This is a genomic window from Kitasatospora albolonga (assembly GCF_039535905.1).
GTDB lineage: Bacteria > Actinomycetota > Actinomycetes > Streptomycetales > Streptomycetaceae > Kitasatospora > Kitasatospora albolonga.
Genome location: NZ_BAAAYB010000101.1, coordinates 1 through 104,041, shown reverse-complemented (window position 1 = coordinate 104,041; position 104,041 = coordinate 1). Strand labels below are relative to the sequence as shown.

The 104,041-nt window shown below is 71.9% G+C and carries 98 protein-coding genes, 1 tRNA gene and 6 pseudogenes; 55 read left to right on the top strand and 50 right to left on the bottom strand.

Annotated features, from left to right (window positions below):
* The 5 genes from ABD946_RS26225 to ABD946_RS26205 form a co-directional block, all read right to left on the bottom strand.
* A partial coding sequence (locus tag ABD946_RS26225) for a class III lanthionine synthetase LanKC N-terminal domain-containing protein (protein ID WP_425558701.1) occupies nucleotides 1–1,590 on the bottom strand: 1,590 nt, incomplete at its 3' end.
* Nucleotides 1,572–1,739 (bottom strand): SflA family class IV lanthipeptide, encoded by a 168-nt coding sequence (locus tag ABD946_RS26220; protein ID WP_345287628.1) that lies wholly within the window; start codon nucleotides 1,737–1,739, stop codon nucleotides 1,572–1,574. The genes ABD946_RS26220 and ABD946_RS26225, both read right to left, overlap by 19 nt.
* A 199-nt stretch (nucleotides 1,740–1,938) precedes the next feature.
* The gene (locus tag ABD946_RS26215; RefSeq protein ID WP_345287626.1) at nucleotides 1,939–2,802 is read right to left on the bottom strand and encodes a PIG-L family deacetylase; all 864 of its coding nucleotides are present in this window, start codon (nucleotides 2,800–2,802) and stop codon (nucleotides 1,939–1,941) included.
* A 130-nt stretch (nucleotides 2,803–2,932) separates the two neighbouring features.
* Nucleotides 2,933–3,406: a DUF4442 domain-containing protein gene (locus tag ABD946_RS26210; protein WP_345287625.1), complete on the bottom strand. Its 474-nt coding sequence runs from the start codon at nucleotides 3,404–3,406 to the stop codon at nucleotides 2,933–2,935.
* Nucleotides 3,407–3,468: 62 nt separating this feature from the next.
* The gene (locus ABD946_RS26205) at nucleotides 3,469–4,710 is read right to left on the bottom strand and encodes a coiled-coil domain-containing protein (protein WP_345287624.1); all 1,242 of its coding nucleotides are present in this window, start codon (nucleotides 4,708–4,710) and stop codon (nucleotides 3,469–3,471) included.
* Nucleotides 4,711–4,882: 172 nt separating this feature from the next.
* Between ABD946_RS26205 and ABD946_RS26200 the strand changes: the two genes are divergently transcribed.
* Nucleotides 4,883–4,954 (top strand) — tRNA-Val (locus tag ABD946_RS26200).
* Nucleotides 4,955–5,259: 305 nt separating this feature from the next.
* Here the strand turns inward: ABD946_RS26200 and ABD946_RS26195 are convergent.
* On the bottom strand, nucleotides 5,260–6,486 hold the full coding sequence (locus ABD946_RS26195) for an MFS transporter (protein WP_345287623.1): 1,227 nt from the start codon (nucleotides 6,484–6,486) through the stop codon (nucleotides 5,260–5,262).
* 8 nt (nucleotides 6,487–6,494) lie between these two features.
* A complete protein-coding gene (locus ABD946_RS26190) occupies nucleotides 6,495–7,871 on the bottom strand; it encodes an NAD(P)-binding domain-containing protein (protein WP_345287622.1) in 1,377 nt (458 codons plus the stop codon).
* 109 nt (nucleotides 7,872–7,980) lie between these two features.
* Between ABD946_RS26190 and ABD946_RS26185 the strand changes: the two genes are divergently transcribed.
* From ABD946_RS26185 to ABD946_RS26175, 3 genes are all read left to right on the top strand, one after another.
* Complete coding sequence (locus tag ABD946_RS26185; RefSeq protein ID WP_345287620.1) at nucleotides 7,981–8,334, top strand: ArsR/SmtB family transcription factor; 354 nt, start codon at nucleotides 7,981–7,983, stop codon at nucleotides 8,332–8,334.
* 31 nt (nucleotides 8,335–8,365) lie between these two features.
* On the top strand, nucleotides 8,366–8,854 hold the full coding sequence (locus tag ABD946_RS26180) for a GNAT family N-acetyltransferase (protein WP_345287618.1): 489 nt from the start codon (nucleotides 8,366–8,368) through the stop codon (nucleotides 8,852–8,854).
* Nucleotides 8,855–8,933: 79 nt separating this feature from the next.
* Entirely contained in the window at nucleotides 8,934–9,971 is a 1,038-nt protein-coding gene (locus ABD946_RS26175; protein WP_345287617.1) for a ParB N-terminal domain-containing protein, read from the top strand.
* 55 nt (nucleotides 9,972–10,026) lie between these two features.
* Here the strand turns inward: ABD946_RS26175 and ABD946_RS26170 are convergent, their stop codons facing one another.
* From ABD946_RS26170 to ABD946_RS26160, 3 genes are read right to left on the bottom strand one after another with little or no spacing between them, the layout of a single operon-like run.
* Nucleotides 10,027–11,058, bottom strand: a complete 1,032-nt coding sequence (locus ABD946_RS26170; protein WP_345287615.1) for an ArsO family NAD(P)H-dependent flavin-containing monooxygenase — start codon at nucleotides 11,056–11,058, stop codon at nucleotides 10,027–10,029.
* Nucleotides 11,055–11,816 (bottom strand): aquaporin, encoded by a 762-nt coding sequence (locus tag ABD946_RS26165; RefSeq protein WP_345287613.1) that lies wholly within the window; start codon nucleotides 11,814–11,816, stop codon nucleotides 11,055–11,057. The genes ABD946_RS26170 and ABD946_RS26165 overlap by 4 nt, the downstream gene beginning before the upstream one ends.
* A gap of 49 nt (nucleotides 11,817–11,865) precedes the next feature.
* Entirely contained in the window at nucleotides 11,866–12,177 is a 312-nt protein-coding gene (locus ABD946_RS26160; RefSeq protein ID WP_345287612.1) for an ArsR/SmtB family transcription factor, read from the bottom strand.
* A gap of 104 nt (nucleotides 12,178–12,281) precedes the next feature.
* Here ABD946_RS26160 and ABD946_RS26155 point away from each other — a divergent pair, with 104 nt between their 5' ends.
* The 4 genes from ABD946_RS26155 (at nucleotide 12,282) to ABD946_RS26140 (ending at nucleotide 15,073) form a co-directional block, all read left to right on the top strand.
* A complete protein-coding gene (locus tag ABD946_RS26155) occupies nucleotides 12,282–12,713 on the top strand; it encodes an arsenate reductase ArsC (protein ID WP_345287610.1) in 432 nt (143 codons plus the stop codon).
* A gap of 3 nt (nucleotides 12,714–12,716) precedes the next feature.
* Nucleotides 12,717–13,715, top strand: a complete 999-nt coding sequence (gene trxB / locus ABD946_RS26150) for a thioredoxin-disulfide reductase (protein WP_345287608.1) — start codon at nucleotides 12,717–12,719, stop codon at nucleotides 13,713–13,715.
* Between the two features lie 62 nt (nucleotides 13,716–13,777).
* Nucleotides 13,778–14,110 (top strand): thioredoxin, encoded by a 333-nt coding sequence (gene trxA / locus ABD946_RS26145; protein ID WP_345287606.1) that lies wholly within the window; start codon nucleotides 13,778–13,780, stop codon nucleotides 14,108–14,110.
* Nucleotides 14,111–14,257: 147 nt separating this feature from the next.
* Nucleotides 14,258–15,073, top strand: a complete 816-nt coding sequence (locus ABD946_RS26140) for a sulfite exporter TauE/SafE family protein (RefSeq protein WP_345287604.1) — start codon at nucleotides 14,258–14,260, stop codon at nucleotides 15,071–15,073.
* A gap of 106 nt (nucleotides 15,074–15,179) precedes the next feature.
* Here ABD946_RS26140 and ABD946_RS26135 read toward each other — a convergent pair whose 3' ends face one another.
* From ABD946_RS26135 to ABD946_RS26125, 3 genes are read right to left on the bottom strand one after another with little or no spacing between them, the layout of a single operon-like run.
* A complete protein-coding gene (locus ABD946_RS26135; RefSeq protein ID WP_345287602.1) occupies nucleotides 15,180–15,872 on the bottom strand; it encodes an ATP-binding cassette domain-containing protein in 693 nt (230 codons plus the stop codon).
* Nucleotides 15,860–17,698 carry a phosphate ABC transporter permease subunit PstC gene (gene pstC / locus ABD946_RS26130; protein ID WP_345287600.1) on the bottom strand — a complete coding sequence of 613 codons (1,839 nt, stop codon included), beginning with the start codon at nucleotides 17,696–17,698 and terminating at the stop codon, nucleotides 15,860–15,862. The genes ABD946_RS26135 and pstC overlap by 13 nt, the downstream gene beginning before the upstream one ends.
* Before the next feature lies 1 nt (nucleotide 17,699).
* Complete coding sequence (locus ABD946_RS26125) at nucleotides 17,700–18,602, bottom strand: phosphate ABC transporter substrate-binding protein (RefSeq protein WP_345287598.1); 903 nt, start codon at nucleotides 18,600–18,602, stop codon at nucleotides 17,700–17,702.
* Nucleotides 18,603–18,956: 354 nt separating this feature from the next.
* On the opposite strand from ABD946_RS26125, the gene ABD946_RS26120 reads away from it, so the two are divergent.
* Nucleotides 18,957–19,259, top strand: coding sequence for an ArsR/SmtB family transcription factor (locus ABD946_RS26120; RefSeq protein ID WP_345287597.1), 303 nt, complete (start codon nucleotides 18,957–18,959; stop codon nucleotides 19,257–19,259).
* 50 nt (nucleotides 19,260–19,309) lie between these two features.
* On the opposite strand, the gene ABD946_RS26115 is transcribed toward ABD946_RS26120, so the two are convergent.
* The 6 genes from ABD946_RS26115 to ABD946_RS26090 are packed head-to-tail and all read right to left on the bottom strand — an operon-like array spanning nucleotide 19,310 to nucleotide 23,731.
* Nucleotides 19,310–20,017 (bottom strand): CTP synthase C-terminal region-related (seleno)protein, encoded by a 708-nt coding sequence (locus ABD946_RS26115; RefSeq protein WP_345287595.1) that lies wholly within the window; start codon nucleotides 20,015–20,017, stop codon nucleotides 19,310–19,312.
* On the bottom strand, nucleotides 20,014–20,382 hold the full coding sequence (locus ABD946_RS26110) for a hypothetical protein (protein WP_345287593.1): 369 nt from the start codon (nucleotides 20,380–20,382) through the stop codon (nucleotides 20,014–20,016). The genes ABD946_RS26115 and ABD946_RS26110 overlap by 4 nt, the downstream gene beginning before the upstream one ends.
* A complete protein-coding gene (gene gpmI / locus ABD946_RS26105) occupies nucleotides 20,379–21,893 on the bottom strand; it encodes a 2,3-bisphosphoglycerate-independent phosphoglycerate mutase (protein ID WP_345287592.1) in 1,515 nt (504 codons plus the stop codon). The genes ABD946_RS26110 and gpmI overlap by 4 nt, the downstream gene beginning before the upstream one ends.
* Nucleotides 21,890–23,200, bottom strand: coding sequence for a 3-phosphoshikimate 1-carboxyvinyltransferase (gene aroA / locus ABD946_RS26100; protein ID WP_345287590.1), 1,311 nt, complete (start codon nucleotides 23,198–23,200; stop codon nucleotides 21,890–21,892). Before aroA ends, gpmI begins: the two co-directional genes overlap by 4 nt.
* Nucleotides 23,201–23,234: 34 nt before the next feature.
* On the bottom strand, nucleotides 23,235–23,534 hold the full coding sequence (locus tag ABD946_RS26095) for a hypothetical protein (protein ID WP_345287589.1): 300 nt from the start codon (nucleotides 23,532–23,534) through the stop codon (nucleotides 23,235–23,237).
* A 26-nt stretch (nucleotides 23,535–23,560) separates the two neighbouring features.
* Nucleotides 23,561–23,731 carry a hypothetical protein gene (locus tag ABD946_RS26090; RefSeq protein ID WP_345287587.1) on the bottom strand — a complete coding sequence of 57 codons (171 nt, stop codon included), beginning with the start codon at nucleotides 23,729–23,731 and terminating at the stop codon, nucleotides 23,561–23,563.
* 321 nt (nucleotides 23,732–24,052) lie between these two features.
* Between ABD946_RS26090 and ABD946_RS26085 the strand changes: the two genes are divergently transcribed.
* The 5 genes from ABD946_RS26085 to ABD946_RS26065 all read left to right on the top strand — a co-directional run bounded on the left by ABD946_RS26085 (nucleotide 24,053) and on the right by ABD946_RS26065 (nucleotide 29,813).
* Nucleotides 24,053–25,036: a helix-turn-helix transcriptional regulator gene (locus ABD946_RS26085; protein ID WP_345287585.1), complete on the top strand. Its 984-nt coding sequence runs from the start codon at nucleotides 24,053–24,055 to the stop codon at nucleotides 25,034–25,036.
* Nucleotides 25,037–25,401: 365 nt separating this feature from the next.
* Nucleotides 25,402–26,934: a vanadium-dependent haloperoxidase gene (locus tag ABD946_RS26080; RefSeq protein ID WP_345287583.1), complete on the top strand. Its 1,533-nt coding sequence runs from the start codon at nucleotides 25,402–25,404 to the stop codon at nucleotides 26,932–26,934.
* Nucleotides 26,935–27,263: 329 nt separating this feature from the next.
* The gene (locus tag ABD946_RS26075) at nucleotides 27,264–27,749 is read left to right on the top strand and encodes a DoxX family membrane protein (protein ID WP_345287582.1); all 486 of its coding nucleotides are present in this window, start codon (nucleotides 27,264–27,266) and stop codon (nucleotides 27,747–27,749) included.
* 139 nt (nucleotides 27,750–27,888) lie between these two features.
* Nucleotides 27,889–28,644, top strand: a complete 756-nt coding sequence (locus tag ABD946_RS26070) for a response regulator (protein WP_345287581.1) — start codon at nucleotides 27,889–27,891, stop codon at nucleotides 28,642–28,644.
* Nucleotides 28,641–29,813, top strand: a complete 1,173-nt coding sequence (locus ABD946_RS26065; RefSeq protein ID WP_345287579.1) for a sensor histidine kinase — start codon at nucleotides 28,641–28,643, stop codon at nucleotides 29,811–29,813. Before ABD946_RS26070 ends, ABD946_RS26065 begins: the two co-directional genes overlap by 4 nt.
* A gap of 21 nt (nucleotides 29,814–29,834) precedes the next feature.
* On the opposite strand, the gene ABD946_RS26060 is transcribed toward ABD946_RS26065, so the two are convergent.
* Both ABD946_RS26060 and ABD946_RS26055 read right to left on the bottom strand, forming a co-directional pair.
* Nucleotides 29,835–30,137 (bottom strand): YciI family protein, encoded by a 303-nt coding sequence (locus ABD946_RS26060; protein WP_345287577.1) that lies wholly within the window; start codon nucleotides 30,135–30,137, stop codon nucleotides 29,835–29,837.
* A complete protein-coding gene (locus ABD946_RS26055) occupies nucleotides 30,134–30,691 on the bottom strand; it encodes a TetR/AcrR family transcriptional regulator (protein ID WP_345287576.1) in 558 nt (185 codons plus the stop codon). Before ABD946_RS26055 ends, ABD946_RS26060 begins: the two co-directional genes overlap by 4 nt.
* 172 nt (nucleotides 30,692–30,863) lie before the next feature.
* On the opposite strand from ABD946_RS26055, the gene ABD946_RS26050 reads away from it, so the two are divergent.
* Nucleotides 30,864–31,985, top strand: coding sequence for an alkene reductase (locus ABD946_RS26050; protein WP_345287574.1), 1,122 nt, complete (start codon nucleotides 30,864–30,866; stop codon nucleotides 31,983–31,985).
* Nucleotides 31,986–32,118: 133 nt separating this feature from the next.
* Here ABD946_RS26050 and ABD946_RS26045 read toward each other — a convergent pair whose 3' ends face one another.
* Together ABD946_RS26045 and trxA (ABD946_RS26040) are read right to left on the bottom strand one after the other, a co-directional pair.
* Nucleotides 32,119–32,661: a carboxymuconolactone decarboxylase family protein gene (locus tag ABD946_RS26045; protein WP_345287572.1), complete on the bottom strand. Its 543-nt coding sequence runs from the start codon at nucleotides 32,659–32,661 to the stop codon at nucleotides 32,119–32,121.
* 98 nt (nucleotides 32,662–32,759) lie between these two features.
* The gene (trxA, locus tag ABD946_RS26040; protein ID WP_345287571.1) at nucleotides 32,760–33,077 is read right to left on the bottom strand and encodes a thioredoxin; all 318 of its coding nucleotides are present in this window, start codon (nucleotides 33,075–33,077) and stop codon (nucleotides 32,760–32,762) included.
* Between the two features lie 204 nt (nucleotides 33,078–33,281).
* Between trxA (ABD946_RS26040) and ykgO the strand changes: the two genes are divergently transcribed.
* A complete protein-coding gene (gene ykgO, locus ABD946_RS26035) occupies nucleotides 33,282–33,404 on the top strand; it encodes a type B 50S ribosomal protein L36 (RefSeq protein WP_345278794.1) in 123 nt (40 codons plus the stop codon).
* A 200-nt stretch (nucleotides 33,405–33,604) separates the two neighbouring features.
* Nucleotides 33,605–34,180, top strand: a complete 576-nt coding sequence (locus ABD946_RS26030) for a DM13 domain-containing protein (protein ID WP_345287569.1) — start codon at nucleotides 33,605–33,607, stop codon at nucleotides 34,178–34,180.
* 164 nt (nucleotides 34,181–34,344) lie between these two features.
* Here the strand turns inward: ABD946_RS26030 and ABD946_RS26025 are convergent, their stop codons facing one another.
* The 4 genes from ABD946_RS26025 to ABD946_RS26010 all read right to left on the bottom strand — a co-directional run bounded on the left by ABD946_RS26025 (nucleotide 34,345) and on the right by ABD946_RS26010 (nucleotide 37,566).
* Nucleotides 34,345–35,850 carry a peptidogalycan biosysnthesis protein gene (locus ABD946_RS26025; RefSeq protein WP_345287567.1) on the bottom strand — a complete coding sequence of 502 codons (1,506 nt, stop codon included), beginning with the start codon at nucleotides 35,848–35,850 and terminating at the stop codon, nucleotides 34,345–34,347.
* Between the two features lie 70 nt (nucleotides 35,851–35,920).
* Nucleotides 35,921–36,172 (bottom strand): hypothetical protein, encoded by a 252-nt coding sequence (locus ABD946_RS26020; protein ID WP_345287565.1) that lies wholly within the window; start codon nucleotides 36,170–36,172, stop codon nucleotides 35,921–35,923.
* A gap of 276 nt (nucleotides 36,173–36,448) precedes the next feature.
* Nucleotides 36,449–37,192 carry a TIGR02391 family protein gene (locus ABD946_RS26015; RefSeq protein ID WP_345287563.1) on the bottom strand — a complete coding sequence of 248 codons (744 nt, stop codon included), beginning with the start codon at nucleotides 37,190–37,192 and terminating at the stop codon, nucleotides 36,449–36,451.
* Between the two features lie 35 nt (nucleotides 37,193–37,227).
* A complete protein-coding gene (locus tag ABD946_RS26010) occupies nucleotides 37,228–37,566 on the bottom strand; it encodes a metalloregulator ArsR/SmtB family transcription factor (RefSeq protein ID WP_345287562.1) in 339 nt (112 codons plus the stop codon).
* A 114-nt stretch (nucleotides 37,567–37,680) separates the two neighbouring features.
* On the opposite strand from ABD946_RS26010, the gene ABD946_RS26005 reads away from it, so the two are divergent.
* Nucleotides 37,681–38,742, top strand: a complete 1,062-nt coding sequence (locus ABD946_RS26005) for a permease (RefSeq protein WP_345287560.1) — start codon at nucleotides 37,681–37,683, stop codon at nucleotides 38,740–38,742.
* Nucleotides 38,743–38,833: 91 nt separating this feature from the next.
* Here the strand turns inward: ABD946_RS26005 and ABD946_RS26000 are convergent, their stop codons facing one another.
* Complete coding sequence (locus tag ABD946_RS26000) at nucleotides 38,834–39,199, bottom strand: ArsR/SmtB family transcription factor (protein ID WP_345287559.1); 366 nt, start codon at nucleotides 39,197–39,199, stop codon at nucleotides 38,834–38,836.
* A 117-nt stretch (nucleotides 39,200–39,316) separates the two neighbouring features.
* Between ABD946_RS26000 and ABD946_RS25995 the strand changes: the two genes are divergently transcribed.
* The 4 genes and pseudogenes from ABD946_RS25995 to ABD946_RS25980 form a co-directional block, all read left to right on the top strand.
* The gene (locus ABD946_RS25995) at nucleotides 39,317–39,487 is read left to right on the top strand and encodes a hypothetical protein (protein ID WP_345287557.1); all 171 of its coding nucleotides are present in this window, start codon (nucleotides 39,317–39,319) and stop codon (nucleotides 39,485–39,487) included.
* Nucleotides 39,488–39,531: 44 nt separating this feature from the next.
* A complete protein-coding gene (locus ABD946_RS25990; RefSeq protein WP_345287556.1) occupies nucleotides 39,532–40,755 on the top strand; it encodes a pyridoxal phosphate-dependent aminotransferase in 1,224 nt (407 codons plus the stop codon).
* A gap of 248 nt (nucleotides 40,756–41,003) precedes the next feature.
* Entirely contained in the window at nucleotides 41,004–41,753 is a 750-nt protein-coding gene (locus tag ABD946_RS25985; protein WP_345287555.1) for an HNH endonuclease, read from the top strand.
* Between the two features lie 252 nt (nucleotides 41,754–42,005).
* Nucleotides 42,006–42,541, top strand: a pseudogene (locus ABD946_RS25980) (IS5 family transposase); the annotation flags it as partial.
* Nucleotides 42,542–43,042: 501 nt separating this feature from the next.
* Here ABD946_RS25980 and ABD946_RS25975 read toward each other — a convergent pair.
* On the bottom strand, nucleotides 43,043–43,573 hold the full coding sequence (locus ABD946_RS25975) for a GNAT family N-acetyltransferase (RefSeq protein WP_345287554.1): 531 nt from the start codon (nucleotides 43,571–43,573) through the stop codon (nucleotides 43,043–43,045).
* Nucleotides 43,570–44,790 carry an NsdA family TPR-like regulatory protein gene (locus ABD946_RS25970; RefSeq protein ID WP_486334083.1) on the bottom strand — a complete coding sequence of 407 codons (1,221 nt, stop codon included), beginning with the start codon at nucleotides 44,788–44,790 and terminating at the stop codon, nucleotides 43,570–43,572. Before ABD946_RS25970 ends, ABD946_RS25975 begins: the two co-directional genes overlap by 4 nt.
* A 329-nt stretch (nucleotides 44,791–45,119) precedes the next feature.
* Between ABD946_RS25970 and ABD946_RS25965 the strand changes: the two genes are divergently transcribed.
* The 7 genes from ABD946_RS25965 to ABD946_RS25935 all read left to right on the top strand — a co-directional run bounded on the left by ABD946_RS25965 (nucleotide 45,120) and on the right by ABD946_RS25935 (nucleotide 49,026).
* Nucleotides 45,120–45,530, top strand: coding sequence for an ATP-binding protein (locus tag ABD946_RS25965; RefSeq protein WP_345287550.1), 411 nt, complete (start codon nucleotides 45,120–45,122; stop codon nucleotides 45,528–45,530).
* Nucleotides 45,527–45,715 (top strand): hypothetical protein, encoded by a 189-nt coding sequence (locus ABD946_RS25960; RefSeq protein ID WP_345287548.1) that lies wholly within the window; start codon nucleotides 45,527–45,529, stop codon nucleotides 45,713–45,715. Before ABD946_RS25965 ends, ABD946_RS25960 begins: the two co-directional genes overlap by 4 nt.
* 21 nt (nucleotides 45,716–45,736) lie before the next feature.
* Nucleotides 45,737–46,879 (top strand): cyclophane-forming radical SAM peptide maturase AmcB, encoded by a 1,143-nt coding sequence (amcB, locus tag ABD946_RS25955; protein WP_345287547.1) that lies wholly within the window; start codon nucleotides 45,737–45,739, stop codon nucleotides 46,877–46,879.
* Nucleotides 46,876–47,046, top strand: a complete 171-nt coding sequence (amcA, locus tag ABD946_RS25950) for a multiple cyclophane-containing RiPP AmcA (RefSeq protein ID WP_345287546.1) — start codon at nucleotides 46,876–46,878, stop codon at nucleotides 47,044–47,046. The genes amcB and amcA overlap by 4 nt, the downstream gene beginning before the upstream one ends.
* A 74-nt stretch (nucleotides 47,047–47,120) precedes the next feature.
* Nucleotides 47,121–47,807, top strand: a complete 687-nt coding sequence (locus ABD946_RS25945; RefSeq protein ID WP_345287545.1) for a pentapeptide repeat-containing protein — start codon at nucleotides 47,121–47,123, stop codon at nucleotides 47,805–47,807.
* Nucleotides 47,808–47,829: 22 nt separating this feature from the next.
* The gene (locus tag ABD946_RS25940) at nucleotides 47,830–48,546 is read left to right on the top strand and encodes a hypothetical protein (RefSeq protein ID WP_345287543.1); all 717 of its coding nucleotides are present in this window, start codon (nucleotides 47,830–47,832) and stop codon (nucleotides 48,544–48,546) included.
* A gap of 117 nt (nucleotides 48,547–48,663) precedes the next feature.
* Entirely contained in the window at nucleotides 48,664–49,026 is a 363-nt protein-coding gene (locus tag ABD946_RS25935; RefSeq protein WP_345287541.1) for a protein NO VEIN domain-containing protein, read from the top strand.
* A 322-nt stretch (nucleotides 49,027–49,348) separates the two neighbouring features.
* Here ABD946_RS25935 and ABD946_RS25930 read toward each other — a convergent pair whose 3' ends face one another.
* The 4 genes and pseudogenes from ABD946_RS25930 to ABD946_RS25915 all read right to left on the bottom strand — a co-directional run bounded on the left by ABD946_RS25930 (nucleotide 49,349) and on the right by ABD946_RS25915 (nucleotide 55,710).
* Nucleotides 49,349–49,933 (bottom strand): hypothetical protein, encoded by a 585-nt coding sequence (locus ABD946_RS25930; protein ID WP_345287539.1) that lies wholly within the window; start codon nucleotides 49,931–49,933, stop codon nucleotides 49,349–49,351.
* Nucleotides 49,934–49,937: 4 nt separating this feature from the next.
* Nucleotides 49,938–50,774, bottom strand: a pseudogene (locus tag ABD946_RS25925) (IS5 family transposase).
* A gap of 103 nt (nucleotides 50,775–50,877) precedes the next feature.
* Complete coding sequence (locus ABD946_RS25920; RefSeq protein WP_345287632.1) at nucleotides 50,878–52,572, bottom strand: ISAzo13 family transposase; 1,695 nt, start codon at nucleotides 52,570–52,572, stop codon at nucleotides 50,878–50,880.
* A 207-nt stretch (nucleotides 52,573–52,779) separates the two neighbouring features.
* Entirely contained in the window at nucleotides 52,780–55,710 is a 2,931-nt protein-coding gene (locus ABD946_RS25915) for an AfsR/SARP family transcriptional regulator (RefSeq protein WP_345287537.1), read from the bottom strand.
* Nucleotides 55,711–55,870: 160 nt separating this feature from the next.
* Between ABD946_RS25915 and ABD946_RS25910 the strand changes: the two genes are divergently transcribed.
* The 13 genes from ABD946_RS25910 (at nucleotide 55,871) to gcl (ending at nucleotide 75,799) form a co-directional block, all read left to right on the top strand.
* The gene (locus ABD946_RS25910; protein ID WP_345287535.1) at nucleotides 55,871–57,391 is read left to right on the top strand and encodes a DUF8189 domain-containing protein; all 1,521 of its coding nucleotides are present in this window, start codon (nucleotides 55,871–55,873) and stop codon (nucleotides 57,389–57,391) included.
* Nucleotides 57,392–57,559: 168 nt separating this feature from the next.
* Nucleotides 57,560–59,806: a glycoside hydrolase domain-containing protein gene (locus ABD946_RS25905; protein WP_345287533.1), complete on the top strand. Its 2,247-nt coding sequence runs from the start codon at nucleotides 57,560–57,562 to the stop codon at nucleotides 59,804–59,806.
* Nucleotides 59,807–59,897: 91 nt separating this feature from the next.
* Complete coding sequence (locus tag ABD946_RS25900; protein ID WP_345287532.1) at nucleotides 59,898–61,205, top strand: transglycosylase family protein; 1,308 nt, start codon at nucleotides 59,898–59,900, stop codon at nucleotides 61,203–61,205.
* Between the two features lie 113 nt (nucleotides 61,206–61,318).
* The gene (locus ABD946_RS25895; protein WP_345287531.1) at nucleotides 61,319–63,130 is read left to right on the top strand and encodes a CHAP domain-containing protein; all 1,812 of its coding nucleotides are present in this window, start codon (nucleotides 61,319–61,321) and stop codon (nucleotides 63,128–63,130) included.
* A gap of 200 nt (nucleotides 63,131–63,330) precedes the next feature.
* Nucleotides 63,331–63,963: an RNA polymerase sigma factor gene (locus ABD946_RS25890; protein WP_345287530.1), complete on the top strand. Its 633-nt coding sequence runs from the start codon at nucleotides 63,331–63,333 to the stop codon at nucleotides 63,961–63,963.
* A 113-nt stretch (nucleotides 63,964–64,076) separates the two neighbouring features.
* On the top strand, nucleotides 64,077–64,787 hold the full coding sequence (locus tag ABD946_RS25885; protein WP_345287529.1) for a hypothetical protein: 711 nt from the start codon (nucleotides 64,077–64,079) through the stop codon (nucleotides 64,785–64,787).
* Between the two features lie 131 nt (nucleotides 64,788–64,918).
* On the top strand, nucleotides 64,919–65,578 hold the full coding sequence (locus ABD946_RS25880; RefSeq protein ID WP_345287528.1) for a DUF5701 family protein: 660 nt from the start codon (nucleotides 64,919–64,921) through the stop codon (nucleotides 65,576–65,578).
* A 443-nt stretch (nucleotides 65,579–66,021) separates the two neighbouring features.
* Entirely contained in the window at nucleotides 66,022–67,386 is a 1,365-nt protein-coding gene (locus ABD946_RS25875) for a discoidin domain-containing protein (RefSeq protein ID WP_345287526.1), read from the top strand.
* Between the two features lie 2 nt (nucleotides 67,387–67,388).
* Nucleotides 67,389–68,666: an MFS transporter gene (locus ABD946_RS25870; protein WP_345287631.1), complete on the top strand. Its 1,278-nt coding sequence runs from the start codon at nucleotides 67,389–67,391 to the stop codon at nucleotides 68,664–68,666.
* Complete coding sequence (locus ABD946_RS25865) at nucleotides 68,663–69,634, top strand: TolB-like translocation protein (RefSeq protein WP_345287525.1); 972 nt, start codon at nucleotides 68,663–68,665, stop codon at nucleotides 69,632–69,634. The genes ABD946_RS25870 and ABD946_RS25865 overlap by 4 nt, the downstream gene beginning before the upstream one ends.
* 454 nt (nucleotides 69,635–70,088) lie before the next feature.
* Complete coding sequence (locus ABD946_RS25860; protein WP_345287523.1) at nucleotides 70,089–71,507, top strand: APC family permease; 1,419 nt, start codon at nucleotides 70,089–70,091, stop codon at nucleotides 71,505–71,507.
* 250 nt (nucleotides 71,508–71,757) lie between these two features.
* Nucleotides 71,758–73,758 carry an oxidoreductase gene (locus tag ABD946_RS25855; RefSeq protein ID WP_345287522.1) on the top strand — a complete coding sequence of 667 codons (2,001 nt, stop codon included), beginning with the start codon at nucleotides 71,758–71,760 and terminating at the stop codon, nucleotides 73,756–73,758.
* Between the two features lie 253 nt (nucleotides 73,759–74,011).
* The gene (gcl, locus tag ABD946_RS25850; RefSeq protein WP_345287520.1) at nucleotides 74,012–75,799 is read left to right on the top strand and encodes a glyoxylate carboligase; all 1,788 of its coding nucleotides are present in this window, start codon (nucleotides 74,012–74,014) and stop codon (nucleotides 75,797–75,799) included.
* 60 nt (nucleotides 75,800–75,859) lie between these two features.
* On the opposite strand, the gene ABD946_RS25845 is transcribed toward gcl, so the two are convergent.
* Nucleotides 75,860–77,038 carry an alginate lyase family protein gene (locus tag ABD946_RS25845; RefSeq protein ID WP_345287518.1) on the bottom strand — a complete coding sequence of 393 codons (1,179 nt, stop codon included), beginning with the start codon at nucleotides 77,036–77,038 and terminating at the stop codon, nucleotides 75,860–75,862.
* 20 nt (nucleotides 77,039–77,058) lie between these two features.
* Nucleotides 77,059–78,453 carry a ricin-type beta-trefoil lectin domain protein gene (locus ABD946_RS25840; protein WP_345287517.1) on the bottom strand — a complete coding sequence of 465 codons (1,395 nt, stop codon included), beginning with the start codon at nucleotides 78,451–78,453 and terminating at the stop codon, nucleotides 77,059–77,061.
* Nucleotides 78,454–78,702: 249 nt separating this feature from the next.
* Here ABD946_RS25840 and ABD946_RS25835 point away from each other — a divergent pair, with 249 nt between their 5' ends.
* Together ABD946_RS25835 and ABD946_RS25830 are read left to right on the top strand one after the other, a co-directional pair.
* Nucleotides 78,703–80,556: a ricin-type beta-trefoil lectin domain protein gene (locus tag ABD946_RS25835; protein ID WP_345287516.1), complete on the top strand. Its 1,854-nt coding sequence runs from the start codon at nucleotides 78,703–78,705 to the stop codon at nucleotides 80,554–80,556.
* A gap of 112 nt (nucleotides 80,557–80,668) precedes the next feature.
* A complete protein-coding gene (locus tag ABD946_RS25830) occupies nucleotides 80,669–81,502 on the top strand; it encodes a S1 family peptidase (RefSeq protein WP_345287515.1) in 834 nt (277 codons plus the stop codon).
* 64 nt (nucleotides 81,503–81,566) lie between these two features.
* Here ABD946_RS25830 and ABD946_RS25825 read toward each other — a convergent pair whose 3' ends face one another.
* A complete protein-coding gene (locus ABD946_RS25825; protein ID WP_345287514.1) occupies nucleotides 81,567–81,932 on the bottom strand; it encodes a DoxX family protein in 366 nt (121 codons plus the stop codon).
* Nucleotides 81,933–82,169: 237 nt separating this feature from the next.
* On the opposite strand from ABD946_RS25825, the gene ABD946_RS25820 reads away from it, so the two are divergent.
* The 5 genes from ABD946_RS25820 (at nucleotide 82,170) to ABD946_RS25800 (ending at nucleotide 86,284) form a co-directional block, all read left to right on the top strand.
* Nucleotides 82,170–82,571, top strand: a complete 402-nt coding sequence (locus tag ABD946_RS25820; protein WP_345287512.1) for a sortase-dependent protein — start codon at nucleotides 82,170–82,172, stop codon at nucleotides 82,569–82,571.
* A gap of 3 nt (nucleotides 82,572–82,574) precedes the next feature.
* Nucleotides 82,575–83,369: a class F sortase gene (locus tag ABD946_RS25815; protein ID WP_345287510.1), complete on the top strand. Its 795-nt coding sequence runs from the start codon at nucleotides 82,575–82,577 to the stop codon at nucleotides 83,367–83,369.
* 139 nt (nucleotides 83,370–83,508) lie between these two features.
* The gene (locus ABD946_RS25810) at nucleotides 83,509–84,285 is read left to right on the top strand and encodes an FG-GAP repeat protein (RefSeq protein ID WP_345287509.1); all 777 of its coding nucleotides are present in this window, start codon (nucleotides 83,509–83,511) and stop codon (nucleotides 84,283–84,285) included.
* Between the two features lie 101 nt (nucleotides 84,286–84,386).
* Complete coding sequence (locus ABD946_RS25805; RefSeq protein ID WP_380150486.1) at nucleotides 84,387–85,040, top strand: response regulator; 654 nt, start codon at nucleotides 84,387–84,389, stop codon at nucleotides 85,038–85,040.
* Nucleotides 85,037–86,284, top strand: a complete 1,248-nt coding sequence (locus tag ABD946_RS25800) for a sensor histidine kinase (protein WP_345287507.1) — start codon at nucleotides 85,037–85,039, stop codon at nucleotides 86,282–86,284. Before ABD946_RS25805 ends, ABD946_RS25800 begins: the two co-directional genes overlap by 4 nt.
* A 23-nt stretch (nucleotides 86,285–86,307) precedes the next feature.
* On the opposite strand, the gene ABD946_RS25795 is transcribed toward ABD946_RS25800, so the two are convergent.
* Nucleotides 86,308–86,835 carry an AAA family ATPase gene (locus tag ABD946_RS25795; protein WP_345287505.1) on the bottom strand — a complete coding sequence of 176 codons (528 nt, stop codon included), beginning with the start codon at nucleotides 86,833–86,835 and terminating at the stop codon, nucleotides 86,308–86,310.
* 73 nt (nucleotides 86,836–86,908) lie between these two features.
* Here ABD946_RS25795 and ABD946_RS25790 point away from each other — a divergent pair, with 73 nt between their 5' ends.
* The 3 genes from ABD946_RS25790 to ABD946_RS25780 are packed head-to-tail and all read left to right on the top strand — an operon-like array spanning nucleotide 86,909 to nucleotide 90,040.
* Nucleotides 86,909–87,526 (top strand): TetR/AcrR family transcriptional regulator, encoded by a 618-nt coding sequence (locus ABD946_RS25790; RefSeq protein WP_345287504.1) that lies wholly within the window; start codon nucleotides 86,909–86,911, stop codon nucleotides 87,524–87,526.
* Complete coding sequence (locus ABD946_RS25785; protein WP_345287503.1) at nucleotides 87,519–89,153, top strand: acyl-CoA dehydrogenase family protein; 1,635 nt, start codon at nucleotides 87,519–87,521, stop codon at nucleotides 89,151–89,153. The genes ABD946_RS25790 and ABD946_RS25785 overlap by 8 nt, the downstream gene beginning before the upstream one ends.
* The gene (locus ABD946_RS25780) at nucleotides 89,150–90,040 is read left to right on the top strand and encodes an amidohydrolase family protein (RefSeq protein WP_345287501.1); all 891 of its coding nucleotides are present in this window, start codon (nucleotides 89,150–89,152) and stop codon (nucleotides 90,038–90,040) included. The genes ABD946_RS25785 and ABD946_RS25780 overlap by 4 nt, the downstream gene beginning before the upstream one ends.
* A gap of 21 nt (nucleotides 90,041–90,061) precedes the next feature.
* Here the strand turns inward: ABD946_RS25780 and ABD946_RS25775 are convergent, their stop codons facing one another.
* The 3 genes from ABD946_RS25775 to ABD946_RS25765 form a co-directional block, all read right to left on the bottom strand.
* Nucleotides 90,062–91,549: a hypothetical protein gene (locus ABD946_RS25775; protein WP_345287499.1), complete on the bottom strand. Its 1,488-nt coding sequence runs from the start codon at nucleotides 91,547–91,549 to the stop codon at nucleotides 90,062–90,064.
* A 194-nt stretch (nucleotides 91,550–91,743) separates the two neighbouring features.
* On the bottom strand, nucleotides 91,744–92,541 hold the full coding sequence (locus ABD946_RS25770) for an inositol monophosphatase family protein (protein ID WP_345287498.1): 798 nt from the start codon (nucleotides 92,539–92,541) through the stop codon (nucleotides 91,744–91,746).
* A 94-nt stretch (nucleotides 92,542–92,635) separates the two neighbouring features.
* Nucleotides 92,636–92,887: a hypothetical protein gene (locus tag ABD946_RS25765; protein ID WP_345287496.1), complete on the bottom strand. Its 252-nt coding sequence runs from the start codon at nucleotides 92,885–92,887 to the stop codon at nucleotides 92,636–92,638.
* A gap of 974 nt (nucleotides 92,888–93,861) precedes the next feature.
* On the opposite strand from ABD946_RS25765, the gene ABD946_RS25760 reads away from it, so the two are divergent.
* A complete protein-coding gene (locus tag ABD946_RS25760; protein ID WP_345287494.1) occupies nucleotides 93,862–94,044 on the top strand; it encodes a hypothetical protein in 183 nt (60 codons plus the stop codon).
* Nucleotides 94,045–94,089: 45 nt separating this feature from the next.
* On the top strand, nucleotides 94,090–94,284 hold the full coding sequence (locus ABD946_RS25755; RefSeq protein WP_345287492.1) for a hypothetical protein: 195 nt from the start codon (nucleotides 94,090–94,092) through the stop codon (nucleotides 94,282–94,284).
* A 4,057-nt stretch (nucleotides 94,285–98,341) separates the two neighbouring features.
* Here the strand turns inward: ABD946_RS25755 and ABD946_RS42930 are convergent.
* From ABD946_RS42930 to ABD946_RS25750, 3 genes are read right to left on the bottom strand one after another with little or no spacing between them, the layout of a single operon-like run.
* Nucleotides 98,342–98,707 carry a hypothetical protein gene (locus ABD946_RS42930; protein ID WP_425558699.1) on the bottom strand — a complete coding sequence of 122 codons (366 nt, stop codon included), beginning with the start codon at nucleotides 98,705–98,707 and terminating at the stop codon, nucleotides 98,342–98,344.
* Complete coding sequence (locus tag ABD946_RS42925; RefSeq protein ID WP_425558698.1) at nucleotides 98,614–99,081, bottom strand: hypothetical protein; 468 nt, start codon at nucleotides 99,079–99,081, stop codon at nucleotides 98,614–98,616. Before ABD946_RS42925 ends, ABD946_RS42930 begins: the two co-directional genes overlap by 94 nt.
* A complete protein-coding gene (locus ABD946_RS25750; protein ID WP_345287490.1) occupies nucleotides 99,078–99,218 on the bottom strand; it encodes a hypothetical protein in 141 nt (46 codons plus the stop codon). Before ABD946_RS25750 ends, ABD946_RS42925 begins: the two co-directional genes overlap by 4 nt.
* 516 nt (nucleotides 99,219–99,734) lie before the next feature.
* Here ABD946_RS25750 and ABD946_RS25745 point away from each other — a divergent pair.
* Nucleotides 99,735–100,275, top strand: a pseudogene (locus ABD946_RS25745) (ATP-binding protein).
* 23 nt (nucleotides 100,276–100,298) lie between these two features.
* Here the strand turns inward: ABD946_RS25745 and ABD946_RS25740 are convergent.
* The 6 genes and pseudogenes from ABD946_RS25740 to ABD946_RS42915 form a co-directional block, all read right to left on the bottom strand.
* The gene (locus tag ABD946_RS25740) at nucleotides 100,299–100,508 is read right to left on the bottom strand and encodes an ATP-binding protein (RefSeq protein ID WP_345287489.1); all 210 of its coding nucleotides are present in this window, start codon (nucleotides 100,506–100,508) and stop codon (nucleotides 100,299–100,301) included.
* A gap of 6 nt (nucleotides 100,509–100,514) precedes the next feature.
* Nucleotides 100,515–100,673 (bottom strand): hypothetical protein, encoded by a 159-nt coding sequence (locus tag ABD946_RS25735; protein WP_345287634.1) that lies wholly within the window; start codon nucleotides 100,671–100,673, stop codon nucleotides 100,515–100,517.
* 113 nt (nucleotides 100,674–100,786) lie between these two features.
* Nucleotides 100,787–100,879 (bottom strand): annotated as a pseudogene (locus tag ABD946_RS25730) (histidine kinase dimerization/phospho-acceptor domain-containing protein); the annotation flags it as partial.
* A gap of 81 nt (nucleotides 100,880–100,960) precedes the next feature.
* The gene (locus ABD946_RS25725) at nucleotides 100,961–101,248 is read right to left on the bottom strand and encodes a hypothetical protein (RefSeq protein WP_345287487.1); all 288 of its coding nucleotides are present in this window, start codon (nucleotides 101,246–101,248) and stop codon (nucleotides 100,961–100,963) included.
* A gap of 289 nt (nucleotides 101,249–101,537) precedes the next feature.
* Nucleotides 101,538–101,819: pseudogene (locus ABD946_RS42920) on the bottom strand (winged helix-turn-helix domain-containing protein); the annotation flags it as partial.
* Nucleotides 101,820–101,966: 147 nt separating this feature from the next.
* Nucleotides 101,967–102,197 (bottom strand): annotated as a pseudogene (locus ABD946_RS42915) (response regulator); the annotation flags it as partial.
* Nucleotides 102,198–104,041 lie beyond the last annotated feature (1,844 nt).

Sequence of the window (104,041 nt, the reverse complement as noted above, 5' to 3'; positions counted from 1 at the left end):
CGGTGCAGGTGCCGGAGCAGTTCCAGCCCCAGCCCCCGCGCTCCCGCCGTAGACGTCGACCGGCGTCGGGACGCTCGCGCGGGCGGAGAGCACCGGGTCCGCGATCCGCAGGGCCTCCTCGGTGCAGTAGGCGGCGGTGTGCTCGACGATCTCCTCCAGGAGCCCGCCCTCGACCCGCCGCCGGGCCACCGTCCGCAGCGGCCCGGTCGTGCGGCGCGGCCCGGTCGTGCGGTGCGGCCCCTTCCGCAGCCGTGCGGCCCCCGCGGCGCGCTCCGCCGGGTCGGGGCTCGTCAACTCGCCGATCACCGACCGGATCCAGCGGTGCTCAGTCTCGGGCAGCGCCCAGGCCAGCCCTTCGAGCGTCCGCTCCCGCCGCACGGCAGGGGCCGGGTCGACGATCACCGGATCCAGTCCGGTGGCGGCGAAGCCGATGGTCATGCCCAGTGCGTAGTAGTCGTCGTCCGGCCCCTGGCCGGGCCCGGTGGGCGCGCCGTAGCCGGGCGTGCCACCCTCCGGTCCCGCGCCGTCCCGGCTGCTGATCCCGAAGTCGACCACGTGGCACCGGCCTTCGGCGTCGAGCACCACGTTGTCCGGCTTGAGGTCGCGGACCACCACACCCCGCCGGTGCACCTCGTCCAGGATCCGCAGCAGCTCCGCCGCCCACTCGGCCACCCCGCGCCCGTGCCGGGGCCCGTGCCGCAGGACCTCCCGCCGCAGGTCGCGGTCGCCGCAACTGGTGGTCACCAGGTACTCGTCGGTGCGGTGCCGGAAGTAGTCGAGCGCGCGGGGCACGCCCGCCACGCCGTCGAGGGCGATGAGCACCGCGTGCTCGTTCCGCAGCCGGTCCCGGGCGTCCGCGCCGGACTCGTCCTCGGCCACGTACGCCCGCGCCTGTTTGACCACCACGGCCTGCCCGGTGGCGAGGTCCTCGGCGCGGTAGACGTTCCCCTGCGGCCTGCGCGCGATCCCGCCGGTGACGCGGTACCGTCCGCCGCCGAACCCGCCGTTCCCGTCCGGTGGTTGACGTCGCCCGGCCCGCTGCTCGAAAGGGTCCTCGGCCCAGGGCGGGCAGCGGTAGGCCGCGGTGGCCAGCCCGTCGAAGACCCGGCCGTCGGGGCCGGTCATCACGGACTCCAACCGGCCGTTGCGGCCGGTGCGGTACTCGCCGGTGAAGGGGCCGTAGCGGTAGTAGACGGGGGAGTGCGGGTCGACCCGCCGGTCGCTGACGATCTGCGGGCCCTCCCGGCCGCGCAGTACGGCGACGAGCTCGTCCGCCAGCTGGAGCACCGTCCCCGGCGCGGGGTAGACGGTGACCGCCTTGCCGACCGAACCTGCGCTCAGCACCCCGGAGTTGAGGCTGCGCAGGGTCTCCTGGTCCTTGGCCCACTTGGCGTGGCAGACGTGGCGCAGCAGCACCGGCAGGATCAGCCCGGTGACGAGGTCGAGCTCGCCGGGGCGGGCCGAGACGTGCAGTTTCCAGCCGTGGTCCACCGCCGGCATCCGCCGGTCCGTCAGATACGACCAGGTGTCGTCCGAGGATCTGCGGCGGCCGGTGGTGGACCCGGCCACGATCAGGAGTTCCAGTCGCACGCCACGCGCGTGGTGGCAGTCACCCACGGCTCCGCGAGGCAGGCGGTGGCCTCGTGGTCGCTGCGGTCGTCGTCCTCGAAGGCGAGGAACTCGTCGTCGACCGACAGCGGGCCCGCGTCGCGGATTTCGGTGATCACGGCAGTGGACATGACGCCTCCAGGTCTTGTCGCGCGTCCGGCGGCGGCGCTGGTCGCGACCGTCGCGGCGCCGGCCGGGTGGGGCCGGCTCCTGATCCACGAAGGTAGGTACGAATGGTGCACCTGACAAGGGGTCAGGTCACAACTGCCTCACGGAAGCGTCACGTTGATGAAGGAACGGTGCGGTCCGCTTGGATGTCCGCGGTCCGCGTCAGCGCAGGCCGGCGAAGAGGTCGTCCTCGGGAAGAGGCGCCCCGGTGGTGTCCTGCACGCGGACGAAGGTCTCGATGCCCATCAGCTCGGTGAACCGCTCCTTACCCATCTTGAGGAAGAAGATGTTCTCGCCCTGGCTGGCGTGGGCGGCCAGCGAGTCGAACTTCTGGCCGCCGTACTCCCGGGTGTCCACCCAGGTCTTGATCTCCTCGTCGGGCAGCCCGATCTCCGGCATCTCCGGGGAGTCGGACTGCACCGCGCCCTCCTCCACCGCCTCGTCCAGGGTCGGCTCCTCCCAGTCCGAGCCGAGCTCGCGCATGACCTCGCCGAACTTCTGCATCCCGGAGCGCGGCATGGTGGTCCAGTACACCTTCGCCGGGATGCCGGTCAGCTCCACCGCCGCCATGGTGATCCGGTGCGCCTGGATGTGGTCGGGGTGGCCGTAGAAGCCGTTCTCGTCGTACGTCACCACCACGTCCGGGCGGTACTTCTCCATCAGCTCGGCGAGCCGGCCCGCGGCCTCCGCCACCGGCGTCTGCCAGAACGCGCCGGGGGCCTCGTTGTTCGGCCAGCCCATCATTCCGGAGTCGGCGTAGCGCAGCAGCTCCAGGTGGCTGATGTTCAACACCTCGCAGCTGGCCCGGAGTTCCTCCTCCCGGATGGCCGCCACCGCCGCCGGGTCGTGCCCGGGCTCGCCCGGCTTCACACCGCCGGGGCCGTCGCCGCAGCCGCCGTCGGTACAGGTGACGAGCACGGTGCGGATGCCCTCCGCCGCGTACCGCGCCAGCACACCACCCGTCCCGGTGGCCTCGTCGTCGGGGTGGGCGTGCACAGCCATCAGGGTCAACGGCCGGTTGGTCATGGGAAACGTCCTTCGATGCTCGGTCCGCGATCACAAGATCTCTGCGTCCGAGTCTGCGTCATCCCCCTGTCGGTTCGCGCGCAATATCGCCAGGGCGGACGTGGTCGTCGAAGTCTGGCTCCGCGCCGGCTCAGGCCTCGCGGCGCTTCTCCCGGACGTAGACCTGCTTGCGCACCCGGGCCACCACCGTGCCGTCGGCCGCCAGCACCTCGGTGTCGAACCAGACCAGCGCCTTCTTCCCCTCCGCCGTCAGCTCCTTGATCTCGGCGATCCGGTCCTCGGTGAGGACGAACTCGGCGAAGACGTCGCCGCGCCCCGGCGAGACGAAGTCGATGGTGGCGGCCGCGTCCCAGACCACGTACTCCCGGCCCAGGTTCTGCATCACCAGCAGCATCCAGAACGGGTCGGTCATAGCGAAGATCGAGCCGCCGAAGTGGGTGCCGACCCAGTTCCGGTTGAACCAGCGCAGCCGCAGGCGGACCTTGGCGGAGCGGTAGTCGTCGGAGACCGCCAGGACCCGGATGCCGGCGAACAGGAACGGCGGCCAGAAGTTGATGCCGCGTCGGAAGGTGGTGGCGGTGACGTTGCCGCGCTTACGTGCCATGGGGCGACTCTAGCAAGGAAGTTACTTGCCAGTAATGTGACGGCCGTCACCCTGCTGGGGGGCTACGCGTGGGTGCCCCGGATCATCGCCACCACCCCGGCGGCGCTCTCCTTCACCGCGGCCAGCTCGGTCAGGAAGTGCCAGTAGTCCGGGTGCCGCCCGGACTCCTCCAGCTCCGCCACCGCCCGGTCCAGCCGCGCCACCGCCGCGTCCAACGGCGCCGCGTGCCGCGGGTCCGGCGTCTGCCGCCCCGCCATCGCCAGCCGCTGCGCGTCCCGGATCGCGAACCGGGCCTGCTCGATCTCCCGGTGCGGGTCGTGCGCGACCTCCTTCAACTGCCGCACCCGCCCGTGCACCGCCGCGATCCGCCCGTCCGCCTCGTCCAGCACCGCCCGGACCGTACCGATCGCCGCCGTCGCGTCCGGCCAGCGCTGCTCGTCCCGCGCGGTCGTCGCCTCGGTGAGCTTGGCCCGCGCGGTGCGCACCGCCTCCGACGCCTGCTCCGGCACCTGCTGCAGGTCCTGCCAGCAGGCCGCACTGAACCCGCGCCGCAGCTCGCTCAACGCCGGCGCGACGGTGTCGGCCTTGGTCTCCAGCGCCTGGATCCTGGTCCGCAGGCTGCCCACCCGGCGGTCGATCTCCCGCGCCTTCTCCGGCAGCTGCTCCGCCGCGATCCGCACCGCGTCCGCCCGCAGCCGCACGTCCTCGGCCCGCTGCAGCGTCGGCTCCACGCCGTGCCGGCCCGCGCCCTCGTTCAGCTTCGTCAACTCCGGGGCCAACTGCGCCAGTCGGGCCGCCAGGTCGTCCGCCTTCAACCCCGCCGCGCGCACCTCTTCCAGCGCGGTGGTCGCCCCGAGCAGTGCCTGCTTCGCCTGCGCCACGGCTGGCGTCACCCGCATCAGCCGGCTCTCGGCCTGGTCGATCACGGGCTGCAGCCGCGCCATGAAGGCGGTGAGCTCCCCCTTCGTCGCCGTCAGCCGACGCTCGGCCTCGCCCAGCCGCTGCCGCGCCTGCTCGGCGACGCCGCCGTCCAACTCCTCGTCGTCCAGGTCCTGCGCGTCCAGCGCCCCCAGGTAGGCGACGGTGACCTCGTTCACTCGGGCGCCGAGCTGCTGGAAGTCCGCGACCGCCTGACGGGCCGTCTGCTCACCCCCCGCGGCCTTCACCGTCTCCACCGCCAGCTCGGCCTCCCGCTGGGTCGAGTCCAGCTCGTAGAACGCCTGCTGCGCCGCGTCCCGAGCCGCCCGGGCGGCGTCCCGCCGGCCGTCTCCCCGCCGCCACCAGCCGCCACCGGCCACGCTCACGCCACGCTCCCTGCTACCCCGTCCACTGCACTCCGCCCCATTCTCGCCGATCACCCCACGATGCAGGCACCCCCTCCGGTCCCATACCCCGGAACCCTGCGGCGGACCACGCCCCGGACCAGGTACTCTTGTCCCTCGTCGTACGCCGCCCCACGGTGGCAGCACGCGACACGGGCGCATAGCTCAGCGGTAGAGCGCCGCCCTTACAAGGCGGATGTCGGCGGTTCGAAACCGTCTGCGCCCACGTAAAGATGCAGGTCAGAGGCCCTTTCGCTCTTCCGGTGGAGGGGCGTCTGGTGTTGCAGCACGCATTTAGCACGCATCGGTGACCCGAAACTTCCTTGAGCGGGTGTCACTTGCTCAAGGGTTGGACATCTCGCAGGTCAGAGCAGTTCTGGCGGTGGGGTCTGCCTTCTCCAGCACGCTTTCAGCACGCACTGGTCGGACCGGTCGGGTTCGCACAATCCCAGCTTGCGGTCCCGCCAGCCGCGAGCTGGCCAGCGCGCGAGGGGCCCGCTCCGCCGCACCCCGGGTGCTGTTGGTGAGTTCTCAGGTGGTTCGGACTTTGAGTTCCTTAGCAGTTCGGGCTGTGAGGGCGAGCGCTGCTGCAATTGCGGACAGTGATGCGAGCAGGAGGAAAAGGGGAACGTGGCCGCCGAGTAAGGGCGCAGCGGTGGTGGCCATCCAAGGGGCAAGGGCGCCGGCAACGGTTGTGGGTGCAGCGAGGAGTCCGCTGAGTCGGCCATAGGCGGCGCTTCCCCAGCGGTCGGTGACGGCGGTGGCCTGGAGCAGGGTGAGGTTGCCGCGGACTACGCCGGCGAGCATCGCGGCGGCGAACAGGAGCGGGGCGGGGCCCGGCACGACGGCCAGCAGGACGGTGGTGATCCCTCCGGCCGCGAGCAGGGCGGCACTGCGGTGGGTGACCTCGGTGCGGCGGGCGAGGCTCGCGTACAGGGTGCGGCCGAGGGTCTGGCCGAGACCGCCGAGGCCGAGTGCCCAGGCGGCGGTCGCCAGCGGAAGGCCCCGTGCGATGAGGAGCGGGACGGTGGCGAAGACGACCCCGTACATCGCGAGTGAGGAGAGGGTGAACGCCGCTGCCAGGAGGAGGAAGGGCCGACTGCGGCTGACGGCGGCGGGCGCTGTGGCGGTGTGTACCTTCGGTGCTGGCGGCCAGGGGTGACGCAGCATCAGCGCGTGGAGCGGGAGGGCGGTCACCGCCAGGACGGCGGCGAGCAGGAGGTAGGTCGTCCGCCAGGAGAGGTGGTCGGCGAGGACTGCGGTGACCGGGGCGAAGACGGTGCTGGCCAGGCCGCCGGCGAGGGTCACGGTGGTGAGGGCGCGGACGTGGTCGGGCTGGTGCCAGCGGGTCAGTGCCGCGAAGGCGGGCAGGTAGAAGGTGGCCGCCATCGCGGTCCCCGCCAGGAGCCAGGCGGCGGCGAAGACCGCGATGTTCGGCGCGAAGGCGGCTGCGGCCAGGGCGGCGACGCCGACGGCGGAGCCGGTGGTCATCACGACGTGCGGGCCCCGTCGATCGAGGACCCGGCCGACGGGTATCCCGACGAGGGCCGAGACCAGCAGCGCTCCCGAGAAGGCCGCGGTGCTCCAGGCGGCGGACCAGCCGGTGTCGGCGGTGATGTGTGGCAGGAGCACCGGGAAGGCGTAGTAGAGGATGCCCCAGCTGATGATCTGCGTCGCACACAGGGCGGGCAGCACGGCGCGGGGCCGCTCCCGGTCGGTCGTACCGGGCGCGGCCCCGCGTGGGTGAGTGGTCGTCACGGACGCGGTCAGCAGCCGCCGTCGGTGGAGCAGGAGGAGGCGGGGGCGCCGACGCCGAGGGTGACCAGCTGGGGTGCGGCCGGGGCGCAGCAGCCGCCGGCGGAATCGACCGGGGCCTCGGGCTGGTCGAAGAGGCCGGCGCCGCCGCAGACGCCGGTGTCGGGGAGGGTCAACTCGACGCGGGCGGCGGCCTCGTGGTCGCCGGCGAGGTGGGCGGCGACGGAACGGGCCTGCTCGTAGCCGGTGAGGGCGAGGAAGGTCGGGGCGCGACCGTAGGACTTCTGGCCGACCAGGAAGACGCCGTCCTCGGGGTGGGTGAGCTGGGCGGCGCCGTGCGGTTCGACGCTGCCGCAGGAGTGCTGGTTGGGGTCGATCAGCGGGGCGAGGCCGGCCGGGGCCTGGAGGCGCTCGTCCAGGTCGAGGCGGAGCTCGGAGAGGAAGGAGTGGTCGGGGCGCAGGCCGGTGAGGACGATGATCTCGTCCAGGCCTTCGGTACGGGCGCCGTCGTCGGAGACGAGGACGAGCTTGCCGCCGGCGTCCTGCTCGACGGTGGTGACGCGGAAGCCGGTGTGGGCGGTGGCGTGGCCGCTGTCGACGGCGGCCTTGGCGGCGAGGCCGAGGGCGCCGCGGGCGGGGAGCTGGTCGGCGGTGCCACCGCCGAAGGTGGAGCCGCTGATGCCGCGGCGGAGGATCCACTCGGCGTGGGTGCCGCTCTCCTGCTTCGCGAGCTCCGCGAGGGTGGCCAGGGCGGTGAAGGCGGAGGCGCCGGAGCCGACGACGGCCGTCCGCCTGCCGGCGTAACGGGCGTGCTGGGCGGGGTCGTTGAGGTCGGGGACGCGGTAGGAGATCCGGGCCGCGTGGGTCTTCTCGCCGAGGGCGGGCAGGCCGTCCGCGCCGAGCGGGGCCGGGGTGGTCCAGGTGCCGGAGGCGTCGATGACGGCGGAGGCTGCCAGGCGCTGTTCGGTGCCGTCGGCGGTGGTGAGGTGGACGGTGAAGGGCTGCTCGGTGCGGCCGGAGTCGACGACGCGGTCGCGGCCGGCTCGGGCGACGCCGGTGACGGTGGTGCCGTAGCGGACGCGGCCGCCGAGGGCGTCGGCGAGGGGCTGGAGGTAGAGCTCGGCCCAGTCGGCGCCGGTGGGGTAGGTGGTGTGGTCGGGGCTGGTCCAGCCGGTCGGAGCGAGGAGCTTGGCGGCGGCGGGGTCGACCAGTTCGGACCAGGTGGAGAAGAGCCGGACGTGGCCCCACTCGCGGACCGCCGCGCCGGCTGCAGCTCCGGACTCGGCAACGGCCACGTCCAAGCCGCGTTCGATCAGGTGGGCTGCGGCGGCCAGGCCGGCGGGGCCCGCGCCGATGACGAGGACGGGCAGGCCGGTGCTTTCGGACATGACGGTCTCCCTGATCGTGGCGGCGTCCGCCGCCTCGCTGATTCGACAAACGTCGATGTGTGACGTCTTCGACCTTGCCCCGGGAATCGACGGATGTCAACATAGACGCATGTCGAATCTGGAGTTGACCGTGCTGAAGCCCGAGACGGTCGCGTGCTGCCCGCCGATCACCTCGGCCGAGCTGTCCGTGGCGGACTCCGAGAAGATGGCCGCCATGTTCAAGGCCCTGTCCGACCCGGTCCGGCTGCGCCTGTTCTCCAAGATCGCCTCCCACCCGGGCGGCGAGGCCTGTGTCTGCGACATCCAGGACGTCGGCGTCTCCCAGCCGACCGTCTCCCACCACCTGAAGAAGCTCCGCGAAGCCGGCCTGCTGAGCAGCGAACGGCGCGGCACCTGGGTCTACTACCGCATCGAGCCTTCCGTCCTGGCCACCATGTCGGCCATGCTCGACCGGCACAGCTGACCCGCCGTCACCCGCTTCCGAGGAGCACCCCTTGCACGTCGCCCCGCTGCGCGCCGAGCACGCCGACCAGGTCCTCGCCATCTACCAGGCCGGCCTCGACGAGGGGAACTCCTCCTTCGAGACCACCGCCCCCGACTGGGCCGCCTTCGACGCCGCCAAGCTCCCCGAGCACCGCTTCGTCGCCCTCGACGAGGACGGCCGGATACTGGGCTGGACCGCGGTGAGCAGGGTCTCCGACCGCTGTGCGTACGCGGGCGTGGTCGAGCACTCCGTCTACGTCCACCCCGACGCCCGTGGCCGGGGTGTGGGCGGTGAACTCCTGCGCGCGCTCGCTCACTCCACCGAGGCGGCCGGGATCTGGACCATCCAGTCCGGCATCTTCCCCGAGAACACTGCCAGCCTCGCCGTCCACGCCAAGGCCGGCTTCCGCATCATCGGCACCCGCGAACGCATCGGCCGGCTGAACGGCGCCTGGCGCGACGTTCTGCTCGTCGAACGCCGTAGTCCTGAGGTGAGTTGAGCGAACGGCGCTCGCTGAGGCCCGTATGTCCGCACCGGCCGATAGCCTGATGCCGAGGGGGCCACTGGGAGGAGCGGACTTGGCCGGATTCAAGATCAACCAGCGTGCGATCGACCAGATGGCGCGTGAGCTCAAGAAGGGCTTCGAGCAGGCCTCGAAGCGCCACCGCATCCGGATCCCCGTCGAAGCGGACCCGCCCGGCATGGGAACTGCCGGCGGGATCGAAGAGGATCCCGTGGCTTCCCGAGCCCTGGTGTGGCTCGGAGAGCAGGCTGCCGAACATCGAGGCCACTTCCATGAGTTGGCCGACTTCGCCGAGCAGGAGGGCCTTCCGAACGAGGAGGCGTCCGGGCTCGCGCTCGCGCTCCAGGAGCACGGCCTGGTCCATCCCCTGCGCACCTTCGACTCCTCCGACAGCATCGTGCGGCTGAGCGACGAAGGCCGTCTGGAGATCCGCCGGTTGAGTAAGCTCGCCGCCGACCGCGTCCGCCGCGCCAACCACGCGAGCGCGGTTCTCCTGCGCTGGCTGCATGATCAGGACGCCGCCGTGGAGTCCGGCCAGTTCGTCGGCACCGAGACGGCCTTTTACGCAGGCGTGGCGCTGACCGAGCGGGAGATTGCCGACGCCGCAGCCGAGTTGGTCGCCGACGGTCTCGCGGAGGGTGACACGGCACCGGGGGACACCAGGCCGGCACCCATACGGATCACGGCGGCGGGCACCTCCCGCGTCCGACACGGCCACCACCCGAGGAGCTCCATGAACGCCCAGAACGAGACGCACCACTACTACGGCGTCACCATCAAGGGCGACATGACGGGCGGATCCGCGTCCACCGGCGACTTCACCTTCAACACCACGAACGGCATCGACCCCGAGCAGCTCGCACGACTGGTGCGGGGCCTGCGCGAGCTGGCCCCGCAGCTCGACCTCGACCCGGTCGACGCCGGGGACTACACGGCCGAGGTCGACGCACTGGAGCAGGACGGCCTGGACGCCGAGCAGGGGCCCCGCATCTGGCGGCGGATCGCGCGAATGATGACCGCCCGGTTCGGTACGAGCCTGGCTGACGGAGCCGCCCAAGAAGTCTTGGAGATCGCTTCCGGTCTCTACGGCTGACACCCGCGCGTCGAGTAAGGGAGCGGCCCCGGGCGGTGAACGCCGGGGGCCGCGCTCAGTTCAGCAGGGCCGTGATCTCGGCGACTGCCGCGCGGGCGGTGCGGCCGACGCCGATGAGGGTGGCGGAGGCGGGGCCGGTCCAGTCGCCGTAGCCGAGGAAGTGGATGCGCGGGTCCTCGGCGGAGCGGGTGCCCTCGGTCGGGATGCGGCCGTCGGTGCGGGCCAGGTCGATCGCCGGGAGGTCGGGGCGGAAGCCGGTGCACCAGATGACGGTGTCGCAGTCCCAGGTGGTGCCGTCGGCCCAGGCCGCGCCGGCGGGGGTGAGGTGGTCGAACATCGGACGGGACGTCAGTCCGGCGGCGCGGGCGGCCCGGACGGGCGGGACGGCGACGATGTCGCCTAGGTCGGAAATCCGGGGGCCGCCGGCCTGGACGCGGCGGGTGGCGAGGTCGAAGAGGGCGCGGCCGTCGATGTCGTCGGGGAGGTAGCGGGCCGGGCGCTGGGTGACCCAGCGGACGGTGGCTACGGTGTGCAGGTCCGCGGCGATCTGGGCGCCGGAGTTGGCGCCGCCGACCACGATGACGCGCTGCCCGGCAAAGTCGGCGGCCGTGCGGTACTCGTGGGTGTGGAGCTGACGGCCCGTGAAGTCCCCTCGGCCGGAGAGAGCGGGGACGAAGGGGTGCTCCCAGTTGCCGGTGGCCAGGACCACGGCGCGGCTGCGCCAGGTGCCGCCGTCGGTGGTCACGGTGATGCCGTCGACGTCGCGGGCGATGGCCTCGACCCGGATGGGGCGGTGGATCGGGAGGTCGTAGCGCTTCTCGTACTCGGCGAGGTAGGCGACGACGTGGGCAGCGTCCGGGTACTCCTCGCCGGGCTGCTGCAGCATCGGGCGGCCGGGCAGGGAGGAGTACCCGGCGGGCGAGAACAGCCGCAGGGTGTCCCAGTAGTGCTGCCAGGCACCGCCCGGTGCGGAGTTGGCGTCCAGAATGGTGAAGTCCAGCCCGGCCCGCCGCAGGTAGTACCCCGCGGCAAGGCCGGCTTGGCCCGCGCCGACCACCAGGACCTGGACGCGCCGGGCCCCGCTCACTTCGTACCGGCCGTACGGCGGCGGTGGTCGAAGACCAGCGCGACGAGAGCCAACCCCAGGGCGCCACCGAGGAGTTGCATGCCGATGAAGCCGGGGACCGAGCCCGGGGCGATGCCGGCAAAGGTGTCGGTGAAGGCGCGGCCGAGGGTGACGGCGGGATTGGCGAAGGAGGTGGAGGAGGTGAACCAGTACGCCGCACCGATGTACGAGGCGACCGCGGCGGGAGCGAAGCGCAGGTTGCCGGTCTTGCCGAGCCCGAAGATCAGCAGGACCAGGCCGGCGGTGGCGACGACCTCGCCGAGCAGCAAGTGCCCGGCGGAACGGTCGTGAGTCGACCACTTCACCAGGGCCTCGCCGAACATCGCGTCCGCGAGGACCGCCCCGGCAATCGCTCCGGCGGCCTGGGCGGCGGCGTACGCGGCGACCTCCCGCAGACCCAGGCCGGCCGGATCCTTGCGGCCGTTCCACCACTCGGCGAGGGTGACGACGGGGTTGAAGTGCGCACCGGAGACCGGGCCGAGGAGCAGGATGAGCACGGCCAGGCCGAAGACGGTGGCCAGCGAGTTGGCCAGCAGCTGCAGGCCGACGTCGTGGCTGAGCTCGGTGGCCTGGATGCCGGAGCCGACCACGATCGCCACCAGGGCGGCGGTGCCGACCAGTTCAGCTGCCAGCCGGTTGAGCAGCGGGATGGCCGGTGGCTCGGTCGCGAGTGCTTCGGCCTCGCTGGAATCGGGTCTGGCCTCGTCTATGGCGTTCAACGGATGGTGCTCCTTGTGCGGGGAAGGCCGCTGTGGATGGCCCGGTGGGTCAGCAGGACCGCTTGAAGTTGGCTTCGGCGGTCAGTCGGGCGGTGGCGGCCAGCCCGGCGAACTCCGCGGACAAGGCCGTGAAGGCCTCGGGGCGGAGCGAGTAGTAGGTGAAGCGGCCGCAGGGCTCGGTGTCGACCAGCCCTGCCTCCCGCAGGATCTTCAGGTGGTTGGAGAGGTTGGTCTGCTTGGCGCCTGTCTCCTCCACCAGGTGCGTGGTGCACAGGGACTCTCTGGCCAGGAGCCCGATGATCTGAATCCGCAGCGGGTCGGCCAGAGCCTTCAACACATCACCGTCGACTGAAGTCACCATAGCCTGATACGTTAGCTGGCGTCGGGGAGAAACCCAAGCCCGCGGCCTCAACGAGGACGTGCCGCGCCGCGCCCGCTCACCCGGGCATCGACGAAGGAACCACCATGACCACCGCTCCTGCCGCCTCTGTGCTGTTCGTCTGCATCCACAACGCGGGCCGCTCCCAGATGGCCGCCGGGTTCCTGCGCCACCTCGCGGGCGACCGCGTCGAGGTCCGCTCCGCCGGCTCCGTGCCCGGTGACCAGGTCAACCCCGCCGCGGTCGCGGCGATGGCCGAGCTCGGCATCGACATCTCCGACCAGAAGCCGAAGGTGCTGACCACCGAGGCCGTCCAGGCGTCGGACTACGTGATCACCATGGGCTGCGGCGACGCCTGCCCGTTCTTCCCCGGCAAGAAGTACCTCGACTGGCAGCTGGAGGACCCGGCCGGCCAGGGCGTCGAGGCCGTCCGCCCGATCCGCGACGAGATCAAGGCCCTGATCGAAGGCTTGATCGCCGAGATCGACGCCAAGTCCGCACCCACCCAGGAGAACTGACGCATGAGCGAGAGCGACGTCCGCGAGGTCATCATCATCGGCTCCGGCCCCGCCGGGTACACCGCCGCGCTCTACACCGCCCGCGCCGAGCTGAAGCCCCTGCTCTTCGGCAGCGCCATCTTCGTCGGCGGCTCGCTGACCACCACCACCGAGGTGGAGAACTTCCCCGGCTTCCCCAACGGCGTCGACGGCCCGAAGCTGATGGAGGACATGCGCGCCCAGGCCGAGAAGTTCGGCGCCGAGATGATCGACGACGACATCGTCTCGGTCGATCTCACGGGCGACATCAAGGAGTTGACCGACTCCGAGGGCACCGTACACCGCGCGAAGACCGTCATCGTCGCCACCGGATCGCAGCACCGCAAGCTCGGCCTCCCGAACGAGGACAAGCTCTCGGGGCGCGGCGTGTCCTGGTGCGCGACCTGCGACGGCTTCTTCTTCCGCGACAAGGACATCGTCGTGGTCGGCGGCGGCGACACCGCCATGGAGGAAGCAACCTTCCTCACCCGCTTCGCCCGCTCGGTCACCGTCGTCCACCGCCGCTCCACGCTGCGCGCCTCCAAGGCCATGCAGGACCGGGCCTTCTCCAACGACAAGATCTCCTTCGCCTTCGACACCGAGGTCGCCGAGCTCCGCGAGACCGAGAACGGCATGCTGGCCGGCCTCGTCCTGCGCAACGTCTTCACCGGCGAACTGCGCGAGCACCCGGCGTCCGGCCTGTTCATCGCCGTCGGCCACGACCCGCGGACCGAACTGTTCACCGGGCAGCTGGAGTTGGACTCCGAGGGCTACCTCAAGACCGAGGCCCCCTCCACCCGCACCAACATCCCCGGCGTCTTCGGTGCGGGCGACGTCGTCGACCACACCTACCGCCAGGCCATCACCGCCGCCGGCTCCGGCTGCGCCGCCGCCCTGGACGCCGAGCGCTACCTCTCGGCGCTGGCCGACGCGGCCCCCAGCGAGCGCTTCCACGACGGCGCCGAGCTCCAGCCCGTCGCCTGACCCACCCTCACCCACCCGAACCGGGCTCCCCGCAAGGAGAGTTCAGTCACCAAGGAGTGCGCATGTCCGGTGCCACCGTCACCGTGACCGACGAGACCTTCGCCACCGACGTACTCGGCAGCGACAAGCCGGTGCTCGTGGACTTCTGGGCCGCCTGGTGCGGCCCGTGCCGCCAGCTGGGCCCCGTCCTGGACCAGATCGCCGACGAGTACGGCGACCAGCTCACCATCGCCAAGCTCGACGCCGACGCCAACCCCGAGACGGTCGCCAAGTACGCGGTCCTGACGCTGCCGACCATGCACGTCTTCCAGGGCGGCAGGATCGTGCAGACCATCGTCGGCGCCAAGTCCAAGCGTGCCCTGCTCGCCGACCTGGCCGACTTCGTCCAGCAGTGAGTTCTGACGGGCTGCTGCCCCGTGAGCATGAGGCGGCAGCTCGTCGGGCCGGTTCGGAGAACTAGCCGAACCACCGGTGGACACCCGCGTCCGTCCTGTAGACAACCACTCTGGCGCGCGGTCCTTCGTCCCGCGAGGATGCGCGTCATGACCATCGACAACGACCCCGCCCCCAGGCCCTCGACGGGCTCGACACCCCTCGTCTTCGGTGCCGGAGCGGCGATCGGCGTGCTCGGCGGGATGATCGGGCTCGGCGGCGCGGAGTTCCGCCTGCCGCTGCTGATCGGCCTGTTCGGGTTCGCCGCGCTCTCCGCCGTCATCCTGAACAAGGCGATGAGCCTGGTGGTCGTCCTGGTCGCGCTGCCCGCCCGGCTGGCGGCGGTTCCGGCCTCGGCGGTGGCCTCGCACTGGCCGGTCGTGGTCAACCTGCTGGCCGGGAGCCTGCTGGGCGCCTGGGCGGGGGCGAGCTGGGCGGTACGGATGCGCAGCGCCACCCTCTACAAGGTGCTGGCCGCCCTGATGGTGCTCATGGCCGCCGCCCTGGTCCTCACACACACCACCACCCTGGACGCGCTCGACCTCCCACCATGGGCCCGCATCCCGAGTGGGGTGGTGGCCGGATTCGGGATCGGGGTGGTGGCGGCGATCATGGGCGTGGCCGGCGGCGAGCTGCTGATCCCCACGATCGTGCTGCTCTTCGCCCTCGACATCAAGACCGCCGGGAGCCTGTCCCTGCTGGTCTCGCTGCCGACCATGCTGGTGGCCTTCGCCCGCTACAGCCGCGACGGCAGCTTCGCGGTCCTGCGCGCCAACTGGCGCTTCACTGCGGTCATGGCTGCCGGATCGACGGTCGGCGCGGTCCTCGGCGGACTCCTCCTCGGCGTCTTCCCGGACATGCTCCTGATCCCCGCTCTGGCGGTGATCCTGCTCCTCTCCGCTGCCAAGCTCGCCCGGCACGACTAGGCGGAGCGGCACGGCGTGCAAAGACAGCCGGGCCCGGTCCGTCGTGATTGCTGCACGACGGACCGGGCCCGGCCAATGTTCTGATGTGGTTCTTCGTGATGCCTCCTCAGGCGGCAGCCGTCCGGCAGGCCGTCACGGACTCCGGCAGTTCGATGCGGACCGTGCGGTCGCACAGTCGCTGGACCTGCGCCGGGTCGTGGGAGACGAGCAGGACGGTGCGTCTGCCGCGCAAGGCCGCCACCGACTCCTCGACGGTGTCGCGGCTGCGCTCGTCCAGGGCGCTGGTCGGCTCGTCCAGCAGAAGCGCGGCCGGCTCCAAGGCCAATGCGCGGGCCAGACACAGGCGTTGGCGCTGGCCGTTGGAGAGAGCCTGTGCAGACTCGTCGAGGCGGTTGCAGACCTCGCTCCACAGGCCGGCCTCGCGCAGGGCCTGCTCGACGCGATCGCGCAGCTCGGCCTCGGAGGCGCGCACCAGGTGGCGCAGGCCGAAGAGGGCGTTGTCGAGGATGCTGCCGCCGAAGACGACGGGGGTCTGCGGGACGAGGACGACGGTGCTGCGCAGGCCGGAGTCGCCCTTGCGGGGTTGGACGGCGCGGCCCTGGACCTCGATGTGGCCTTGGCGGGTGAGGCCGTGGGGCAGGAGGTCGACCAGGGCGCGCAGGACGGTGGACTTGCCGGCGCCGGAGGGGCCGCACAGGCCGGTGGTGGAGCCGGTGGGCAGTTCGAAGTCGACGGGACCCACCAGGGTCTTCTTGCCGTCGAGGACCCGCAGGTCGCGGACGGCTATCACGTGTTCCATCGTCGGGCTCCTTCGAAGCGGTTGCGCAGGGCCACGGCCAGGCCGAGCAGGGCGGCGGTGATCAGGACCAGGACCAGGGCGCTGCCCCAAGCCTGGGCGATGGCCTCGGGGGCGCCGGAGTCCTGGGTGAGGGTGAAGATGTGGGTGGGCAGGGCCTGGACCGGGGCGTCGACGAACCCGACGGGCAGAGCGGGGGCGCCGAAGAACACCGTGGCGGTGAAGATCAGGGGGGCCGTCTCGCCTGCGGCGCGGGCCAGGCCGAGCAGCAGGCCGGTGAGGGTGGCGGGCCAGGTGTAGGGGACGACGACCGAGCGGATGTACTGGGCGCGGCTGAGTCCCAGTGCGTAGGCGCTCTCGGTGAGTTCAGCCGGCATGCCGCGGATGCGCCCGGCGGTGGTGAGGGCGATGACGGGCACGACGACGGGCACGAGCACGATGGCTCCGGCGAGCCAGGAGCGGCCCCAGCCCATGGTGGTGCAGAAGATGACGTACCCGGCGAGGCCGAGCAGGACGGTCGGGGTGCCGCCGACGGCGACGGCCAGGGTCTCCAGCACCCGACTGGTCTTCGGGGAGGTGCGGGTACCGATGAGGACGCCCGCCCCGTAGCCGAGCGGCAGGGCGATCACGGCGGTGGTGGCCAGCAGCAGGAGGGTTCCGGTGATCTGGTCGCGCACACCGCCTCCGGCCGCTCCGGCGGACGGGGTGAACCAGAACGCCGGGTTGAGGGCGGAACTGCCGCGCACCAGAAGGATGGTGAACATCCCCACCAGCAGAGCGGCGGGCAGCAGCAGGGCCCCGTAGCGCAGGGCGGTGGTGATCCGGTCGCGCGGGATCCGCCCTCGGGCGGAGACGCGCCGGGTACGCAGGCCGCGTCGGGTGGAGCGGTCGGCGGAGGTGCGGCGGGTGCCCCACACGGTGGCGGCGGCGACCAGCAGGAGCAGGATGATGCCGAGCGCGCACAGCGACGCGAAGTAGGGGCCGGAGGTGCCGGAGAGGGTGGGCTCGGGCCCGGCGAGCTTGGTGGTGAGGGTCTGACCGGGCGTCACCAGGGTGGAGAAGAAACCGTGGACGGAGTCGGGCAGGCGGCCGTCGGCGCGTCCCACGACGAGGAAGACCGCGATGGCCTCGCCGAGGGCGCGGGCCAGGCCGAGCAGGACACCGGCCCGCATACCGGCCCGGGCCTGCGGCAGGACGGCGGAGCGGACGACCTCACGGCGGGTCAGGCCGAGGGAGTAGGCGGCCTCCCGGTAGCGGCCGGGGACGGCGGCCAGGGCGTCGACGCTCACGGCCACGATGGTCGGCATGATCATCACGGCGAGGACGATGCCCGCGGCCAGCAGGCTGTCGCCGCCGGGGACGTCGCCGAGGGAGGCGACGAAGGGGCGGATCAGCATGACCCCGATGAGGCCGTAGACGATGGAGGGGACGGCGGCCAGGAGTTCGACGCTCAGCCGCAGCGGCTTGGCCAGGCGGGGCGGCAGGTACTCGGAGAGCGCGATGGCGGCCGACCAGCCGATCGGCACGGCGAGGGCGAGGGCGAGGACGCAGACGACGGCGGAGCCGTAGATCATGGCCAGGGCGCCGAAGGCGCCGTTCAGCGGGCTCCAGGTCGGGTCGCTGATCAGGGTGAGCCAGTCGACGTCGCCGCTGGCGATGCCGTTGGCGAGGTAGCCCACGAGGACGGCGAGGACGAGGAGCACCGAGAACATGCCGGTGTAGGTCCAGCCCCCGACCCAGTTCGCCCGCCGGGGGCGGCTGCCCGTGAGGGGCAGCCGCTCTCCGGCTGAGGTGGGCGCCTCGGTGGGGCGCTCCAGGGCGATGGTCACGTCACAGGCCCATCTGCTGGCGGGTCAGGTAGCCGTGCTTGGTCAGCAGCTTCTGGCCCTCGGGGGACAGGATGTAGTCGATGTAGTCCTTGGCCCCGCCCTGCGGCTTGCCGTTGGTGATCATGAAGAGCGGGCGGGCCATCGGGTACTTGTTGGCGGCGACGTTCTCGGGGGTGGGGGCGGTGCCCTCCAGGGAGACGGCGGCCAGACCGTCGTGGCCCTCGATGAAGCCGGTGGACAGCGGGCCGACGGCGCCGGGGGTGGACTCCAGCTTGGTGCGGGTCTCCTCGTTGCCGCCGACGATGGCGAAGTTGCCGGTCTGCGGCGGGGCCGGCGGGGTGCCGGTGCCGTAGACGAACTTGTCGAGGACCTCGCGGGTGCCGCGGCCGGGCTCCTTGTCGTAGACGAAGACCTTCAGGTCCGGGCCGCCGACCTGCTTCCAGTTGGTGATGGTGCCCTCGAACAGGCCCTTGACCTGCTCCTTGGTGAGGTTCTTGACGCCGCCGTCGGCGACCTGCTTGGTGACGATGATGCCGACCGCGTCCGCGCCGATCTGGGTGGGGACGTAGTCCGTCTTGGGGGCCGCCTGGCGGTCCTTGTCCGAGAGCGGCTTGGAGCTCAGCGCGATCTGGATCTGGCCCAGGCCCAGCTGGGAGATGCCGCCGGCCGAGCCGCCCTGGGTGGCGACCGTGATCTTCAGGCCGCGGGACTTGAGCGCCTCGGCGGCGTCGGAGGCAACCGGGGCGACGGTGGTGGAGCCGCTGGCCTGCAGGGTGGTCGAGTCGGCCTTGGCGGAACCAGCGCAGCCGGTCAGGGCGGTGCCGAGCAGCAGCGCTGCGCCTGCGGCCGCGCCGGCCTTGAGGTACTTGGCGGAGGAGGGGCGGCGAGTGGCGTGGAAAGACATGGCGGTGCCTTTGCTGGTGAAGGGTCTTGGTGTGCTGGGGAGTTGAGGGCGAATGGACAGCCCTGGCGGTACTGAGTCTGCTCGCCTTGCGGCCGGTACAGAAGGGATGCCGGGTGGCAGGAACCGCGCCTGGCATCCACCTGCCTCACCTCACGGAAGTGGGGCGCGTGTGGCGGGTGCGACTGAACAGCGGGCCAACGAAAGGTGAACAGAATGGCAAGGCGGACCTGACGTGCTGTTAGCAGACGTAGGGTTGGCCATATGCCCGCAGAACAGGCAACCGGCCAACCCCTCGACCTCCTGCCCCTCCTCGACGAGGATCCGACGTGCGGGCCGCCGCTGAAGGTGGAGCCGATGCCCAGGGAGCAGGCCGAGGCCCTCGCCGGGGAGCTGAAGGGGATCGCGGACGCGACCCGGCTGCAGATCCTGAGCGTGCTGCTGGCCGCCCCGGACGGCGAGGCCTGCGTGTGCGACATGACGCCGCTGCTGGGCCTGGCGCAGCCCACCGTGAGCTACCACATGAAGATCTTGGTGGACGCCGGGCTGGTGAGCCGCCGCAAGCGCGGCACCTGGGTCTGGTACGCGGTCAAGCCGGAGCGGCGGGCGCTGCTGGAGGCGATGCTGCAGGGCGGCGGCGAGGCGGCTGGCCAGAGCTGAGGTCCGGGCGGGACGGGTGATGAGTACGCCCGCCCGGACCTGGTGGCGCGTCAGACGGTGACGGCCGCGTTCGCGGTCACGGCAGCGGTGAACGCGTGGATCAGCGGGTGGATGCTGTCCGGGGTGGAGACCAGCTCGGGCTGGTAGAGGCTGCCGACGAAGAACGGGTGGCCCGCGACCTCGACGGCGCGCGGCGCTCCTTCGGTGTCCCAGCCGCTGAACACCAGCCCGGAGGCCTGCAGCTGGTCGACGAAGTCCGGGTTGAGGCCGTACTTGCAGTGGTAGGTCTCGATGCTCTGCTCGGCGTCGCCGTAGACGGAGGCCAGCAGGGTGCCGGCGACCAGCTTCAGCGGGGCCTGCTCGCCGGCCATGCAGCAGCTCAGCGGGACGATCAGCGGGGTGGCGGCGTCCGGGTCGTACTGGACGTCGTCGGCGTCCTCCAGGCCCAGGACGGTGCGGGCGTACTCGATCAGCGCGTGCTGGAAGCCGCCGCAGGTGCCCAGGTAGGGCAGGCCGGTCTCACGGGCCAGGCGGATCGCGGCGAGCACGCCGTCCTTGTTCTCGTACGGGGAGCCGGGGACGACCCAGATGCCGTGGAAGCCCTCCAGGGACTCCGGCCCGGTGATCGAGTCGGTGGGCACCCACTCGGTGGTGACGGGCAGTTCGGCGCGGATCGCGTCCAGGCGCACGTGCGCGGGGGCCTTGCCGTGGTCCCCGATCAGCGCCAGGCGCGGCCGGGGGCCGGTGATGGTGGTCATGCGTTCTCCGGTGCGGTGATGCGTCCGAGGTGGACGTGGGTGTGCGGGTCGAGGCGGGCGACGATCCGTCCGTCCTGCTCGCTGCTGGTGGAGCGTCCGCCGAGGAACATCAGCGGCTCATCGCCGTGCGGCAGGAGGTCCTCGGGGTAGAGGGTCTGCGGCTGGTCGCTGGTGTTGTGGACGGTCAGCACGTGGACGGTGCCGGCGGGGCTGGTGCGGATCTGTCCGGCCAGGCCGGGGCCCAGGTCGAGCGGGCGGACGGTGGCGATGCCGCCGAACGCGGGGGCGAAGGTCTCGCCGCCGGGCGTGGAGGGGGCGAGGTTGCCGCCGTCGAGGGTGGCGGGGGCGAGGGTGGGTGCGGTCACAGCAGGCTCCTACCGGTCATGGCGGGGCCGATGGGCCGGCCCAGCAGGGCAAGGACGGTGGGCGCGATGTCGGCGAGGGTGCCGCCATCGGTGAGCGTGTCGGGCAGGACCTGTCCGGGCGCCGGCACGACGACGGCGGGGACGGGGTTGGTGGTGTGCCCGCCGTAGGGGCGGGGGGTGCCGTCGGGGCCGGGCTTGGCCATCTTCTCGGCGTTGCCGTGGTCACCGACCAGCACGACCCAACGCCCCTGTGCGGCGGCGGCGTTGAGGATGCGTTCGACCTGACGGTCGGTGAACTCGGCGGCCTTGACGGTGGCGTCGTGGTCGCCGGTGTGGCCGACGACGTCGATGTTGGCGAGGTTGGCCACCACCAGGTCGACGTCGGGGCGGGCGGCGGCGTGGGCGACGGCGTCGGCGACCAGGTCGAGGTTCATCTCGGGCCGGGCCTGGTAGTCCGGTGAGCCCTCGCCGGTGATGCGCACGTGCTCCTCCACCTCGCGGACGCGGTCGTCGCGGCCGTTGAGGTAGTAGGTGACGTGCTCGAACTTCTCGGCCTCGGCGATGCGCACCGACCGCAGGCCGTGCTTCTCCAGCTCGTCCGCCAGTCCGCCGGAGGCGTCCGCCCGGCCGACCAGCGGCGCGATCTCGGCCTTGGTGTCGTACTGGGTGAGGCTGATGACGTGGACGTCCTGGCAGGTGAGGTGGCGCACCAGGTCGTCGGCGAGCTGCTGGATGCGGTCGCTGCGGAAGTTGAAGAACAGCACCACATCACCACGGCGGGCGTGGCCGTCCGGGTCCAGGACGGTCGGCGGGACCCAGACGTCGCCGTTCTCGCTCGCGGCCACCACCTCGGCCCAGGAGTCGGCCGTGGGGCCGGTGCCCTCGGCGATGGCCAGGGTGACGGGCAGGGTCAGGTCGAGGTCGCCGCTCTTGTCCAGGCCGTAGCCCCGGCCGCTGATGCTGGCGAGCGAGCCGACGCCGGTCTCGGCGAAGTAGCCCTCCAGCTGGGCGAGGTAGTGGCCGGCGGTGCCGTCGGCCACGTCGCGCCCGTCCGTGATGGCGTGCACCCGCACCCGGGCGATGCCGCGGGAGGCGGCGATGGCGAGCAGCTCGCGCAGGTGCTCGACGTTGGCGTGGATCTGGCCGTCGGAGACCAGGCCGACCAGGTGCAGGGCGCCTCCGGTGCCGGCGAGGTATTCGAGTTCGGCGGTCAGCAGCTCGTTCTCGCGCAGGCCTCCGCTGTCGATCTGACGCTGCACCAGCACCGAGTCGTAGGCCAGCGGGCGGCCGGAGCCGATCACCATGTGGCCGATCTCGGAGTTGCCGACCACGCCGGGCAGCAGACCGACCGCTTCGCCGGAGGCCTCGACCAAGGTGGCCGGGTACTTGACGGACAGTGAGTCCAGCACCGGGGTGGTGGCATTGGTCAGGGCGTTGGCGGGGTCGGGTTCGGCGTGGCCCCAGCCGTCCAGGACGAGCAGGACGCCGGGCGTGCCGTCGGTGGTGCTCACTGGGCGGTCCGCAGGGTGTCGAGGGTCTGCCAGAAGGCGGGGAAGGACTTGGCGACGCAGCCGGGCTCGTTGATGACCACGCCGGGGGTGCGCAGGCCGCCGATGGCGAAGGTCATGGCGATGCGGTGGTCGTCGTAGGTGTCGATGACGGCGCCGTGCGGGGTGCCGCCGTGGACGGTCATCGCGTCGTCGTACTCGTCGACGGTGATGCCCATCTTGCGCAGCTCGGTGGTGACGGCCGCGATCCGGTCGCACTCCTTGACGCGCAGGCTGGCGATGTTGGTGATGTGGGTCTTGCCCTCGGCGAAGGCGGCGACGATCGCCAGCGACGGGACGACGTCGGGCATGGCATCCATGTCGACCTCGATGCCGTGCAGGTCACCGCCCTTGAGGGTGATGGAGGTGTCGGTGACGTCGATGTGCGCGCCCATCCGGGCCAGCACGTCGACCAGGCCGACGTCGCCCTGGTGGGAGCTGCGGCCGATGCCGGGGATGGTGACCCGCCCGCCCAGGATGGCCGCGGCGGCCAGGAAGTAGGACAGGCCCGAGGCGTCGGGCTCGACGACCACGTCGCCGCCCTTGAAGGACTGGCCGGCCGGGACCTTGAACCAGCGGTAGCCGTCGCGCTCCACGGTGATGCCGTGCTCGGCGAGAGTGGCCAGGGTCATCTCGACGTAGGGCTTGGAGACCAGCTCGTCGACGATCTCGATCTCGGTGTCCTGCTCGGCCAGCACGGAGCTGATCAGCAGGCTGGAGGTGTACTGGCTGGAGACCGCGCCGGAGATCTTCGTCTTGCCGCCGCGGAAGGAGCCGCCGGTGACGCGGATCGGCGGGGAGCCGTTGCCGCGCAGCGCGACGGCGTCGACGCCGAGCGCGGGCAGCGCCGCCAGCAGGTCACCGTACGGGCGCTCCTGCATCCGGGCGTTGCCGGTGATGGTGGTGGTCCCCTCGGCCAGGCCCGCCATCGAAATCAGGAAACGCAGGGGGGTGCCGGCGCCGCCGACGTAAATCTCCTCCTGCGGGGCGCGCATCTTCTCCCCGGTGGGGGTGACCGTAATGCGGCGGTTGTCGTGGTCGATCTCGGTGGAAACGTGACCGAATTGGGCTACCGCGTTGGCGAAGTAGATGGTGTCGTCGGAGATCAGCGCACCGTCGATCACGGCCGGCTTGCCGGAGAGCGCCGCGATGGCGATCTGGCGGTTGGTGTAGCTCTTCGAGCCGAGGACCTTGACCTCGTGGTCGATGGCGGCCAGCGGCTCGACGGTGAGCTGCTCGGCCTTCAGTCGGGGATCGGGGGTGCTGGTCATGGCTGGTCTCCCTGGGCTGTACGTGTGATCTGGGTCACTGGAAAGCGTTCGTTTCGTCGATCGGCCACCCGGCTCCGGCGATTTCCCAATCGCTCAGGGCCGGGCTGGATTTCAGGACGACATGACAGAGCCGGCCCGCGGCACGTGTGGCGGCGGCGGGATTTTCGGCCCGGTGGAAGAAAGTCAGGTCCACCTGCCCGGAAATGACCCGGGCGTGGATGTGTTCGAGCCCGTCACCGGGTTCGGCGGCCGTCCACAGAATGTCCGTGACGACGGCGGCGGTCAGTTCACCCCGCCCGGCCCCCGGTTCCTGGACGAGCGTGGCGGTGGCCATGTACATCGATCCCCCCGATGCGGCGCTCAGGCCCGGCAGTGGCCAGGGGCGCCGACCAGCACGGGTGCCCGGTGCGCTCGCGCAGCTCCCTCGGCGGCGGCACCTGGTGCCGCACCCCTGCCGGCCGGCCCGGGGAAACCCACGGCGGCCGCGATGAGTCCGCCGACCAGGCGCAGCGACTTCTGCGCAGCGGGCATGACTGTCCTCCAACTCTTTCCGAGTGCGAACTTGGATATCCGGCACAGAGAGCGGAGTCCGCCTGCCCGGCGGTTCGCCGGGGGCCTCCGTCGGCCGGTGAGAACAGTCTGTCCGGCCCCCAATCGAGGCGGAAGAGATCGACGCTGGCATGAACCGCGCCCGGCAACCACCTGCCTGACACACCGTCGGGGCGACTCTCCGAAGTGCGCGCGGGATCCCTGAATCGGTTGATGGACAGGCCGCTGACCTGCAAAGATCGGGATCTGCCGATGAATACAGCGAATGTCTCAGATAATGAGACGCAGGCGAGGGGGCTCACTGTGCTGGCAGCGCTTGGACTGGACGCGGACGCGGAAGCCGTCTACCGCCTGATGCTCGTTCACCAGGACTGGGGCATCCCCGAACTGGCAGCCCACCTCGGCCGCACCGAGACCGAGGTCCGTACCGGCCTCGACCGCCTCGCCGAACTCAACCTCCTGCGCCGCTCCCTCCAGGCCCCCGGCGGCCTGCGCCCCGTCAGCCCCGACCTCGGCTTCCAGCTGCTGCTCCAGCGCCAGCAGGCCGAACTACTCAGACAGCAGCAGCAGTTCGCGGAGAGCCAGGCGGCCATCAGCCGCCTCCTCGACGAGTACTCCGAACTGCGCACCGGTGAGCGCCACGGCGTCGAGTACCTGCACGGCATCGACCAGATCCAGACCCGCCTGGAGGAACTCGCCCACCGCAGCACCAGCGAGTGCCTGTCCTTCATGCCCGGCGGCGCCCAGTCCGCCGCCAGCCTGGAGGCCAGCCGGCCACTGGACACGGACCTGCTGGGCCGCGGGGTCTCCCTGCTCACCGTCTACCTGGACAGTGTGCGCAACGACAACGCGACCGTCGAGTACGCGAGTTGGCTGCAGCAGAACGGCGGCGAGGTGCGCACCGCACCGTCGCTGCCGCTGCGGATGGTGCTGTTCGACCGCGAGGTCGCGCTGCTGCCGGTGGACCCGGAGAACACGAAGAAGGGTGCCGTGCAGCTCACCGGCCCCGGCGTCCTGACCGCGATGGTCGCCCTCTTCCACCAGGTGTGGGCGGTGGCCGCTCCGATCGGGTGCGCGCAGGGCCGCGACGAGGCCGGGCTGACCGCCCAGGAACGGGAGCTGATCCGTCAACTCTCCCAGGGCGCCACCGATGAGATCGCCGCGAAGAAGCTCGGCATCGGGCTGCGGACCTCGCGCCGGATGATGTCCGAGCTGATGGCCCGCCTCGGAGCGCGCAGCCGCTTCGAGGCCGGCATCCTCGCCGAGCGCGCCGGTTGGAGCGACTGACCGGGGCGGTCCTCCTCGGACAAATGACCGGGACCACCGTGCCGCTGCCGCTGTCCCCGGATGAGACCTGGACCGCACCGACGGTGGGCACGTGAAGAACGTGGTCCTCGTCGCCGCGCGAGCCGAGCACCGCGTCCACTGCCCTGGACCGGACCGGACCGGACCGGACCGGACCGTGCTCGTGGGCTGACCGCTGTCGCGGGCAGGCGCCCCTGGAAGAGAAAACAGGGAGACCGGTTTGATCTGACAGAGTGCCGGGCGGCGAATGGAACAGTCGTACGCAACGGGGCAAGCATGAGGCCCGCCGCGAGACCACGGGGGTTGCGGCGCACCTCAGCTCGTCATCCGAGAGGACGAACCAGCTCATGAGACCCACCTTCAGCACCACGTTGCGTCGCGCCACCGTGGTCGGGTTGGCCGCGGTGATGTCCGTCTCCACCCTCGCCGGTGTGGCCGGCGCCGAGACGGATGCCTCCAACCAGGCCGACTTCGCGTTCTTCGAGACCTGGGCCGAGTACGAGGACGCGGGCAACAGCCTGCTGCTGGCCTGGAACGAGCAGACGGTGAAGTCCACCATCGCGCAGGTCGACCTGAACGGTGCCACGGGGATCCAGCCGCCGGTGTCCGCCCGCTACCACGCGATCGTCTCCACCTGTGTCTACGACGCCTGGGCCGCCTACGACTCCAAGGCCATCGGCACCCGCCTCGGCGGCCAGCTGCGCCAGGCCTGGTGGAAGCGGACCTACGCCAACCGCAAGGCCGCCGTCGCCTACGCCGCGCACCGCGCGCTGAAGGACCTGTTCCCGCAGCAGAGCGCCACCTTCGACGCGCTGCTGCAGTCCCAGGGCTACGACCCGGCCAACGCCGAGGTCAACACCACCACCGCGGCCGGCATCGCGCACACCGCCTGCGACGCGGTGCTGAACTTCCGTCACAACGACGGCGCCAACCAGCTCGGGACCCCGCCCTACTCGGACCCGGGCAACACCGGCTACACCCCGGTCAACCCGGCGCAGGACATCAACGGCTTCAACAAGGCGGCCGTCGTCAAGCCCGACGCCTGGGTCCCGCAGATCGTGGGCGGCGTCACCCAGAAGTTCGTCGCGGTGCAGTTCGCCACCGCCAAGCCCTACGCCCTCACCACCCCGAGCCAGTTCCGCCCCATCACCCCGCCGGCCTACGGCACCGCGCAGGCGAACGCCGCGGTGGATGAGCTGCGCCAGATCAGCGCGAACCTGACCGACACCCAGAAGTCCATCGCCGAGTTCTGGATCGAGGCCAAGGAGGGCCCGACCGGTCACCAGAACCGCCAGGCCCAGTGGGTGGCCCGCCGCGACCACAACATCCTGAGCAAGGATGTGAAGATGTTCTTCGGCCTCAACCTGGCCATGGGCGACGGCGGCATCGCGGTGCGCGACGCGAAGAAGGCGTACGACTACGCCCGCCCGATCAGCATGATGCGCTACGCCTACGACGGCCAGCAGATCCAGTCCTTCGGCGGCCCGGGCCTTGGCACCGTGACGATGGACGGCAAGAACTGGAAGTCCTACATCCCCACCCCGTCCTTCCCCGCCTACATCTCCGGCCACTCCACCTGGGGCTCGGCCTGGGGCGAGTACATGAAGCTGTTCACCGGCAGCGACACCTACGGCGAGACCGCGGTCGTCAAGGCCGGCACCCTCAAGTACGACACCAACGCCCCCGCCACCGACATCACCCTGACCTGGCCCACCTTCAGCCAGGCCGCCGCCCAGGACGGCATGTCCCGCCTGTACGGCGGTGTGCACTGGCGCTACGACATGGAGCAGGGCGCGGTGCTGGGCAAGAACCTGGCCAACAACGCCTACACGGTGGCCAACAAGTACTTCAACGGCATCACCCCGAACGTCGCCCAGTAGCCCGGCGGCTGACGGTTAGCACCTCCTGACGGAGCCTCGGGCGGACGGCCACCTGGCCGTCCGCCCGAGGCCGTTGGCCGGGCTCCCGGCCGCTGACGCGCCGCCGCCGGCCATCAGCGGCGCCGAGCACCCCCATCGGCAGATCGACGGCTCACCGGCAGGCGTGCGCCCCTAACGTTCAGGAACACCTTCCAAAGGACCCAACTAGCCTTTCAGTGAGCATTGTTGACGGGATGCCCCTGGTGCGGGGCGGCCCGGGAGACGAGGGGAAAATGGCGACTTCCAGCAGACGAGGTACGGACCTGGCCCCGAGATCGCGGACCGGTCCCGTGCCGCCCACGGTGGAGGGGCGGCTCGCGCTCCTGCTGCGTGCGAGCGCGGCGGTGGTCTTCCTCTGGTTCGGGATCCCGAAGTTCGTGCCGGGCCTGAGCCCGGCCGAGTCGCTGGTGTCCCGGACCACCGAGGCGCTCACCTTTGGCCTGGTGCGCGGCCACATGGCGTGCGTCCTGGTCGCCGTCCTGGAGGTGGCCATCGCGGTGCTGCTGCTGAGCGGCCGGCTGCCACGGCTCACCGGGCTGGTCTTCCTGGGCCACATGGCGGGGACCGCCACGCCGCTGCTGCTGTTTCCCGCAGAGACCTGGACCGCTCCGATGGTGGGCACGTTGGAGGGCCAGTACATCGTGAAGAACCTGGTCCTCGTCGCCACCGTCGTGAGCGGACTCGTGCTGACTGCCCGCGGGCGCGCGCAGCCGCCGCTCGCGCAGACGCCGGCCGCCCAGTCCGACCAGGTGAAGCCCGTCGCCCTCGTCGGCTGACGACCGCGTCCCTGGCAACGGGCCACGCCAGACTCGGAGAACCGGGGGCGGTTTGGTCTGGGCCGCGCTCTGGCCATCGAAAGCCGGCACAGGGTCCGCACGTGCCCGGCATACGCGCTCACGGTGGGAGGAAGATCTGTTGAGCACCGCACCGACCGCACTGCCCGGGCAGGAGCGGCGAGTCCTGGTCGTCGAGGACGACGCGACCGTCGCCGAGGTCGTCACCAGCTACCTCACCCGCGCCGGATACCGCACCGTCCACGCCGCCGACGGGCTCACCGCCCTGGAACTCGCCCGGCAGTCGCAACCCCAGCTCGTGGTGCTCGACCTGATGCTGCCCGGGCTGGACGGCCTGGAGGTGTGCCGCCGCCTTCGGGCCGCCGGCGGACCGCCGGTGCCGGTGGTGATGCTCACCGCCCGCGGCGACGAAGCCGACCGCATCCTCGGCCTGGAGACGGGCGCCGACGACTACGTCACCAAACCCTTCAGCCCCCGCGAACTGGTCCTGCGCGTCACCTCCGTGCTGCGCCGCGCCGAAGCCGCACCGCCGCCCGCCGCCCCGGCCGTGCTGCGCGCCGGCGCCCTGACCGTCGATCCCACCGCCCGCAGAGCCGACCGGGGCGGCCAGGAACTCCCCCTGACGGTCCGCGAGTTCGACCTGCTGCTGTTCCTGCTGCGCCACCCCGGGCAGGTCTTCTCCCGCGAGGAACTGCTGCGCCAGGTCTGGGGGTGGGAGTTCGGCGACACCTCCACCGTCACCGTCCACGTGCGGCGGCTGCGCGAGAAGGTCGAGGACGACCCGGCCTCCCCAAGGCTCATCTCGACGGTGTGGAGCGCCGGTTACCGCTTCGACCCCACCGGCGCGCCGCCGGGCAAGGAGGGATCCCGCTCGTGATCGACATGCTGGTCATCATCGCGCTCGCCGCGGCCGGCGCCCTGCTCGCCGGGCTGCTCGGCCTGCCCGCCGTCAAGGCGCTGCGGCGCAGGTCGGTGGCCGCCTCGCTGTTCGCGGTCTCCGCGCTGTCCGTGCTGGCCATGGCCGCCGGCACCGTGGCGGTGGCGCTGGAGATGTTCATCTCCGTCGAGGACTTCCATGTGGTGCTGATCGTGGCCGGGGTGTCCGGCGCGATCACCCTGCTCGCCGCGCTGTGGTTCGGGCGCCGGATCGCGGGCGGCAGCCGCGAGCTCGCCGACGCCGCGCGCACCGTCGGCGACGAGAGCGGCTTCACCGCGCCGCCGGACCCGCCGACCGCCGAACTCGCCGCACTGGCCGCCGCGTTGGAGGACACCTCGGCGCGCCTGGCCGCCTCGCGCGAGCGCGAGCGGGCACTGGAGGCCTCCCGGCGGGAGCTGATCGCCTGGATCTCCCACGACCTGCGCACCCCGCTCGCCGGGCTGCGGGCGATGGCCGAGGCGTTGGAGGACGGCGTCGCCCCCGACCCGGCCGGCTACCACACCCGGATGCGGGTGCAGGTGGAGCGCCTGTCCGGGATGGTCGACGACCTCTTCGAGCTCTCCCGCATCCAGACCGGCTCGCTGGAGCTGTCGCTGGTGAGGGTGTCGGTGTACGACCTGGTGGACGACGCCCTCGCCACCGCCCGCCCGCTCGCCCATGAGCGAGGGGTGCACCTGCTGGACGACGGCATCGTCCGCGTCCCCGTGCACGCCGACGCCCAGGGCATCACCCGGGTGCTGGGCAATCTGCTGGTCAACGCGGTGCGCTCCACCCCTGCCGATGGAACCGTGGTGGTGAGCGCCCGTCAGGAGGCGGACCGCGTGGTGCTCGCCGTCGCGGACGCCTGCGGCGGGATCCCCGAGGGCGACCTGGCCCGGGTCTTCGACACCGGCTGGCGCGGTGCGACGGCCCGCACTGCGCCGCCCGGCACCGCCGTCGCGCAGCGGCGCCAGCAGGGGGACAGCGGGGCCGGGCTCGGCCTGGCGATCGTGCGCGGCATCGTCGAGGCCCACGGCGGCCACGCGCAGGTGACCAACGAAGGCGCGGGCTGCCGCTTCGAGATCACCCTCCCCCTGGCGGTCGCCGCGGTGCCCGCGCTGGCAGGGTGAGACGGCTCAGCTTTCCACTGGTCAGGGCAGCAGGAACTTGAGGCGGTCGTCGGCCATGCCGGGGGCGATCTCGATGATCTCGGTGGTGACGACGTCCTCGGCGACGAACGGGTCGGCCGCCACCCGCTCCTGCAGCGCCTCCTTCGAGACGCCGTGGGCGAGGACCGCGCCGCCCAGGCCCGGCTGGATGCTGCCGACCAGCAGGAAGACGCCGTCGTCCAGGCCCTGCTTGATCCATTCCTGATGGCCGCTCATGTACCGGGTGGCCTCGGCCTTGTTGGCGGAGAACCGGAGCAGGACCACGAACATGTTCTTCTCTCTCATCTCTCGTAGGTGCGCAGCCAGTCGCGCATCCGGTCGACCTCCCGCTGGATGAACTCCTCGTCGCGGAAGGCGTTGGCCATCACGGCGACGCCCTGGCTGAAGGCGAGCACGTGCATGGCGAGCTGGTCGGCCTGCTCGGCGGGTGCGATGAGCGCGAACTGCTCGCGCAGCCAGTCGCGGAACAGGGTGAACAGGCGCTCCGCCTGGCCGAGCATGGAGTGTTCCAGCTTGGCCAGCTCCGTGGTCAGGGTGCCCACCGGGCAGCCGTAGTCCTGGATGTCGGTGCGGTTGTCCAGCACGATCTCCACGTAGCGCAGGATCCGCCCGGCCGGGGTCGGCGCCTCGGACTCCCACCGCTCAAGCATCAGCCGGGTCTTGGCGAGGCGGGCGTCGATGACCGCGTCGAGGATCGCGTCCTTGGACTTGAAGTGGTAGTAGAAGTTGCCCCTCGACAGCCCCACCTCGCCGGCGATGTCCGCGAACGAGGTGTGCTCGAAGCCGTGGTGGTAGAAGAGCCTGTCGGCCGCCGCCACGATCTGCTCACGGGTCGCCACAGCAGGCACCATGCACTCCCTCACCTCGTAGGACAGTCGACCTAGAGGCACAACCTAGGTCAGCTGTCCTACGCCGTCAAGGCGTTGACACCGCCGTCGGCGCGGACCTAGCGTGACGGCCCTCTAGGACACTCGTCCTACGATCCTGGTGCAGCCACGCTGGAGCCCCCGCATGCCCGTTGACCTGTTCTCCCCCTTCGACCTGGCCGGTCTGGCCCTCGCCAACCGGATGGTGATGGCGCCGATGACCCGCAACCGCGCCGGCTCCGACGGGGCCGTGCCGCCGCTGATGGCCGAGCACTACCGCCAGCGCGCCACCGCGGGCCTGATCGTCGCCGAGTCCACCACCATCTCGCCCCAGGCCGTCGGCTACCCATTCAGCCCCGGCCTGCACGGCGAGGCTCACGTGCCGGGCTGGCGGCGCCTGACGGACGCGGTCCACGCCGAGGGCGGGCGGATCTTCGTCCAGCTGCAGCACTGCGGCCGCGTCTCCCACCCGAGCCTGCTGGACGGGGCGACCCCGGCAGCCCCCTCCGCGATCCGGCCCGCGGGCCAGGCCGTCACCTACACCGGCCCGCAGGACTTCGTCACCCCCAGAGCCCTGGAGGCGGGCGAACTACCAGGCATCGCCGCACAGTTCGCCGACGCGGCCCAACTCGCCAAGGAGGCGGGCTTCGACGGCATCGAGGTCCACGCCGGCAACGGCTACCTGATCGACCAGTTCCTGCGCGACGGCACCAACCACCGCGACGACGCCTACGGCGGCAGTGCGGCAGGCCGCATGCGCCTGCTGAACGAGGTCCTCGACGCCGTCGGCGCCCACTGGCCCGCCGCGCGGGTGGGCGTGCGCCTGACGCCGGAGAACAGCTTCAACTCCATGGCCGACTCCGACCCGCAGGCCCACTTCGCGTACTTCCTCACCCAGTTGAGCCCGCGCGGCCTGGCCTACGCCCACGTCCTGGAGGGCGACATGTCGACCAAGGTCACGACCGTCGACTACCGCGCCCTGCGCGAGGCCTTCACCGGCACCTACATCGCCAACAACGGCTACGACCTCCCGCGCGCCCAGCACGCGCTGAACTCCGGGAACGCCGACCTCATCGCCTTCGGCACCCCGTTCATCGCCAACCCCGACCTGGTCCGCCGCTACCGCGACGGCCTGCCGCTGGCCCAGGCCGATCCCGCCACCTTCTACGGCGGCGGCGCCACCGGCTACACCGACCACCCCCTCCACCCGGGCGACGAGAACGCGGCTCCCGGGCCGGCCGCACGGGCTGTGCCGTCGGCGCTCTGACCCGCCCTGCGGGAGTCCGCCGCGCGGCGGCCGGGGCCGGGCATGCCGCGGCCCGCGCGCCGGGGAGGTGGCACGCGGGCGTCGGGCAAGTCCTCCGGTAGCGGGCGGGGATCCCGCTGAGGTGGTGTCAGGGTCAGCTGTCGGCGCGCACCACCGGCCAGTCGATGGCCACGTCGGCGGCCTTGTTGAGGTAGTTGGTGAAGACGTTCAGCGCCACGTGGGCGATCACCTCGGCAACCTCACCATCCGTCAGTCCGGCCTCCTTGGCGGCCTTGACGTCGGTGTCGGCGACACCGCCCTGGGTGCGCAGCACCGCGGTCGCGAAGGTGAGCGCGGCCTGGGCCTTGGTCTCGCCGGAGCGGCCGGCCCGTGCCTCGGTGGCCTCGTCGCCGTCGATCTTGGCGATGTTGGTGGCGATGTAGGTGTGGGCGGAGAGGCAGTAGTCGCAGCCGTTCTCCTGAGCGGTGAGCAGGGCGATCCGCTCGCCGATCGCCGCACCGAGGGAGCCGCCGCCGAGCGCGCCGGAGAAGCCGAGGTAGGCCTTGAGGACGGCGGGGCTGTTGACCATGGCCTTGGTCATGTTCGGAGTGACGCCCAGCGCCTTCTGGACGCCGGCCAGCAGCTCGGCGGCCTCGCCGGTGGCGGTCTCGGGCTGGATCAGGGGCAGACGGGACATGGCAGTGCCTTCCTCAACAGTCTTGCTCGGGTGGATGGTTGGTGCGGTGGCGGGCTTGCGGAAGCGGAAGAAGGAGCGGCGGGGCGCGGTGCCGCTGCTCACAGGTGGGGCTCCAGTTCGCCCATCAGGGCCTGGGCGGGCATGGCGCCGAGGAGCTCGTGGACGACCTCGCCGCCCTTGAAGAGCTTCATCGCGGGGATCGCCCGGATGTCGAACCGCTTCGCGAGGTCGGGGTTCTCGTCCACGTTGACCTTGACCACGGTGAGGCGGTCGCCATGCTCGGCGGCGATCCTCTCCAGGACCGGGCTGACCTGGCGGCAGGGCCCGCACGACTGGGCCCAGAAGTCCACCAGGACCGGCTTGTCGCTGCTCAGGACCTGCTCGGCGAAGGTGTCGCCGGTGACGTCGATGGCCATCTGGAGCTCCTCTCACACTCAGTTCTAACGCTTACAGGATCATTCAACCGTTAGGTCTGCTGGAGTGATTCCCGGCCCGCGAGAATTTCTCCAAGGTTTTCCGGAGCGATTCACTCCGTCTCTCCGGTGGAATGAACCGCTCCCGGCCCGTGTTTGCGCCCCGTGGCCGGACAGGCCGGCCACGGAACCCCAGGAGGGATTCGCATGAAGGTTCGCAATTCACTGCGATCGCTGAAGAACAAGCCCGGCGCCCAGATCGTGCGCCGCCGGGGCAAGGTCTACGTCATCAACCGCAAGGACCCGCGTTCCAAGGGCCGCCAGGGCTGAGCCGCTTCCGACGATTGACGACCGTACAGCCGGTCGGAGGGGCCGCAGAGGGGCGCCCGGGAAATGTGTCAGGTCATTCCCGGGCGCCCCGCACCAGGCATTGGCGTCAGAATTCCGTAATGACTCAACCCCTGGCGGAAGGCACACCATGGGTGTTTAGTCGTGGCCGTCAGCCTGATTTCTCGTTCCCGGAGTCCGTGATGCGACGATGCATTTCAAAGCCTGCCCTGGCCGCCGTATCACTCGTACTCCTGGCCGTCGTCACAGCCGGCCTGATCGCCTTCCAACCGTGGAAGGCCTTCACCAGCACCACCGTCGACGAGGCCCCGCCCACCGCAGTGGCGGCACCCGCCACCGCTGCACCCACCGCCGCGACACCCTCAGCCAGCGGAGCTGTTATCGCCTCGCCGTCCGCTCCCCGCGCCACGCCGACGGACCTCGGCCGGGGAAGCTTCGTCTCGGGCGAGCACACCACCACCGGCCAGGCCCGCCTCGTCCGCCTCGCCGACGGCAGCACCGTCCTGCGCCTGGAGAACCTCGCCACCTCCGAGGGCCCCGACGTCCGCGTCTACCTCTCCACCCGGCCCGCCGCCGAGTCCAAGATCGACACCCTCGGCCCCGACGCCGTCGAACTCGGCCGCCTCAAAGGCAACCAGGGCAACCAGAACTACACCGTCCCCGCCGACACCGACCTCGCCCGGTTCCACAGCGCCGTCATCTGGTGCAAGCGATTCTCGGTCGGATTCGGCGCCGCCGACCTCACCCGGCCCCTATGACTGGACCGCCGGAATGCCGACGTGTGCCGGCGCCATGTGACTGGGCATCCGCAGACGGCTGGCCCTGGGTGCCCCAAAGGCGCAGTCCAGCGTGGTGACGGGGTTGACGAACAACTGTAGGCCCGGTACTCGGAAGTACCGGGCCTACCAATTCAGTTGGGGCGTCAGCCGCAGCAGCCGCCTTCGGGCTGGAGGGGCGTGATCGGCTCGTAGGCGACGCCGGCGTTGCCGCCGAGGAGGCGGGAGCGGAGGCGGCCGACGACGGTGGTGGCCTCGTCGACCTCGGCGCCGAGCGCCTTGCGGCGGTCCTCGCCGTAGGCGAGGTGCCAGGCGGAGACCTGGGGGCGCAGGGCCGGGTCGGCGGCCAGGACGGCGGAGCGGATGGTGACGGGGCGGAAGCCGCGCAGGCGCTTGGCCGCGTCCACGCCCGGGCCGCCGACGACGGTGTGAGCGCCCTCGGTGAAGGCGTCGCGCAGCGGGAGGTCGAGCACCAACTCGAAGTAGAGGCCGCTGCGTTCGCCGAGCTGGGCGTAGTCGAAGCCGGCCCACTTCACGAAGACGCGACGGCCTTCGCGGATGGTGACCGAGGAGGCGACCAGGACGTCGTCCTGGAAGGCGAGGTAGCCACGGACGTCGGTGCCGCCCTCGACCATCGAGGCGAGCAGGGCGCGGATGTGGGAGGCGTCCTCGCCGCCGCCGTACTTCTGCCGGTTGAAGGTGGTGAGTTCGGCGATCCGGTCGATGTGCGGGGTCAGGGCGGCGCCGTCGAGGCGCTCGATCCGGGCACCCGCGGCGACGGCGCGGTCGTGGTCCTCCTTGATGCGGCGGCGCTTGCGGGCCGGCAGCGAGGCGATGAACGCGTCGTAGCTGTCGTGCTGAAGCTGGAAGTGGTTGTCCTCGCCGTGGAAGGCCAGGTCACCGCCGTAGGCCTGGAGGGCGAGCGCGAGGACCTCGCTCTGCGGGCCGTCCGGCAGCCACGGGGCGATGATCGTCCGCACACCGGACTCGATCGCGGCAGGGACGATCCGGTCGACGAGGTCAGCCAGCAGCAGCGGGTCCTCGACGTTGGAGACGGCCTCGCTGCGGTAGCCGAGCGGGGAGCCGAGCAGCAGGGCGGGGAAGAACGGCTCGGTGCCGAGCTCCTCGATCTGGCCAACCGTGTCGGTGCAGCAGGAGGTGACGCTGCAGCAGGCCACGTCTCCGCTCTTGGGCTGCCAGCCGAGGTAGGTGCGCGGGTCGGCGTCCACCAGCGGGTCGGCGTCGAAGACGAACCCGGGCAGGAAGGCGGCCTCGTCCTCGCGCAGGGCCACCGAGTGCCACGGCTTGGCCTCGGCGAGCGCGGCCTCGGTGGCGGCCAGCCAGTTGCGCTGGAGGTAGGGGGTGGGGTCGGCGGAGACCGGGACGCTGCCGCCGAGGGCGGTGAGCGCGGCGTCCAGGGACAGGCCGGTCTGCACGGCGGCCGCGTCCTCGGCGGGCTCCTCGCTGCCGCAGCAGCTCACGGCGACCGGCTCCGGGGCGCCGCAGCACGAGTCGGCGACCGGCTCGGCCGGGCCGCAGCACGACTCCTCGACGGGCTCGGCCGGACCGCAGCAGCCGGAGGCCGGCTCGGTCTCCAGCACCGTGAGCGCGACGGGCGCCTCGGCCTCGGTGCTGCAGCAGGTGGTGGTCATCGTCTACTCCTCGGTGCGGGTGATCTGTTGATGCTTCGTCAGAGGGGTGGTGCTGCGGCGTTTTCGGGGATCAGTCCCAGCCCGCGCCGTTGGTGGAGGGGTTCGGAGTGGCGGTGGGAGCAGCGGCCGGGATGACGGCGATCGGCGCGTCCCAGCCCGCGCCGTTGCCGGCGAGGGCCACCGGCTTGGGGGCGTCCCAGCCGGCGCCGTTTCCGGCGACGGAGGTACGGGCGGCGGAGTCGAGACCGGAGAGAGCCGCGAGGCCGAGGCCCGCGCCGAGGGCGACGGCGGCAAGACGCAGCGAGGTACGCGAAACAGACATGGCTCTCCCCAAAACGATGTACTGGTGATTTCGGCGGCCAGGTGACGAAGTCTGCCTTCGCCCCGGCGTTCTCGGCGTCTCGTCGCCGTTCCGTTGGTATAAGTCTGCCGAGGCACCCGGGGCCCGGGGAAGGTATGACCTCTGGCATGAACCGCGCCCGGCAACCTCCTGCCTGATCTCCCCCAGGAGCCGGCATCCGGGGCCCGCGCACACGTGCGGCCCCTCGCCAAGGGGCAAGGGGCCGGTGAGCTGGTACTTCGTCAGGTCGCTTGCCGGTCAGGCGCTCTCCACCGTGGCGACGGCGACCCATCGGGCCAGGACGCTGATCGTGGCCAGCTGTTCGAGGGCCTCGTGCTCCGGGAGTTCGGGCAGGGCGTCCTCGTGGCTGTTGGGGTTGCGGATCCCGGCGAAGCAGGCCTCCGCCAGGGCCATCGCGCCGCGCTGGCGACTGCGGAAGGTATCACCGCCGTCGTCCGCCTGCAGCCGCAGGCGGGGCTGGCCGGGCTTGGGCGCGTCCGTGGAGAACGCCTGCTTGAAGAGGTTCGTCTCGCTGACGTCGCGCCGGCCGAGCTTGTTCTGCGCCTCGGCGTTGACCTTGCGGGCCGCCGCGGTGACCGCCTCGCGAAAGTGGCCGCTGGCCCACAGGGAGTGGGCGCCCTCCCAGGCCCAGGGGTGGAAGGTGCCGGCGCTCAGCTGCGGGGCGTTGTCGCCGAGCTTCTCGCGCACCTCCGCGTCGCGCTGGAGCGCGGCGTCCGCCCGCTGGGCGGCCTCGCGGTGCTGGCACCACCGGTTGGTGGTCCTGTTCCGCGCGTTGGGCACTGTGGTGCGCCAGTCCGGCAGGACCCGCTCCAGGATCTGCTCGACCACGTGGGCGCTGGCGACGATGTCGGCGAGCGAACCGCGGTTGGACAGCTGGCTGGAGATGATCGAGACACCGGGTGGGTCCGGTCTGCGGTACAGGTCGGTCAGCTGCAGGAAGTTCGCGAGCTCGGCCCGAGCCCAGGGGATGTCGATGCCCATCGGTCCATCATCGCCCGCACCCCCGACAGCGGTCGTCAGATCGCGCTCGGGTCCAGGGCCTGGCACAGCACGCTGAGGCTGTTCGGCGCGATCCGGTAGTAGGTCTGCCGGCCACGGCGCTCGCGGTTCAGGAAGCCCGCCTCGTACAGGACCTTCAGGTGGTGGGAGACGGTCGGCTGGCTGAGCCCGAGCGGCTCGGTGAGGTCGCAGGTGCAAGCCTCGCCCTCCGGCTGACTGCGGATCAGGCCGAGCAGCCGCAGCCGGGCCGGATCGGCGACCACCTTGAGGGCGGCGGCCAGGTCAGCGGCGGCCTCCGGAGGGAGGGGGCCGGCCAGGACGGGGGAGCAGCAGAGCTCGGAGACAGGAGTCGACATGCCCGACCCAACGATGACCGTCGATGGATTGTTCCCCAAATCCATTGACAGTTATCTATGGGTCCGACAAGCTTCAACCCATCGACAGCCGTCAATGAGTTGGAGCTCACCACGATGGACACCGTCCTTCACATCCTCTGGCAGACGTTGCAGGACGTCCTGCGCACCATCGACCACAACTGGCCCTTCCTGCTGATCAGTGTGGTCTTCGCCTCGGCGATCCCGGTCTACGTCGGCGCCGACAAGATCTCCTCCTGGCTGCGCCGCAAGACCTGGCTCGCCATCCTCGGCGCGGTGGTGCTGGCCACTGTCACCCCGTTCTGCTCGTGCGGAACCACTGCGGTGGTGCTCGGCGCACTCGCCTCCCACGTCCCCTGGGCGCCGGTCGTCACCTTCATGGTGGCCTCCCCGCTGACCAGCCCCGAGGAGTACGTCCTCTCCACCGGCCTGTTCGGCTTCAACTTCGCCACCACCTTCTTCGTCGCCGCCACCCTGCTCGGCTTCATCGCCGGCTTCGTCACCTGGCTGGTCGAGAAGACCGGCTGGCTGGACGGCCAGGCCCGGATGGCCCAGGCGCCCGTCTCCTGCTGCGGCCCCGCGACCGACGAGACCGAGGGCGGCAGCGCCTCCGAGGGTGGGGCCAGTGGCGGCAGCACCGGCGGCATTGCCCCGACCGGCGGTGGCCGGGCCCGCGCCGCGCTGCTGGAGCGGCCCAAGACCATCCAGCCCGCTCCTGCTCCGGTCGAGACCAGCTGGGTCAAGCGCTACAAGCTGGACGAGTTCGGCCGCGAGCTGTGGACGACCTCCCGCCGCCTGGCCCTGTACTTCCTCGGCTTCGCCACCATCGGCTACCTGATCATCAACTCGATCCCCACCCGCTACCTCACCGAGTACCTCGGCGGCGGTCACTGGTACTCCGTCCCGCTCGCCGCGCTGATCGGCATCCCGGTCTACCTGAACTCGGACGGCTCACTGCCCCTGGTCGCCACCCTCCTCAAGGGCGGCATGGGCCCCGGCCCGGCCCTGGCCTTCCTGATGACCGGTGCCGGCACCAGCATCGGCGCCATCAGCGGCATGCTCCTCATCGCCCGCGCCCGCGTCGTCTTCCTGGTCGTCGGCATCCTCTTCACCGGCGCCGTCATCCTCGGCTACACCGCACCGCTCTGGCTCAGCTGAACCTCGCGGTAACCACGAGCACCACGCATTGACGGCAACGGCCCGCCCCCAGCTCCAGGGGGCGGGCCGCAGCCATGTCCGGCGGGCTTCCTCAGCCGCCCTGCTTCACCAGGCCCGTCACGGCAAGGCAGTCCAGCGCCGCGCCCAGGCGCTCCGGCACGGCCCGGTAGTAGACCTCGTTGGCCCGCCGCTCCGAGGCCAGCACGCCGGCCTCGCGCAGCTTGCGCAGATGATGGCTGACGGTCGGGCCGGAGACGTCGAACTCCGCAGCGATGTCCCCCATGCACAGCTCCCCGGCAGGGCAGCACGCCACGATGCTCGCGATCCGCAGGCGGATCGGATCCGAGAGCACCTTGAACACCGCCGCCAGGTCCACGGCCTGATCCGGCGTCATCACGACGGAACAGTCGCACGGCAGGCAGGACACCGGATTGGTGGCGGGCAGCGGCTCGATCATGTGCCCCAATCTGACGGATGCGGCCCCCGCGCGTCCAGATCCCACCAATCCATTGACAGTCATCGATGGATTGGGGGACACTTAACCCATCGACAGCCATCAATGAAAGAGGTCGACATGACCGCCGTTCTCCGCAACCTCCAGCGCACCGTCGCCAACGTCGTCCGCGGCCGCGGCGCCGTCGAGTTCTGCGACTCCTGCTCCACCGTCAACGACGCCGTCATCCGCTCCGACGCCCGCCGCGCCGACATGCAGGTCCTGCACGCCAAGTACGGCGTCCGCCAGTAACCCGCACGCGCCCTGCAGAACCCCACACCACCGACGAGGGACCGATGACCACCCCCAGCACCGCGATCCGCCTGGCCCACCGCGTCGCCCAGGTCCCGCCGTCCGCCACCGCCGCGCTCGACGCCCACGCCAAGGCCCTGCTCGCCGACGGCGTGGACGTCATCAACCTCACCAGCGGCGAACCCGCCTTCCCCACCGTGACCCCGGCCGCCGAAGCCGGCGCCACCGCGATCGCCGAGGACTTCACCCGATACACCCCGGCCGCCGGAACTCCTGAGCTGCGGACCGCTGTCGCCGGCCATCTCAACCGCCACGGCACCGGCTACACGGCCGCGGACATCGTGGTCGCCGCCGGCGCCAAGCAGGCCCTCGCCCACACGTTCACCGCCCTGCTGGAGCCCGGCGACGAGGTCCTGGTCCCCGCACCGTACTGGGTCAGCTACCCGCACCTGATCACCCTCGCCGGCGGCGTGCCCGTCACCGTCCAGCCGGGCGAGGACCTGAAGGTGACCCCCGATCAGCTCCGGGCAGCAATCACCCCGCGCACCCGCGTCCTCCTGCTGAACAGCCCGGCCAACCCCTCCGGCATCGTCTACAGTCGGGCCGAACTCGCCGCCCTGGCCGAGGTCGCCGTCGAGCACGACCTCGTCATCGTCAGCGACGAGATCTGCGACCACTGGGTGTTCGGCGAGCCGGCCTTCACCAGCACCGCCGCCCTCTCCACCGAGATCGCCGGACGGACCGTCACCATCGGCGGGGTCTCCAAGACCTTCGCCATGACCGGCTGGCGGATCGGCTGGCTGGCGGCCACCACCCCGGTCGCGGCAGCGGTCGCGGCCCTGCAGAGCCACACCGCCTCTGCCCCGTCCTCGGTCTCGCAGCGCGCCGCCCTCGGCGCCCTGGCCGCCGACCTGGACGAGGAACTGACCCACCGCCGGAACGAGCTGGATGCCCGCCGGATCACCACCATCGAGGCCATCAGCAAGACCTCCGGGCTGACCGTGGCCGGAGACCCCACTGGCGCGTTCTTCCTCCTCGCCGACGTTTCCGGCACCTACGGCCTCCGGCACGGCGACCGCACCATCCGCTCGGCCGCCGACTTCGCCGAACTCTTGCTCGCCGAAGCCCGGGTCGCCGTCGTCCCCGGTGCGGACTTCGGAGCTCCTGACCACGTCCGGATCTCCTACACCGTCCCGGCCGACCGCCTGGCCGAAGCCCTCACACGGCTCCGTGGGTTCGCCGACGACCTCACGGCGCCCCGATCGTGACGAGCCGGGCGCTGCATATGGTGCCATCGCAGGCTCAGGCGGTTCGATAGGAATGTCCGCGAGCACGTGGACGGACTCTGGCTCGCCAGCTACTTCGCGCTGGACACCCTGTTCCGGTGGACCCGAGCGGTCGACTGGGCCGTCGTGGCGGCCCTGGCGTCTTCGCCCCCGTGCCCTGGCCTGGGGAATAGCCCTACCCGCCAGCAGGGCAGGAAGCGATGCCAGCACACCGCTCTACCATGACGGTCATGCCCGCCAACCGCCCAGCGATTCCACGAGAATTGGACCGCAAGGTCCGAGTCGAAGCCGGCCACCGGTGCGCCATCCCGCATTGCCGCATGCCCCTCATCGAGATTGCCCACATCCAGCCCTGGGCCAAGGTGAAGTGCCACGAGTTCGAGAACCTGATCGCCCTCTGCCCGACCTGCCACACGCTGTTCGACCGCGGCGATATCGACCGGAAGTCCGTACTCCACTACAAGGCGAGACTGAGCCCGTTCTCCCCATACGCGCTTGCCGAACACCCGGACCACATCGACCTCCTTGTGGCTTACCAGAAGTTCCGGGTATCCATCGCCATGTGGCTCGACGCCGCCCGCGCGTTCACCGTGGCGAAGCAGCAAGGAGCTGGAGCCGACGAAGGCCGGCGGATCTTTCGGGCTGCGGGCGACGCGGCCATGGAAGCCAGCCATGCACGGCTGTACCTCGCGGCGGAATCGCCGCCCCTTGTCGCGAAGGCGGCGGACCAGATCATGAACGCGGCAGTGTGGGGTACCTGCACGACCATGGGCAGGCCCGTCCCCGGCGAGTTCCTGCACCTGAAACCGGCCACTGACGCTCTCCCCGCTTTGTGGGCGAATCTGGAACACGAGGTTCACGAGGTGCTCAACGCCCCGGCGTGGAAGAAGGTCAAGCTCATGCCGCAACGTCCGTACTACGTGGATGAGCTTGACGAAGGTCAGCGGCAAGGGTCCGATAGCAGGTCGCCGAACCGCTGAGGGGTGATGGTGTCGATGTGCAAGGTCAGCCCATCGGTTACGTTCCGTGATAATCGGGGTGAGTGAGGGGCTCTGCCGCCCGCAGGTCGGCAGTGGTGTCCCGCCCAGTTTGGTGTCTGCGAGGAACTGGTGGGGCAGCGATACTTGCAGGGCCGCCGAGTGGCTGAGCAGCGAGGCGGCCGACGACGGCCAGAAGGCCGGCGGACCACTTCATAGCACGGAATCGGCACACATGAGGCCGAGAAAAGCGGAGACGAGCTCGGCTCGCGGGGCCAGCTGGACTGGTCCCGCTGCGCGGTCGACTCAGTGAACATGAGGGCCCTGAAAAGGGGGAACTGACAGGTCCGAATCCTGTCGATCGGGGCAAGTACGGGTCGAAGATTCATCTGCTCACCGAACGTACCGGTTTACCCCTCTCGCTCGCGGTCTCCGGAGCCAACCTGCACGACAGCCAGGCCCTGATACCTCTTGTGGACGCCATCCCGCCGATCCGCTCACGGCGCGGACCGCGGCGCCGCCGTCCCGGCAAACTGCACGGCGACAAGGCCTATGACCACCGATTCATCCGTTCCTACCTGCGACGACGGCAGATCCCAGCCCGCATCGCCCGCCGGGGCGTCGAGTCCTCTCAGCGCCTCGGCCGCCACCGTTGGGTGATCGAGCGCACCGTCGCCTGGCTCGGCGGCTTCCGCCGACTCCACCGCCGCTACGAACGCAAGGCCGACCACTTCGCCGCCTTCGCCAGCATCGCCGCAGCCCTCATCTGCACCCGACGGCTCTCCAAATGAGATGCCTTCTAACTGAGCTACAACGGCCCCGTACTTCGACGGACAACCACGGACGTTCGGAGACTATGTGCGCAGGTCAACGGCAGTCTCGCCCCTGACCAGGTAGGTACCCAGGTTGCTTCGGGACGAAGAGGCCGTGGGTTCGAACCGCGCCACCCCGACCCAGCGTAGAGGGCCCGTCAGAGAAATCTGACGGGCCCTCTGACAAATGTGCTAGCACGCAAGTGCAGCAGCTACTCCAGCTGTTGGCGGGCATCATGGACTAGTGGGCCGGGCGCCCGATCCTCTGGGGCCTCCGGCCCGGGGTGCCGGAGCTCGCGTCGGGGCGCACCGAGCTTCTTGAGCGCGTTGCGCGCCTGATTGGAGGGGACTGAGTCGAGATTTCCATGGTTACCGCCTTGCGGGGGGCGGGGCTTGACGAGCCACGCGACGCTGCGGGCGATTCAATGTCAGGCGGGTGGTGGCACCCGCCAAGTGCCTTATGGCCGCACCGTCCACCCGTCAGCTCCGTGCCCGGATCATCGCGGTGAGTCGTGGCGACTCGGGTGAGGGCTGCTGGCTGTTGAACGGCTGGTAGCCCCAACTCTCGTACAGCTCCTGGACCTTGCCGTCTCCGGCCAGCGGGTTGACCATCAGGGTGACGCGGTCCTCGGTGCGGGCGGCCAGTAGGTCGTCGTGGATGCGGCGTGCGGTTCCGGTGCCGCGCCAAGGCGTGCGGACGCCGATCTCCTTGATGACCATTACCGGGGTGTCGGTGTAGCCGTCGGGCAGGGGCTCGGCCATGCGCTTCCAGTAGCGGTCGCCGGCCTCGACGGTGTTGCCGTAGGCGTACCCGATCGGCTCCTGGTCGTCGTAGCCGAGGACGAGTTCGAAGCCGGGCTCGGTGGCGTGGCGGTCGAGGCGTTCGGCGAACGCCTCGACGCGGTAGTTCGCCAGGTGCAGCAGCGGTGCCCGTACGTCCGCGTACACCTCCAGCAGGTCGCGCCGAACCTCCGGGCTCAGGTCGAGGTGGTGGCGCAGTTCGACGGTCACGCGGTGGTCCTCCAGATGTCGCGGGCGTACTGAGCCCAGGTCAGGTCGGGGGTGCCGTCGGCGGCCAGGGCGTGAAGTTTGGTGCCGAAGGCGGTCAGCATGCCGGCGACCCGAGGATGAGTGGAGACCTCGACGGGCACCGACATGGCGGTGGCGACGGCGGGCTCGAAGTCGCCTTGGCCGAGCTGGGCGTGGGCGAGGCGGACCGTGGTGATCGCGTGGGAGCGTTGCATGGTGCCGCGGCGGAGGGCGAGGCAGCGGTGGGCGTGGGCTTCGGCGTTCTCCCAGCTCCCGGCGGCCAAGTGGGCGGCGAGGGCGAGGGAGTCGAGTTCGGCCTGGTCGTAGAACGCGGTGATCCACACCGGCCGGGACGCTCCGGCATCAGCGCGCTCCAAAGCGTCCTGCGCGTGGCCGAGCAGGCGGTGGACGGCGTTGGTGTCGCCGGTGAGGCCATGGATGGCCGCGTGGCGGGCGTGTCCGAGGGAGGCGAACATGGGGTCGCGGCGGGCGATCGGTAGGCCGCGGGCGACGTCGTTGGCGGCAAGGGCGTCGCCGGGGCGACCCAGGTGGCGGAAGAGGCTGCCGGCGTGCGACCAGATTCGGAACTGGATGGTGGAGTCGCCGGACATGGCGGCGATGGACGCGGCTTTCTGATGGTGCTTCAGGGCTGCTTCGAAGCGGCGGCCGTCGATCGCGGCCCACATGGCGGACGACATGAAGGAGGCCGCGCAGGCGTACAGGGCCGCGCGGATGCGCTGGGACGCGGTGCCGTGCTCCTGGAGGGCGAGGGCTTCGTCGGCGAGTTGTACGGCCCTGGTCTCGATGGTGACCCGGCCGCCGTGGCGGTGGTCGCTGGCGATGACCTCGGCGAAGCGCGCTTGCAGCCGCTGGATGTCGGCGGTGCCGATCCGGTGTGGTGCGGCACTGGCCGGGGCGTGGGTGAGGATGGCGGCGGCGGTCCCGCCGGTGGCCGTTATGAAGTCGCGTCGCCTCACGTCTGCCTCCGGTGTGGTGCGGGCCCGGCCTGTGGGGAGGAAGCCGAGCTGTTCAGGCGTGCAGTCGAATACTGCACTGAGTGCTACCCGGATCTTCCCTGGGGGCCATCGAGTGGCACCGGTCAGCCAGTTGTGGACTGTTCGCTCGGATACGGTGCCCAGCTTCCCGGTGAGCAGCTTGATTTTGGCGTTCACTTCGCGCGCCAACTCGGTCTTCGTCATGCGGCGTTCAGTCATCCTGCTGCGGAGAGCGGCATTGACCACCATGCGGTCAACGTAGCCGCACTGTCGCCTGATGTGCAGGGCCTCAGGTAATGGGATCGTCAAGTCTTCCGGTTGGTAGCGGCCTACGGATGATGAACTTTGCCTCACAGTCGTGGAGTTGGGGGTTGTTCACTGGATGTGCGCCGTCGGTCACCCCCTCGGTGGCGGCCTCTCCTTCTGACCTCACCTCTGGAGTTCGCCATGCCCTTCTCCTTCAGCTGTTCCGGACGAGTCCCGGTGCCTGAGCAGGTCCGCCGGGGCGGGTCGGCGTGAGGGGAGCGGTCACCGTGCTGGAGCTCCCGGTGGCACCCGCCTGGGTGAGCGCAGGTCTGCCCTACGAGCCGCGCTCGGCGTCGCTGGCCCGGCAGCTGGTACGGGTGACGCTGACCTGCTGGGGCGTGGACGGCCTGGTCGACGACGCACTGCTGGTGGTCTCGGAGTTGGTCGGCAACGCCGTGAAGACCGGCTGCCAGCTGGAGATGACGGTTCGTGTCATCCGTCTGACGGCAGCCTCGGTGCGGGTCTCGGTGACGGATGGCTGCCGTGCTCTGCCGGTGCGGATCGAGGCGGACGACGGCGAGGAGTCCGGCCGCGGCGTCGACCTCGTCCACATGCTCACCCAAGGCCGGTGGGGTGTCGTGCCGGAGGCGTTCGGCAAGACCGTCCACGCTGACCTGTGGGTCGGGAGGAACCCATGACGGGCACGTACCGGGGCCGGGCGCAAGACCCGGTCGCCACGGTGCTGCAGGTGGTCTGGATGACCGGCCATCTCATCGCCCTCGGCCTGCTCGGCGCGGTGGCCGACCATCAGCTCACCAGAGCCCCGTTGCCCGAGACCTTGGCCTCGCCGCCCGATGCCGAACCACCGACACCGTACGTCTGACGCTGCGAAGGAGCCCGCACGATGCAGACCCTGGCCCGCTACCGGCGCCGCATCGCCCGCCGTCCGGAGGCGTACGTCGTACAGCCGGACGGCTTCTGCAACCTCAACTGCACCTACTGCTACCTGCCCGACCGCAACCGCCGTACGCCGATGCCGGTCGAGGTCGCCGAGGCCATCGCCCGCTCGGTCGCCGAGATCGCCGACACCGCCTCGCCGAAGCCGGTCGAGATCATCTGGCACGCCGGTGAGCCGCTGGCGATCGGCCGACGGCGCTTCGCCGAGCTGCTGGCCCCTTTCGAGCCGCTGCGGCAGGCCGGACTGGTCGAGCACTCGGTGCAGACCAACGCCGTCCTGCTCAACCCCGCGTGGTGCGGGTTCCTGACCGAGTACGGGTTCCGGGTCGGGGTGAGCATCGACGGGCCGTCAGCCCTCAATCAGCAGCGCGTCGACTGGGCCGGGAGGCCGGCGTTCGACCGGATCATGAAGGGGATCAGCTGCCTGCGCGAGCACGAGGTGCGGTTCGCGGTGATCGCGGTCGTCAGCGCGGAGAGCGTAGGCGATCCCGAGGGTCTGCTGGACTTCATGGCGGGCCTCGGCTGCCACAGCGTCGGCCTGAACATGGAGGAGACGGAGGGCGTCAACACCGACCGCGCGGTGCCCACCGTCGAACAGGCCCGCGAGTTCTGGCGCCGCACCATCGCCTGGTCGCGGAAGCACAAGGAACTGACAGTCCGTGAGGTCGACCGCCTCGGCGGCTACCTGCGAGCCGCCCGCTCCGGTGTCCCCGCGGCTTGGGACGAGCTGCTGATCGACCCCATACCTACCGTCTCCTCCGCCGGAGACGTCGTCCTGCTCTCGCCCGAGCTCGCCGGGATCAAAGACCCGGCCTACGAGGACTTCCGGGCCGGCAACGTCATGGAGCTGAGCATCGGCTCCATGTTGGACCGCGCGCACGAACTGCGGTACGTGCGTGAGTTCCTGACCGGTCTGGACGAGTGCGAGGCCACCTGCGAGTTCTTCGGCTTCTGCCGAGGAGCGCAGGCCGGCAATCGCTACTTCGAGAACGGCCGTCTGGACACCACCGAGACGAACTACTGCCGAGTGTCCAGGCAGGCCCTCATCACAGCCCTGTCCGATACCGTCCGAGAGGAACAAGCCGCATGAACCTGCTCGAGCTGCTCGCCACCACCGACGCCCCGGTGATCGCCGACCTCACCACCGGCACCCTGAGCGGCCCCGCGGTCGCCAAGTTCGACAACCGGCCGACCTGGGACAACCCCACCCCCCAGTTCGACAACCGGCCGACCTGGGACAACAAGAACGGCAAGTAGCGCCACCTGCACCACCCGGGCCCGCACCCAGCGGTGCGGGCCCGGCCCCGAACCGAGAGAGCGGAGCCAAGACAGTGGACAGCACCTTCGGCCGCGTCACCGTGACCCTGCCCAGCCTGAACGAGCCCGGCCTCTACCTGTCCAACGTCCAAACGCTCGACTCCGCACAGGGCATCGTCCAGGACTTCCAGTACGGCGACGCCGATCTGCGGGACCTGGACCTCACCGACATCAGCCTCCTCACCGGCCGCGTCACCGGGATGCGGGCAGACCGCGTCCAGCTCCACAAGGTCCGCCTCAGCTCGGTCGAGTTCGACTCCTGCGACCTCGGCTCCGCCCGCATCAGCGACGCCAAGCTCTCTCGCGTCGTCTTCCGCAACTGCAAGATCATGGGCGCCCAGCTCAGCGGTGTGACCCTGGACAACGTGCTGTTCGAGAACTGCAAGCTCGACTACAGCACCTTCGAGCAGGTCCGGGCCACCGGCCCGCTGGCCTTCTCCAAGTGCATCCTGACCGAGGCTGCGTTCACTGGCAGCGACCTCAGCCGAGCCGTCCTCGACGCCTGCACCCTGCGGCTGACTGACTTCGGCCGGGGCAAGTACCAGGACCTCGACCTGCGCGGCAGCGATCTGAGCACCGTCCGCGGGGCCGCCCACCTCGGCAAGGTCATCATCGACCGAGCCCAGCAGGCCGAACTTGCCGACGCCCTGATCGCGGAGCTGGACGTGACCTTCGCAGACACCCTCGACGACCGCCGGTGAGACCACCCGGGAGGAGCCCGGAATGAACCTCGCCATCGCCTACATCAACCCCGCCGCCCTCATCGAACGGTGCGAGACCACTGGCGTCCGCGTAGCCAGCGGCGAACCGGAGTACGAAGACGGGGCCGTCCTGCCGGAAGGGCCGTGGTGGCCCCTGACCCCCGAGCTGGCCGGGATCCTCAAGCCGACCGCCCGCACCGCCGACAGCACACTGGTGGAGCTGGTCAGGCTCCCCGACGGTCCGCCGCCATCCAGCTTGGCGGCCCTCTCCGACCCGCTAGGGGACCCGGATGCCGTCCACCTCGGCCAGGCCGCCAGCCCCGCCAAGGCCCTCACCACCACCCCCAACTACCAAGACGGGCGCTGTATCGGCCTGCACATCGACAACTGGGACAAGCTCGACCACCAGGCCAAGCACACCGGCCGCCGACGCCTGTGCATCAACCTCGGCCCCGGCACCCGCTACCTCCTGCTCGGCGACACCGACATCCAGACGATCTGTCGCACCGTCCACAACGACCCGGTCAACCGTTACCCGCACACCGACGACCTGCGCACCTACATCGCCAGCGGCCATCAGCTCAGCGTCTACCGCCTCCGCCTGGAACCTGGGGAGGGATACATCGCCCCGACGGAACTCCTGCCCCACGACGGTTCCACCGAGGGGCAGCCGCAGCCGTCCACTGCCACGTTCTGGCTCGGTCACTGGCCACGTGGAGTGCTGCCGTCCGTAGTCTGAGCGACCGTCACTGGTCGAAGGGCGGGCCTTGCAGCACGGGTCGGGCCGGGGAATCGGTGGCCAGTTGACGGACCGTTCGGAGAGCGGAGGATTATGGGCAACAAGGAGACCGAGCGCATGGCCATCGAGCACGTCATCGCGCTGGAGCGGGCTGCCGGCCGGGAGGCGGTCGATGTCAGCACGAGGGGCTATCGGTACGACATCGACAGCCCGCCTCGCAAGATCGAGGTCAAGGCGTTCGGAGGGTCTGCGCGGAGTGCCTCGTTGCCGCTGGAGGCAAGCCAGCTGGCGGAGGCGGAGGAAGACCCGGAGAACTTCTACCTCTACGTGGTGGACAACGTCGGCCGGGCGGACGCCGTGATGGGGGTGCGGGTTCTTCACGGCGAGCCGCTCCGAGCCGTGCTCGAACGTGCGAGGCCGTCGACGACCTATTGGTCGAGCTTCCGGGCGGCTGAGTACGACGCGGCAGAGCGGTTGTAGGAGGAGCGCGGAACAGCGACCGCGGCGGTCGTCCATGACTGCCGGCGGAACGGACGCCCGTGGACTGCGACGAGGCAGACGGCCCTTTCCGCACCCCGGGTCCCGTCCTTTACCGTGCGGGCGACCCCGTCGACAGCACCGAGAGCCTACGGCGGAGGGTCTGGCTGTGCCAAAGCCGCCGCGTCGTGGCCGTGTCCGGGCAGTGGCGAGCGGGGCTGATCGGTGTGAACGTGCACGGGCGAGCAGGCACCGCAGGGCGAGCCCGTCTGGGTGCACGCGGCACGGCGCCCCGGGCTGGAGTAGGTCCGGGGCGTCGCGTCTTTCAGTGCCTGGCCGTGGGTGCTGGCGCGTCGGCGAACTCCTCGAGGGTGTGCTCGTAGTGGCTGCCGAAGGCGACCTGGGTGATGGCGGCGAGGGGGAACTTCGTGGGGCGGGGGTGCCAGCGGGCGTCGGGGTCGATCTGGTGGAGGCGGAGGGTCTTGCGGGTGAGGCGGGCGACGGTGCCGATCCAGGCGATGTCGGGGGCCTCGTGTTCGAGGTGGACGGTGAGGAGGGTGTGGTGGCGGGCGGCGCTGGTGAGGAGGCCGGGGAGGTCGTCGAAGGTGACCGGTGATGGTGGGGGTGGCCACTGGCCGCGGCGGCGGAGGGCACGGATCGTCAGGGAGTCCTCGTCGCCGTGCTTGCGGATCCGGGCGATGTCGGGGGTGCGGATGGCGGTGAAGCCGTCGAGGCGGACTTCCGGGCACTCGGCGAGGAGGGTCCACTCGGGGTTGGTGCCGAGGACGAAGCCGTCGATGGTGTCGGCGTCGGGGATGGTGCGGTGGACGCGGACCAGGTGGCGGGTGCGGAGGGTGCGGTCGAGCTTCCGTAGGATCGCGGCCGGGGCGGGCCGGCGGGGGTCTGACATCCCGTCATCGTCGCTGGTGGGGGCGGGGCGGGGCGAGCGGGTTTCGGCGGGGTGTGACGGGGTCACGGGAGCCCGGCGGAGTGGGGTGCCAGAGGGATGGGTGTGGACTATTCGGATCGTGGAGGTCGAGGCGTCGTTCCCAGCGGGTGGCGAGGCCCTTGAACTGATGGAGCAGGGCGAACGTCTGCTCGATGACGTAGCGGAGCTTGTCGAGGCCGCGGATGTCGGGCTCACCTCTGCGGGAGATGACGGGCAGGATCCGACGCCTGGTCAGCTCGCGGCGGACGTGCCGGCTGTCGTAACCCTTGTCGCCCAGAGCAGACTTGGGCCGCTTGCGCGGCCTGCCCGGTCGGCCGGTGACAGGTGGGACTCCGTCGATCAGGGCGAGGGTCTGGGTGATGTCGGACGTTCCCGCCGGTCGTGATCACTTTCAACGGTGTGCCGGTGCCGTCGCAGATCAGGTGGTGCTTGCTGCCCGACTTGCCGCGATCGACCGACGACGGGCCAACTCCGGCACCCCCCTCTACGCCCGCACGTGGGAGGCGTCCACGCAGGCCCGCGTTCAGCCGATCCGCCCGGCCGCGTTCAACTCCGCGAGGAGTATCCGGTGAACCTGGTCGAACACCCCCGCTTCGGTCCACCGGCACAGCCGGCGCCAGCAGGTCTGCCCGGAGCCGAAGCCCAACTCCGGCGGCAACTGCTGCCAGGTGATGCCGGTGAACAGCACGAACAGGATGCCCTGCAGACAAAGCCGGTCATCCACCGGCCGAGGCCCCGGGGAACGCTCGGGCCAAACCGGCAGTACCGGCTCGATCAGCGCCCACAGCTCGTCATCGACCATCCACGGTGCACTCACACACCACCAACGGACGAATCGTCACATCGGACACGGCTCGCCAGCCCACCCCCACAAGATCCCGTTACGAGCTCTAAGGGCTTGCAGATCAATAACCCGCTGAGTTGATCTCTGTTTTGGTGTCGTCTTGAAGGTATGCCGCGATGTCAGCTGGTGAGCGGAAGCGGGCGGTTGAGGCGGTTGGCCGGTGCCCGGCTGCTTCCAGGAGAGGCCGGACTTCGCGGATGACCCGGCTGACGGTCATGGTGGTGACGCCGAAGAGCTGCCCGAGGAGGTCCTGGGCAGCGATCTTGCGCTGGTAGAGGACCGTGATCAGGATCCGGTCTGCGGGGGTGAGCTTCTGCTTGGGACCCGCGCCGGGGGCTTGGCTCGGCAAGCCGCCCCGGCGCTCGGTCCGGGACCGCTCGCGCTGGTCCTCCAGGGCTGGGCTGACACTGGCGATTGTGTCGTCGAGCTGTCGGCGGGTCATGCCGGTCAGTTCGGGGTCGCGCAGGAGGTGCTGCGGCAGTCTGGGGACGGCGGGGCCGGGGAAGGCGCCCGCGGTGCTGCTGGCGCGGATCGCCGTGTGTGCCGGCAGGGCGGGGTGGAGGGTGTAGTTCCAGTCGCCGTGGAAGCGGTGTCGGGTGATCGGCAGGGCGGTGAGTTCCTCGTCGCTGATCTGGACGCCGGTGGGGTATTGGCCGGTGTCGAGTTCGGCGTGCACGGTCAGTCCGGTGCGGGTGGTGGTCGCGGCGATGCTCTGGACGATGACTTCGTGGCTGGTCAGTGGTCTGCCGCGCCAGCTCATGGTGATGTGGGAGAACAACCGGTGCTCGATCCGGTTCCACTTGGAGGTTCCGGGCGGCAGGTGGCACACCGTGACGGCCAGCCCGGTCTCGGCGGCCAGGGCGGCCAGGTGGGTCTTCCAGCCGCGGGTGCGGTAGCCGTTGGAGCCGCCTGCGTCGGCGGTGATCAGCAATCGGCTCGCGCTGGGGTAGGCACTGCTGCCGGCGGCGTTCCACCAGCGGCGGATCGAGGCGACGGCGAACTCGGCGGTGTCGTGGTCGGTGCCGACGTTGACCCAGCCGGTGTTCGCGGCCACGTCGTAGATCCCGTACGGCACGGCCCTGCCCAGTGCCTGGGCCGGGAAGTCGTGGCTGTTGACCTTCACCGGCTCATGGCCGGGCCGCCACTGGCGGCCGTTGTTCTTGAACGGCCCGACCAGCTCCTTCTTCTTCGTGTCCACGCTGATCACCGGATCCCCGGCGTCCTGATGGGCCATGGCTTGCTCGTTGAGGTAGCGGAACTGGGCGTCCCGGTCTGGGTGCTGTGTTCCCTCGAGAACCTTGGCGTTGCCCTGAAGGCTGAAGCCCTCCTCGCGGAGGATGTCGCCGACCGTGTCCGCACAGACCTGGACGCCTTGGCGGACGAGTTCCTGGGCGAGATTCCTGGTCGACTTGGTCGTCCAACGAAGCGGTGACATCGGATCCCCTCGTGTGTCGGGCTCGACCAGGGCGAGCAACGCGGTGCGGAGGGCCGGGTTCAGGTCACTGACGCGCTTGCGACCGCCGCCGACCCTCCGGACGCGCCCCAGCGGGGCTTCTCCGGAGTCGAGTTCGCGCACGCCACGGGACACGGTGGCCTCACGGACCCGGGCAGCACGGGCGACCAGCCTGATCCCGCCATGACCGGCTGAACGGGCCTCGGCTCCGAGCAGTAGACGCCGCTGCCGCTCATCGAGGTGAGGCAGGATGGACTCGAACTTCGCTGCCAGCGCTACCAGTTGATCGTCACGTGTCTCCATACCACGCCAACGACCGACGGAGCGGAAAGCCACGGCTTATTGATCTGCAAGCCCTAAGGGCTCGTGGAGGTGCTGTTTCCGCAGGTCATAGGCTTGGTCCTCGAAAGCTTACAAGGCGGATGTCGGCGGCTCGAAACCGTCTGCGCCTACGGTGAAGATGTAGGTCAGGGCCCCTTCGTGCACGGTGCGGAGGGGCCCTGACGCGTGTCAGGCGGCCTCGGCCGTGGTGATGAGGGTGCGGAGTTCGGCGGTGGTCTCGGGGTCGAGGGGGGCCAGGAGGTCGAGGGCGGTGCGCCACTGGGTGAGGGCGTGGGTGGGGTTGCCCTGGTCGCGGAGGACGAGGCCGTAGGCGTGGCGGGCGAGGCCCTCGCCGTAGGGGTCGGCGCGGGTGGTGGTGCGGTCGAGGAGGTCGCGGGCGGCGGTGGCGGCCTCGTCGAGGTGGTGGAGGCGGTGGAGGGCGTCGACCAGGCCGAGGCGGGTCTGGCGTTCGGTGGTCCAGGGGGCGGAGGCGGAGGGGATGGCGAGGGCTTCGCGGAAGTGCTGGAGGGCTTCGGCGGGTTCGTCGAGGCGGAGGTGGGCGCAGCCGATGTTGCAGAGGCCGGCCATCTGGACGCCGGGGGTGCCGGAGCGGCGGCCCGCTTCGATGCTGCGGCTGTGGTGGCGGATGGCGAGGCGGGGGTCGGTCTTCTCGGCGACGTTGCCGAGGCCGCTCAGGGCGAGGGCCTCGTTGTGGGTGTCGCCGCGTTCGACGGCCAGGGCGAGGGCCTCTTCGAGGGCGGTGACGGCTTCCCGGTCGCGGCCGAGGGCTTGGAGGAGCATGCCGCGGTTGTTCAGGTTGAGCTGTTCGCGGACCACGTCGCCGAGCTCTCGCCAGAGCGGGACGGCCTGGTCGATGAGGTCGAGGGCGTCGGCGAAGCGGCCGGCGTCGAAGTGGGAGCCGGCCAGGTCACCGAGGGCGTGTGCCTGGGCGAGCAGGTTGCCCTCGCGGCGGGCGACGGTCAGGGCGGTGCGGTTGAGCTGGGAGAGTTCGGCGGTCCGGCCGCGGGCGCGGAGGTAGGGGAGCAGGGCCTGGACCAGGGTGAGCAGGGACGAGGAGTCCCGTTGCTCGCGGTCGGCCTGTTCGACCAGGGGGACCAGGTTGACGCATTCGACGTCGCCCCACAGGAGTGCGGTCTCCTCGTCGGGGGAGCCGTCCCCGCCGGGGAGCCGGCGGTGGTGGTGGAGCTCCGGGGCGAGGGCGAGGGCCGAACGGCCCGCCTCGGCGGCGTACCAGCGGAGTGCGGCGGAGGCCAGTTCGGGGCGGCGTCCGCTCTCCTCGGCCAGTTCGCGGGCGAAGTCGCGGACCAGGTCGTGCGGGGCGAAGCGGTCGAGCCGGATCTCGTCCAGCAGGGCGACGTCCACCAGGCGGTCGAGGGCGGCTGCGGCCTGGGCCCGGCTGGTGCCCAGGGTCCCGGCCAGTTGGGCGGCCGAGTACTCGGGCAGGTTGAGGGAGCCGACCGCGAGCAGGGCGTCGGCCGCGCGCCGGTCGAGCCGGCGCTCGGAGTCGAGCAGGACGCGGTGGGCCAGTGCGAGGGACTGACGGATGCTCAGGTCGTCGAGCTCCAGCTGGTCGAGCCGGTCCTCGTGGTCGGTGAGTTGGGCGACCAGGCTGCGGACGGGCAGCGCGTCGCGGGCGGCGAGGCGGGCGGCGACGATGCGCAGGGCGAGCGGGAGCCGGCCGCAGAGGCCCACCAGGCGGGCCAGGTCGCCCTGCTCGAGGGTCACCACCTCGCGGTCGGCGGAGGTGCGGCCGGAGGCGACGGCCACCAGGGCGACGCTCTCCGCCTCGCTCAGCGGGGCGAGGCGGAGGTGTGCCGCGCCTTCGAGGGTGAGCATCGGCGAGCGGCTGGTCAGCAGGACCGCGCAGTCGGGGCCGGCCGGAAGCAGCGGGCGGACCTGGGCGAGCCCGGCGGCGTCGTCCAGCACCAGCAGGGTCCTGGTGGGGGCGAGGGTGCCGCGCAGCAGGGCGGCGGCGGCCTCCGGGTCGGCGGGGACGGTGCCGGGGTCGACGCCGAGGCCGCCCAGCAGGGCGGTGGCGGCCTGATGGGTGGTCAGCGGTGTCAGGCCGGAGGTCGCGCCGCGCAGGTTGAGGAAGAGCCGGCCGTCGGGGAAGTGCTCGGCCAGCGCGTGGGCGCAGTGCACCGCGAGTGCCGACTTGCCGACCCCGGCCATGCCGCTGACCACCGCGTACCGCGCGCGTCCGGTGTCGCGCAGCAGGGCGTCGCGCAGGGCGGTGAGGGGTTCGGCGCGGCCGACGAAGTGCATTGGCGCGGAGGGGAGTTGGTCGAGGACGGCGCGGGGGGTGGGAGCGGAGGGAGTTGAGGGAGGGGTGGTGGGGCGGGAGGGCCCGGGGGCGGAGGGCTCCTCGCTCAGCACCAGCTGGTGCAGTTCGCGCAGGGCCGGGCCCGGCTCGATGCCGAGCTCCTCGATCAGGGTGCGGCGCAGCCGCTGGTAGACCGCCAGGGCCTTGGCCCGCTGGTCGCTGCGGTGCAGGGCGAGCATCAGCTGTCCGTGGAACGCCTCCCGCAGCGGATGCTCGCCGACCAGGCCGGTCAGTTCGGCCACCACCGCCTGTGGACGGTCCAGCTGGAGCTCGGCCCCGAAGCGCCACTCCAGCATCTGGAGCCGGTCCTCCTCCCACTGCTCGCACTGCGGCTGGAAGTCCGCGGCCAGCTCGGGCAGGTCGAGGAGCGGCGTGCCGCGCCACTGGCCGAGGGCGGTGGCGGTCTCGGCCAGGACCCGTACGGGGTCGTCCGCCGCGTGCGCGGCCCGGGCCCGTCGGACGGCCTCCTCGAACAGCCTGGTGTCCAGCTCCTCGTCAGCGACCCGGAGCAGGTAACCGGCGCGGACGGCCCGCAGCCGCTCGCCCTCCTCGTCGCCCAGGGCCTTGCGCAGCCTGGCGACCAGGTTGCGCAGTGACTGCTCGGCGGTGCTCGGCGCGTTCTCGGCCCAGAGGGCGATCGTCAGCCGGTCCAGGGAGACCGGCTGACCGGCGTTCAGGAGCAGGACCGCCAGCAGGGTACGGGCCTTGAGTCCCCGGACCGGACAGTCCCGGTCCGCGTCCTGGGCGAGCAGACCGCCGAGCAGTCCGAAGCGCATGTTCTAGGGCCCCCGCTAGCTTGATCTGACCTGGTCAGCGACCGGATAACGCCTGTTCTGACGGGATGTTATCTCCCGATTATCGGCCGCCCGCATTCTTTTCCCGTCGGAGGTCGCCCGCGTCAGGAGCGGCCCCGGTCGTACAGCTCGGGGGAGAACGATGCTCAACACTCGTACCACCCGCCGCAGTGCCCTCCGCCTGGGCGCCGGCCTGACCGTCGCCCTGGTCACCGCACCTCCGGCCCTGGCCAAGGTGCCGATCGGCCCCGGCGCCTTCGGGGACCAGGGCGGTGTCGGAATCTGGGGCAGCCTGCCGCTGGTCAATCAGATCGACGAGCGCGCCGACGTCATCGCCCGCGCGGAGTCCTGGGTCGGCAAGGGCCTGGTCTACTCGTCCGCCGGCACCTACGGCCGGTACCGGACCGACTGCTCCGGCTTCGTGTCGATGGCCTGGGGCCTGGCGACCTCCCTCGACACCACCACCTTCGTCCCGTTCGGCATCGCCACGGCCATCGACAAGGACCAGCTCCTGCCCGGTGACGCCCTGCTCAACGACTCCGCCGGCGCGGACGGGCACGTGGTGCTCTTCGACTACTGGGTCGACTCCTCGCGGTTCGCCTACGTCGGCTACGAGTTCACCCCTGCGGGCGTCCAGCAGCGCACCATCCGCTATCCGTACGAGTCCGGCAGGGGGACCTTCCGTCCGGTACGGGCCAACTGGGTGGTCGGATCGGTCGCCCCGAGCCTCAACCCGGACGAGTTCGTCCACAACATCCGTCTGGCGAACGGAAGCTGGACCCCGTACCTGCAGCTGCGGGGCATCGGGAGTGCCCCGACCTTCAGCGGTCCGGAGGCCGCCGTCGCCGGCCTGCCGGACGGCAGCGCCCAGGTCGTGGGCATCGGCAACGACGGCAACGTCTACCACCAGATCCGCGGCACCGCGGGAGCGTGGAGCGGATTCGCCCCGCTCGCGGGAGTCGGGGCCGCCAGGATGCAGGCGAGCAAGGTCGCCATCGCGGGTCTGCGGGACGGCACGTCGCAGGTCCTGGCGGTCGGGAACGACGGCAACGTCTACCACGAGCACCGGCTGACCGACGGCAGCTGGACCGGCTTCGCCCCGCTCGAAGGCGTCGGCACTCCGAGGATGCAGGCCCGCGAGGTCGCCATCGCGGCCATGCCGGACGGTACGTCGCAGGTCCTGGTGATCGGCAGTGACGGCGACGTCCACCACCAGACCCGGCTGACCGACGGCAGCTGGACCGGCTTCGCCCCGCTCGAAGGCGTCGGCACTCCGAGGATGCTGGCCGGCCGGATCGCGATCGTCGGCCTGCCGAACGGCACCGCCCAGGTGGTCGCGACCGGGAGCGACGGAAACGTCTACCACCAGACCCGGCTGACCGACGGCAGCTGGACCGGCTTCGCCCCGCTCGGCGGCTACCGCGGCGCCTCCAGGATGTGGGCCGACTCCATCGCGATCGCCGGCCTGCCGGACGGCACCTCGCAGGTGCTGGTGGTCGGCAACGACGGCAAGGCGTACCACCAGGTCCGCTTCACCGACGGCACGTGGGCCGGCTTCGCGCCGGTCCAGGGCTTCGCCCTCGCGCCCGACCTCCCCGCCACCCGGGTCGCCATCACCGGAATGCCCGACGGCTCCAGCCACATGGTCGTCACCGCCCGCTGACCCGCGCCCGCCTGACGAATCTCGCCCGCCCGCTGACTCGCGCCCGACCTCCGACTCGCATCCACTGCCGCCGCGTACCCGCCGCCGACTCGCATCCGCTGTCGGCCGGCACCCGCCGTCGGCACGTCGGCCTCCGCACCGGGGGCCCGCACGCACAGGAGCAACCACGTGAACCTGAACAGACTGAGCCTGGGCGCGGCCGGTGCCGCCCTGGCACTCTCCGCCGCAGTCCTCTCGCCCGCCACCGCCTCCGCCCTGACCTCCGCCGGTTCCGGCCCGGACGCGCACCGGGCCCCGGAGCGGAGCGTGAGCTACCTGGGGCACACCTTCCGCGTCCCGGCCGACTGGGAGGTCATCGACCTCACCGCCGACCCGCACGCCTGCGTGCACTTCGGACGCTCCGCCCTCTACCTCGGCGACCCCAGCGACTCCCAGGACTGCGGCACGCGCGTCGTGGGCCGTACCGAGGCGCTGCTCGTCCAGCCCGACCGGGACGCCGCCACGGGCACCGCCCGGACCACGGTCAACACCACCGGTCAGGAGATCCACGCGGTCGGCGGCGGGGTCCGGGTCACCGCCGCCTACGGTTCCGACCATGCCCTGGTCAGCCGGATCCTGGCCGGCGCCGACCTGCCCACCGAGACGGTCGAGTCGGCCGGGGCGGCCGGGACGGCGGCCCCCACTCCGCAGCGAACCACCGCGCGGCGCGGAGCCACCGCCGAGTCGGCCGCGCCGGAGGAGGTGGGGACGGTGGCGGCGCCGCAGGCCGTGGCCGCCGTCCCGGCCGCCAGCACCAACTACACCGGCAAGGGCTTCGACGCCTGCGCAGCCCCGAGCGGCACCACCATGAACGGGTGGATGGCCGACTCCCCGTACGGTGCGGTCGGCATCTACATCGGTGGAAACCGCCGGGCCTGCCCCCAGCCGAACCTGACGGCCGCCTGGGTTCAGCAGCAGGCCTCGGCCGGTTGGCGCTTCATGCCGCTGTACGTCGGCCCGCAGGCGACCGAGCTCAGCTCGCCCGCCGCGCAGGGCGCGGCCGCCGCCGACGACGCCGCCAACCAGGCGGCGAGCCTCGGGTTCGCGCCCGGCAGCCTGCTCTACTACGACATGGAGAGCTACTCGCGCGAGACCTACTCGACCAGGGTGCTCACCTTCCTGTCCGCCTGGACGAACCAGCTGCACGCGCGCGGCTACACCTCGGCCGTCTACAGCAGTTCCTCCACCGGCATCGCCGACCTGGTCGCCAACGTCAACGGCTACGCCATGCCCGACGCCGTGTTCGCCGCGAAGTGGAACAACGCCGCGGACACCAACGACTCGGTGCTCCCCGCCGGTTACTGGAGCAACCACCAGCGGGTCCACCAGTACGCGGGCAACGTGACCGAGACCTGGCACGGCATCAGCATCAACATCGACCGCGACTACCTCGACGTACAGGTGGCCCCCACCGCTCCCACCACCCCCACGGTCCCACCGGTGCCCTCCGGCAGTTCGTTCTTCCACGGCACCCGGCTGGCTGACGGTCGTTGGGCGGGCCTCGGTGCCCTGAACGGGGTGGGTGACGCTCCGTTCTTCGTGGGCTCCGAGGCGGCGATCGCGGGGATGCCGGACGGCAGTGCCCAGGTGGTGGGCATCGGCAACGACGGCAGTGTCTACCACCGGACGCGGCTGGCGGACGGCATCTGGACCGGTTTCGCGCCGCTCGCGGGCGTCGGTTCGGCGTCGATGCAGGCGAGTTCGGTCGCCATCGCCGGTCTGCCGGACGGGAGTTCGCAGGTGGTGGCGGTCGGCAGCGACGGCAACGTCTACCACGAGTCCCGCTCGCCGGACGGCAGGTGGACGGGCTTCGCGCCGCTGGCCGGTGTCGGGACCTGGTCCATGCAGGCGAGCAGGGTGGCCATCGCGGGCCTGCCGGACGGCACCGCGCAGGTGTTGGCGGTCGGCAACGACGGGAACGTCTACCACGAGTCCCGGCTGGCCGGTGGCAGTTGGACGGGCTTCGCGCCCTTGGCCGGTGCCGGCACGGTGGCGATGCAGGCGCGCGACGTGGCCATCACCGGTCTGTCGGACGGCACCTCGCAGGTGCTGGTGGTCGGCAGTGACGGCAACGTCTACCACGAGCAGCGCATGAGCAGCGGTGACTGGACGGGGTTCGTCGCGCTCGAAGGTGTCGGCACCCCGACGATGCAGGCGAGCTCCGTCTCCATCGCCGGTCTGCCGGACGGGAGTTCGCAGGTGGTGGCGGTCGGCAACGACGGCAACGTCTACCACGAGGCCCGCCGTGCCGACGCCGGTTGGAGCGGCTTCCACCCCATCGCCGGTTACGGCGGTGCGCCGACCTTCAACGGGCCCCGGGCCGCGATCACCGCCCTGCCCGACGGCTCCACCCAGATCCTCGCCATCGGCCGCTGAACCACCGGCCCTTCGGTACCGCTTCCCCAGGACGCCGGCCCGCCACCGTCGTGGCGGCGGGTCGGCGTCCGCCATGTCCAGGAGACATCAGATGAGTTCACGCACCATCAGGCCGCCCCGCTGGGCGGTGGCCCTGGCCCTCTCGGCCGCCGCCGTTGCGGGCGCCGGCGGCAGCGCCCAGGCCGCCTCGGTGGCGACCTGGGACAAGGTGGCCGCCTGCGAGAGCGGGGGCAACTGGAGCATCGTCAACAGCACGCGCGTCTACTACGGCGGGCTGCAGATCACCCTCGCCAACTGGAGCCACTACAAGGGCACCGACTACGCTCCGCGGCCGGACCTCGCCACCAAGAAGCAGCAGATCCTCATCGCGGAGAAGATCCTCGCCGACCAGGGCCCCCGCGCCTGGCTGTCCTGCCTCGCCGGCACCGGACTGGCCACCGACCGCGCGGACCCCTACCCCCCGGCGCCCGGTTCCGGCGCGTTCTTCCACGCCGGCCGGCAGCCCGGCGGCGCCTGGTCGGGGCTCGGCGCGCTGAACGGCGTGGGTGGCGCCCCGTTCTTCAGCGGCTCCGAGGCGGCGATCGCGGGGATGCCGGACGGCAGCGCGCAGGTGGTGGGCATCGGCAACGACGGCAACGTCTACCACGAGGTCCGTCTGGCGAACGGACGTTGGACCGGCTTTGCGCCGCTCGGTGGTGTCGGGACTGCGGCGATGCCGGCGCGCAAGGTCGCCATCGCCGCTCTGCCGGACGGGAGTTCGCAGGTGCTCGCGGTCGGCAGTGACGGGAACGTGTATCACGAGTCCCGCCTCTCCGACGGACGTTGGACGGGCTTCGCGCCGCTCGACGGTGTCGGGGCGCCGATGATGCAGGCGAGTGACGTGGCCATCGCGGGGCTCCCGGACGGCACCGCGCAGGTGCTGGCGGTCGGCAACGACGGGAACGTCTACCACGAGTCGCGGCTGGCCGGTGGTGCGTGGACGGGCTTCGCGCCGCTCGACGGTGCCGGTGCGCCGACCATGCAGGCGAGCGATGTGGCCATCGCGGGGCTCCCGGACGGGAGTTCGCAGGTGCTCGCGGTCGGTGGCGACGGCAACGTCTACCACGAGTCCCGCCTCTCCGACGGACGTTGGACGGGCTTCGCGCCGCTCGACGGTGCCGGTACGCCGACCATGCAGGCGAGCGATGTCGCCGTCGCCGGTCTGCCGGACGGCAGTTCCCAGGTCCTGGCGGTCGGCAACGACGGCAACGTCTACCACCAGGTCCGGCGGACCGACGCCACCTGGAGCGGGTTCCGGGCCATCGCCGGTTACGACGGTGCGCCGACCTTCAACGGCCCCCGGGCCGCGATCACCGCCCTGCCCGACGGCTCCACCCAGATCCTCGCCATCGGCCGCTGAGGCGAGTCCTCACCCAAGCAGTCCGCACCCAGGCAGTACGCCCACTCCGCCGCGCGGGATCGCCCCGGCGGAGCGCTCATCCTCACACCACACCGATACGGAGAACCCGTCTCATGTCGAATGTCCGAAACATCACCAATGTCCGCAAGATCAGCCAGGCCGGCCTCGCCGCCCTCGCGGTCGCCGCGTCCTTCACCGGCCTGACGGCGGCTCAGGCCCACGCGGACACCGCCACCATCGCCTCCGTCGCCAACGGCGAGCTGGGCAACGGCCCGTGCGCCCACGACGGCTACGTCGCCGGCAACCACGCGTCGGACTCCTGCGGCGCCGGGGGCCAGAAGGCGGAGTCCTGGTGCGCCGACTTCGCGGGCTGGGTCTGGGAGCGTGCCGGAGCCGCCCACACCAGGGACCTGTCCAGCGGCGCGGCGAGCTTCTACGACTACGGTCGGCGCTACGGGACGCTGCACAGCTACCCGCAGGTCGGCGACGCCATCGTGTACGACTTCAACAGCAGCAGCGACTGGGCCAGCCACGTCAACCTGGTCACGGCCGTCGGCAACGGCTACATCAGCGTGGTCGGCGGAAACCAGGGAGGCGGCAACGGTCGGGTGACCGGGTACAACGTCAACGGAGCCGGGGTCGGCACGGTGGTCGGCGGGCAGCGGATAAGCGGCTTCATCTCACCGGTCTTCTCCACCAACACCAATCCCTCCGCCCTGCCGAGCGGCACCCTGGTGAAGTCCCCGGCGGGATCGACCGTCAAGGTGATCGTCAACGGGGCCGGGCTTCCGGTCGCCGGTTCGGACGTCGCCCCCGACCACTACGACCTCAGCCGGATCGTCACGGTCGAGGACGGCGCCTTCAACTCCCTCCCTGCGGTTCCCCCGTCCGGCACCGTCGTGATGGACCAGGCGGGCGGCGACCCCTCCCGGTACGTGGTCGTGGACGGCACGGCGCTGCCGATCAGTGGCAACGACTGGACCACGGGCGGCTACAACTCCCGGTCGCTGATGGGCGTTCCGAGCTCCTGGCTGAACTCCGCCCGGCAGGGCACGCTCGCCACTGGGCTGGTCCTGATGGACGAGTCCGGCGGTGACCCGTCCCGCTACGTCATGGTGAGCGGCTCGGCGCTGCCCATCGCGGCGGGGGAGTGGTACGCCGACGGCTACAACACCCGCACCCTGATGGGGGTGCCCGGCGACTGGCTGAAGGCCGCGGCCGCCAAGACCCTGCCGACCGGCACCGTGCTGATGGACCAGTCCGGCGACGACCCCGCCCGGTACACGATGGTCAACGGGGCCGCCGCACACATCACGGCCGACGAGTGGTACGCGGACGGCTACAACAACTGGCCGCTGATGGGCGCGCCCGGCGAGTGGCTGAAGGCCGCGGCCTCCCGGCCGGCGCCGGACGGCACCCTGGTCACGGGCCAGGGCGAGGGCAGTGCCGCGGTGTACGTGATGGTCAACGGGTCGGCCCTTCCGGTGACCGCCGACGAGTACTACGGCGTCTGGAGCGGCGGGCCGGCCGTGGGCGCACCCGAGCAGTGGATCGCCGAGAGCGCCGCCAAGCCGCTGGCGGACGGCACGGTGATCAAGAACGCCTCCGGCGGTGACCCGTCCGTCTACGTGATGGCCGGCGGCAAGGCCGTCCTGCTCGACAGCGCGAACTACACGGGGCTCGGTTACGACCAGCGGCCGCTGCGCGGCGTCCCCGGCACCTGGGAGGCCGCCGCCGTCGCCAGGACCGCCCCGGCCGACGGGACCATGCTGCTCTCGCCCGACGGCGTCACGGTGTGGATGGTCGTCAACGGTGGCGGCAAGCGCGCGATGAGCGCCTCCGAGTTCGGTCAGGGGGGCCACAGCTTCGACGCGGTGGTCGCGGTCCCGGCCGCGCTCACCGCGAGCCTGCCGACCGTCGGGTGACCCCGGCGCGCGACGGCGCGCGCCGGTACGACCTGTGAATCGAGCCCCGGACCGCGTGCGGTCCGGGGCTTCCCACGTCCTAGGCTCGTGGTCCCGCGAGCACGTGACGACCCGTCCGCCCGCGGGTGTGTGACGGGGGTCACGGGAACCCGGCGGGGCGGGGGGCCAGAGGGATGGGTGTGGACTATTCGGATCCTGAGATGCGAGCGCGGGTGCGGGCCGGTGACCGGGACGCGTTCGGGCGGCTCTTCGACGCGTACGCGCGCGCGGTGTACAACCACGCGTACCGGCTCACCGGGGACTGGTCGGTGGCGGAGGACGTGATGTCGCTGACCTTCCTGGAGGCGTGGCGGCAGCACGGGAGGGTGAGTGAGGAGGGGGGCTCGCTACGGCCGTGGCTGCTGGGGATCGCCACCAATCTGGTGAGCAATCAGCGGCGGGCGGCGCGGCGGCACCGGGAGGTGTTGGCGCAGGTGCCGCCGGCGCCGGAGGGGGTGCCGGACTTCGCGGAGGAGTCGGCCGGGCGGATGGACGACGCGGTGCGGATCGCCGCGGTGCGGGAGGCGTTGGCGAAGCTGCGGCGGCCGGAGCGGGAGGTGCTGGCGCTGTGCGTGTGGGCGGGGCTGGAGTACCAGGAGGCGGCGGAGGCGCTCGGGGTGCCGGTGGGGACGGTGCGGTCGCGGCTGTCGCGGGCCCGGGCGAAGCTGCAGCGGCTCGCGGAGGCGGCGGAGCGGAAGGAGCGGCGAAAAAAGGTGGAACTCCCTTACGCCCGGCACCAGATGAAGAGTGGGACCGCGACCGCGGGCCTGTCCACCGAGGAGGCACACCAGTGAACGCCGATCAGCGGCCGGAACCGGTCGAGCGCGACGGACTGCTCGGGCGGCTGCCCGTGCCGGCCGAGCGTGATCTCCCGCCGGGACGTCATGCACTCCACCGGGAGCTCTTGATGAGCAAGATCGACGCCGACACCCCTGTCACCCCCGCCACCCCCGCCGCCCGGCCCCGGCCGGGGCTGCGCCGCCGTCTGGCCTTCACCCTGGCCGGGGCCGTCGCCCTCGGGGCGGTGGTGAGCGGGGTGACGCTCTACGACCTGGTGGCCGGCCCCGGCGCCGGAAGCGGTGGTCCGCTGGGCTCCGCCGAGATCGTCAGCTGGACGGCCAAGCCGGCCCAGGTGGACACCAGCAAGGGCCAGGGCGCCAAGACGCTGAAGTGGTGCCTGAGCGCGATGGAGGGGCCGGGCGGGGCGGACAAGGTGAGCAACGCCGACCTGCGGGGCAGGGTGACGTCCATGGTCGTCACCCGGGGCAGCACCGTCGCGCTCTGCTACGTCGCCCCGGACGGCGAGGGCGGCTTCTGGGAGCTGGTCGGCCAGGTGCCCGCCCTGGCGCCGAACGCCATCGCCTACGACACGGGTGGCTCGCACGGCGACGGCGACCGGATCTTCAACTACGCTGCGGGCTTCGTCGGTTCGGACGTCAAGGCCGTCACCATGACGGCTCAGGGCCGGACCTTCGAGGTCACCGTGGAGAACGGCCGCTGGACGGCCTGGTGGCCGGGCGCGGAGAACAACCGCGGCGGCTCCGTCGACTCCGCCGTCCTCACCCTCGCCGACGGCACCACCCGCACCGTCCCGCGTGCCGGGATGCAGACGGGCTGAACGGCACGGGGCGGGCGATGGCGACGGTGCGTCAGGTCGGGGCGGGAAGAATCCTGCGGGGATCGGGAACAGGGCGGGGCGGTGCTCCGTTGGGTACCCAGTCAGCTGATCCGGACTTCCTGGGGAGTGTCTTGCCCGACCTTTCGACCCGTTTCGCCGTGACCGCTCTTCCCTCGCTCCTCGCCCAGGCGGAACGCCTGATCGAGCTCGGGGTGCACGACCTCGCGGGGCTGTCCGCGGAGGAGATGAGGACGTTCGCCGCCGCGGCGCACGGCGTGGAGGGGGAGGTGCTGCTCGCCGTCCACCCCGGGCGGGCGCCGGCCTCGGCGCTGGCGCCGCTGCTGCGGCACGAGGGGAAGCCGGGCTTCGTCGTGGTCGACATGACCGACGTGGACGAGTTCGCGCCGACGGGGGTGGAGCTGCCGGAGGGGCCGCTCTACCTGGTGGCCGCTCCGGACCGGGGTGACCACCTGGCCAACTGGAGCCCGGAGGAGGCACTTCCGGCCCTCGCGGCCGAGGACCGGACTCCGCTGCTGCTGACCGAGGGCATCCACTGGCTGCTCCAGCAGCCGGAGGTGCTGGAGCGCAACCAGTGCTTCATGACGATCGGTTCGCGCCTGCGCAAGCCGAAGGGCACCTTCGACGCCCGGACCCCGGCGATCTGGGTCAGCAACGGGACCGGCCGGGACGGCCGCGAGCGGCGCGACGCGCCCAAGGTGGGCTGGTGCTGGTGGGGCAACCGGCACACCTGGCTGGGCTTCGGCTCGACCACCGGGCGCAGCGCGGGCTGATGCGGCGGCCCCGGCCCGACGTCGGCGACGACGTCGGGCCGGGGCCGGGCAGCGAGGGTGGTGGCCGCCGCCGGGGCGCGGGCCGCGGGACGCGGTGGTGACGGCTCCGCCCGCTGTCAGGAGTTCGTCGAAGGTGTGCATGGGAGCGGCGCGGCAGGGGAGGAACGGAGGGTGCCCCCGGGTGTTGGAGGGCAGTGACGGAGTGTCAGAAAGTGCAACCACGGCGTGCCGTCGGAGTACTGGTAGGAAAGTTTCCTTTCTACTAGTCTGCCGAACGGCGGCCCGGCGCGGCGCCCGTGACCGACGGGGCGTGACGTGCTCAGTGGGAGAGCTCTGACCCGGCCGCTGCGGTGATGTGTGCGGACACCGCTCCTTGCCGGCCCGCGACCCGGGGTGCCGGTCGACCAGCTCTCCTACGTTTCCGAAGGTCAGGGAGTCCAGCGATGAGACTGGGTGGCTCGGTAAGGCCTGCTCACGTCGGGGTGTTCGCCGCGGTGTCGGCGCTGCTCGGCGGTCTGTTGTTCGGTCTGCCCGGCAGTGCCGGTGCGGCGGCCGATCCGGTGATCTCCAAGGGGAAGGCCGCCACGGCGTCCTCCACCGAGGGATCCTCGTACGCGGCGGGGAAGGCGTTCGACGGCAGTACGTCGAGCCGGTGGGCGAGCGAGGAGGGCAAGGACCCGCAGTGGCTGCGGGTGGACCTCGGGGCGAGCTCCAACGTCTCGCGGGTGAAGCTGAGTTGGGAGGCCGCGTACGCGAAGGCGTACCGGCTGGAGGTGTCGGCGGACGGGTCCACCTGGACCTCCGTCGCGACGGAGACGGCCGGCAACGGCGGCACCGACGACTGGACGGGGCTGTCCGGCAAGGGCCGCTACGTCCGGATGTACGGGACGGCGCGCGGCACGAGCTACGGCTACTCGCTGTTCGAGATGGAGGTGTACGGGACCCCGGACGGCGGTGGCACGCCGACCCCGAGCCCGTCGCCCAGCCCCTCCACCAGCCAGCCGGCCGGCGGGTTCACGGTGGTCGCGGCGGGTGACATCGCGGCGCAGTGCACCGCGAGCGACAGCAACTGCGCGCACCCGAAGACCGCCAAGCTGGCGCAGCAGATCAACCCGAAGTTCTACCTGACGATGGGTGACAACCAGTACGACGACGCCCGGTTGCAGGACTTCAAGAACTACTACGACAAGACCTGGGGCGCCTTCAAGGCCAAGACCCACCCCGTCCCGGGCAACCACGAGACCTACGACCCGGCCGGTTCGCTCTCCGGCTACAAGTCGTACTTCGGCGCCATCGCCTACCCGCAGGGCAAGAGCTACTACAGCTTCGACGAGGGCAACTGGCACTTCCTGGCGCTGGACTCCAACGCCTTCGACCAGAGCGCCCAGATCGACTGGCTGAAGGCGGACCTGGCGGCCAACAGCAAGAAGTGCATCGCCGCCTACTTCCACCACCCGCTGTACTCCTCGGGCGGCCACGGCAACGACCCGGTCTCCAAGCCGGTGTGGAAGATCCTCTACGGTGCCAAGGCCGACCTGATCCTGAACGGCCACGACCACCACTACGAGCGCTTCGCCCCGCAGGACCCGGACGGCAAGGCGGTGGCGGACGGCATCGTCGAGATCGTCGGCGGGATGGGCGGCGCCGAGCCGTACCCGATCGAGCAGATCCAGCCGAACAGCGAGAAGCGGATCAGCGGTGACTACGGCGTGCTGAAGCTGGACTTCACCGACTCCGGCTACAGCTGGACCTACGTCGGGACCGACAACAAGGTCAAGGACACCAGCCCGAAGTACAGCTGCCACTGATGATGTACCTGGCCACCACCGGCCGGAGCACGGACGCGCAGCCCCGCCCCGCCGGGGCGGGGCTGCGCGTCCCCGGCACGGTCGTCGCGCTCGGGGCGGTCAGCCTGGTCACCGACGTCTCCTCGGAGATGGTCACCGCCGTGCTGCCGCTCTACCTGGTGCTGGGGCTCGGCCTCTCGCCGCTCCAATTCGGTTTCCTGGACGGCCTGTTCAACGGGGCCACGGCGCTGGTGCGGCTGCTCGGCGGCCGCCTCGCGGACCGCGGCGGCGGGCGGCACAAGGCCGTCGCCGGAGCCGGCTACCTGCTCTCGGCGCTCTCCCGGCTGGGCCTGCTGCTGGCCGGCGGGGCGGCCGGCGGGATCGCTGCGGCCATGGCGACGGACCGGCTGGGCAAGGGAGTCCGCACCGCTCCCCGGGACGCGCTGATCACCCTCAGCGCACCACCGCAGGCCCTCGGCCGGGCCTTCGGGGTGCACCGGGCGATGGACACCACGGGGGCACTGCTCGGGCCGCTGGTCGCTTTCGCGGTGCTCTGGGTGACGGCGGACGCCTACGACGCGGTGTTCGTGGTCAGCTTCGCCACCGGGCTGCTCGGGGTGCTGCTGCTGGTGCTCTTCGTCCCGGCCGGGCTGCCGGACGCCTCGATGCCCGCTCCCGCTCCCGCGCCCGCGCCGAAGCCCCGGACGAGCGCCGGGCCGAAGGTGCTCGCCGACCCCGCCTTCCGCCGGGTGGTGTACGCCGCCGCGCTGCTCGGGGCCGCGACCATCGGCGACTCCTTCCTCTACCTGCTGCTCCAGCGCGGCCTGGACCTCACCCCCGCGCTCTTCCCGTTGCTGCCGCTCGGCGCGGCGGCGGGCTACCTGCTGCTGGCCGTCCCGGCCGGCCGGCTGGCGGACCGGATCGGCCGTCGGACGCCGCTGCTCTACGGCCACGGGGCGCTGCTGGCGGCCTACTTGGTGCTGCTGCTGCCGATGGGGTGGCCGACCGTGGTGCTCACCCTGGCCCTGCTCGGCGTCTTCTACGCCGCCACCGACGGCGTGCTGATGGCACTGGCCGGGCCGGCCCTGCCGAGGGAGGGACGGGCCGGCGGTCTCGCGGTGCTGCAGACCGGCCAGGCGCTGGCCCGGCTCTGCGGTGCTGCGGGTTTCGGCGCGGCCTGGACGTGGTGGGGGCCGCGTCCGGCGCTGGCCGTGGCGGCGGTGCTGCTGGCCGCCGCGGTGGCCGCCGCCTGGCGGATCCTGCCCGAACCGGGCACCGGTGAAGAGGAGTTGGGTGCATGAAGGCGCGTCTGATCGTGCTGACCGTCGCCGTCCTGGTGCTGCTGGGCGGCTCGCTGGGGTACGTGCTGCACGCCCGTCAGCGGGACGGCGGCCACCAAGTCCTGGCCGCCGCGAGCACGTTCACCCTGGACGAGGCGGGCCTCTACTACCGCGACACCGCCACCGGGCGGGTCGGGCGGCGGGGCGGGCCGCCGGACGGGCCGTCCTGCGAGCGGTTCTACGCCTCGGGGGACCGCGCGCTCTGCCTGCGGGCGATGCCGGGGGTGCCGGCCCGGACCCAGGCGGTGGTGTACGACCGCAGGTTCTCCGAGCTGCAGACCGTGATCGTGCCGGGCATCCCGAACCGGGCCCGGGTCTCACCGTCGGGCCAGGTGCTCTCCTGGACCTCCTTCGCGGTGGGGGACTCGTACGCCGCCAGCGGTTTCTCCACCCGGACCTCGGTCCTGGACCTGCGCACCGGCTACCTGATCAAGTCGGTCGAGTCGATCCCGCTGACCGTGGACGGCGTCCGCTACCACGCGGCCGACGTGAACTACTGGGGCGTCAACTTCGCGGCCGACGACAACCGCTTCTACGCCACCGTCTCCTCCGCCGGGAAGACCCACCTGGTCGAGGGCGACCTGCACGCCTGGTCGGCCCGGACCCTGCGGGAGAACGTCGAGTGCCCCTCGCTCTCGCCGGACGGCACCCGGATCGCCTTCAAGAAGAAGGTGTCCGCCGACCCGGTCGCGCCCTGGCGGCTGTACGTGCTGGAGCTGGACGGGATGAAGGAGCACGCGCTCGCGGAGACACACAGCGTGGACGACCAGGCGGCCTGGCTGGACGGGGCGACGGTCGGGTACGCGCTGCCGGGCAAGGACGGCAAGGGCAGCGACGTCTGGGCGGTGCCGGCGGACGGGAGCGGGGAGCCGCGGCTGACGGTGCCGGGGGCCTCCTCGCCGGTGGCGGTGGCCGCCGCACCCCGCTGACCTGGGAGGACGGCCGTTCGGCCGAGTACTGAGACCGCAGCCGGGGTGGCCGAAATGTTATGGATCAATTCCCCCACCCCGGCTGCGGTTATCGTCGCGGCCCGGGGAGGCCGCCGTTTGGGGCACTCTTTGCCCTGGACCGTGCCGCGATCATTGATTCCAAGGTCAACTAAGTGTTGAAGTGATGCAGGGTCATGTGGGGCTGGTCACACTCCTTCGATCGGCAGGAGTGGGAGGGGAGGCCTCGGGGCATGCGCGCCGCGCACGGCCCCTTATGACAACGGATTCCGCAGCACTTCCGTCGTTGACTGCGCCCCTTTCGCCCGCTTCCATGGCCGCCGGGAGCGACCGAAACCACGAAGCACCGGCAGACCTGCCTGGAGGAGATATCCGCTCCCGCACCAGCACCACCCACGAAGCGCGTCCCCCAGCGCCGAGCCGATCGGAAGCCGCCATGACCGACATCCTCGACCCGCCGTCCGCCTCCACGGCGGTGGCCACCGATCAGAGCGCCGGCTCCCCCAAGAAGCTGGCCAGGTCGCTCGGTGTGGTCGGCGGCACGCTGCTCACGCTCTCCTGCGTGACCCCGGCCTCCTCGCTCTTCGTGATCGTCCCGGACCTGTTCAGCTCGCTCGGCACCTACACCGCGCTGGCGATCGGCATCGGCACCCTGCTCTGCATCGCGGTGGCGTTCTGCTACTCCGAGCTCGGCACCCTGATCCCCAGCGCGGGCGGCGAGTACGCGATGGTCGGCACCCTGGCGGGCCGCTTCGCGGGCTGGCTGGTCTTCATCCAGTCGCTGATCGTGGTGATGATCGTGCCCTCGCTGATCGCGATGGGCACCGCGGACTACCTCGAACCGATCATCCACATCGACCCCGCGATCGCGGGCGCCGCCGTGATGATCGCGGCCACCGTGGCCGGCCTGCTCGACCTGCGGGCCAACGCCTGGCTGACCGGCGTCTTCCTGGTGCTGGAGGTGATCGCCTGCGCGGTGGTCTCCTTCCTCGGCTTCTCCAACAGCGAGCGCGGCCTCTCCAGCCTGACCCACGGTCAGGTGGTCACCGACGGCGCCACCAGCCCGGTCGGCCTCTCGCTGATCCTGGCCGCGATGGGCACCGCGCTCTTCGTCACCCAGGGCTTCTCCACCGCCATCTACCTCTCCGAGGAGCTGGAGAACCCGCGCCGCAACGTCGCCCGCACCGTGCTGTGGACTCTCGGCCTCTCCGCCGTGATCATCCTGGTGCCGGTCATCGCCATCACCGTCGGCGCCCCGGACCTGGCGGCGCTGAGCGAGGGCAACGTCTCCGCCCTGGTGGACGGCTGGGCCGGCTCCTCGGTCGGCACCTTCGTCAGCCTCTGCATCGCGCTGGCCATCGTCAACGCCGGCATCGTGATGGTCATCCAGAACTCCCGGGTGCTCTTCGCCTCCGGCCGTGACCGCGCCTGGCCGCAGCCGGTGAACAACGCCTTCGGCACCCTCAACCGCTTCAGCGCCCCGTGGATCTCCACCCTCGCGGTCGGCCTCCCCGGCGCGGCGCTCTGCTTCGTCCCGCAGGACCTGCTCACCAACATCACCGGTGTCGCCGTCGCCGCGCTCTACCTGCTGGTCGCGGTGGCCGCGCTGTTCGCCCGCAAGGGCCAGCACAAGCACGTCCCGGCCTGGCGCCAGCCGCTCTGGCCCGCGCTGCCGGTGATCCTGATCCTGGTGCTCGGCTACGTGCTGACCCAGCTCGACGTCAAGGCGCTGCTCTGGACCGGCGGCATCACCGTCGTCGCCGCCCTCTACTGGCTGCTCTACCTCCGCCCCCGGCAGGAGACCCGCTGGGTGATCACCGTCCCCGAGGACGAGCAGGAGGCCGCGCGGGTCTGACGCGCGGCAGGACAGACGACAGCGGGAGGACCGTCCACCGGACGGTCCTCCCGCTGTTTCGTGCGCCCTACCACCCTTCAACCCATCCCCCTGAGTGTCACCAGAACGGGCACCTGCGGAAACGGGCCATCAGGGTGACGTTGGATCACCTGCTTGTCCGTTGGTAGGCCCAATGCCGGGCGGGGTGATCTGCGCCATGGTCCATGTGCAACTAGTTGCATAGCAGGTGCCACGCCCCTACCGTGCTGGCATGACCTCGTACCCGCACCTGCTGCGCCCGCTGGACCTGGGCTTCACCACCCTCCCGAACCGGGTGATCATGGGCTCGATGCACGTCGGCCTGGAGGAGGCCGAGCACGGCTTCGAGCGGATGGCGGAGTTCTACGCCACCCGGGCCCGGGCCGGCGTCGGCCTGATCGTCACCGGCGGCATCGCGCCGAACGAGGCCGGCCGCCCCTGGGACGGCGGGGCCAAGCTGACCACCGCCGAGGAGGCCGCCGAGCACCGCGTGATCACCGAGGCGGTGCACGGGGCCGGTGGCCGGATCGCCCTGCAGCTGCTGCACTTCGGCCGCTACGCCTACCACCCCGCCCTGGTCGCGCCGAGCGCCGTACAGGCCCCGATCAGCCCCTTCCCGCCCCGTGCGCTCACCGACGAGGAGGTCGAGCGGACCATCGAGGACTTCGCGGACGCGGCGGCCCTGGCGCAGTCGGCCGGGTACGACGGCGTGGAGATCATGGGGTCCGAGGGCTACCTGATCAACGAGTTCATCGCCTCCCACACCAACCACCGCGAGGACCGCTGGGGCGGCTCGTACGAGAACCGGATGCGCTTCCCGGTGGAGATCGTGCGACGGGTGCGCGAGCGGGTCGGGCCGGAGTTCATCCTGATCTACCGGCTCTCCATGCTGGACCTGGTCCCCGGTGGCTCCACGCTGCCCGAGGTGGTGCAGCTGGCCAAGGCCGTCGAGGCGGCCGGGGCCACCATCATCAACACCGGCATCGGCTGGCACGAGGCCCGCATCCCGACCATCGCCACCTCGGTGCCGCGCGGCGCCTGGGCCTGGGTGACCAAGCAGCTGATGGGCGAGGTCTCCGTCCCGCTGGTGACCAGCAACCGGATCAACACCCCCGAGCTGGCCGAGCAGCTGCTCGCCGACGGGCACGCCGACCTGGTCTCGCTGGCCCGCCCGCTGCTGGCCGACCCGGAGTTCGTGGCCAAGGCCGCGGCCGGGGCGCCGGAGGCGATCAACACCTGCATCGGCTGCAACCAGGCCTGCCTGGACCACACCTTCAGTGGCCGGATCACCTCCTGCCTGGTCAACCCGCGGGCCTGCCACGAGACCGAGCTGGTGCTCGGCCCGACCCAGCGGAGGAAGCGGATCGGCGTGGTCGGGGCCGGCCCGGCCGGGCTCGGCTTCGCGGTCGCGGCCGCCGAGCGCGGCCACGCCGTCACCCTCTACGACGCGGACGACAAGATCGGCGGCCAGCTCAACGTGGCCCGGCAGGTGCCCGGCAAGCAGGAGTTCGACGAGACCCTGCGGTACTACCGCCACCAGCTGGCGGAGCGTCAGGTCGAGCTGCGGCTGGGCGAGTTGGCGAGCGCCGAGCAGCTGCTCGCCGAGGGCTACGACGAGGTGGTGCTGGCCACCGGCGTCACCCCGCGCACGCCCGACATCCCCGGCGTGGACCACCCCAGCGTGCTCGGCTACCTGGACGTGCTGCGCGGCGGCGCCGCGGTCGGCGAGCGGGTGGCGGTCATCGGCGCGGGCGGCATCGGCTTCGACGTGGCCGAGTACCTGACGGACTCGGGTGCCGACTTCTACGCCAGCTGGGGCATCGACACCGAGCACCGGGAGCGCGGCGGGCTGCGCGCCCCGGAGAAGGAGCTGCCGCCCCGTCAGGTGCACCTGATCCAGCGCAAGGCCGGCAAGGTCGGCGCGGGCCTGGGCAAGACCACCGGCTGGATCCACCGGCAGGAGATCGCCAAGCGGGGCGTGGTCACCGTCTCCGGCGCCGAGTACCGGAAGATCGACGACGAGGGCCTGCACCTGGTGGTGGACGGCGAGGAGCGGGTGCTCGCGGTGGACACCGTGGTGCTCTGCGCCGGGCAGGAGCCTCGCCGCGAGCTCCACGACGCCCTGGTGGCGGGCGGCGCCTCGGTGCACCTGATCGGCGGCGCGGACGTGGCCGCCGAGCTGGACGCCAAGCGCGCGATCGACCAGGGCACCAGGCTGGCCGCCGCCCTCTAGGCCGCTCCGACCGCTCCGACCGCTCCGACCGCTCCGACCGCTCCGGCCGTACCGGTCGCAGGAGCCGTACCGACAGCTGATCCGAAGGCCCCCGGGATGCCCCGGGGGCCTTTCGCATGCCCGCGTCGTGGTTCGTCCTTCGGACCCACTCTTGACGTTTTGTTGAAGCCGCCCTAGCTTGTCTTTCGTATCCCAGAACAATGCTTCCGCATCGTGGAAGTTGCTGGAGCCCGACGGACGCAGGAGTGAACCGATGCCTCGTATGACAGCAGCCGCAGCCGCAGTTGAGATCCTCAAGCTCGAGGGCGTCGAGGTCGCGTTCGGCGTGCCGGGCGCCGCGATCAACCCCTTCTACAAGGCGCTCAAGCAGGTCGGTGGCATCGGTCACACGCTGGCCCGCCACGTCGAGGGCGCCTCGCACATGGCCGAGGGCTACACCCGGGCCAAGGCCGGGAACATCGGTGTCTGCATCGGCACCTCCGGCCCGGCCGGCACCGACATGATCACCGGGCTCTACTCGGCCATCGCCGACTCGATCCCGATCCTGTGCATCACCGGCCAGGCGCCGGTCTCCAAGCTGCACAAGGAGGACTTCCAGGCGGTCGACATCGCCTCGATCGCCAAGCCGGTCACCAAGGCGGCCACCACCGTCCTGGAGGCGGCCCAGGTCCCCGGCGTCTTCCAGCAGGCCTTCCACCTGATGCGCTCCGGCCGTCCGGGCCCGGTCCTGATCGACCTCCCGATCGACGTCCAGCTGACCGAGATCGAGTTCGACCCGGCGACCTACCAGCCGCTGCCGGTCTACAAGCCGGCCGCCTCCAAGGCCCAGATCGAGAAGGCCATCTCCTTCCTGCTGGCCTCCGAGCGCCCGCTGATCGTCGCGGGCGGCGGCGTCATCAACGCCGACGCCACCGAGCTGCTGGTCGAGTTCGCCGAGCTGACGGGCGTTCCGGTCATCTCCACCCTGATGGGCTGGGGCACCATCCCGGACGACCACGAGCTGGCCGCCGGCATGGTCGGCGTCCAGACCTCGCACCGCTACGGCAACGCGACCTTCCTGGAGTCCGACTTCGTCCTCGGCATCGGCAACCGCTGGGCCAACCGCCACACCGGCTACAACCTGGACGCCTACCGCGGTGACCGCAAGTTCGTCCACGTCGACATCGAGCCGACCCAGATCGGCCGGATCTTCCCGCCGGACTACGGTGTCGTCTCCGACGCCAAGGCCGCGCTGGAGCTCTTCATCGAGGTCGCCAAGGAGCTGAAGGCGGAGGGCAAGCTGCCCGACTTCACCGCCTGGGCCGCCTCCGCGCAGGAGCGCAAGGCCACCCTGCAGCGCCGCACCCACTTCGACAACGTGCCGATCAAGCCGCAGCGCGTCTACGAGGAGATGAACAAGGCCTTCGGCCCGGAGACCCGCTACGTCACCACCATCGGCCTCTCGCAGATCGCCGCCGCCCAGTTCCTGCACGTCTACAACAAGCGGAACTGGATCAACTGCGGCCAGGCCGGCCCGCTCGGCTGGACCATCCCGGCCGCGATCGGCGCGGCGGTCGCCGACCCGGAGACCCCGATCGTCGCGCTCTCCGGCGACTACGACTTCCAGTTCATGATCGAGGAGCTGGCGGTCGCCGCCCAGCACAAGGTCCCCTACGTCCACGTCCTGGTGAACAACGCCTACCTCGGCCTGATCCGCCAGGCCCAGGTCAACCTGGACATCAACTTCCAGGTCAACCTGGAGTTCGAGAACATCAACGCCCCCGAGCTCGGCGTCTACGGTGTCGACCACGTCAAGGTCGCCGAGGGCCTGGGCGTCAAGGCGATCCGGGTCACCGACCCGAACGAGCTGGGCGCCGCCTTCGAGGAGGCCAAGAAGCTGGCCGCCGAGTACCGCGTCCCGGTCGTCGTCGAGGCCATCCTGGAGCGGGTCACCAACATCTCGATGAGCAAGACCGTCGACATGTCGAACGTCACCGAGTTCGAGGAGCTCGCCACCGAGCCCGGCCACGCCCCGACCGCGATCAAGGCCCTCCAGGTCTGATCCGCCATCAGCACACCGCTGCCCGGCACCGCCCACTACGGTGCCGGGCAGCGGTGCGTCTCAGGCCGGGTTGCCGGCGTGGGTGAGGGTCTCCCAGGCGGTGAAGAGGTTGTTGGTGCCCGCCGGGCGCTGACGTTCGGTCAGCAGCTGGGTGTTGGTCATGCCGTAGCCGAGGCGGTCGTGCAGGGCGTTGTAGCCGACCTCGGTGACCGGGCCGAGGGACTGCTCCAGGGTGCCGCCGCAGAGCCAGGACGGGACGGCGGTGCCCAGCTGGTACTTGGACTGCAGGCCCAGGGCGTGCCGCAGGCGGTCGGCCACCTCGGGGTAGAGGTCCTGGCCCTGGATGCGGGAGGTCTCGGCGACGTGCGAGATCGCGGAGAGGCCGTAGCCGGTGTGGGTGAGGTCGCGGCAGGTCTCCTGGGTGAGGCCGTCGACGAAGGTGGACTGGCCCTGCCAGTAGCCGACGATCTCGTCCCGGGTGTCCAGGCCGCTGCCGGGGACGGTGCGGGGGAGCGGGCCGTCGGAGGCGAGGTAGACGTAGGCGGGGACGCGGTTGCGGTACAGGGAGACGGCCTTGTCGTAGGCGGCGCGGTCGTTCAGGAAGACCGCGATGCCGATCGAGGCCTCGACCATGCTGAGCTCCCAGTTCCCGTTGGAGCGCGAGCCGTTCGCGACCTCGGGCAGGTAGACGGTGCGCAGCATGGTTCCGAAGCGGGTGACCCGGTCCGGGGCCCACTTGCCGTAGGTGTAGCGGACGAGCTCGGCGGCCCGGGGCCAGACCGAGGCGGACCAGGCGGCCTGCAGCGGGGCGTTGCTGTTGGTGTGGTCGGTGATCGTGCCCGACCAGGCGTCCATGATCTGGATCGCCCTCTCGGCGTAGCGGGCGTCCCGGGTGAGGTACCACTCCAGGGCGAGGGTGTACGCCGCGATGGCGTCCTCCCGCTCGTCGGTGCAGCCGATGTTGGGGTTGGAGTAGGAGCCGCACTCCACGACGGCGCGCGGCTTGGGCGTGCGGCTCAGCGAGGCGTACTTGGAGGCGTGCATCTGGTCGTAGGCCGCCTTCCAGGGCTGGGCCCCGGCCTGGACCTTGGCCCGGACGAAGTCCAACTGCCCGGCGGAGACCAGGACTCCGGGGTGCGTGAAGGTGGCGGGGGCGGCGTGCGCGGCGGTGGAGGCGGCGGGGAGCAGGCCGAGGGCGGTGGCGAGCACGGCCGCCCCGGCGAGGGCGCGACGGAGCATGGCGGGGTCCTCTCGGTGCGTCAGGCGGGCAGCAGCCACTGCTGGTTGGCGGCGCCGAAGCAGTCCCAGATCTGCAGCCGGGTGCCGTTGGCGGAGCTGGGCCCGGTGGCGTCCAGGCAGCGGCCGGAGGCCGGGTTGACCAGGGTGGAGCCGGAGCCGGGCTGCCACTTCTGCGCGCCGGAGCCGTTGCAGTCCCAGAGCTGGAGCTTGCTGCCGTTGGCGGTGGCGGCGCTGGTGACGTCCAGGCACTTGCCGAGCGCCTGGAGCGAGCCGTCGGCGGCCACCGTCCAGTTCTGCGCGGCGGTGCCGTTGCAGTCGTAGAGCTGGATCGCGGTGCCGTTGGCGGTGGCCGCGGCCGCGATGTCCACGCACTTGCCGCCGTAGCCGGTGATCCGGCCGGTCGGGCTGGGCGAACTCCCGCCGCCGGTAACGCCGTTGAAGGTGCGGGCGAACTGGTACGGGCTCTGCGAGGTGCCGCTGCAGGAGTCCGACAGGGTGCCGTTGCTGGCGCAGGCCTTGTCCCGGCCGAGGGCCCAGAAGGCGAGCAGCTGGATGCCGCGGGCCCGGGCGAAGTCGGTGAGGGTGGTGGCGTTGGCGGTGGTGAAGACCTCGGCCTGGGTGTCGTTGACCCCGATCATCGGGGTGTTGCCCTCCATCGCCCAGAGCTGCTGGGAGGTCTTGCCGGTCCAGATCGAGCCGAGCTGGCCGTGCAGCGCGGTGGCGGCGTCGGTGGCGGCCTTGCCCATGTCCATGGCCGGGCCGTAGTCCATGGTCATGATGTTGACCACGCCGACGTTCAGCCCGCGGCTCTTGGCGTTGTTCAGCAGGCTGATCGAATTGCCCTCCAGGCCGGTCGGGTTGACCGGGAGGGTGTAGTGCACGGCGAGGCTGCGCCCGGCCGCCGCGTACTCCTGCTGGAGCTGGGCCAGCGCCTGGTTGCGCCGGTCGTTGGCGGTGGTGTCGTTGAGGGCGCCGCCCTCGATGTCGAGGTCGATCTTGGTCAGGTTGAGGGTGTCCACCACCCGCTTGTACTGGGCCTTGAGCGAGCTGACGGAGGTGCAGGCCTGGCCGAGCTCGGTGCCGGCCGCGCCGCCGAAGGAGGCGATCACGTCGCCGCCGGCGGCCCGCAGCGAGTTCACCGCCGAGGTCCAACCGGCGTCCCCGATCGGGGTGTTGCCGTTGAAGGTGGCGTTGCAGCTGCCGTCGCTGATCACGAAGGCCAGGGTGAAGTACTTGAGACCGGTGGCGTTGCGGGCGTCGGCCAGGGCGTTGGGCGACTTCCAGGTCTCCACGTAGGGGGCGGCGTACTGGGCGGGGAAGCCGGGGCCGGGGTTGGCGGCGGCGTGGGCGGTGCCGGGCAGGGCGCCGAGGGCGGTGGCCAGCACCGCTCCCGTGACGAGGGCGCGACGAAGCATGGGGGACTCCAGGGGACGTGTGGGGGAGCGCTCTCCGGAGAGCAGCACGGAGTCAACTGGAGTAGACCACGGAGCGTCAAGAGGTCTGGAAGGAAAGGCAACAGATCGGAAGCCGAAGAGTCCGCTTGACCTGCATCGTCCACATCATTCACGAGTTGACGGTAAATCAGGCATTGGTCTAGGCCTTGACGCCTTGCTGCGTACAGGAGTTGAATCTGCGGCCATCCCCCCACCCCCGAGGAGTCCCCCATGCTCCGAACCAGTCGCGCCGCCGCGGCGCTGCTCTCCGGTGTGCTCGCGGCCGGCGGTCTGCTGGCCGCCGCGCCCACCGCCTCCGCCGCCGGAGAGACCGTGTCGGTCTGGCTCACCACCACCGACGACGCGGGCGGCCGGCACGTCACCCGAGGCCTGCAGCCGCAGGCCGCCACCGCCTTCGCGGCCGGCTCCGGCGCCGGCCAGCAGATCACCGTGGACGAGTCGGTCCGGTACCAGCAGTTCACCGGTGGCGGCGCCTCGTTCACCGACACCGCCGCCTGGCTGCTGAACAGCAGCGGCGTCCCCGCAGCGACCCGGGACGCCACCATGCGCAAGCTGTTCTCGCCCACCGAGGGCATCGGGCTGTCGATGATCCGCAACCCGATGGGCGCCTCCGACCTGGCCCGCTACGGCTACACCTACGACGACCGGCCGGCCGGCCAGACCGACCCGGGCCTCGCCAACTTCTCCGTCGCCCACGACCTGGTGGACGTGCTGCCGCTGACGAAGCAGGCCAAGCAGCTCAACCCCGCGCTCACCACGATGGCCAGCCCGTGGACCGCGCCCGCCTGGATGAAGGACAGCGGCGCGCTGAACGGCGGCTGGCTGAAGGCCGAGCACTACGGCTCCTACGCCCAGTACTTCGTGAAGTACGTGCAGGCGTACCAGGCCCAGGGCGTCCCGGTGGACTACCTCACCGTGCAGAACGAGCCGACCTGCTGCGGCGGTTACCCGTCGATGAGCTGGAACGGCTCCGGCCTGGCCTACTTCACCAAGAACAACCTGCTGCCCGCCCTGGCCGGAGCCGGGCTGAGCAGCAAGGTGCTGGCGCTGGACTGGAACTGGGACCAGTACGCCGGCTACGGCGCACCCGTGGTGGACGACCCGGCGATCCGCAGCCACCCCAACTTCGGCGGCATCGCCTGGCACGGCTACGGCGGCGACGTCGCGACCCAGACCGCGGTGCACGACCAGTACCCGGGGGTGGACGCCTTCGGCACCGAGCACTCGGGCGGCACCTGGATCGCCGACCAGCAGCGCGAGGACATGCGCAACATCATCGACTACACCCGCAACTGGGGTAAGTCGGTGGTCAAGTGGAGCCTCGCGGTGGACCAGAACGGCGGCCCGCACTACGGCGGCTGCGGCACCTGCACCGGGCTGGTCACGGTGCAGAACGGCGGCTCGCGGGCCGGGCAGGTGGACTACACGGTGGAGTACTACACCATGGGCCACCTGACCAAGTTCGTGAAGCCGGGCGCGTACCGGATCGCCTCCACCGCCAACTCGGCCGTGCCGAACGTGGCGTGGCGCAACCCCGACGGCTCCAAGGCGCTGATCGCGTACAACGACAGCGGCACCGCGCAGACCGTCCGGGTCAACTGGGGCGGCCAGAGCTTCGGGTACCAGCTCCCGGCGAAGACCTCGGCCACCTTCACCTGGGCCGGCACGCCGGGCGGCGGTGGCGGGCGCACCGGTCAGGTGACCGGCCTGGCCGGGAAGTGCCTGGACGTGGCGGGGGCCGGCACCGCCAACGGCACCGCCGTGCAGCTCTACGACTGCAACTCCACCGCCGCGCAGAGCTGGACGGTCGCCACCGACGGAACGGTCCGGGCGCTGGGCAAGTGCCTGGACGTGAACGGGGCTTCGAGCGCGGACGGCACCAAGGTGCAGCTCTGGGACTGCAACGGCTCGGACGCCCAGCGCTGGACGCCGACCGGGGACGGCACCCTGCGGGCGCTCGGCAAGTGCCTGGACGTGACCGGCAACACCTCCGCCAACGGGACGCCGGTCCAGCTCTGGACCTGCTTCGCGGGGGCCAACCAGCGCTGGACGCTGCCGGCCTGAGGTACTGCGGGTGCGACGGGTGGGGCCAACTGTCAAGTGATGCAGTGCTCTTGACTTTTGAGTCATGTGCACGCCAAGTTGGTCCCACCCCCACACTCGAGAGGCAGTTCTCATGAAGAAGCCGCTCCTCGGCGCCGCCTGCGCGCTCGTGCTCGCCGGTGCTCCGGTCCTGGCCGCCACCCCGGCCTCGGCCGCCCCCTCCGCTCCGCTCGCGGCCGTGGACTTCGCGGGCACCGTGGCGCTCAGCAACTGCTCCGGCTCGCTGGTGCGCCTGCCCAACTCCCAGGCGGGCGACCCGGCCCTGATCCTCTCCAACGGCCACTGCCTGGACACCGGCATGCCGACCGCGGGCCAGGTGCTGGTGAACCGCTCCTCCAGCCGCACCTTCTCGCTGCTCAACTCGGCCGGCACCAAGGTCGCCACGCTGCGCGCCACCAAGATGGTCTACGGCACCATGACCGACACCGACGTGTCGATCTACCAGCTGAACACCACCTACGCCGCCATCAAGAGCTCGTACAACATCAGCCCGCTCACCGTCTCGGCGAGCCACCCGACCGCGGGCACCGCGATCAAGGTGGTCTCCGGCTACTGGAAGCGGATCTACTCCTGCAACGTCGACGGCTTCGTCTACCGTCTGAAGGAGGGGAGTTGGACCTTCAAGGACTCGGTCCGCTACACCTCCAGCTGCAACACCATCGGTGGCACCTCCGGCTCCCCGGTGGTGGACGCCAACACCGGCCAGGTGGTCGCGGTCAACAACACCGGGAACGAGGACGGCCAGCGCTGCACGGTGAACAACCCGTGCGAGGTCGACCAGGCCGGCAACGTCACGGTCCGCCAGGGCATCAACTACGCCCAGCAGACCTACCTGATCCCCGGCTGCTTCGGCCCGGGCAACGTGCTCAACCTCTCGCTCGCCGGCTGCGCCCTGCCCAAGCCCTGACCGACGCTCCTCCAGTGGCCGTCTCCTGGCCGACGGCGTGGCCCCGCTGCCCGGGGCCACGCCGTCAGGCGTTCCGCCGCACCCGCAATGCCCAGAGCACCAAGGGAAGTTGGGCGGGCACCCGGGCGAGCGCGGCGCCCCGCAGCGCGGCCGGGCGGTGCCGCCAGTCGTACGCCATCTTGACGTTGGCGGGCAGCACGGCGACGAACAGCCCGGCTGCGGCCAGCGCCCCCGCCCGCCTGGTCCTGGGCAGCGCCACCGCCGCGCCGACCGCCAGCTCGGCCACCCCGCTGACCTGGGTCCAGAGCCGGGGGGTGCCCGGCAGCGAGCGCGGCACGATGGCGTCGAACTGGCGCGGCACCACGAAATGGGCGACGCCGGCCCCGAGCAGCAGGCCGCTCAGCAGCTTGGCGGAACGCGTGGACGACACGTGGCCTCCCGGGCCGGGCGGGCGGCACCGGAACGGCGCCGCGACTGTTACCGGAGAGTAGCCGCCGGATCCGCCGGGCGGAAGACGCCGCCCGCCGCAGGGCCGGACGGACTGTTACAGAGCCTCGCGGTGGCTGTTACACGACCGGCCGACCACCGTGAGGTGCGGTTCCTAACGTCTGCCGTACCAACTCCCGGCCACCGGGCCGGGGGTGGCGAGCAATCGGGAGGAACCCCCATGGCAGGCACCACGAACATCCGCCGCGCGCTGCGCTTCGCCCTGGTCTCCGCAGGCGTCGCCGGTGCGGTGGCCCTCTCCGGCGCGGCCGCCCACGCCGACGGCAGCACCCCGGCCCCGCAGCCCTCGGCGTCCGTCTCCTCGCCGGCCGCGAAGCCCACCGCCGTCCCCAGCTCCCCGGCCCCGGCCGTCGAGAAGCCCACCGCCTCCGCGAGCCTGCCGGCCGGCAAGGGCAGCGCCGACCCGCAGGTCAAGGTGGTCCCCAAGGGCGGCGCCCAGACCGGTGAGGGCGAGAGCAAGGACTCCACCGCCACCCTGGTCCTCGGCTCGGGCCTGGCCGCCGCCGGTGCGGCCGGCATCGGCTTCGCGGTGCTGCGTCGCCGTGCCGGCGCCCGGGGCTAAGGCGTGAGCGCCGGATCACGCCGGGCGGCGCGCGACCGGGCGCGCGGCCCGCAGACGCCCGCCGACGCGGCGGAGCCGCACGAGGACCGGGCCGACGTGATCCGGCAGCCGCGGCACCGCCGTCGCCGCCGCCCGCGCTGGGCACCGGCCGCAGTGGCGGGGGCGCTGGCGCTGGGCGCCGGTGCGGTCCTGATCGGTGGCTGTTCGGCCGAGCAGCCACCGGTGCGGATCGCGGCCGCCGGGCAGTCGGTCCAGTCCGGGCAGTCGGTCCAGTCCGGACCGGCGGGCGGGGGAGCGGCGCAGTCCGCCACCACCCCGACGAAGCGTCAGGACGCGGCGGCGCAGGGCGCGGTGGCCCCGCCCAGCAGGCTGGTGATCCCCCGGATCGGGGTGGACGCGCCCGTCGGGGCGACCGGCCTCAACCCGGACGGCACGGTCGAGGTGCCGCCGATGGACCGCCCCGAGCAGGTCGGCTGGTACCGCAACGGACCGGCCCCGGGCCAGACCGGCCCGGCCGTGCTGCTCGGTCACCTGGACACCCGCAAGGGTCCGGCGGTCTTCCACCGGCTGCCGCAGCTCGCCCCGGGCGACCGGATCGAGCTGCGCCGGGAGGACGGCAGCACCGTCGCGTTCCGGGTGCGCGAGCTGAAGCAGTACCCGAAGGACGGGTTCCCGACCGAGCTGGTCTACGGGAACACCAGCACCGCGCAGCTCAGGCTGATCACCTGTGGCGGTGCGCTCGGCGGCGACGGGCACTACAAGGACAACATCATCGTGCTCGCCGACCTCCAGGCCTGACCCGTCCGCACCTCCGCACCGTCGGCACGTCCGCGCCGTCCGTCCGACCTGGGCGGACGGTGCGGACGTGCCGTCGGGCAGACTTGACCACCGATCACCGATCACCGAGCACCGACCCCACCGGAAGGCGACCAGCACCGTGAGCCGATGGCCCCGCCGTACCGCCCCGGGCTGGGGCGCCGTCCTGCTCGTGGTGGTCGCCGCGCTCTCCGGCTGCGGCGGCGCCGGGCAGCTGCACGACGCCGGCCCGGCCCGCGCGGTGGCGCTGCACCCCGTCTCCGAACCGCTCTGGCCCGAGGACGTGGCCTCCGCCGAGCCCTCCCCCTCGCCCTCCGGCTCGCGGCCGCCGCTCTCCCCGGTGCCCGGGATCACGGTCGCGAACGAGGACCTCCGCTCCGTCGACCTGCGCGCGCTGCTGACCAAGGACCCCGAGCTGCGGCCGGAGGAGAGCAAGGCCCTGACGGGCTGTCAGGGCTGCGCCGTCCGCCCCGCCCAGCTCCGCGACCTGAACGGGGACGGCCGTCCGGAGCTGCTCACCGCCGTGCAGTTCGGCTCGGGCTCCGGCTCCTCCTACCTCCACGTCTACGAGCTGCGCGGCGGCCGCCTCTACCCGGTGCTCACCCAGCAGGTGGAGAGCGGCTTCACGGCCGAGACCGTCGGGCCGAAGCTGGTGGTGCGCGAGCCCGACCGCACCAGGACCACCTACGCCTGGGACGAGGACCGGCTGCTGGTGGAGGACCGGCAGATCACCGGCCCCGGGGCCGACGGCGCGTACTGCGATCCGACCGCGGCGCCCACCGCCAAGATCGAGAAGGGCTCCGAGCCGAAGGTCTCGACGGCCCCCACCCCGGCCCCGCAGAAGCCCGCGCCCAAGCCGGTGCTCCCCAGCCCCGTCCCGTCCAGGTCGGCCGCGTGAGCGGCCCCGCACCCCGGAGCGTCCCCGTGCCCGAGACCGCCCCCGCCGCCCCGCGCATCCTGCTGGTGGAGGACGACGAGGTGATCCGCGAGGCCACCCGGATGGCGCTGGAGCGCTACGGCTTCCCGGTGGACACCGCCGTGGACGGGTTGGACGGCCTGGAGCGGTTCCGCGCGCGGCGGCCCGACCTGCTGCTGCTCGACGTGATGCTGCCGCTGCTCGACGGGGTCGGCCTGTGCCGCCGGATCCGCGAGGAGAGCCAGCTGCCGATCCTGATGATGTCGGCCCGCACCGAGCCGATCGACGTCATCTCCGGTCTGGAGGCGGGCGCCGACGACTACATCACCAAGCCCTTCGAGAGCGCCGTGCTGGTGGCCCGGATCCGCACCGTGCTGCGCCGCACCAGGGCGGTCGCCGAACCGGTGCCCGCCGCCGGGCCGCCGCCCGAGCCGGAGCCGTCGCGCGCGGTGCGGGTGATCGACGACCTGGAGCTGGACACCGAGGCGATGGAGGTCCGGGTGGCGGGCCGTCAGGTGCCGCTCACCCCGACCGAGTTGCGGCTGCTGCTGGAGTTCACCGCCGCGCCGGGCGTGGTGCTGGAGCGCCAGACCCTGCTGGAGCGGGTCTGGGACTACTCCTGGGACGCCGACAGCCGGGTGGTCGACGTGCACGTGCAGCGCCTGCGCGCCAAGATCGGCGCGGGCCGGATCGAGACCATCCGTGGCTTCGGCTACAAGCTGCGGCGGTCCGGGTGAACCTGCGCGGTCAGATCGCCGCGACCGTCGCCCTGGTCTCCGTGCTGGTCGCCATCACGGTCGGCCTGCTGGTGCACCGGGCCTCCGTCGCACAGCACACCGGGCAGGCCAGGAAGGCCGCCGAGAACGCGCTGGAATCGGTGCTCGACGGCTACGCGCGCGGCGGCGACCTCGGCCTCGCCTGGGGCGCGTCGACCAGCGACCCCGCCCTCCCCGAGGAGCTGCGCCGGCTGGCCGAGCGCGGCCGGCACGGCTCGGTGCTCGGCGCCGGGCCGAACGGCACCGTGATGTGGGCGGCCGCCCCGCTCGGCCTCGGCCCCGGCACCGGCAACGACGGCGCGGCGGCGCAGGTGCTCTCGGTCCGGATCGACTACGCCGACGACGAGCGGGCCATCGCCCAGCTCGACCGGTCCATCCAGGTCTCGGCCGCGCTCTCGGTGGCCGTCACCGTGCTGGCCGGGGTCTTCGCCGCCGACCGGATCAGCGGACGGCTGCGCACCGCCGCCCGCACCGCCCGCACCATCGCCAAGGGCGACCTGACGGCCCGGATCGGACCGATCGGCGGCCCCCGCGACGAGGTGACCGAACTCGCCTCGGCGGTGGACTCGATGGCGGGCGTGCTCAGCAGCAAGCTGGCCAACGAACAGCGCTTCACCGCCGATGTGGCGCACGAGCTGCGGACCCCGCTGACCGGGCTGCTCACGGCGGCGGAGCTGCTGCCGCCGGGGCGGCCGACCGAGCTGGTGCAGGACCGGGTGCGGGTGCTGCGCAGCCTGACCGAGGACCTGCTGGAGGTCTCCCGGCTGGACGCGGGGGCCGACCGGCCGGAGCTGACGGCCGTTCAGCTCGGCCCGGTGGCCGCCCGGGTGGTGGCGGCCGCGACGGCCCCCACCGAGCTGCGGATCGAGTCCGACGCGCTGGTCACCACCGATGTCCGCCGGCTCGACCGGGTGCTCTCCAACCTGGTGGCCAACGCCCACCGGCACGGCCGCGGCCCGGTCCTGGTCCGGGTCGAGGGCCCGGTGCTGACGGTCCGTGACCACGGCCCCGGCTACCCGGAGGACGTCCTCGCCGAGGGGCCGCAGCGCTTCCGCACCGGCGCCCGCGAACGCGGCCACGGCCACGGGCTCGGCCTCACCATCGCCCAGGGCCACGCCGAGGCCCTCGGCATCGCGCTGACGCTGGCCAACCACCCGGAGGGCGGTGCCCTCGCGGAGCTGAGGCTGCCGTCGGCCGAGGGCTGAGCGGGCCCGGTTCCTGAGCGGGCTCAGTTGGTGACCGCGTAGGCGATCCGGCGGGCGGCGTGGAGGGGCGTCAGCTCGGTGGTGTCGATCACTTCGGCCTCGGCGTGCAGCCAGCCCGCGGCCGCCTCGGCGTACGGCTCCAGGTGACGCAGGCGGAACGGGGACGGGCCGGGGCCGAGCACGCGGTCGTTCTCGATCCGGGCGCGCAGGGTGTCCTGGTCGGCGTGGAGCACGAAGTGCCGTACCGGGATGGAGTGTTCGGCGAGGCCCGCGCTGATCTCCCGCCAGTACTGCTCCACCAGCACGGTCATCGGCACCACCAGCGTGCCCCCGGTGTACTCCAGCACCCGCCGCGCGGTCTCCACCACCAGGGGCCGCCACGGCGGCCAGTGCTGGAAGTTGTCGGTCGCGGGCAGGCCGGGGGAGATGTCCATCAAGGTCTCGCCGACCTTCTCGGCGTCGAACACCCGGGAGTCGGGAACCAGTTCCTGCACCAGCGGCGCGGTGGTGCTCTTGCCCGCCCCGTGCGTTCCGTTCAGCCATACGATCATCGCCCCACACTAGCCCGGCGCACCGTGCCCGCGGGTCTTTTCGAAGCAGTGAATCGGTGCTTCAATCCTTGGCATGGCCTACCGTCGCACCCCCGCCGTCCAAGCCCGCCTCGACGCCCAGCGGGAGACGGTGCTGGCCGCGGCCGTGGCGCTGCTGGCCGAGCGGGGGTACGCGGGCTGCTCGATGGCGGCGGTGGCGGAGCGGGCCGGGATCGCGACCGGGTCGATGTACCGGCACTTCGCCGGGAAGGCCGAGCTGTCGGTGGAGCTGTTCCGCGCGGTGGTGACCGGTGAGCTCGCGGCCGTGGGGGCGGCGGTGGGCAAGGCGGCCGCCGACGGGGCCGGGCCGCACCGGCTGGTCGCCGCCGTGGTGGAGACCTTCGCCGCCCGTGCGCTGGCCGCACCCAGGCTCGCCTACGCGCTGCTCGCCGAGCCGGCCGACCAGGTGGTGGACGCCGAGCGGCTGGTGTTCCGCCGGGCCTTCCGCGACCTGATGGCCGTTCAGATAGCCCCGGCCGTCGCCGACGGCCGGCTGCCCGAGCAGGACGCCGAGCTGACCGCCGCCGCGCTGGTCGGTGCGATCGGCGAGGCCCTGGTCGGCCCGCTCGCCGCGGGCCTGGGCCGGGACGACGTGATCCCGGCGCTCATCTCCTTCACCCGACGCGCCCTTGGGGGGCAGCACGATGCCTGACACGCACGAGGTCACCAACCAGGTGCCCGACCTGTACGGCCACGACGTGGCCGCCGACCCGACCCTGCTGGCCGCCCTGCACCGGGCCGGGGCCGGCTGGGCCGAGGAGCAGCTGCACGCCCTCGGCCGGCTGGCGGGCACCGAACGGGCCGCCGAGTGGGGCCGGTTGGCCAACGAGTACGAGCCGGTGCTACGCACCCACGACCGCTACGGCCACCGGATCGACGAGGTGGAGTTCCACCCCGCCTGGCACGAGCTGATGACCGTCGCGGTGGAGCACGGCCTGCACGCCGCTCCCTGGCGCGACGGGCGCCGCGGCGCGCACACCGCCCGGGCGGCCAAGTTCTACGTCTGGGGGCAGGTCGAGGCCGGGCACAGCTGCCCGATCTCGATGACCTACGCCTCGGTGCCCGCGCTGCGGGCCACCCCGGCGCTGGCCGAGCAGTACGAACCCCTGCTGGCCGCCCGCTCCTACGACTTCGGGCTGCGCGAGCCGCACGGCAAGAGCGGCCTGATCGCCGGCATGTCGATGACCGAGAAGCAGGGCGGCTCGGACGTCCGGGCCAACACCACCACCGCCGAGCCGCAGGCCGACGGCACCTACCGGATCACCGGCCACAAGTGGTTCACCTCCGCCCCGATGTCCGACCTGTTCCTGACGCTGGCCCAGGCCCCGGGCGGGCTCAGCTGCTTCGTGCTGCCCCGGGTACTGCCTGACGGCGAGCGGAACCGGCTGCGGATCCAGCGGCTCAAGGACAAGCTGGGCAACCGCTCCAACGCCTCCGCCGAGCTGGAGTACGACGGCGCGGTCGGCTGGCTGGTCGGCGAGGAGGGCCGGGGCGTGCCCACCATCATCGAGATGGTGAACATGACCCGGCTGGACTGCACCTTGGGCGCCGCCTCCGGGATGCGGCTCGGCGCCGTCCGGGCGCTCCACCACACCACCCACCGGCGGGCGTTCGGCGCCGCGCTGGTGGACCAGCCGCTGATGCGCAACGTGCTGGCCGACCTGGTGGTGGAGTCCGAGGCCGCCACCGCCGTCGCCCTGCGGCTGGCCGAGGCCACCGACCGGGCGCTGGCGGGGGACCAGCAGGAGGCGCTGGTGCGGCGGTTGGGGCTGGCTGCGGCCAAGTACTGGGTCTGCAAGCGCGGTCCGATGCACGCCGCCGAGGCGCTGGAGTGCTTCGGCGGCAACGGCTACGCCGAGGAGTCCGGCATGCCCCGGCTCTACCGGGAGGCCCCGCTGGTCTCCATCTGGGAGGGCTCGGGGAACGTGGCCGCGCTGGACGCGCTGCGCGCGATGGCCCGGCGTCCGGAGACGGTGGAGGCGCTGCTCGGCGAGCTGGACGCGGCCGCCGGGGCGGACCGGCGGCTGGACGCGGCGGTGGCCGGCCTGCGCAAGCAGCTCGGCGAGACCTCCGAACTCGAGTACCGCACGCGCCGGTTGGTGGAGTCGATCGCGCTGGCCTTCCAGGGCTCCCTGCTGGTCCGGTACGGCGACCCGGCGGTGGCCGACGCGTTCTGCGCCTCCCGGCTGGGCGGCGAGCACGGCGGCGCCTTCGGCACCCTGCCGACCGGTGTGGACACGGCTGCCGTGCTGGCCCGGGCCACGGCCCGGCCCGCATGAGCGAGACCGAGGAGGTCCGGGCGTTCTGGCGGGGTCTGGGCCTGCCCGGCCTCGTCGACGTGCACACGCACTTCATGCCGGAGCGGGTGCTGGCCAAGGTGTGGGCCTACTTCGACCAGGTCGGTCCGCTGACCGGGCGGCCGTGGCCCATCACCTACCGCGAGGAGGAGGACCAACGGGTCGCCCGGCTGCGGGAGTTCGGGGTGCGCGCGTTCACCTCGATGCTCTACCCGCACAAGCCGGGGATGGCCGCCTGGCTGAACTCCTGGTCGGCGGAGTTCGCCGCCCGCACCCCGGACTGCCTGCACACCGCCACCTGCTACCCCGAGCCGGAGGCGGCCGAGTACGTGGCGAAGGCCCTGGCCGACGGCGCCCAGGTCTTCAAGTGCCACGTCCAGGTGGGCGACTACGACCCCACCGACCCGCTGCTCGACCCGGTCTGGGGCCAACTGGCCGAGGCCGGCGTGCCGGTGGTGACGCACTGCGGCTCCGGGCCGACGCCCGGCAAGCACACCGGGCCCGGCCCGATCGCCGCGGTGCTGGCCAGGCACCCCGGTCTGCGGCTGGTGGTCGCCCACCTGGGCCTGCCGGAGTACCGGGAGTTCCTGGAGCTGGCCGAGCGCCACCCCGGGGTGCACCTGGACACCACCATGGCCTTCACCGAGTTCAGCGAGGAACTCGCGCCCTTCCCCCGGGACTTGCTGCCCCGGCTGGCCGACCTGGGTGACCGGGTGCTGCTCGGCAGCGACTTCCCGAACATCCCCTACCCGTACCTCGCCCAGCTCCGCGCCCTCGCGGACCTCGGGCTGGGCGACGACTGGCTCCGGGCGGTCTGCCACGACAACGGCGCCCGCCTGTTCGGCCTGCCGCCGGGGGTTCGGAGCTGACCGCGGTGGGGCGCGGCGGCGTCACGCGTCGCTCCGCCCCACCAGGCGGACCTCCGGCTCCCGGCCCACGGTCCGCATCAGCCCGGTCCTCGGGTGCCACGAGACGGAGAGGTCGGAGCCACACTCCAGGGCGTGGCGCCTGCGTCGGAGGCGGTCGACCCGCCCGGGCTCGGCGAAGGCGCCGGGCGTGACGCGCAGGTGGGTGATCCCCTCGACCACCTCCGTCAGCAGGTCCCAGCCCTCCCGGCGCCCGCCGCCGTCCTGGGGCGGGAGGGCGAACTGGAGCACGGCCGTGCCCGGTTGGCGGTGCAGCCGGATCTCCTCGAAGTCGGCCGTCAGCAGCCGCAGCGCGGCCGCCGGCGGCAGGGCGGGGAGGTCGAAGGCCGTCGGCCAGGGCCGGCGGCTCAGGTCCAGGGCCAGCCGCCGGCCCCAGGCCCCGGCCGGGCCCGTGCCGCTGTTCACATGGAGCACGTTGGCGAACCAGTTCACCAGGGAGTCACCACCGAGCTCCACCCATCGGTGGATCAGAGCCCGGAAGCCCTTCCCGCCCAGCCGGCCGGCCGCCAGGGCATCCGTCCCCGCACCCTGGAAGACCCGACAGACGTCGAGGACCGCACGCTGGTCGTTCCGGTCGGTGGAGGCACCGAGCGAGGCCTTCGCCAGTGCCTGTCGCACCAGTGCGGCCGCCAGGTGGGAGCTCCGGTCCGGGGGCAGTGGCCACCTCTCGGTCCGGTCGGTCCGGCGGCGCCGCCGTTCGCTCCGCCCCTCGGGGACCGGCGGGTGCAGCAGGGCGGCGGCGAGGCCCTCCTCGCTGTGGTGCCAGTACCAGTCGCCGTTGCGGAACTCGGACCGCTCCGCTACCAGGCGGCCGTGACCGCCCGTCAGGACCTCGGTCCGGCCCTCGTCGGTGGACCAGCCGAGCTCGCCGGACGAGCCGAGGCCCCCCTCGAAGGCTGACTCCGTGACTCCGGTCAGGCGGACGGCCATCCTGGCGGGCTGCCGCACGGGCTCGTTGACGGCGTAGCGGCGCGGCAGCACCAGGCCGAGGGACGCGTCGACCCCGCCGGGTACGGACTCCAGGGACAGGCCGGTGAACCGGGCGGCCGCCGGGTCGTACGGCGCGAGGGCCGCACGGCCGAGCGCCTGGACCGCAGGGGGCTGGAGCTCCCCGTCCCAGCCCCGCTCGGGGATGGTCGGATCGACGGCCGGAGCGGGTCCGAGCAGGCCCGCCGCGTCCGGGAGTTCCGACGCCCAGGCGTGCTGGTCGCCGTCGAATCCCGCCATCCGGCGCAGCGTCCTGCGGGCGAGCCACTCCCCGGCCGGGGCCGGCCGGGCGGCCGCGGCGGTGAAGAACGGGCGGGTGTGGTCCTCGCCGACCGGATGCCAGGGGTCGGTCTCACGGCGGATCAGCTGCCGGTCGAGCGTCCGGGCGTCGACGGCGGCGTCGGCGATCCGGGCGAACGAACGGTCGAGCAGCTCGGCCAAGGCGCGCAGTGCGGACGGCGGCACGATCCCCCCAGGGTCCGGGACTTCCTCGCAGCGGTCACCGGCCGCTCCGTACACACGGCGGCCGGAAGGTCCCCTGCCCCGGCCCGGCCGTGCCGAAGCCGCCCGGGGTCCGCACGGTGTGCCGCCCGGACCGGACCGGGGGTGTGGCGACACCCTCGGCCCCGGCCCGGCCCGGACGGTCCGTCAGACCGCCCCTAGGGACCGAGCTGCCCGGCCAGGGCGAGCGCGTCCAGCAGCCCCGGGTGCAGCAGGGGATGCGCGGCCAGCAGCCCGTCCGCATCAGGGGTCCAGCGCTTTCCCTCGGTGTCCGTCACCAGGGCGCCCGCCTCGCGGGCGATCAGGGCACCGGGCAGCAGGCCGACCGGATCCGGGCCGTACTCCCAGAAGCCGTTCAGCTGGCCCGAGCCGACCTGGGCCAGCTGGAGGGCCACCGGGCCGAGGTCGCACACGGCCAGCACCCGGGCCGCGACGGCGGTCAGCGACTCCCCGGCCCGGCGCAGCTCCTCCCGGCCGGCCGCCGGCGGCCGGCCGGTGCCGATCACGCAGGTGTCCGGGTCCCGTTCGGGCGGGGCGATCGCCCGGCCGTTCAGGCGTGCGCCGCCGCCGAGTTCGGCGGTGTAGGTGGCGTGCAGGGACGGGGCGTGCACCACCGCGAGCACCGGCTCGCCGTCCCGCAGCAGGGTGGCGGTGACGGCCCAGTGCGGCAGCGCGTTCAGGTACTGCGCGGCCCCGTCGGTGGTGTCGCAGGACCACCACTCGCCGTCCTCGGGCACGGTGGTGGCGGACTCCCCGTCCAGCCAGCCGGCCCCGGGGCGCAGCGCCCCGAGACGCTCCCGCAGCTGCGCCGTGGCGGGCTCCTCCACCCATGCCAGGGCGGCCAGGGCCTCGGCCGTCGTCCGGCCCGGCCAGGGCCGGGCCGACTGGCGCTCCGTCAGGAACTCACCGACCGCCCGCACCGCGGCGGCCACCTCGGGTATAGAACACTCCTTCATGCCTTGCGCTCCCTCCGGTCACGGTCACTGCACAGAGAGGTACCGTGATCGAGCGGAACGCGAACCCGCAGATGTGAAGCCGAGTGCGAACGGATCAGGCGCCGGTGGTGGAGCCGGGGCGGATCACCATCAGCACGGTGACCACCGCCCAGAGGAGGTTGAAGAGGCCGGCGGTCATCGGGAGCAGGCGCAGGCCCTTGACGGCGCGGTCCTGCTCGGCCTGGTCCTGCGGCGCGTCGAGGGCGTCGACGGTGGCCTGCTGGCCGGGCACCACGAAGAGCAGCATCAGGGCCGCGGCCAGGCCGGTGAGCACCATCGAGGTGATCAGCCAGACGTCGCCCATCACGCCCATCACCTGGGCGGTGCCGATCCCCAGCCCGAGCCAGGCTTGCTCGGTCCAATCTTTAGCCCGGCCCCCCCCCTCATCGCGTCTTTCACCTTCCCCCCGTACCCAAGATGCCCCACCTCGCCCCTTGATCCTCGTTTGTATCTCTCTCTTCTTCACTCTTCTTCCCCTTCATCCTCCCTCACTCCGTTCTCGAGACTTCCTCGGCGATCACTCACGTGTGGATATCCTGGCCGCAGTGCTCTTCATCCCGCGGTGGCGGTGACGGTGAGCATGTTCCCGCGCGGCGAAGGCCGCACTGGCGGGCGGGGGAGGACCGGCCGCAGGCCGAGGCCTCGGTGCGGCTGCTGCAACGACACCAGGTCTACGCGCTGCTCGGCCTCGCGTGCCGCTGCTGGGATCGGCACCGCCCAGGTGATGGCGTGATGGGCGACGCTGGCTGATCACCTCGATGGTGCTCACCGGCCTGGCCGCGGCCTGATGCTGCTCTTCGTGGTGCCCGGCCAGCAGGCACACGTCGACGCCCTCGACGCGCCGCAGGACCAGGCGAGCAGGACCGGCCGTCAAGGGCCTGCGCCTGCTCCCGATGACCGCCGCCTCTTCAACCTCCTCTGGGCGTGGTCACCGTGCTGATGGTGATCCGCCCCGGCTCCACCACCCGGCGCTGATCCGTTCGCACTCGGCTTCAATCTGCGGGTTCGCGTTCCGCTCGATCAGGTACCTCTCTGTGCAGTGACCGTGACCGGAGGGAGCGCAAGCATGAAGGAGTGTTCTATACCCGAGGTGCCGCCGCGGTGCGGCGGTCGGTGAGTTCCTGACGGAGCGCCAGTCGGCCCGGCCCTGGCCGGGCCGGACGACGGCCGAGGCCCTGGCCGCCATGGCATGGGTGGAGGAGCCCGCCACGGCGCAGCTGCGGGAGCGTCTCGGGGCGCTGCGCCCCGGGCGGCTGGCTGGACGGGGAGTCCGCCACCACCGTGCCGAGGACGGCGAGTGGTGCGTCCTGCGACACCACCGACGGGGCCGCGCAGTACCTGAACGCGCTGCCGCACTGGGCCGTCACCGCCAACCTGCTGCGGGACGGCGAGCCGGTGCGCGCGGTGGTGCACGCCCCGTCCCTGCCGCACTACACCGCGAACTCGGCGGCGGCGCACGCCTGAACGGCCGGGCGATTCGCCCCGCCCGAACGGGACCCGGACACCTGCGTGATCGCACGGCCGCGCCGGCGGCGGCCGGGAGGAGCTGCGCCGGGGCGGGAGTCGCTGACCGCCGTCGCGGCACGGGGCTCGCCGTGTGCGGACCTCGGCCCGGTGGCCCTCCAGCTGGCCCAGGTCGGTCGCCAGCTGAACGGCTTCTGGGAGTACGGCCCGGTCCGGTCGGCCTGCTGCCCGGTGCCCTGATCGCCCGCGAGGCGGGCGCCCTGGTGACGGACACCGAGGGAAAAGCGCTGGACCCCTGATGCGGACGGGCCTGTGTGGCCGCGCATCCCCTGCTGCACCCGGGGCGCTGGACCGCGCTCGCCCTGGCCGGGCAGCTCGGTTCATATAGGGCGCCTCGGTCTCCCGACGCGTAAACCTGTACCGGGCCGGGCCGGGGACAGTAGGGTGTCGCACACCCCCGCAGTCCGGTCCGGGACGGCCACACCGTGCGGAACACCGGGCCTGGCCACTTCAGAGCCACGGCCGGGCCGGTGCCCAGAGCAGGGGACCTTCACGGCGCCGTGTTGTACGGAGCGGCACGGGGACCGCATGAACGAAGCCCCGCAAGCTCCACGGACACCTGGGGGGATCGTTTGACCCGACCACCCCGCTTCCGCACTGCGCTGGCTCTTGGCCCCGAGACTGCTAGACCGTTCGTACTCGCCGGCACTCGCCGACACAGATCGTCACCCACGTCGACACTAGCCCACACGGACGCATCGTCCCCGGCAAAGCCTGATCCGCACCGATTGGAGGAACAGACCCCTGGCATCCGGTCGGCGAGGACACACCCGCCCGTTCTTCACCGCCGCGGCCGCCCGGCCGGCCCCGGCCGGGGAGTGGCTCGCCCGCAGGACGCTGCGCCGATGGCGGGATTCGACGGCGACCAGCACGCCTGGGGCGTCGGAACTCCCCGGACGCGGCGGGCCTGCTCGGACCCGCTCCGGCCGTCGATCCGACCATCCCCGAGCGGGGCTGGGACGGGAGCTCCAGCCCCCTGCGGTCCAGGCGCTCGGCCGTGCGGCCCTCGCGCCGTACGACCCGGCGGCCGCCCGGTTCACCGGCCTGTCCCTGGAGTCCGTACCCGGCGGGGTCGACGCGTCCCTCGGCCTGGTGCTGCCGCGCCGCTACGCCGTCAACGAGCCCGTGCGGCAGCCCGCCAGGATGGCCGTCCGCCTGACCGGAGTCACGGAGTCAGCCTTCGAGGGGGGGCCCTCGGCTCGTCCGGCGAGCTCGGCTGGTCCACCGACGAGGGCCGGACCGAGGTCCTGACGGGCGGTCACGGCCGCCTGGTAGCGGAGCGGTCCGAGTTCCGCAACGGCGACTGGTACTGGCACCACAGCGAGGAGGGCCTCGCCGCCGCCCTGCTGCACCCGCCGGTCCCCGAGGGGCGGAGCGAACGGCGGCGCCGCCGGACCGACCGGACCGAGAGGTGGCCACTGCCCCCGGACCGGAGCTCCCACCTGGCGGCCGCACTGGTGCGACAGGCACTGGCGAAGGCCTCGCTCGGTGCCTCCACCGACCGGAACGACCAGCGTGCGGTCCTCGACGTCTGTCGGGTCTTCCAGGTGCGGGGACGGATGCCCTGGCGGCCGGCGGCTGGGCGGGAAGGGCTTCCGGGCTCTGATCCACCGATGGGTGGAGCTCGGTGGTGACTCCCTGGTGAACTGGTTCGCCAACGTGCTCCATGTGAACAGCGGCACGGGCCGGCCGGGGCCTGGGGCCGGCGGCTGGCCCTGGACCTGAGCCGCCGGCCTGGCCGACGGCCTTCGACCTCCCCCGCCCTGCCGCCGGCGGCCGCGCTGCGGCTGCTGACGGCCGACTCGAGAGATCCGGCTGCACCGACAACCGGGCACGGCCGTGCTTGCAGTTCGCCCTCCCGCCCCAGGACGGCGGCGGGCGCCGGGAGGGCTGGGACCTGCTGACGGAGGTGGTCGAGGGGATCACCCACCTGCGCGTCACGCCCGGCGCCTTCGCCGAGCCCGGGATCGGGTCGGACCGCGCTCCGACGCAGGCGCACACGCCCCGGAGTGTGGCTCCGACCTCTCCGTCTCGTGGTCACCCGAGGTACTCAAAATGTGGGCTGATGCGCACCGTGCGGCCGGGAGCGGAGGTCCGCCTGGTGGGGCGGAGCAGCACGAGCAGCTCGAGCGCCGCCGCGCCCCACCGCGCGTCAGCTCCGACCCCACGGCGGCACGGCCGAACAGGCGGGCGCCGTTGTGCGTGGCCAGACCGCACCGGAGCCAAGTCGTCGCGCAGCCCGAGCGGGTCGCGTGAGGGCCGCGGAGCTGGCCGAGGTACGTGGTAGGGATGGTGCGGGAAGTATCCGCTGCCGTAGCGCAGCCGGTCACGCCCGGTCGGCCAGCCGGGGCCCTAGCAGTCCCGGGGGAACGGCGCGAGATCCTCGCAATGAACTCGGTGCAGGCCGTGGTGGTGCTCCAGGTGCGCGACCCGGGGTGGCGCCCTCGCCAGCTCCGAGAACTCCCACTGCCGTACTCCGGCAGTGGCCCAGGTGGGCTGACCACCAGCCGCGGACCGGGTGCATCGGCAACGCCAGCCCGACCGCGGCGATCGGGCACGGGACCCGCGTGTGGCGCTGCCGGGCGTCGGCCCGGAGCCGGCATGCGTCACCACGGGCAGCGCCGGCCAGCGGCCAGTTGGCCCACATGACCGGCCCGCCTCGAGCAGCGGGTCGGTGCGCCTCCACATGTGATTCGTAGCCTCCAGTCGCCCCACCTGGACGTGGCACTTGAACGACCTCGGGCGCCGTCGGCCTAGGGCCTTCGCGGCACGTACTCGGCGCGCGCGCCTCACGCTCGGCGGTAGCACGTGCGCGGGCTCGCTGTGCAGGCAGTCCGGGTGCGTGCGCGGCGAACTCCGCTCAGACCGAGGAGTTCTAGCACAGGCCGGCATACCCACGCTTGTGCCCGCCTAGACGCATGACCCGCCTGCTGTACAACGCGACGCGACCACGACCGTAACGTCCCGCAGCCGCGACCCTGCATGGTCCTCCTCACGTCGCGCGTCAGGGTGATGTCCACGTGCCGCCCGGTCAGCGGAACGATCGCTGGATCCGACAGTAGTGCCCACACCAATGTCATGAGCCAGCACCGGCTCAACAGGCATGAAGTCGAGTCCGTGCACGTCGTAACGAGGCCGGGCAGGCCAGAGCACGCCACGACCTGCCGGACCTCCTCGGTCTCGCTATCCCTATGCGGGCCGCGGCTCGATGGCCCGGCAGCACGGAGCCCGTGTCACACCGGCGGCAGGGTGCCGAAGGCGCCCACGCTCCCCACGTATCGCTCGACGCCCCACCAGCCAGGGCACGGCACGCAGGAAACCGCGTCGGCCACCGCCGGCAGTCGCCGTACGGACTCAGCACGGTGAGCCCCGCAGGCCAGCGCGATCGACTGCCACCAACGGACCCCGCGTGCGGTACACGAGCTTCGGAGGTCTCGCCGCAGCTTGACTTGCGCAGGCCGCCACCTCCAGCCGCGTCCAGCCGCACGGTCCGCCCCGTGCGCACGCGTACGAGCTTCGCCAAGCCAGCAGCGCACCCTCACTTGTACTCCGGCAGCGCGGCCACACCGCGCGCAGCGCGTCACACGCGCGGCACCAGTTTACGAGCGTAGCCCTCCCACGCATGCGAGTACCAGCGGGCGCCTCCCGTAGAGCATGCATCAGCCGTACCTCCTCGGCGTAGCCCTGTTGCCGCCAGAAGCACTCCAGCGCCTCGGCGGCGTGCATCGGACGCCGCGCTTGCAGACAGTACTTGGCCGCAGCCGAGCCCAGCCAACCGCCACCAGACGCCTACTGACTGGTCCCCCGCCAGCGCCCAGGTCGGTGGCCTCGGCCAAGCCGCAGCGGCGACGGCGGTGGCGGCCTCGGACTCCACCACCAGGTCAGGCCAGCACGTTGCGCAATCAGGGCTGGTCCACCAGCGCTGGCGCCGAACGCCCGCCGGTGGGTGGTGTGGTGGAGCTGCCCGGACGGCGCCGAGCCGCATCCCGGAGGCGGCGCCCAAGGTGCCAGTCCAGCCGGATCATGTTCACCATCTCGATGATGGTGGGACGCCCCGGCCCTCCCTCGCCGACCAGCCAGCGACGCGCGCCGTCGTACTCCAGCTCGGCGGAGGCGTTGAGCGGTTGCCCAGCTTGTCCTGCAGCGAGCTGACCGCAGCGGCTTCCGCTCGCCGTCAGCTAGTACCAAGGGGCAGCACGAAGCAGCTGAGCCCGCCGGGAGGGCCTGGGCACAGCAGTCAGGAACAGGTCGGACATCGGGGCGGAGGTGAACCACTTGTGGCCGGTGATCGGTAGGTGCCGTCGGCCTGCGGCTCGGCGGTATGTGTGTGTTGGCCCGGACTGTCCGAGTCCGCCTGCTCCTCGGTCATCGACATGCCGCGATCAGGCCGCTCTTGCCGTGCGGGCTCGCAGCACACCCCGAAGTCGTATGAGCGGGCGGCCAGCAGGGGTTCGTACATGCTCGGCCCAGCGCCGGGGTGCGCCCGCAGCGCGGGCACCGAGGCGTAGGTCATCGAGATCGGCAGCTTGTGCCCGGCCTCGACCTGCCCCAGACGTAGAACTCTGGCCGCCCACGAGGCGTGTGTGGCGCGCCCGCGGCGCACCGCGTGCGCGCCAGGGAGCGCGCTCCGTGCAGCGGCCGTGCTCCACCTGCGACGGTCATCAGCTCGTGCCAGGCGGGGTGGAACTCCACCTCGTCGATCCGGTGGCCAGTAGCGGTCGTGGGTGCGTAGCACGCTCGTACTCGCTTGGCCAACCGGGCCCCACTCGGGCGGCCCGTTCGGTGCCCGCCAGCCGGCGAGGGCGTGCAGCTGCTCCTCGGCCAGCCGGCCCCGCCCGGGCAGGGCGGCCAGCAGCGGTCGGGTCGGCGGCCACGTCCGTGGCGTACAGGTCGGGCACTGTTGGTGACCTCGTGCGTGTCAGCATCGTGCTGCCCCCCAAGTGGCGCGTCGGGTGAAGGAGAGAGCGCGTGGATCACGTCGTCCGGCCCAGGCCCGCGGCGAGCGGGCCGACCAGGCCTCGCCGATCGGCACCGACCAGCGCGGCGGCGTCAGCTCGGCGTCCCTGCTCGGCAGCCGGGCCGTCGGCGACGGCCGGGGCTATCTGAACGGCCAATCAAGTCGCGGAAGGCCCGGCGGAACACCAGCCGCCGGCAGTCCACCACCTGGTCGGCCGGCTCGGCGAGCAGCGCGTAGGCGAGCCATGGGTGCGGCCAGCGCACGGGCGGCGCAAGGTCTCCACCACGGCGGCGACCAGCCGGTGCGGCCCGGCCCCGTCGGCGGCCGCCTTGCCCACCGCCGCCCCACGGCCGCGAGCTCACCGTCACCACCGCGCGGAACAGCTCCACCGACAGCTCGGCCTTCCCGCGAAGTGCCGGTACATCGACCCTGGTCACGCACGATCCCGGCCTCGCTCCGCCACCGCCGCCATCGAGTCAGGACCCGCGTACACACACGCTCGGCCAGCACAAGCGCCACGGCTCACGACGGCCAGCACCCGTCTCCGTCTGGGGCGGTCGAGGCGGCTTGACGGCGGGGTGCGACACGGTAGGCCATGCCAACGGATTGAAGCACCGATTCACTGCTTCGAAAAGACCCGCGGCACGGTCGCGCCGGGCGTAGTGTGGCGGCGATGATCGTATGGCTGAATGGCGGACGCACCGGGGCGGACAAGACAAAGCACCACCGCGCCGCTGGTGCTAGGAACTGGTCCCGGGACTCGCCGGGTGTGTCGGACGCCGAGAGACGGCGAGACCTTGATGGACATCTCCACCCGGCCTGCCCGCGACCAGACAACTTCCAGCACTGGCCGCCGTGGCGGCCCCTGGTGGTGGAGACCGCGCGGCGGGTGCTGGAGTACACCGGGGGGCACGCTGGTGGGTGCCGATGACCGTGCTGGTGGAGCAGTACTGGCGGGAGATCAGCGCGGGCCTCGCCGAACACTCCATCCCGGTACGGCACTTCGTGCTCCACGCCGACCAGGACACCCTGCGCGCCCGGATCGAGAACGACCGCGTGCTCGGCCCCGGCCCGTCCCGTTCCGCCTGCGTCACCTGGAGCCGTACGCCGAGGCGGCCGCGGGCTGGCTGCACGCCGAGGCCGAAGTGATCGACACCACCGAGCTGACGCCCCTCCACGCCGCCCGCCGGATCGCCTACGCGGTCACCAACTGAGCCCGCTCAGGAACCGGGCCCGCTCAGCCCTCGGCCGACGGCAGCCTCAGCTCCGCGAGGGCACCGCCCTCCGGGTGGTTGGCCAGCGTCAGCGCGATGCCGAGGGCCTCGGCGTGGCCCTGGGCGATGGTGAGGCCGAGCCCGTGGCCGTGGCCGCGTTCGCGGGCGCCCGGTGCGGAAGCGCTGCGGCCCCTCGGCGAGGACGTCCTCCGGGTAGCCGGGGCCGTGGTCACGGACCGTCAGCACCGGGCCCTCGACCCGGACCAGGACCGGGCCGCGGCCGTGCCGGTGGGCGTGGCCACCAGGTTGGAGAGCACCCGGTCGAGCCGGCGGACATCGGTGGTGACCAGCGCGTCGGACTCGATCCGCAGCTCGGTGGGGGCCGTCGCGGCCGCCACCACCGGGCGGCCACCGGGCCGAGCTGAACGGCCGTCAGCTCCGGCCGGTCGGCCCCCGCGTCCAGCCGGGAGACCTCCAGCAGGTCCTCGGTCAGGCTGCGCAGCACCCGCACCCGGTCCTGCACCAGCTCGGTCGGCCGCCCCGGCGGCAGCAGCTCCGCCGCCGTGAGCAGCCCGGTCAGCGGGGTCCGCAGCTCGTGCGCCACATCGGCGGTGAAGCGCTGTTCGTTGGCCAGCTTGCTGGCTGAGCACGCCCGCCATCGAGTCCACCGCCGAGGCGAGTTCGGTCACCTCGTCGCGGGGCCGCCGATCGGTCCGATCCGGGCCGTCAGGTCGCCCTTGGCGATGGTGCGGGCGGTGCGGGCGGCGGTGCGCAGCCGTCCGCTGATCCGGTCGGCGGCGAAGACCCCGGCCAGCACGGTGACGGCCACGAGAGCGCGGCGAGACCTGGATGGACGGTCGAGCTGGGCGATGGCCCGCTCGTCGTCGGCGTAGTCGATCCGGACCGAGAGCACCTGCGCCGCCGCGCCGTCGTTGCCGGTGCCGGGGCCGAGGCCGAGCGGGGCGGCGCCCACATCACGGTGCCGTTCGGCCCGGCGCCGAGCACCGAGCCGTGCCGGCCGCGCTCGGCCAGCCGGCGCAGCTCCTCGGGGAGGGCGGGGTCGCTGGTCGACGCGCCCCAGGCGAGGCGAGGTCGCCGCCGCGCGCGTAGCCGCTCGAGCACCGATTCCAGCGCGTTCTCGGCGGCCTTCCTGGCATGCCCGGTGTGCTGTGCGACGGAGGCCCGGTGCACCAGCAGGCCGACCGTGATGGCGACCAGCACGGAGACCAGGGCGACGGTCGCGGCGATCTGACCGCGCAGGTTCACCCGGACCGCCGCAGCTTGTAGCCGAAGCCACGGATGGTCTCGATCCGGCCCGCGCCGATCTTGGCGCGCAGGCGCTGCACGTGCACGTCGACCACCCGGCTGTCGGCGTCCCAGGAGTAGTCCCAGACCCGCTCCAGCAGGGTCTGGCGCTCCAGCACCACGCCCGGCGCGGCGGTGAACTCCAGCAGCAGCCGCAACTCGGTCGGGGTGAGCGGCACCTGACGGCCCGCCACCCGGACCTCCATCGCCTCGGTGTCCAGCTCCAGGTCGTCGATCACCCGCACCGCGCGCGACGGCTCCGGCTCGGGCGGCGGCCCGGCGGCGGGCACCGGTTCGGCGACCGCCCTGGTGCGGCGCAGCACGGTGCGGATCCGGGCCACCAGCACGGCGCTCTCGAAGGGCTTGGTGATGTAGTCGTCGGCGCCCGCCTCCAGACCGGAGATGACGTCGATCGGCTCGGTGCGGGCCGACATCATCAGGATCGGGCAGCTGGCTCTCCTCGCGGATCCGGCGGCACAGGCCGACCCCGTCGAGCAGCGGCAGCCATCACGGTCGAGCAGCAGCAGGTCGGGCCGCCGCGCGCGGAAACCGCATCCAGGCCGTCCAACCCGTCCACGGCGGTGTCCACCGGGAAGCCGTAAGCGCTCCAGCGCCATCCGGGTGGCCTCGCGGGATCACCTCGTCGTCCTCCACCAGCAGGATGCGCGGGGCGGCGGGGGGCGGTCTCGGGCACAGGGGGACGCTCCGGGGTGCGGGGCCGCTCACGCGGCACGACCTGGACGGGACGGGGGCTGGGGAGCACCGGCTTGGGCGCGGGCTTCTGCGGGGCCGGGGTGGGGGCCGTCGAGACCTTCGGCTCGGAGCCCTTCTCGATCTTGGCGGTGGGCGCCGCGGTCGGATCGCAGTACGCGCCGTCGGCCCCGGGGCCGGTGATCTGCCGGTCCTCCACCAGCAGCCGGTCCTCGTCCCAGGCGTAGGTGGTCCTGGTGCGGTCGGGCTCGCGCACCACCAGCTTCGGCCCGACGGTCTCGGCCGTGAAGCCGCTCTCCACCTGCTGGGTGAGCACCGGGTAGAGGCGGCCGCCGCGCAGCTCGTAGACGTGGAGGTAGGAGGAGCCGGAGCCCGAGCCGAACTGCACGGCGGTGAGCAGCTCCGGACGGCCGTCCCCGTTCAGGTCGCGGAGCTGGGCGGGGCGGACGGCGCAGCCCTGACAGCCCGTCAGGGCCTTGCTCTCCTCCGGCCGCAGCTCGGGGTCCTTGGTCAGCAGCGCGCGCAGGTCGACGGAGCGGAGGTCCTCGTTCGCGACCGTGATCCCGGGCACCGGGAGAGCGGCGGCCGCGAGCCGGAGGGCGAGGGGGAGGGCTCGGACGGAGGCCCACGTCCTCGGGCCGAGCGCGTGTGGCAGGAGACGGGTGTGCGCGCCACCGGCGCGGGCTCGTGCGCGGCGTCGTGCAGAGCTGCCCTGCGGCGCCGCGCCGCACGCGAGAGCGCGGTCGACCACATGCGCGAGCAGGACGGCTGCCCCAGCCCGGGGTCGGTACGCGGTGCTCATCGGGACTCACGGTGCTGGTCGCCTGTCCGGTGGGGTCGGTGCTCGCGTGATGGTGATCGGTGGTCAAGTCGTGCGCGACGGCGCACGTCGCCCGTCCGGCCCGAGAGTCGGAGCAGAGGACGGACGGCGCGACGTGCCGACGGTGCGGAGGGCGGACGGGTGCAGGCTCGCTGGAGGTCGCGACGTGACAACGATGATGTTGATCCTTGGTAGGTGCCCGTCAGCCTGGCCGAGCGCACCGCCAACAGGTGATCAGCCTGAGGCTGTCGCGGTTGCTGGTTGTTCCGTAGACACCAGCTCGGTTCGGGAACCCGTCCTTTCGGTACTGCTTTCAGCTGCGCGCGCACCCGGAAACGCGACGGTGCTGCCGTCCTCCCCCGCAGCTCGATCCGGTCGCCCGGGGCAGCTGCGGCAGCCGGTGGAAGACCGCCGACCCTTGCGGGTGTCCAGCGTGACCGAGCAGCACGGGCCAGCGGGCGCGTCTGGCCCGGGGCCGGTCCGTTGCGCGTACCAGCCGACCTGCTCGAGGGGCGGGCCATCGTGCGGCACCTCGACCGTGGCCGTCGGGGTTGAGGCCGCGTCGCCCGACGGGCGCGTCCACTCCGATACCCGGGGGATCACCCAGCCTGCTGGGGCGGGCCACCGCGCCCTGCGCGCCGCGTCCTGAAGCTTCGTCGGGGTGGTGCGGACTGCGCCGCTCCCGGCCCACCGGACCGGTCCAGGACTGGACCGACTGCCCGGACTGGACCGACTGCCCGGCGGAGGCCGCGATCCGCACCGGTGGGCCTGCTCGGCCAACAGCCAACCGATCAGGACCGCACTCGGGCGCCAGCCACAGCGCCCCCCCCCACTGCGCCGGCCCGTGCCAGCGGCGGCGGCGGCGACGGCGGTGCCGCGGCCTGCCTGGATCGAAGGGTGGGTGCGCCCGTTCCTCCGCGTGCGCTCCGA

Excerpts from the sequence above, each read along its gene's own strand:
- ABD946_RS26220 (WP_345287628.1), bottom strand. The coding sequence starts at position 1,739 with ATGTCCACTGCCGTGATCACCGAAATCCGCGACGCGGGCCCGCTGTCG.
- ABD946_RS26215 (WP_345287626.1), bottom strand. The coding sequence starts at position 2,802 with ATGACCAACCGGCCGTTGACCCTGATGGCTGTGCACGCCCACCCCGAC.
- ABD946_RS26210 (WP_345287625.1), bottom strand. The coding sequence starts at position 3,406 with ATGGCACGTAAGCGCGGCAACGTCACCGCCACCACCTTCCGACGCGGC.
- ABD946_RS26190 (WP_345287622.1), bottom strand. The coding sequence starts at position 7,871 with ATGTCCGAAAGCACCGGCCTGCCCGTCCTCGTCATCGGCGCGGGCCCC.
- ABD946_RS26185 (WP_345287620.1), top strand. The coding sequence starts at position 7,981 with ATGTCGAATCTGGAGTTGACCGTGCTGAAGCCCGAGACGGTCGCGTGC.
- ABD946_RS26160 (WP_345287612.1), bottom strand. The coding sequence starts at position 12,177 with ATGGTGACTTCAGTCGACGGTGATGTGTTGAAGGCTCTGGCCGACCCG.
- ABD946_RS26155 (WP_345287610.1), top strand. The coding sequence starts at position 12,282 with ATGACCACCGCTCCTGCCGCCTCTGTGCTGTTCGTCTGCATCCACAAC.
- trxB (WP_345287608.1), top strand. The coding sequence starts at position 12,717 with ATGAGCGAGAGCGACGTCCGCGAGGTCATCATCATCGGCTCCGGCCCC.
- trxA (WP_345287606.1), top strand. The coding sequence starts at position 13,778 with ATGTCCGGTGCCACCGTCACCGTGACCGACGAGACCTTCGCCACCGAC.
- ABD946_RS26140 (WP_345287604.1), top strand. The coding sequence starts at position 14,258 with ATGACCATCGACAACGACCCCGCCCCCAGGCCCTCGACGGGCTCGACA.
- ABD946_RS26135 (WP_345287602.1), bottom strand. The coding sequence starts at position 15,872 with ATGGAACACGTGATAGCCGTCCGCGACCTGCGGGTCCTCGACGGCAAG.
- ABD946_RS26125 (WP_345287598.1), bottom strand. The coding sequence starts at position 18,602 with ATGTCTTTCCACGCCACTCGCCGCCCCTCCTCCGCCAAGTACCTCAAG.
- ABD946_RS26120 (WP_345287597.1), top strand. The coding sequence starts at position 18,957 with ATGCCCAGGGAGCAGGCCGAGGCCCTCGCCGGGGAGCTGAAGGGGATC.
- ABD946_RS26115 (WP_345287595.1), bottom strand. The coding sequence starts at position 20,017 with ATGACCACCATCACCGGCCCCCGGCCGCGCCTGGCGCTGATCGGGGAC.
- aroA (WP_345287590.1), bottom strand. The coding sequence starts at position 23,200 with ATGACCAGCACCCCCGATCCCCGACTGAAGGCCGAGCAGCTCACCGTC.
- ABD946_RS26095 (WP_345287589.1), bottom strand. The coding sequence starts at position 23,534 with ATGGCCACCGCCACGCTCGTCCAGGAACCGGGGGCCGGGCGGGGTGAA.
- ABD946_RS26090 (WP_345287587.1), bottom strand. The coding sequence starts at position 23,731 with ATGCCCGCTGCGCAGAAGTCGCTGCGCCTGGTCGGCGGACTCATCGCG.
- ABD946_RS26080 (WP_345287583.1), top strand. The coding sequence starts at position 25,402 with ATGAGACCCACCTTCAGCACCACGTTGCGTCGCGCCACCGTGGTCGGG.
- ABD946_RS26060 (WP_345287577.1), bottom strand. The coding sequence starts at position 30,137 with ATGAGAGAGAAGAACATGTTCGTGGTCCTGCTCCGGTTCTCCGCCAAC.
- ABD946_RS26050 (WP_345287574.1), top strand. The coding sequence starts at position 30,864 with ATGCCCGTTGACCTGTTCTCCCCCTTCGACCTGGCCGGTCTGGCCCTC.
- ABD946_RS26045 (WP_345287572.1), bottom strand. The coding sequence starts at position 32,661 with ATGTCCCGTCTGCCCCTGATCCAGCCCGAGACCGCCACCGGCGAGGCC.
- trxA (WP_345287571.1), bottom strand. The coding sequence starts at position 33,077 with ATGGCCATCGACGTCACCGGCGACACCTTCGCCGAGCAGGTCCTGAGC.
- ykgO (WP_345278794.1), top strand. The coding sequence starts at position 33,282 with ATGAAGGTTCGCAATTCACTGCGATCGCTGAAGAACAAGCCCGGCGCC.
- ABD946_RS26030 (WP_345287569.1), top strand. The coding sequence starts at position 33,605 with ATGCGACGATGCATTTCAAAGCCTGCCCTGGCCGCCGTATCACTCGTA.
- ABD946_RS26025 (WP_345287567.1), bottom strand. The coding sequence starts at position 35,850 with ATGACCACCACCTGCTGCAGCACCGAGGCCGAGGCGCCCGTCGCGCTC.
- ABD946_RS26020 (WP_345287565.1), bottom strand. The coding sequence starts at position 36,172 with ATGTCTGTTTCGCGTACCTCGCTGCGTCTTGCCGCCGTCGCCCTCGGC.
- ABD946_RS26015 (WP_345287563.1), bottom strand. The coding sequence starts at position 37,192 with ATGGGCATCGACATCCCCTGGGCTCGGGCCGAGCTCGCGAACTTCCTG.
- ABD946_RS26010 (WP_345287562.1), bottom strand. The coding sequence starts at position 37,566 with ATGTCGACTCCTGTCTCCGAGCTCTGCTGCTCCCCCGTCCTGGCCGGC.
- ABD946_RS26005 (WP_345287560.1), top strand. The coding sequence starts at position 37,681 with ATGGACACCGTCCTTCACATCCTCTGGCAGACGTTGCAGGACGTCCTG.
- ABD946_RS26000 (WP_345287559.1), bottom strand. The coding sequence starts at position 39,199 with ATGATCGAGCCGCTGCCCGCCACCAATCCGGTGTCCTGCCTGCCGTGC.
- ABD946_RS25995 (WP_345287557.1), top strand. The coding sequence starts at position 39,317 with ATGACCGCCGTTCTCCGCAACCTCCAGCGCACCGTCGCCAACGTCGTC.
- ABD946_RS25990 (WP_345287556.1), top strand. The coding sequence starts at position 39,532 with ATGACCACCCCCAGCACCGCGATCCGCCTGGCCCACCGCGTCGCCCAG.
- ABD946_RS25985 (WP_345287555.1), top strand. The coding sequence starts at position 41,004 with ATGCCCGCCAACCGCCCAGCGATTCCACGAGAATTGGACCGCAAGGTC.
- ABD946_RS25970 (WP_486334083.1), bottom strand. The coding sequence starts at position 44,790 with ATGACGAAGACCGAGTTGGCGCGCGAAGTGAACGCCAAAATCAAGCTG.
- ABD946_RS25960 (WP_345287548.1), top strand. The coding sequence starts at position 45,527 with ATGACGGGCACGTACCGGGGCCGGGCGCAAGACCCGGTCGCCACGGTG.
- amcB (WP_345287547.1), top strand. The coding sequence starts at position 45,737 with ATGCAGACCCTGGCCCGCTACCGGCGCCGCATCGCCCGCCGTCCGGAG.
- amcA (WP_345287546.1), top strand. The coding sequence starts at position 46,876 with ATGAACCTGCTCGAGCTGCTCGCCACCACCGACGCCCCGGTGATCGCC.
- ABD946_RS25940 (WP_345287543.1), top strand. The coding sequence starts at position 47,830 with ATGAACCTCGCCATCGCCTACATCAACCCCGCCGCCCTCATCGAACGG.
- ABD946_RS25935 (WP_345287541.1), top strand. The coding sequence starts at position 48,664 with ATGGCCATCGAGCACGTCATCGCGCTGGAGCGGGCTGCCGGCCGGGAG.
- ABD946_RS25930 (WP_345287539.1), bottom strand. The coding sequence starts at position 49,933 with ATGTCAGACCCCCGCCGGCCCGCCCCGGCCGCGATCCTACGGAAGCTC.
- ABD946_RS25920 (WP_345287632.1), bottom strand. The coding sequence starts at position 52,572 with ATGGAGACACGTGACGATCAACTGGTAGCGCTGGCAGCGAAGTTCGAG.
- ABD946_RS25915 (WP_345287537.1), bottom strand. The coding sequence starts at position 55,710 with ATGCGCTTCGGACTGCTCGGCGGTCTGCTCGCCCAGGACGCGGACCGG.
- ABD946_RS25910 (WP_345287535.1), top strand. The coding sequence starts at position 55,871 with ATGCTCAACACTCGTACCACCCGCCGCAGTGCCCTCCGCCTGGGCGCC.
- ABD946_RS25900 (WP_345287532.1), top strand. The coding sequence starts at position 59,898 with ATGAGTTCACGCACCATCAGGCCGCCCCGCTGGGCGGTGGCCCTGGCC.
- ABD946_RS25895 (WP_345287531.1), top strand. The coding sequence starts at position 61,319 with ATGTCGAATGTCCGAAACATCACCAATGTCCGCAAGATCAGCCAGGCC.
- ABD946_RS25890 (WP_345287530.1), top strand. The coding sequence starts at position 63,331 with ATGCGAGCGCGGGTGCGGGCCGGTGACCGGGACGCGTTCGGGCGGCTC.
- ABD946_RS25885 (WP_345287529.1), top strand. The coding sequence starts at position 64,077 with ATGAGCAAGATCGACGCCGACACCCCTGTCACCCCCGCCACCCCCGCC.
- ABD946_RS25875 (WP_345287526.1), top strand. The coding sequence starts at position 66,022 with ATGAGACTGGGTGGCTCGGTAAGGCCTGCTCACGTCGGGGTGTTCGCC.
- ABD946_RS25870 (WP_345287631.1), top strand. The coding sequence starts at position 67,389 with ATGTACCTGGCCACCACCGGCCGGAGCACGGACGCGCAGCCCCGCCCC.
- ABD946_RS25865 (WP_345287525.1), top strand. The coding sequence starts at position 68,663 with ATGAAGGCGCGTCTGATCGTGCTGACCGTCGCCGTCCTGGTGCTGCTG.
- ABD946_RS25860 (WP_345287523.1), top strand. The coding sequence starts at position 70,089 with ATGACCGACATCCTCGACCCGCCGTCCGCCTCCACGGCGGTGGCCACC.
- ABD946_RS25855 (WP_345287522.1), top strand. The coding sequence starts at position 71,758 with ATGACCTCGTACCCGCACCTGCTGCGCCCGCTGGACCTGGGCTTCACC.
- gcl (WP_345287520.1), top strand. The coding sequence starts at position 74,012 with ATGCCTCGTATGACAGCAGCCGCAGCCGCAGTTGAGATCCTCAAGCTC.
- ABD946_RS25845 (WP_345287518.1), bottom strand. The coding sequence starts at position 77,038 with ATGCTCCGTCGCGCCCTCGCCGGGGCGGCCGTGCTCGCCACCGCCCTC.
- ABD946_RS25840 (WP_345287517.1), bottom strand. The coding sequence starts at position 78,453 with ATGCTTCGTCGCGCCCTCGTCACGGGAGCGGTGCTGGCCACCGCCCTC.
- ABD946_RS25835 (WP_345287516.1), top strand. The coding sequence starts at position 78,703 with ATGCTCCGAACCAGTCGCGCCGCCGCGGCGCTGCTCTCCGGTGTGCTC.
- ABD946_RS25830 (WP_345287515.1), top strand. The coding sequence starts at position 80,669 with ATGAAGAAGCCGCTCCTCGGCGCCGCCTGCGCGCTCGTGCTCGCCGGT.
- ABD946_RS25820 (WP_345287512.1), top strand. The coding sequence starts at position 82,170 with ATGGCAGGCACCACGAACATCCGCCGCGCGCTGCGCTTCGCCCTGGTC.
- ABD946_RS25805 (WP_380150486.1), top strand. The coding sequence starts at position 84,387 with ATGGCGCTGGAGCGCTACGGCTTCCCGGTGGACACCGCCGTGGACGGG.
- ABD946_RS25795 (WP_345287505.1), bottom strand. The coding sequence starts at position 86,835 with ATGATCGTATGGCTGAACGGAACGCACGGGGCGGGCAAGAGCACCACC.
- ABD946_RS25790 (WP_345287504.1), top strand. The coding sequence starts at position 86,909 with ATGGCCTACCGTCGCACCCCCGCCGTCCAAGCCCGCCTCGACGCCCAG.
- ABD946_RS25785 (WP_345287503.1), top strand. The coding sequence starts at position 87,519 with ATGCCTGACACGCACGAGGTCACCAACCAGGTGCCCGACCTGTACGGC.
- ABD946_RS25780 (WP_345287501.1), top strand. The coding sequence starts at position 89,150 with ATGAGCGAGACCGAGGAGGTCCGGGCGTTCTGGCGGGGTCTGGGCCTG.
- ABD946_RS25770 (WP_345287498.1), bottom strand. The coding sequence starts at position 92,541 with ATGAAGGAGTGTTCTATACCCGAGGTGGCCGCCGCGGTGCGGGCGGTC.